Annotated in this window: 94 protein-coding genes, 3 tRNA genes and 2 pseudogenes (2 of these 99 running past the window's edge); 56 read left to right on the top strand and 43 right to left on the bottom strand. The window is 72.8% G+C overall.

The genetic code is table 11. From position 1 onward, the window contains the following. The 3 genes from K304_RS0122200 to K304_RS30665 form a co-directional block, all read left to right on the top strand. On the top strand, nt 1–1,692 hold the 3' portion of the coding sequence (locus K304_RS0122200) for a transglycosylase domain-containing protein (RefSeq protein ID WP_027765505.1). Its footprint begins 1,071 nt before the window's first position; only the last 1,692 of its 2,763 coding nucleotides appear in the window; its start codon lies off the left edge, out of view; it ends in the stop codon at nt 1,690–1,692. A 92-nt stretch (nt 1,693–1,784) separates the two neighbouring features. Continuing rightward, a complete protein-coding gene (locus K304_RS0122195) occupies nt 1,785–3,296 on the top strand; it encodes a glycosyltransferase 87 family protein (protein ID WP_037791473.1) in 1,512 nt (503 codons plus the stop codon). Nucleotides 3,297–3,350: 54 nt separating this feature from the next. Then, nucleotides 3,351–4,631, top strand: coding sequence for an MFS transporter (locus tag K304_RS30665; protein ID WP_037791472.1), 1,281 nt, complete (start codon nt 3,351–3,353; stop codon nt 4,629–4,631). A 34-nt stretch (nt 4,632–4,665) separates the two neighbouring features. Here K304_RS30665 and K304_RS0122185 read toward each other — a convergent pair whose 3' ends face one another. Further along, a complete protein-coding gene (locus K304_RS0122185; protein ID WP_027765503.1) occupies nt 4,666–6,108 on the bottom strand; it encodes a CCA tRNA nucleotidyltransferase in 1,443 nt (480 codons plus the stop codon). A gap of 226 nt (nt 6,109–6,334) precedes the next feature. On the opposite strand from K304_RS0122185, the gene K304_RS0122180 reads away from it, so the two are divergent. The 7 genes from K304_RS0122180 (at nt 6,335) to trxA (ending at nt 15,928) form a co-directional block, all read left to right on the top strand. Then, nucleotides 6,335–8,737 (top strand): DUF6049 family protein, encoded by a 2,403-nt coding sequence (locus K304_RS0122180; protein WP_027765502.1) that lies wholly within the window; start codon nt 6,335–6,337, stop codon nt 8,735–8,737. 35 nt (nt 8,738–8,772) lie between these two features. Further along, nucleotides 8,773–10,791, top strand: coding sequence for a murein biosynthesis integral membrane protein MurJ (gene murJ / locus K304_RS0122175; RefSeq protein WP_027765501.1), 2,019 nt, complete (start codon nt 8,773–8,775; stop codon nt 10,789–10,791). A gap of 161 nt (nt 10,792–10,952) precedes the next feature. Continuing rightward, entirely contained in the window at nt 10,953–12,797 is a 1,845-nt protein-coding gene (locus K304_RS30660) for a protein kinase family protein (RefSeq protein ID WP_486591773.1), read from the top strand. After that, nucleotides 12,739–13,425, top strand: a complete 687-nt coding sequence (gene sigM / locus K304_RS0122165) for an RNA polymerase sigma factor SigM (RefSeq protein ID WP_027765500.1) — start codon at nt 12,739–12,741, stop codon at nt 13,423–13,425. The genes K304_RS30660 and sigM overlap by 59 nt, the downstream gene beginning before the upstream one ends. Before the next feature lie 473 nt (nt 13,426–13,898). Continuing rightward, nucleotides 13,899–14,357, top strand: coding sequence for a hypothetical protein (locus K304_RS34205; RefSeq protein WP_486591772.1), 459 nt, complete (start codon nt 13,899–13,901; stop codon nt 14,355–14,357). Nucleotides 14,358–14,533: 176 nt separating this feature from the next. Further along, complete coding sequence (gene trxB, locus K304_RS0122155) at nt 14,534–15,517, top strand: thioredoxin-disulfide reductase (protein ID WP_027765498.1); 984 nt, start codon at nt 14,534–14,536, stop codon at nt 15,515–15,517. 81 nt (nt 15,518–15,598) lie between these two features. Continuing rightward, entirely contained in the window at nt 15,599–15,928 is a 330-nt protein-coding gene (trxA, locus tag K304_RS0122150) for a thioredoxin (RefSeq protein WP_027765497.1), read from the top strand. 110 nt (nt 15,929–16,038) lie between these two features. On the opposite strand, the gene K304_RS0122145 is transcribed toward trxA, so the two are convergent. The 9 genes from K304_RS0122145 to rpmH all read right to left on the bottom strand — a co-directional run bounded on the left by K304_RS0122145 (nt 16,039) and on the right by rpmH (nt 22,370). Next, entirely contained in the window at nt 16,039–16,656 is a 618-nt protein-coding gene (locus K304_RS0122145; protein ID WP_027765496.1) for a GNAT family N-acetyltransferase, read from the bottom strand. Nucleotides 16,657–16,721: 65 nt separating this feature from the next. Then, a complete protein-coding gene (locus K304_RS0122140) occupies nt 16,722–17,873 on the bottom strand; it encodes a ParB/RepB/Spo0J family partition protein (protein ID WP_027765495.1) in 1,152 nt (383 codons plus the stop codon). Further along, nucleotides 17,870–18,946 (bottom strand): ParA family protein, encoded by a 1,077-nt coding sequence (locus K304_RS0122135; RefSeq protein ID WP_078529525.1) that lies wholly within the window; start codon nt 18,944–18,946, stop codon nt 17,870–17,872. Before K304_RS0122135 ends, K304_RS0122140 begins: the two co-directional genes overlap by 4 nt. Nucleotides 18,947–19,210: 264 nt before the next feature. Next, nucleotides 19,211–19,930 carry a 16S rRNA (guanine(527)-N(7))-methyltransferase RsmG gene (gene rsmG / locus K304_RS0122130; protein WP_027765493.1) on the bottom strand — a complete coding sequence of 240 codons (720 nt, stop codon included), beginning with the start codon at nt 19,928–19,930 and terminating at the stop codon, nt 19,211–19,213. Beyond that, complete coding sequence (locus K304_RS0122125; RefSeq protein WP_027765492.1) at nt 19,927–20,427, bottom strand: R3H domain-containing nucleic acid-binding protein; 501 nt, start codon at nt 20,425–20,427, stop codon at nt 19,927–19,929. Before K304_RS0122125 ends, rsmG begins: the two co-directional genes overlap by 4 nt. 16 nt (nt 20,428–20,443) lie before the next feature. Continuing rightward, nucleotides 20,444–21,532 carry a membrane protein insertase YidC gene (gene yidC / locus K304_RS0122120; protein ID WP_027765491.1) on the bottom strand — a complete coding sequence of 363 codons (1,089 nt, stop codon included), beginning with the start codon at nt 21,530–21,532 and terminating at the stop codon, nt 20,444–20,446. Between the two features lie 12 nt (nt 21,533–21,544). Continuing rightward, nucleotides 21,545–21,835: a membrane protein insertion efficiency factor YidD gene (gene yidD / locus K304_RS0122115; protein ID WP_027765490.1), complete on the bottom strand. Its 291-nt coding sequence runs from the start codon at nt 21,833–21,835 to the stop codon at nt 21,545–21,547. After that, nucleotides 21,832–22,209, bottom strand: coding sequence for a ribonuclease P protein component (gene rnpA, locus K304_RS0122110; RefSeq protein WP_027765489.1), 378 nt, complete (start codon nt 22,207–22,209; stop codon nt 21,832–21,834). The genes yidD and rnpA overlap by 4 nt, the downstream gene beginning before the upstream one ends. Nucleotides 22,210–22,232: 23 nt before the next feature. Next, a complete protein-coding gene (gene rpmH, locus K304_RS0122105) occupies nt 22,233–22,370 on the bottom strand; it encodes a 50S ribosomal protein L34 (RefSeq protein WP_016906158.1) in 138 nt (45 codons plus the stop codon). A 459-nt stretch (nt 22,371–22,829) separates the two neighbouring features. Between rpmH and dnaA the strand changes: the two genes are divergently transcribed. The 11 genes from dnaA to K304_RS30650 all read left to right on the top strand — a co-directional run bounded on the left by dnaA (nt 22,830) and on the right by K304_RS30650 (nt 37,287). Next, nucleotides 22,830–24,794, top strand: a complete 1,965-nt coding sequence (dnaA, locus tag K304_RS0122100) for a chromosomal replication initiator protein DnaA (RefSeq protein WP_037791714.1) — start codon at nt 22,830–22,832, stop codon at nt 24,792–24,794. Between the two features lie 873 nt (nt 24,795–25,667). Continuing rightward, the gene (dnaN, locus tag K304_RS0122095) at nt 25,668–26,798 is read left to right on the top strand and encodes a DNA polymerase III subunit beta (RefSeq protein WP_027765487.1); all 1,131 of its coding nucleotides are present in this window, start codon (nt 25,668–25,670) and stop codon (nt 26,796–26,798) included. A gap of 164 nt (nt 26,799–26,962) precedes the next feature. Next, the gene (gnd, locus tag K304_RS0122090) at nt 26,963–27,862 is read left to right on the top strand and encodes a phosphogluconate dehydrogenase (NAD(+)-dependent, decarboxylating) (RefSeq protein WP_394813562.1); all 900 of its coding nucleotides are present in this window, start codon (nt 26,963–26,965) and stop codon (nt 27,860–27,862) included. Between the two features lie 9 nt (nt 27,863–27,871). After that, nucleotides 27,872–29,023, top strand: coding sequence for a DNA replication/repair protein RecF (gene recF / locus K304_RS0122085; RefSeq protein ID WP_027765485.1), 1,152 nt, complete (start codon nt 27,872–27,874; stop codon nt 29,021–29,023). A 62-nt stretch (nt 29,024–29,085) separates the two neighbouring features. Next, a complete protein-coding gene (locus tag K304_RS0122080) occupies nt 29,086–29,613 on the top strand; it encodes a DciA family protein (protein ID WP_027765484.1) in 528 nt (175 codons plus the stop codon). Between the two features lie 313 nt (nt 29,614–29,926). After that, nucleotides 29,927–31,987, top strand: coding sequence for a DNA topoisomerase (ATP-hydrolyzing) subunit B (gene gyrB / locus K304_RS0122075; RefSeq protein WP_027765483.1), 2,061 nt, complete (start codon nt 29,927–29,929; stop codon nt 31,985–31,987). A 78-nt stretch (nt 31,988–32,065) separates the two neighbouring features. Then, nucleotides 32,066–34,714, top strand: a complete 2,649-nt coding sequence (gene gyrA / locus K304_RS0122070) for a DNA gyrase subunit A (RefSeq protein ID WP_027765482.1) — start codon at nt 32,066–32,068, stop codon at nt 34,712–34,714. A gap of 3 nt (nt 34,715–34,717) precedes the next feature. Then, a complete protein-coding gene (locus K304_RS30655; protein WP_051308715.1) occupies nt 34,718–35,287 on the top strand; it encodes a DUF3566 domain-containing protein in 570 nt (189 codons plus the stop codon). 83 nt (nt 35,288–35,370) lie between these two features. Next, nucleotides 35,371–35,444 (top strand) — tRNA-Ile (locus K304_RS0122060). 194 nt (nt 35,445–35,638) lie between these two features. Beyond that, nucleotides 35,639–35,773: a DLW-39 family protein gene (locus tag K304_RS32575; RefSeq protein ID WP_023529481.1), complete on the top strand. Its 135-nt coding sequence runs from the start codon at nt 35,639–35,641 to the stop codon at nt 35,771–35,773. A gap of 137 nt (nt 35,774–35,910) precedes the next feature. Continuing rightward, the gene (locus K304_RS30650; protein ID WP_158687409.1) at nt 35,911–37,287 is read left to right on the top strand and encodes a hypothetical protein; all 1,377 of its coding nucleotides are present in this window, start codon (nt 35,911–35,913) and stop codon (nt 37,285–37,287) included. A 62-nt stretch (nt 37,288–37,349) separates the two neighbouring features. On the opposite strand, the gene K304_RS0122045 is transcribed toward K304_RS30650, so the two are convergent. After that, a complete protein-coding gene (locus tag K304_RS0122045; protein WP_027765481.1) occupies nt 37,350–38,561 on the bottom strand; it encodes a serine/threonine-protein kinase in 1,212 nt (403 codons plus the stop codon). 2 nt (nt 38,562–38,563) lie between these two features. Then, nucleotides 38,564–39,115 (bottom strand): DNA-binding protein, encoded by a 552-nt coding sequence (locus K304_RS0122040; protein WP_027765480.1) that lies wholly within the window; start codon nt 39,113–39,115, stop codon nt 38,564–38,566. Between the two features lie 131 nt (nt 39,116–39,246). Between K304_RS0122040 and K304_RS0122035 the strand changes: the two genes are divergently transcribed. Next, nucleotides 39,247–39,319: transfer RNA gene (locus K304_RS0122035), tRNA-Ala, on the top strand. An 82-nt stretch (nt 39,320–39,401) separates the two neighbouring features. On the opposite strand, the gene coaA is transcribed toward K304_RS0122035, so the two are convergent. Further along, nucleotides 39,402–40,409, bottom strand: coding sequence for a type I pantothenate kinase (gene coaA, locus K304_RS0122030; RefSeq protein ID WP_027765479.1), 1,008 nt, complete (start codon nt 40,407–40,409; stop codon nt 39,402–39,404). Nucleotides 40,410–40,488: 79 nt separating this feature from the next. Next, a complete protein-coding gene (locus K304_RS0122025; protein WP_027765478.1) occupies nt 40,489–40,704 on the bottom strand; it encodes a hypothetical protein in 216 nt (71 codons plus the stop codon). 574 nt (nt 40,705–41,278) lie between these two features. Here K304_RS0122025 and K304_RS0122015 point away from each other — a divergent pair. Next, nucleotides 41,279–41,989 carry a hypothetical protein gene (locus K304_RS0122015; RefSeq protein ID WP_158687408.1) on the top strand — a complete coding sequence of 237 codons (711 nt, stop codon included), beginning with the start codon at nt 41,279–41,281 and terminating at the stop codon, nt 41,987–41,989. Nucleotides 41,990–42,014: 25 nt separating this feature from the next. Here the strand turns inward: K304_RS0122015 and K304_RS0122010 are convergent, their stop codons facing one another. The 3 genes from K304_RS0122010 to K304_RS0122000 form a co-directional block, all read right to left on the bottom strand. After that, the gene (locus tag K304_RS0122010; RefSeq protein WP_027765475.1) at nt 42,015–42,434 is read right to left on the bottom strand and encodes a nuclear transport factor 2 family protein; all 420 of its coding nucleotides are present in this window, start codon (nt 42,432–42,434) and stop codon (nt 42,015–42,017) included. Between the two features lie 132 nt (nt 42,435–42,566). After that, the gene (locus tag K304_RS0122005) at nt 42,567–42,770 is read right to left on the bottom strand and encodes a hypothetical protein (RefSeq protein ID WP_027765474.1); all 204 of its coding nucleotides are present in this window, start codon (nt 42,768–42,770) and stop codon (nt 42,567–42,569) included. Between the two features lie 133 nt (nt 42,771–42,903). After that, nucleotides 42,904–43,596 (bottom strand): DUF5324 family protein, encoded by a 693-nt coding sequence (locus K304_RS0122000; RefSeq protein WP_027765473.1) that lies wholly within the window; start codon nt 43,594–43,596, stop codon nt 42,904–42,906. Between the two features lie 321 nt (nt 43,597–43,917). Between K304_RS0122000 and K304_RS0121995 the strand changes: the two genes are divergently transcribed. Both K304_RS0121995 and K304_RS0121990 read left to right on the top strand, forming a co-directional pair. Beyond that, on the top strand, nt 43,918–44,445 hold the full coding sequence (locus K304_RS0121995) for a peptidylprolyl isomerase (protein ID WP_027765472.1): 528 nt from the start codon (nt 43,918–43,920) through the stop codon (nt 44,443–44,445). A gap of 114 nt (nt 44,446–44,559) precedes the next feature. Beyond that, nucleotides 44,560–45,468, top strand: coding sequence for a rhomboid family intramembrane serine protease (locus K304_RS0121990; RefSeq protein WP_027765471.1), 909 nt, complete (start codon nt 44,560–44,562; stop codon nt 45,466–45,468). Nucleotides 45,469–45,743: 275 nt separating this feature from the next. On the opposite strand, the gene crgA is transcribed toward K304_RS0121990, so the two are convergent. Continuing rightward, nucleotides 45,744–46,001: a cell division protein CrgA gene (gene crgA, locus K304_RS0121985; RefSeq protein WP_027765470.1), complete on the bottom strand. Its 258-nt coding sequence runs from the start codon at nt 45,999–46,001 to the stop codon at nt 45,744–45,746. A 103-nt stretch (nt 46,002–46,104) separates the two neighbouring features. Between crgA and K304_RS0121980 the strand changes: the two genes are divergently transcribed. The 5 genes from K304_RS0121980 (at nt 46,105) to K304_RS0121960 (ending at nt 50,308) form a co-directional block, all read left to right on the top strand. Further along, nucleotides 46,105–46,842, top strand: a complete 738-nt coding sequence (locus tag K304_RS0121980; protein ID WP_027765469.1) for a DUF881 domain-containing protein — start codon at nt 46,105–46,107, stop codon at nt 46,840–46,842. Between the two features lie 175 nt (nt 46,843–47,017). Beyond that, complete coding sequence (locus K304_RS33755) at nt 47,018–47,185, top strand: hypothetical protein (protein WP_027765468.1); 168 nt, start codon at nt 47,018–47,020, stop codon at nt 47,183–47,185. Nucleotides 47,186–47,193: 8 nt separating this feature from the next. Continuing rightward, nucleotides 47,194–47,826, top strand: coding sequence for an aminodeoxychorismate/anthranilate synthase component II (locus K304_RS0121970; RefSeq protein WP_027765467.1), 633 nt, complete (start codon nt 47,194–47,196; stop codon nt 47,824–47,826). Next, nucleotides 47,823–49,412, top strand: coding sequence for a class E sortase (locus tag K304_RS0121965; RefSeq protein WP_027765466.1), 1,590 nt, complete (start codon nt 47,823–47,825; stop codon nt 49,410–49,412). Before K304_RS0121970 ends, K304_RS0121965 begins: the two co-directional genes overlap by 4 nt. A 158-nt stretch (nt 49,413–49,570) precedes the next feature. Then, nucleotides 49,571–50,308, top strand: coding sequence for a class E sortase (locus K304_RS0121960; protein WP_051308798.1), 738 nt, complete (start codon nt 49,571–49,573; stop codon nt 50,306–50,308). 102 nt (nt 50,309–50,410) lie between these two features. Here the strand turns inward: K304_RS0121960 and pknB are convergent, their stop codons facing one another. The 6 genes from pknB to K304_RS0121930 all read right to left on the bottom strand — a co-directional run bounded on the left by pknB (nt 50,411) and on the right by K304_RS0121930 (nt 58,404). Beyond that, nucleotides 50,411–52,399, bottom strand: a complete 1,989-nt coding sequence (gene pknB, locus K304_RS0121955; RefSeq protein WP_027765464.1) for a Stk1 family PASTA domain-containing Ser/Thr kinase — start codon at nt 52,397–52,399, stop codon at nt 50,411–50,413. Between the two features lie 134 nt (nt 52,400–52,533). Further along, nucleotides 52,534–54,003: a peptidoglycan D,D-transpeptidase FtsI family protein gene (locus K304_RS0121950; RefSeq protein WP_027765463.1), complete on the bottom strand. Its 1,470-nt coding sequence runs from the start codon at nt 54,001–54,003 to the stop codon at nt 52,534–52,536. Further along, a complete protein-coding gene (locus K304_RS0121945) occupies nt 54,000–55,403 on the bottom strand; it encodes an FtsW/RodA/SpoVE family cell cycle protein (protein ID WP_027765462.1) in 1,404 nt (467 codons plus the stop codon). Before K304_RS0121945 ends, K304_RS0121950 begins: the two co-directional genes overlap by 4 nt. A 15-nt stretch (nt 55,404–55,418) precedes the next feature. Further along, nucleotides 55,419–57,008 carry a protein phosphatase 2C domain-containing protein gene (locus K304_RS0121940; protein ID WP_027765461.1) on the bottom strand — a complete coding sequence of 530 codons (1,590 nt, stop codon included), beginning with the start codon at nt 57,006–57,008 and terminating at the stop codon, nt 55,419–55,421. Between the two features lie 27 nt (nt 57,009–57,035). Then, nucleotides 57,036–57,545 (bottom strand): FHA domain-containing protein FhaB/FipA, encoded by a 510-nt coding sequence (locus tag K304_RS0121935; RefSeq protein WP_027765460.1) that lies wholly within the window; start codon nt 57,543–57,545, stop codon nt 57,036–57,038. 10 nt (nt 57,546–57,555) lie between these two features. Further along, the gene (locus K304_RS0121930) at nt 57,556–58,404 is read right to left on the bottom strand and encodes a DUF3662 and FHA domain-containing protein (protein WP_027765459.1); all 849 of its coding nucleotides are present in this window, start codon (nt 58,402–58,404) and stop codon (nt 57,556–57,558) included. Between the two features lie 375 nt (nt 58,405–58,779). Here K304_RS0121930 and K304_RS0121925 point away from each other — a divergent pair. Then, nucleotides 58,780–58,866 (top strand) — tRNA-Leu (locus K304_RS0121925). Between the two features lie 57 nt (nt 58,867–58,923). On the opposite strand, the gene K304_RS0121920 is transcribed toward K304_RS0121925, so the two are convergent. Continuing rightward, complete coding sequence (locus tag K304_RS0121920) at nt 58,924–59,574, bottom strand: NAD(P)H-dependent oxidoreductase (protein ID WP_027765458.1); 651 nt, start codon at nt 59,572–59,574, stop codon at nt 58,924–58,926. Between the two features lie 226 nt (nt 59,575–59,800). Between K304_RS0121920 and K304_RS0121915 the strand changes: the two genes are divergently transcribed. The 4 genes and pseudogenes from K304_RS0121915 to K304_RS0121900 all read left to right on the top strand — a co-directional run bounded on the left by K304_RS0121915 (nt 59,801) and on the right by K304_RS0121900 (nt 63,156). Continuing rightward, the gene (locus K304_RS0121915) at nt 59,801–60,103 is read left to right on the top strand and encodes a winged helix-turn-helix transcriptional regulator (RefSeq protein WP_247597914.1); all 303 of its coding nucleotides are present in this window, start codon (nt 59,801–59,803) and stop codon (nt 60,101–60,103) included. Between the two features lie 203 nt (nt 60,104–60,306). Next, nucleotides 60,307–61,698, top strand: a pseudogene (locus tag K304_RS30645) (DUF2252 domain-containing protein). Nucleotides 61,699–61,810: 112 nt separating this feature from the next. After that, nucleotides 61,811–62,764, top strand: coding sequence for a J domain-containing protein (locus tag K304_RS30640; protein ID WP_486591771.1), 954 nt, complete (start codon nt 61,811–61,813; stop codon nt 62,762–62,764). 50 nt (nt 62,765–62,814) lie between these two features. Next, on the top strand, nt 62,815–63,156 hold the full coding sequence (locus tag K304_RS0121900; RefSeq protein ID WP_027765456.1) for a rhodanese-like domain-containing protein: 342 nt from the start codon (nt 62,815–62,817) through the stop codon (nt 63,154–63,156). Nucleotides 63,157–63,187: 31 nt separating this feature from the next. Here the strand turns inward: K304_RS0121900 and K304_RS0121895 are convergent, their stop codons facing one another. The 6 genes from K304_RS0121895 to paaA form a co-directional block, all read right to left on the bottom strand. Then, a complete protein-coding gene (locus K304_RS0121895) occupies nt 63,188–63,667 on the bottom strand; it encodes a potassium channel family protein (protein ID WP_051308712.1) in 480 nt (159 codons plus the stop codon). Nucleotides 63,668–63,806: 139 nt separating this feature from the next. Then, nucleotides 63,807–64,859, bottom strand: a complete 1,053-nt coding sequence (locus tag K304_RS0121890; protein ID WP_027765454.1) for a 2Fe-2S iron-sulfur cluster-binding protein — start codon at nt 64,857–64,859, stop codon at nt 63,807–63,809. Nucleotides 64,860–64,863: 4 nt separating this feature from the next. Further along, nucleotides 64,864–65,460 (bottom strand): 1,2-phenylacetyl-CoA epoxidase subunit PaaD, encoded by a 597-nt coding sequence (gene paaD, locus K304_RS0121885; protein ID WP_027765453.1) that lies wholly within the window; start codon nt 65,458–65,460, stop codon nt 64,864–64,866. Beyond that, nucleotides 65,454–66,191: a 1,2-phenylacetyl-CoA epoxidase subunit PaaC gene (gene paaC / locus K304_RS0121880; protein ID WP_027765452.1), complete on the bottom strand. Its 738-nt coding sequence runs from the start codon at nt 66,189–66,191 to the stop codon at nt 65,454–65,456. Before paaC ends, paaD begins: the two co-directional genes overlap by 7 nt. Continuing rightward, the gene (paaB, locus tag K304_RS0121875; protein ID WP_027765451.1) at nt 66,188–66,472 is read right to left on the bottom strand and encodes a 1,2-phenylacetyl-CoA epoxidase subunit PaaB; all 285 of its coding nucleotides are present in this window, start codon (nt 66,470–66,472) and stop codon (nt 66,188–66,190) included. The genes paaC and paaB overlap by 4 nt, the downstream gene beginning before the upstream one ends. Then, nucleotides 66,469–67,461, bottom strand: coding sequence for a 1,2-phenylacetyl-CoA epoxidase subunit PaaA (paaA, locus tag K304_RS30635; protein WP_051308711.1), 993 nt, complete (start codon nt 67,459–67,461; stop codon nt 66,469–66,471). Before paaA ends, paaB begins: the two co-directional genes overlap by 4 nt. 182 nt (nt 67,462–67,643) lie before the next feature. Here paaA and K304_RS0121865 point away from each other — a divergent pair, with 182 nt between their 5' ends. Further along, nucleotides 67,644–68,303: a DUF5819 family protein gene (locus K304_RS0121865; RefSeq protein WP_027765450.1), complete on the top strand. Its 660-nt coding sequence runs from the start codon at nt 67,644–67,646 to the stop codon at nt 68,301–68,303. Beyond that, entirely contained in the window at nt 68,300–69,736 is a 1,437-nt protein-coding gene (locus K304_RS30630) for an HTTM domain-containing protein (protein WP_078529515.1), read from the top strand. The genes K304_RS0121865 and K304_RS30630 overlap by 4 nt, the downstream gene beginning before the upstream one ends. A 107-nt stretch (nt 69,737–69,843) precedes the next feature. Here the strand turns inward: K304_RS30630 and K304_RS30625 are convergent, their stop codons facing one another. After that, a complete protein-coding gene (locus K304_RS30625) occupies nt 69,844–81,006 on the bottom strand; it encodes a hybrid non-ribosomal peptide synthetase/type I polyketide synthase (RefSeq protein ID WP_051308710.1) in 11,163 nt (3,720 codons plus the stop codon). Further along, on the bottom strand, nt 80,966–82,378 hold the full coding sequence (locus K304_RS0121850) for an MFS transporter (RefSeq protein WP_486591770.1): 1,413 nt from the start codon (nt 82,376–82,378) through the stop codon (nt 80,966–80,968). Before K304_RS0121850 ends, K304_RS30625 begins: the two co-directional genes overlap by 41 nt. A gap of 163 nt (nt 82,379–82,541) precedes the next feature. On the opposite strand from K304_RS0121850, the gene K304_RS30620 reads away from it, so the two are divergent. Next, on the top strand, nt 82,542–83,309 hold the full coding sequence (locus K304_RS30620) for a TrmH family RNA methyltransferase (protein ID WP_037791467.1): 768 nt from the start codon (nt 82,542–82,544) through the stop codon (nt 83,307–83,309). A gap of 1 nt (nt 83,310) precedes the next feature. Here K304_RS30620 and paaN read toward each other — a convergent pair whose 3' ends face one another. Beyond that, on the bottom strand, nt 83,311–85,002 hold the full coding sequence (gene paaN, locus K304_RS0121840; RefSeq protein ID WP_027765448.1) for a phenylacetic acid degradation protein PaaN: 1,692 nt from the start codon (nt 85,000–85,002) through the stop codon (nt 83,311–83,313). Nucleotides 85,003–85,169: 167 nt separating this feature from the next. On the opposite strand from paaN, the gene K304_RS0121835 reads away from it, so the two are divergent. Then, nucleotides 85,170–85,787, top strand: a complete 618-nt coding sequence (locus K304_RS0121835; RefSeq protein WP_027765447.1) for a TetR-type transcription factor C-terminal domain-containing protein — start codon at nt 85,170–85,172, stop codon at nt 85,785–85,787. Between the two features lie 46 nt (nt 85,788–85,833). Here K304_RS0121835 and K304_RS33750 read toward each other — a convergent pair whose 3' ends face one another. Together K304_RS33750 and K304_RS33745 are read right to left on the bottom strand one after the other, a co-directional pair. Then, nucleotides 85,834–86,070, bottom strand: a complete 237-nt coding sequence (locus K304_RS33750; RefSeq protein ID WP_051308708.1) for a dihydrofolate reductase family protein — start codon at nt 86,068–86,070, stop codon at nt 85,834–85,836. A gap of 73 nt (nt 86,071–86,143) precedes the next feature. Then, nucleotides 86,144–86,320 carry a hypothetical protein gene (locus K304_RS33745; RefSeq protein ID WP_199779656.1) on the bottom strand — a complete coding sequence of 59 codons (177 nt, stop codon included), beginning with the start codon at nt 86,318–86,320 and terminating at the stop codon, nt 86,144–86,146. A gap of 163 nt (nt 86,321–86,483) precedes the next feature. Between K304_RS33745 and K304_RS0121825 the strand changes: the two genes are divergently transcribed. Together K304_RS0121825 and K304_RS0121820 are read left to right on the top strand one after the other, a co-directional pair. Beyond that, on the top strand, nt 86,484–86,849 hold the full coding sequence (locus tag K304_RS0121825) for a nuclear transport factor 2 family protein (protein WP_027765446.1): 366 nt from the start codon (nt 86,484–86,486) through the stop codon (nt 86,847–86,849). 117 nt (nt 86,850–86,966) lie between these two features. Further along, entirely contained in the window at nt 86,967–87,707 is a 741-nt protein-coding gene (locus K304_RS0121820; RefSeq protein ID WP_027765445.1) for a DUF899 family protein, read from the top strand. 254 nt (nt 87,708–87,961) lie between these two features. Here K304_RS0121820 and K304_RS0121815 read toward each other — a convergent pair whose 3' ends face one another. Both K304_RS0121815 and K304_RS0121810 read right to left on the bottom strand, forming a co-directional pair. Then, nucleotides 87,962–88,276, bottom strand: a complete 315-nt coding sequence (locus tag K304_RS0121815) for an SCO4225 family membrane protein (protein ID WP_027765444.1) — start codon at nt 88,274–88,276, stop codon at nt 87,962–87,964. Between the two features lie 165 nt (nt 88,277–88,441). Next, a complete protein-coding gene (locus tag K304_RS0121810) occupies nt 88,442–88,948 on the bottom strand; it encodes an Lrp/AsnC family transcriptional regulator (protein WP_078529511.1) in 507 nt (168 codons plus the stop codon). A 189-nt stretch (nt 88,949–89,137) separates the two neighbouring features. On the opposite strand from K304_RS0121810, the gene pdhA (K304_RS0121805) reads away from it, so the two are divergent. From pdhA (K304_RS0121805) to K304_RS0121765, 9 genes are all read left to right on the top strand, one after another. Beyond that, nucleotides 89,138–90,277: a pyruvate dehydrogenase (acetyl-transferring) E1 component subunit alpha gene (pdhA, locus tag K304_RS0121805; protein ID WP_027765442.1), complete on the top strand. Its 1,140-nt coding sequence runs from the start codon at nt 89,138–89,140 to the stop codon at nt 90,275–90,277. A gap of 80 nt (nt 90,278–90,357) precedes the next feature. Then, nucleotides 90,358–91,347, top strand: coding sequence for an alpha-ketoacid dehydrogenase subunit beta (locus tag K304_RS0121800; RefSeq protein WP_486591798.1), 990 nt, complete (start codon nt 90,358–90,360; stop codon nt 91,345–91,347). Then, complete coding sequence (locus K304_RS0121795) at nt 91,347–92,957, top strand: dihydrolipoamide acetyltransferase family protein (protein ID WP_027765440.1); 1,611 nt, start codon at nt 91,347–91,349, stop codon at nt 92,955–92,957. The genes K304_RS0121800 and K304_RS0121795 overlap by 1 nt, the downstream gene beginning before the upstream one ends. Nucleotides 92,958–93,080: 123 nt before the next feature. After that, complete coding sequence (locus tag K304_RS0121790; RefSeq protein WP_027765439.1) at nt 93,081–93,896, top strand: DUF6457 domain-containing protein; 816 nt, start codon at nt 93,081–93,083, stop codon at nt 93,894–93,896. A 1,766-nt stretch (nt 93,897–95,662) separates the two neighbouring features. Further along, nucleotides 95,663–96,940, top strand: coding sequence for a molybdopterin molybdotransferase MoeA (locus K304_RS32560; RefSeq protein ID WP_486591769.1), 1,278 nt, complete (start codon nt 95,663–95,665; stop codon nt 96,938–96,940). 61 nt (nt 96,941–97,001) lie between these two features. Then, nucleotides 97,002–98,012, top strand: a complete 1,011-nt coding sequence (locus tag K304_RS0121780; protein WP_486591768.1) for a potassium channel family protein — start codon at nt 97,002–97,004, stop codon at nt 98,010–98,012. A 31-nt stretch (nt 98,013–98,043) separates the two neighbouring features. After that, complete coding sequence (locus K304_RS0121775) at nt 98,044–99,021, top strand: NAD(P)H-quinone oxidoreductase (protein ID WP_027765437.1); 978 nt, start codon at nt 98,044–98,046, stop codon at nt 99,019–99,021. A gap of 136 nt (nt 99,022–99,157) precedes the next feature. After that, nucleotides 99,158–100,093: a hypothetical protein gene (locus K304_RS33505; RefSeq protein WP_158687407.1), complete on the top strand. Its 936-nt coding sequence runs from the start codon at nt 99,158–99,160 to the stop codon at nt 100,091–100,093. A gap of 97 nt (nt 100,094–100,190) precedes the next feature. Then, nucleotides 100,191–100,748, top strand: coding sequence for a bacterial proteasome activator family protein (locus tag K304_RS0121765; protein WP_027765436.1), 558 nt, complete (start codon nt 100,191–100,193; stop codon nt 100,746–100,748). Between the two features lie 51 nt (nt 100,749–100,799). Here the strand turns inward: K304_RS0121765 and K304_RS0121760 are convergent, their stop codons facing one another. Further along, nucleotides 100,800–102,494 carry a protein kinase domain-containing protein gene (locus tag K304_RS0121760; protein ID WP_027765435.1) on the bottom strand — a complete coding sequence of 565 codons (1,695 nt, stop codon included), beginning with the start codon at nt 102,492–102,494 and terminating at the stop codon, nt 100,800–100,802. Between the two features lie 409 nt (nt 102,495–102,903). Here K304_RS0121760 and K304_RS0121755 point away from each other — a divergent pair, with 409 nt between their 5' ends. After that, nucleotides 102,904–104,577: a protein kinase domain-containing protein gene (locus K304_RS0121755; RefSeq protein WP_051308706.1), complete on the top strand. Its 1,674-nt coding sequence runs from the start codon at nt 102,904–102,906 to the stop codon at nt 104,575–104,577. Nucleotides 104,578–104,724: 147 nt separating this feature from the next. Further along, the gene (locus K304_RS0121750; RefSeq protein ID WP_027765433.1) at nt 104,725–105,780 is read left to right on the top strand and encodes a phosphotransferase; all 1,056 of its coding nucleotides are present in this window, start codon (nt 104,725–104,727) and stop codon (nt 105,778–105,780) included. 47 nt (nt 105,781–105,827) lie between these two features. Here K304_RS0121750 and K304_RS0121745 read toward each other — a convergent pair whose 3' ends face one another. Continuing rightward, the gene (locus K304_RS0121745) at nt 105,828–106,496 is read right to left on the bottom strand and encodes a response regulator transcription factor (protein WP_027765432.1); all 669 of its coding nucleotides are present in this window, start codon (nt 106,494–106,496) and stop codon (nt 105,828–105,830) included. Nucleotides 106,497–106,839: 343 nt separating this feature from the next. On the opposite strand from K304_RS0121745, the gene pdhA (K304_RS0121740) reads away from it, so the two are divergent. From pdhA (K304_RS0121740) to K304_RS0121725, 4 genes are all read left to right on the top strand, one after another. Further along, complete coding sequence (gene pdhA / locus K304_RS0121740; RefSeq protein ID WP_027765431.1) at nt 106,840–108,036, top strand: pyruvate dehydrogenase (acetyl-transferring) E1 component subunit alpha; 1,197 nt, start codon at nt 106,840–106,842, stop codon at nt 108,034–108,036. A gap of 1 nt (nt 108,037) precedes the next feature. Continuing rightward, complete coding sequence (locus tag K304_RS0121735) at nt 108,038–109,018, top strand: alpha-ketoacid dehydrogenase subunit beta (protein ID WP_027765430.1); 981 nt, start codon at nt 108,038–108,040, stop codon at nt 109,016–109,018. Between the two features lie 21 nt (nt 109,019–109,039). After that, nucleotides 109,040–110,554, top strand: a complete 1,515-nt coding sequence (locus K304_RS0121730; RefSeq protein WP_027765429.1) for a dihydrolipoamide acetyltransferase family protein — start codon at nt 109,040–109,042, stop codon at nt 110,552–110,554. A gap of 256 nt (nt 110,555–110,810) precedes the next feature. Further along, a complete protein-coding gene (locus K304_RS0121725; protein WP_027765428.1) occupies nt 110,811–112,025 on the top strand; it encodes an FAD-dependent monooxygenase in 1,215 nt (404 codons plus the stop codon). Here K304_RS0121725 and K304_RS30600 read toward each other — a convergent pair. The 3 genes and pseudogenes from K304_RS30600 to K304_RS30590 form a co-directional block, all read right to left on the bottom strand. Further along, the gene (locus K304_RS30600) at nt 111,988–112,812 is read right to left on the bottom strand and encodes an ABC transporter ATP-binding protein (protein ID WP_078529507.1); all 825 of its coding nucleotides are present in this window, start codon (nt 112,810–112,812) and stop codon (nt 111,988–111,990) included. The two genes, K304_RS0121725 and K304_RS30600, sit on opposite strands and share 38 nt — an antisense overlap. A gap of 6 nt (nt 112,813–112,818) precedes the next feature. Further along, the gene (locus tag K304_RS30595; RefSeq protein ID WP_051308705.1) at nt 112,819–113,655 is read right to left on the bottom strand and encodes an ATP-binding cassette domain-containing protein; all 837 of its coding nucleotides are present in this window, start codon (nt 113,653–113,655) and stop codon (nt 112,819–112,821) included. A gap of 17 nt (nt 113,656–113,672) precedes the next feature. Then, a pseudogene (locus K304_RS30590) lies at nt 113,673–115,343 on the bottom strand (branched-chain amino acid ABC transporter permease) (its annotated part continues 243 nt past the right edge of the window); the annotation flags it as partial.

The following is a 115,343-nucleotide window of genomic DNA, read 5'->3' as shown; positions in this document are numbered from 1 at the left end:
AACCAGGTCCGCGCCGAGAAGCGCTGGAGCTGGATCCTCAAGCGGCAGGTCGAGACGGGCGAGATCCCGGCGTCGGAGCGGCAGGAACTGCTCGCGAAGAAGTTCCCGGACCCCAAGGAGCCGGAGCGGGCGTCCTCCCTGGAGGGACAGATCGGATACCTGGTCGAGCTGGCCAACAACGACGTCCTCAACAACCCGGACTCGACGCTCACCAAGAAGCAGCTCGACGACGGCGGCTACCAGATCTACACCACCTTCGACAAGAAGAAGGTGCAGGCCCTGGAGAAGACCGTCCAGAAGGTGCGGAAGGACAACCTCAAGCCGGACAAGCGCGAGGAGGACAAGTTCGTCCAGTTCGGCGGCGCCTCCGTGCGGCCTGAGGACGGCGCCATCATGGCGGTCTACGGCGGCACCTCGGCCACCGAGCACTTCCGCAGCAACGCCGGCAGGACGGGAGCCGGCGTGGGCTCCACGTTCAAGCCGTACGTGATGGCCGCCGCGCTGGAGAACGGCGTCCGCGACCCGGATCTCGGCGAGGACCAGGGCCCCGAGGACCGGATCGAGGTCTCCCCGAAGACGGTCTACGACGGCGACAGCAAGATCAAACTGCTGGACTACGCCGGCGAGACGTGGCTCAACGGCGACGGTGAACCGCAGTACACACCGAACGAGGGCGACACCGACTACGAGGAGATCACCCTGCGCGAGGCGATGAAGGTCTCCGCCAACACGCCCTTCATCCAGCTCGCCATGGACGTGGGGCTGGAGGAGGTCAAGGAGGCGGCCCTCGACGCCGGGGTCAGCGAGCGCGGGCTGATGGAGAACCCCACGCCGGCGTTCGCTCTCGGCATCTCCAGCCCGACCGCCGTCGAGATGGCGAACGGCTATGCCACCTTCGCGAACAGCGGCCTGCAGAACGACACCTACGCCGTGAAGGAGGTCAAGGACGGCTCCAAGCGGGTGTACAAGCACAATTCGAGCCAGAAGCGGGCCTTCGACCCGAGCACGGCGGACACCGTCACGGACATGCTGGTGGATGTCGTGCAGCCGGGGGCCACCGGTTACCAGGTGCCGGAGATCCTGGGTGATCGCCCGGCCGCCGGCAAGACCGGCACCACGGACGGCAACAAGCAGGCCTGGTTCACGGGTTACACCCCGCAGCTGTCCACCTCGATCGGCATGTGGCGGTCCGACCCGGCACATCCGCAGTTCCTCGAGATGTACCGCACGGCCGGGGAGCCGACCATCCATGGCGGCGCGTTTCCTGCCGAGATCTGGGCCACCTACATGAAGGAAGCCCTGGAGGGCGAGGAGCCTCTGCCGTTCCCCGAGGCTCCGCCGATCACGGCCGAGGAGTACTGCGCACACGGTGCCTGCCCGACCGAGTCGCCGGAGCCGAGTCCGTCGCCGTCGGAGTCGAACCCGACGCCGTCGCCGTCGGTGCCCACGACCCCGTCTCCCAGCGTCACCCCCTCGCCGACCGGGTCGTGCGACAAGTGGTGGGGCTGTGACGACGAGGGCACCACGACCGGTCCCGGCGGCGGCCAGGACGGCGGCGCCAACCAGGGCACGAACGGCGGCGCCGATCAGGGCACGACCGAAGGAACGGACCAGGGGACCACCGGCGGAGACGACGGAGGCATCTTCGGCGGCCCGGACAACGACACGCGGGGCCGCATCCAGGAGGAGTAGCCGCTGCGTCGAGCACCGGGAAGCCCCGGCCGGGATCGTCCCGGCCGGGGCTTCCCGCATTCCGGTGGAGGCCCATGGGGCAGGATGTGCGCATGACGACCGTGCACACCGAGCAGCGGCCCGAGCGGGCGGACGACGACCCCCGAGAGCCGGTGCGCCCCACCGAGCAGGACGAGGTGGCCGCTGCCGGCAGCGAGCTGTTCGGCGGCCCGGTCGGACGCCGTGCCCTGACGGGCCGGGGATGGTGGTCTCCGGTGCGGGTGATCGCACTGGTGATGATCGGCCTGTTCGCGCTCGGCATGGTGCAGAAGCTGCCGTGCTACAACGGCGGTTGGTTCTACGGGCAGACGACGCAGTACGTGCACGCCTGCTACTCCGACATCCCGCACCTGTACAACGGGCGCGGCTTCGCCGACGGCCTCACGCCCTACTTCGACCGCATTCCCGCGGAGACCTCCGGCGGCATGGAGTACCTGGAGTACCCGGTGCTCACCGGCGTCTTCATGAAGGTCGCCGCCTGGATGACGCCGGGGGGCGGCGACATCGTCGAGCGTGAGCAGATCTACTGGCTGGTCAACGCCGGGATGCTGATGGTGTGCGCGGTGGTGATCGCGGTGAGTGTCGCGTGGACGCACCGGCGTCGCCCCTGGGACGCCCTGCTGGTGGCGCTCGCCCCGGCGTTCGCGCTGAACGCGACGATCAACTGGGATCTGCTCGCCGTGTCGCTGACGGCCGTCGGGATGCTGCTGTGGGCGCGTGGCCGTCCGCTCGGCGCGGGCGTGCTGCTCGGGCTGGCCACGGCGGCGAAGCTGTACCCGGTCCTCCTGCTGGGACCACTGCTGGTGCTGTGCTGGCGTGCCGGGCGGTGGCGGGCTTTCGGCGCCGCGCTGGGCGGGGCCGCGTTGTCGTGGGCGGCGGTGAACCTGCCGGTGATGCTCGGCGCACCGCAGGGCTGGTCGAAGTTCTACACCTTCAGCCAGGAGCGCCCGGTGGACTTCGGCTCGTTCTGGCTGATCATCTCCCAGCGCACCGGCATCGCTCTGGACGGCGAGAGCGTGAACACCTGGGCGATCCTGCTGGTGCTGGCCGGGTGCGCCGGGATCGCCGCGCTGACCTTCTTCGCGCCTCGCCGGCCGCGGTTCGCCCAGCTCGCCTTCCTCGTGCTCGCGCTCTTCGTGCTCACCAACAAGGTCTACTCGCCCCAGTACGTGCTGTGGCTGATCCCGCTGGCCGCACTCGCCCGTCCCCGCTGGCGGGACTTCCTGATCTGGCAGTCCTGTGAGGTCGTCTACTTCCTGGGCATCTGGATGTACCTGGCCTGGACCGGCAGCGGGGACGCCCACCAGGGCCTGCCGACCGAGGGCTACCAACTGGCCATCGCCGCACACCTGATCGGGACCCTGTACCTGTGTGCGATGGTCGTACGGGACGTGCTCCGCCCCGAACACGATCCGGTGCGCCGGGACGGCTCGGACGACCCGTCGGGCGGTTCTCTGGACCACGCCCCGGACCGATTCGTCCTGGGGCGGCGAGCCCGGTCCGCCCGGACCCCCGTGCCGTTCGAGAGCTCCCTGGTCCGCTGGGGGACCCGCCAGGCGGGCTGAGACGACAGGCAGGGTGCGCGATGTTTCACGTGAAACGTGTGTGAGGCTGAGTGCATGCCACTGGTCAGCGATCTCCGCACGCTGCTGAGATTCCCGGGCTTTCGTCGTCTCCTCAGCGTGCGACTGCTGTCCCAACTCGCCGACGGAGTCTTCCAGGTGGCCCTGGCCACACACGTGGTCTTCTCACCGCAGAGTGAGACCTCGGCGGCAGCGGTCGCCTCGGCGATGGCGGTGCTGCTGCTCCCGTACTCGGTACTCGGACCGTTCGCCGGCGTCCTTCTGGACCGCTGGCGACGGCGGCAGGTGCTGCTCTTCGGCAACCTGCTCCGCGCCTTGATGGCCTCGGCGACGGCCGCACTGCTCATCGTCCAGGTGCCGCAGTGGCTGTTCTACCTCGCCGCGCTGTCGGTGACCGCGGTGAACCGCTTCATCCTGGCGGGGCTCTCGGCGGCGCTGCCCCGGGTGGTGGACGAGGACCGGCTGGTGATCGGCAACTCGGTCTCTCCCACCGCGGGCACCGTCGCCGCCACGGCCGGCGGCGCGGTGGCGTTCCTGGTGCGCCTCGTCGTTCCCAGCGGCCCTGCCGCGGACGCGGTGGTGATGCTGTTCGGCGCGACGGTGTACCTGCTCGCCGGGCTGGCCGCGCTCCGCATGGGCCGGGACCTCCTCGGCCCCGACCCCCACCAGGTCCAGCCGCGGATCACCACCGCCGTGGCCGGGACGACCCGGGGGCTGGTGGCCGGGCTCCGGCACCTGTCACAACGTCGTACGGCGGCGCGGGCACTCACCGCGATGACGCTGATGCGCTTCTGCTACGGCGCGCTGACCGTGATGGTGCTCATGCTCGCCCGTCACACCTGGGGGGACGGTGCGGGCGAGGGGGAGCAGGGCCTGCGCTGGCTCGGTATCGCCGTGGTGGTGTCGGGCGTCGGCTTTCTTGCCGCTGCCGTGCTCACCCCCGTGGTCGTCGGACGCCTCACGGAGCTGAGCTGGATGGCCGTGTGCGCGGCGGCGGCCGCGGTGCTGGAACCGGCTCTCGCGCTGAATTTCGCCGCGGGGCCGATGCTGGTGGCGGCCTTCGTCCTGGGGCTGGTGACCCAGAGTTCGAAGATCGCCACCGACACCGTGGTGCAGTCCTCGGTGGACGACGCCTACCGCGGCAGGGTCTTCTCCCTCTACGACATGCTCTTCAACGTCGCCTTCGTCGGCGCCGCGGGCGTCGCCGCGCTGATACTCCCCCGAGACGGCCGCTCGGAGCTGCTGGTGGTCACGGTCGCCGCGATCTACGCCCTGGTGGCACTCGGGCTCACGGTGCGGCGTCGACGTTTCACGTGAAACACGGGTGCCTGCGGGGGCGCTCCGGGGCCGCTCAGCTCTGAGCGGCCCACCATTCCTTGAGCGCCGCGACCGCCGCGTCGTATCCCATGGGCCCGTGCTCCAGCCGCAGCTCCAGCAGATGCCGGTAGGCACGGCCGACTTCGGGGCCGGGCTTCATGCCGAGGATCTCCATGATCTGGTTGCCGTCCAGGTCCGGACGGATCGACTCCAGCTCCTCCTGCTCCTGCAACAGGGCGATCCGCTCCTCCAGCCCGTCGTACGCCCGGGAGAGCGCGTTCGCCTTGCGCTTGTTGCGCGTGGTGCAGTCCGAGCGAGTCAGCTTGTGCAGCCGCTGCAGCAGCGGCCCGGCGTCCCGGACATAACGACGCACCGCGGAGTCGGTCCACTCACCCGTCCCGTAGCCGTGGAAGCGCAGGTGCAGCTCCACCAGGCGGGACACGTCCCTCACCAGATCTCCCGAGTACTTCAGCGCCGTCATGCGCTTCTTCGTCATCTTGGCGCCCACCACCTCGTGGTGGTGGAACGAGACCCGTCCGTCCTTCTCGAAGCGCCGCGTACGCGGCTTCCCGATGTCGTGCAGCAGCGCCGCGAGCCGCAGGGTGAGGTCCGGGCCGTCCTCCTCCAGGCCGATGGCCTGCTCGAGGACGGTGAGCGAGTGCTCGTAGACGTCCTTGTGCCGATGGTGCTCGTCCCGCTCCAGGCGCATGGCGGGAATCTCCGGAATCACCCGGTCCGCGAGCCCGGTGGCGACCAGGAGGCGCAGCCCCTTGCGCGGCTCGGGGGAGAGCACCAGCTTGTTGAACTCCTCGCGGACGCGTTCGGCGGAGACGATCTCGATGCGGTCGGCCATCGCCGTCATGGCCTCGACCACCTCCTCCGCCACCGCGAAGTCGAGCTGCGCCGCGAAGCGCACCGCCCGCATCATCCGCAGGGGGTCGTCGGAGAACGACTCCTGCGGGGTGCCGGGAGTCCGCAGCACCCGGTGCGCGAGGTCCTCCAGACCACCGTGGGGATCGATGAAGGTCTTGCCCGGCAGCGCCACCGCCATGGCGTTGACGGTGAAGTCGCGGCGGACCAGGTCTTCCTCGATCGAGTCGCCGTAGGAGACCTCGGGTTTCCGCGAGGTGCGGTCGTAGGCCTCGGAGCGGTAGGTGGTGATCTCGATCTGATAGCCCGCCTTCTTGGCTCCGACCGTGCCGAAGGCGATGCCGACGTCCCACAGGGCGTCCGCCCAGGGCCGCACCAGGGCCAGCACCTCTTCCGGGCGGGCATCCGTGGTGAAGTCCAGGTCGTTCCCCAGCCTGCCCAGCAGCGCGTCGCGCACAGACCCGCCCACCAGCGCCAGGCGGTGGCCGGCCTGCTCGAAGCGGCGAGCGAGATCGTCGGCGACGGGGGAGACCCGCAGCAGCTCGCTCACGGCACGGCGCTGCACCTCGCTCAGCTCCTGCGTGGCGGGCGACGGGGACTGCGGCATCGGCGGCACCTGCTGGCTGTTGTGGTCGGAGTTCGGCACGACAGAACAGAGTACGTGGCCCCTCGCCTGCAAGGAGAGGAGCATCCCGGCGTCCGGATCACGCAAAGATCATTCGAGGGCCCGAGCCGCGGCACTTCGGAGCCTCGGACGTCGTTACCATCAGAGGTTCAGGGCGACCACAGACCCCACGACAGACCCACGACGGATCGACGGGACGGACAAGCGCGTGGCCGAGGCGGCTGAGAAGCAGCACACCCAGACCGCTCCCACCACCCGCCGGCTACGGCGCGCAGCGGTGGCGGTACTCACCGCCGCTCCCCTGCTCGGCGGCCTTCTCCCGGCAGCCGCTGCGGCCCCGCAGCCGGCCACCGCACCCGTCGCCGCCCCCGGGGACGCCACCCGTGCACCCGCAGCGCCGCAGGACGGGGGCACGGTCGAGGTCGAGCTCACCGAGCTCACTCCTGCCGTCCCCGACGAGGGCGACACCCTCACGATCTCCGGCACCGTCACGAACAACGGCAGGTCACGGATCACCGAGGGCGTGGTCGACCTCCGCGTCGGAGCGACCCTGGACAGCCGCAGCGCCATGAACCAGGCCGCCGAACGTACCGGCTTCACTCCTGGCGTCGACCCGGCCGCGCTCGACGACCACGCGGCGAAGGTCCCGACGCTCGCCCCCGGCGTGACCCGGTCGTTCACGATCGAGGTCCCGGTCGGAGACCTCGGGCTGGAGAGCAGCGGCATCCACGAACTCGGCGTCTCCTACTCGGGCCACACCCCGTCCCAGCCCTTCGAGCAGGTCCTCGGCATCCAGCGGACGTTCCTGCCGTGGCAGACCTCGGAGATGGACAAGCGCACCCGGTTCACCTACCTGTGGCCGCTGATCTCCTCCTCGCACCTGACCGCCCGTACGGAGGCGGACGAGCAGCAGACACCGATCTTTCGCAGCGACGACCTGGAGGAGGCCATCGCCCCCGGCGGACGCCTCCAGCAGATGGTGCAGCTCGGCAAGGACCTGCCCGTCACCTGGGTCGTCGACCCGGATCTGCTGGCCAGCGTGCACGCCATGACACAGCCCTACGAGGTGCGCACCGAGGAGGGGAAGACCAAGCCCGGCAGGGCGCAGGCGACCGCCCGCCAGTGGCTCTCCGACCTGACGAAGGCCGTGGAGGAGGACGAGGTGGTCGCCCTCCCCTTCGCCGACCCCGACGTGGCGTCCCTCGCCCACCGCGGGCAGGCCGTGCCCGATGCCCTCAGCAGGCTCCGTTCGGCCACCACGCTGGCGCAGAAGACCGTCGGCAACATCCTCTACACCGACTTCTCCACGGACTTCGCCTGGCCCGTCGAGGGAGCCGTGGACACCTCGGTGGTGGACGTCGCCACCTCGGCCGGCGCGGACCACGTCATCGCGAGCAGCGAGAGCTTCAGCGACACGCGGAACCTGCCCTACACCCCTGCCGCGGCGCGGCCCATCGGCGGCGGCACCACAGCCGTCGTCGCCGACCAGGGCCTCTCCGAAGCCTTCGAGGGCGACCTCACCCATGCCGGCGCCTCCACCCTGGCCGTGCAGAAGTTCGTCGCCCACACCCTGGCGATCGGCATGCAGGTGCCCGGAAAACAGCGCAGCGTCCTCGTCGCCCCACAGCGCCGGCCCACTGTGTCGCAGGCCCGGGCCATGGCCGAGGCGGTCGAGGCCCTCGACACCCACGACCGGTGGGCACAGCCCGCGGACCTCACCGAGACCGCGAACGCGCGGCCCGACCCGTCCGCCGATCGCAGCGTTCCGCGTCCCGGCCGCTACCCGGATCGGCTCCGGGAGAACGAACTGCCCACGGAGGCGTTCCGCCAGATCCACGCCACCCAGGGCACCCTGGAGGACTTCCTCGAGATCCTCGCCGAACCGGACCGGCTCAGGGCACCGGTCGGCACCGCCACGGACCGTGCGCTGTCCACCTCCTGGCGCGGCCACCCCGGGGCGGCACGCGACTACCGGGAGTCGGTGCAGGACTACCTCGTGGGCCTGACCGGGCAGATCGAGCTCATCGACAAGTCCGACCTCACGCTCTCCGGCCGCAGCGCCACCCTCCCGGTCACCGTGCAGAACAACCTGGCCCAGAAGGTCGACGGTCTCACGCTGCACCTCACCTCCAGCCGCAGCATCGGCCTGCGGATCGAGGACCGGATGCAGCCAGTCGTGGTCGACGGCGGCCACAGCCAGTCGATCAAGTTCGACACCACCGCGAAGGCCAACGGCCGCACCACCGTCACCGCTCAGCTCTTCACCAAGGACGGCAAGCCGTGGGGCGAGCCTGTGTCGTTCCAGGTGAAGGTCACCTCGATCACCTCCACGGTGCTGCTCGTGATCGCGGCCGGCGTCGGGCTGGTCGTCCTGGCGGGCATCAGGATGTACACCCAGCGCAAGCGGCGCGGTCCGGCCGCCGACCCCGACGCCCCGCTGCCGGAACCGTCCGGCGACGACGAGCCGTCCCACTCTCACGAGAACCCCGAAACCCACGGGACGCAGGCCCCGGACGACGCGGAGCAGGCGGGTGAGCAGGAACAGGACACCCGGAAAACCGACGCCGAGAACGGTGGCCGGACAGGCACGGATGAGAAAGTGGACCGTTGACCGAGCCGGGCGAGCAGGGGCAGGGAAGAAGACCGATGAACGCGCCGTACGACGGTGAACGTGGCAAGAACCCGCCCAGCGGTCCGTCGCCGGAGGGCTACTCCGGGATCGACGAGCTCTTCAGCGAGGTGCCCCAGGACCAGGCGCGCCGTCGGCAGGACACCTCACCGCAGCCCGGCGACGCGTTCGCCCACCTCTACCGGGACCAGGACCACCACCCCGACCCGCAGCAGCCCCCGCACCCGCGCACCGGCCCGGAGGAACCCGGTCCGCGCCGCGAGGACGACACCTTCCCGCTGCTGCCACCGATCCCCTCGGCCGCCCCGGAGGCCGCCTCCGGCCCCGCAGAGGCCGTCGAGGAACGCGATCTCGTCGACGAGCTGCCCGAGAAACCCACGGGCAAGCCCTCCGGCGGCAAGGCGGCCGGCCTGCTCCGCTCCAGCGCCGTCATGGCCGCCGGCACCATGGTCTCCCGCCTCACGGGCTTCGTCCGCTCCGCACTGATCGTGGTCGCGCTGGGCGCGGCGTTGCTCGGCGACACCTACCAGATCGCCATCACGCTGCCCACGATGCTCTACATCCTCACCGTGGGCGGCGGGCTGAACTCGGTGTTCGTACCGCAGCTGGTGCGAGCCATGAAGAACGACGCGGACGGCGGCGATGCCTACGCCAACCGCCTCCTGACACTGGTGTCCGTGATTCTGGGCGGGCTCACCCTGACCTCCGTCCTCGCCGCCCCGATGCTGGTGCGGCTGATGTCCGTGGACATCGCAAGCAACCCGGCGGCCAACGACGTGGCCGTGACCTTCGTGCGGTTCTGCATGCCGTCGATCTTCTTCATGGGCATCCACGTCGTCATGGGCCAGATCCTCAACGCCCGCGGCCGCTTCGGCGCCATGATGTGGACGCCGGTACTGAACAACCTCGTCATCATCTTCACCGTGGCGCTCTTCCTCGGCGTCTACGGCGCGGCCGACACCTCCGGGATGCAGGTCGACACCATCCCGCCGGAAGGCGTCCGGCTGCTGGGTGCGGGCACCCTGCTCGGCCTGGTGGTGCAGGCGCTCGCGATGATCCCCTACCTGCGCGCGACGGGCTTCCGCATCCGGCCCCGCTTCGACTGGAAGGGGCAGGGCCTGGGCAAGGCGATGAAGCTCGCCAAGTGGACGATCCTGTTCGTCCTCGCCAACCAGGCCGGCGTCATCGTCGTCAGCCAGCTCTCCACCGCGGCGGGGGAGACGGCCCTGACGGAAGGCGGGCACAACGGCACCGGCTTCATCGCCTACTCCAACGCCCAGCTCATCTGGAACATGCCGCAGGCCATCATCACCGTCTCCGTGATGGCAGCCCTGCTGCCCCGCCTGTCGCGGTCCGCGCACGACGGCGACACGGGCGCCGTCCGGGACGACATCTCCCACGGTCTGCGGAACTCCGCCGTGGCCATCGTCCCCATCGCCTTCGGCTTCCTCGCCCTCGGCGTCCCCATGTGCACGTTCATCTACGGCTCGGCCGGTACCGAGGGCGCCCGCAACATGGGCTTCATGCTGATGGCGTTCGGCATCGGTCTGATCCCGTTCTCGATCCAGTACGTCGTGCTGCGCGCCTTCTACGCCTACGAGGACACGCGCACGCCGTTCTACAACACGGTCATCGTGGCCGCCGTCAACGCCGCCGCCTCCGCCCTGTGCTTCCTGCTGCTGCCCGCGCGCTGGGCCGTGATCGGCATGGCCGGGGCTTACGGCCTCGCCTACATCATCGGCGTCGGCATCGCCTGGCGGCGGCTGCGGGCCAAACTCGACGGCGATCTCGACGGCGCCCACGTGGTCCGCACCTACGCACGACTGGCCGGGGCGAGCCTGCCGGCGACACTGGCCGCAGGCGCCGCCGCCTACGGCATCATGCACGCGCTGGGCAGCGGCTACCTCGGTTCCTTCACCGCGCTGCTGGGTGGCGGTGCCGTCCTCGCTGTGGTCTTCGTGGCCGCGGCCCGGCGCATGCGGATCGCCGAGCTCAACGCCATGATCGGTATGGTGCGGGCGCGGCTCGGCAGATGACCGCGAGGGCCCGCGAACAGCAGCGTTCAGGCGCTCGGCGCGGCCGACGCAACCTTCGCGCCCGGCCACGTGTCGTGCACCACGGCGACCTGTAGGCACAATTGTCGTTGGGCTGAGTGACGGACGACCCGACGCAATCGAATGGGGAGGCAGGAACGACGGTGGCGGAACGGAGCACGGCTGCCGTCGGCGTGACGCACAGCGGCGGCGCACACGAGCCGCCGCCCGCCGGCAAGGCGGGCGAGGTCACGGTCGACGGTGGAACCGAGGAACACAGCAGCCAGGACCCCACCGGAGCCAGCGAGGAGAAGGCGGCGCCCGAGAAACCCCCGGCCCCGGAGCTGCACAGCGGCCACAAGATCGCCAGGAGGTACCGCCTCGAGGAGTGCGTGACCCGACTGGACGGCTTCAGCAGCTGGCGTGCCGTCGACGAGAAGCTGCGACGTGCCGTGGGAGTGCACATCCTGCCCGCGGGTCATCCGCGAGCCCGGCGTGTGCTGGCGGCGGCCCGCTCGGCGGCTCTCCTCGGCGATCCGCGCTTCGTCCAGGTCCTCGACGCGGTCGAGGACGGCGACCTGGTCTACGTCCTCCACGAGTGGCTGCCGGACGCCACCCCTCTCACCGAACTGCTCGTCGGCGCACCCCTGCCCGCGCACGAGGCGTACCAGCTGGTGACGCAGCTCGCTCAGGCTCTCGCCGCTGCTCACCGCGAAGGTCTCTCCCACCTCCGGCTCACCCCCGCCTCCGTGCTCCGCACCGGCTCGGGCCAGTACCGCATCCGCGGCCTGGCGGTCAGCGCCGCACTGCGCGGGGTCACCAGCGACCACCCGCAGCGCACCGACACGGAAGCGATCGGGACGCTGCTGTACGCCTCCCTCACGCAGCGCTGGCCCTACGAGGGGGATGCCTACGGCCTGACCGGCGTCGGCAACCTGGCCAAGGGCACCCTTGTCCCTCCCGACCAGGTGCGGGCAGGCGTCCACCGCGGCCTCTCGGAACTCGCCATGCGGGCCCTCGTCAACGACGGGGCCACCGCTTCCCGCGAGGAACAGCCGTGCGCCACCCCTGAGGAACTCGCCAAGGCCGTGGCACTCCTCCCCCGCATCCGGCCCCCGGAGCAGCGCTTCGCGGCACCCCCGGGCTTCCGGCACACCACGCATCAGCACGGCACGTACGCGCCCGCGGCAGGAGCGGGCGGGGGCGGCAGGCCCGGTGCACGCCCCGGTGAGACCACACCGCCCGCTCTCCCCGGCCGTACCGGGAAGGTCCTGAAGTGGAGTGTGTCCGCCCTCCTCATCGCCGCACTCGGGCTGGGCAGCTGGCAGGTGTCCGAGGCCCTGATGAACCGGGACTCGCCCACCGACAACACCTCCGCGCAGCCCGAGGAGGAACCGGAGGACGGTACGGGCGGCACACCGATCGATATCGCCGGCGTCACCACCTTCGACCCCGAGGGCAACGGTACGGAGAACCCGGAGACCGCCATGCGGGCCTTCGACGGTGATCCGCAGTCCTTCTGGTACACGCAGAACTACTACGACCCGCTGCGCATGCTGAAGCCGGGCGTCGGTCTCGTCCTCGACCTGGGGAAGCGCCAGCAGGTCGGCAACGTGAAGGTGTACTTCGAGGGCCGTACCTCCGCCGAGCTGCTTCTGGCGCCGGAGAGCACCGTCGGCATCCCCACCTCTTACGATTCCTTCGACCGGGTCACCCGGGCCACGGGCCCGGAGCTCTCCTACGAGGCAGGGGAACCGGTGACCACGCAGTACGTACTGGTCTGGCTCACGGAACTCCCGCAGGCGACCGACGGCAACTACCGTGGGCGCATCACGGAGATCCAGGTGTCGGGCCGACCGCACCGGCGAGGACTGCGGACAGGCGACGGGAGGGGGTGGGGCAGTGCAGGAGGAACAGGCGACCGGTACGGGGCGCACGCAGCCGGCCGAGGTGAGCGACGCCGAGTTGCTCGCCCGGCACGTGGGCGGCGACCCCGATGCCTTCGGTGAACTCGTACGGCGCCATCGGGACCGCCTCTGGGCCGTCGCCCTGCGCACCCTGGGGGACCGCGAGGAAGCCGCCGACGCCGTTCAGGACGCCCTGATCTCCGCCTACCGGCGGGCCCACACCTTCGCGGGCCGGTCGGCCGTCACCACCTGGCTGCACCGGATCACCGTAAACGCCTGCCTGGACCGAGCACGCAAGGCCGCCTCCCGACGCACGTCCCCCCTCGACGACACCGAACGCCTGGAGCAGATGCTCGAGCCGCACGAGTCGGCCGAGGCTCCTGCGGAGCGCAGCGACCTCCATCGGGAGCTGATCGACGCGCTCTCCGAGCTGCCGCCGGAGCAGCGGGCCGCACTCGTGCTGGTCGACATGCAGGGCTATCCGGTCTCGGAGGCCGCCGACGTCCTGGACGTGGCCGTCGGCACGGTGAAGAGCCGCTGTGCACGCGGCAGAGCCAGACTCCTGCCTCTGCTCACCCACCTGCGACCGAACAGTTCGCCGGCACGGGATTCCCGGAAGGTGAGCGGAAGAGGGAACCCACGCGGCGGGGCATCCGTCCCACCGGCGAAGGGCGTCCGGCGTGACGTCCCGGAACCAGGCGCAGTCAAGGGTGGAGGTGGAAGCAGGTGACAACCGAAACAACGCCGCACGGAACCCGGGAACACCCGGAGGTCGCCGAGCTGTCCGACCTCATCGAGGGCCTGCTACCCGAATCCCGGGGCGAAGCGCTGCGGGCACACCTCGCGGAATGCCCGCTCTGCGCGGACGTCCACGCCTCGCTGACGGAGATCCGCGGCGCTCTCGGTACGTTGCCCGGCCCATCACGGATGCCGGACGACGTCGCGGGACGCATAGACGCCGCGCTCGCGGCCGAGGCGCTCCTCGACACCGAGCGTCATGCCGCGGAACCTGGTGTCGTTTCACGTGAAACCGCGCCGGACGAGCCAGTCGATGTTTCACGTGAAACCCGCCCTCACCGGCGACCCTCCCGGCCCCCGCGCACGAGTCGGCGCACGACGAGCGCCACCGGGCCGGGCCGCAGGGCCCGAGCGTTCCGGCACCACCGTGCTCTCCTCACCGCCGCGGGCGCGGTGGGGGCCCTCGTGCTGGGTGGGGCACTGCTCCAGGGCATCACCGGCGGCTCCTCCGCTGGTGGGGACGCGGGATCGGCAGCCGGAGAACAGGGCGCAGCGGACGACGGGGGAGCGCTCGCCGCCGAGGGCCTCGAGCAGCGGGTCCAGGACCTGCTTTCCCGTTCCGCGAGCGGCGCGGAGGGCGGCCCCGACCTCAAGACGGAGACGAAGCCGCCGTCCAACGCTCCGCTGGCAGGCGGCCCGGCAGTGGTGCCGACGTGTGTTCGAGCAGGCATTGACCGGCCCGAGCAGCCACTCGCCGCCGAACCCGGACAACCGTACAGCGGGCGCCCGTCCTACCTCGTCGTCCTGCCGCACCCCGGTGATCCGCAGCGCGTGGACGCATACGTGGTGGACTCCTCCTGCACCACGGACGACAGCGGTGCTCCTGCGGAGATCCTGCTTGAGCGCACCCTCCCGCGGGACTGAGTCGTCCCATATCGGCTCTGCCGCAGTACGTACGCGCTGGGTCACCCCCGCCGTACCCCTGCGGGAATGTCCGGCCCCTAGGATCGGTTGGGTGTGGTGGAAGCGCCACCTGGCGACTCCGGACCGACACAGGGCCGGAGGGCCCGATATGCAGTCGGCAGACAAGGAAGGCTCTCGTGAGCGACGTCCGTAACGTCATCATCATCGGCTCGGGGCCCGCGGGCTACACCGCAGCGCTCTACACCGCCCGCGCGTCGCTGAACCCGCTGGTCTTCGAGGGCTCCGTCACCGCCGGCGGCGCACTCATGAACACGACCGAGGTGGAGAACTACCCGGGTTTCCGCGAGGGGATCATGGGCCCGGACCTGATGGACCAGATGCGCGCCCAGTCCGAGCGCTTCGGCGCCGAACTGATCCCGGACGACGTCAGCGCCGTGGACCTCTCCGGTGAGGTCAAGACCGTCACCGACTCCGTGGGCACCGTCCACCGCGCCCGCACCGTGATCGTGGCCACCGGCTCCCAGCACCGCAAGCTGGGTCTCCCCGGAGAGGACGAGCTGTCCGGACGGGGCGTCTCCTACTGCGCCACCTGCGACGGATTCTTCTTCCGCGACCAGGACATCGCAGTCGTCGGCGGCGGAGACACCGCCATGGAAGAGGCCACGTTCCTCTCCCGCTTCGCCAAGTCGGTCACCGTCGTCCACCGCCGCGACACCCTGCGCGCCTCGAAGGCGATGCAGGAGCGGGCCTTCGCCGACGAGAAGATCAGCTTCGCCTGGGACAGCGAGGTCGCCGAGATCCACGACACGGACCGCAAGCTCTCCAGCCTGACCCTGCGCAGCACCAAGACCGGCGACACGTCCGAGCTTCCCGTCACGGGCCTGTTCGTCGCCATCGGCCACGACCCCCGCACCGAGCTCTTCCAGGGCGTTCTCGAACTGGACGAGGAGGGATACCTGACGGTCGACTCCCCCTCCACCCGCACCAAGATCCCGGGTGTGTTCGCTGCCGGTGACGTCGTCGACCACACCTACCGGCAGGCCATCACCGCCGCCGGCACGGGCTGCGCCGCCGCGCTGGACGCCGAACGCTACCTGGCCTCGATGACCGCCACCGCGCCCGAAGAGGCGGCAGAGCCGGAGAAGACCGCGGCCGTCTGACGGCCGAGCGTCGTCCGTCCACCCCGCAAGCCCGTCAGCAGACCACAGCGCCCCACAGCTGGACACGACAAAGGAGAACCCATGGCCGGTGCCACCGTGACCGCGACCGACGCCAATTTCGACGAGGTCGTTCTCAAGAGCGACAAGCCGGTACTCGTCGACTTCTGGGCTGCCTGGTGCGGCCCTTGCCGTCAGATCGCCCCCTCGCTGGAGGCGATCGCCGAGGAGCACGGTGCGAAGCTCACCGTGGTCAAGCTCAACATCGACGAGAACCCGGGCGTGGCCGCCAAGTACGGCATCATGTCGATCCCGACGATGAACGTGTACCAGGGCGGCGAGGTCGTCAAGACGATCGTCGGCGCCAAGCCGAAGGCCGCCATCGAACGCGACCTGGCCGACTTCATCGGCTGAACACCCCAGAAACCCACTGCGGGCCGTCACACCGATCACCGGTGTGACGGCCCGCAGGTGTTTCACGTGAAACATGTCCTCTCGTGCTGGACCGCTGCCGGGCGACGTCGTCAGAGGGGCCGCAGCGCCGGTTCCTTCTGGACCGCCCCCAGCAACTGGTCGAGTGCGCGTTCCACATCGGCCTTCCACGACACGGTCGAGCGCAGCTCCAGCCGCAGCCGCGGAAACCTCGGGTGCGGCCGCACGGTCTTGAAGCCGACGGCCAGCAGGTGCTCGGCAGGCAGCACACAGGCAGGCTCCGTCCAGCGGGCGTCCCCGAACGCCTCGATCGCCTTGAACCCGCGGCGCAAGACGTCCTTGGCCACCGTCTGCACCATCACCCGTCCCAGCCCTTGCCCCTGGTAACCGGGCAGCAGCGACGCGGTCATCAACTGCACCGCGTCCGGCGACACCGGACTCGTCGGAAAGGCCGTCGAACGCGGCACATAGGCCGGCGGTGCGTACAACACGAATCCGACCGGCGCCTCGTCGACATAGACGACCCGGCCGCACGACCCCCACTCCAGCAGGACTGCGGAGATCCAGGCCTCCTTCTCCAGATCCGGATGCCCGGCCTTGACGGCTGCCTCACCGCTGACCGGATCCAACTCCCAGAAGACGCAGCCACGGCAACGCTTCGGCAGATCCGGAAGGTTGTCCAGCGTGAGCGGAACAAGCTGACGCCCCATGGAGACATCGTATCCATGGGGCGTCGATTCGTCCGGTATCAGCAGAACGAGCGGCAGGCGACCGCTCACACGTCCTCGGCGTCTCCCTCGCTCTCGGCGCCCTCGACACTCTCGCGGTGCGCCAACTGCTCGCTGAGCATCCGCCCCTCACCCGGAGCGAACTGACCCAGAATGCGCTCCAGATCCTCCATCGAGGCGAACTCGACGACGATCTTGCCCTTCTTCTGCCCCAGATCGACCTTCACCCGGGTCTCGAAGCGGTCCGACAGCCGCCCGGCGAGGTGGTCCAGCGCCGGGGACAGCCGCTTGCCGGCCCTCGGCCCCTTGGCGCGCCCCGACGACTTCGGCTTCGACCCCATGAGGGTCACGATCTCCTCGACCGCACGCACCGAGAGCCCTTCGGCCACGATGCGATGGGCCAGCCGGTCCTGCTCCTCGCCATCGTCCACGGACAGCAGGGCTCGTGCGTGGCCGGCCGAGAGCACGCCCGCAGCCACCCGGCGCTGCACCGGCGGCGAAAGCCTCAGCAGACGCAGGGTGTTGGACACCTGAGGGCGCGACCGCCCGATGCGATCGGCGAGCTGGTCGTGTGTGCACGTGAAGTCACGCAGCAGCTGGTCGTACGCCGCCGCCTCCTCCAAGGGGTTCAGTTGCGCGCGGTGCAGGTTCTCCAGCAGCGCGTCCAGGAGAAGCTTCTCGTCCTCCGTCGCCCGCACGATCGCCGGAATGGCCTCCAGGCCGGCTTCCCGGCAGGCCCGCCAGCGCCGCTCACCCATGATGAGCTCATAGCGCTCCGGGCCCAGCTGACGTACGACGACGGGCTGGAGAAGACCGACCTCGTTGATCGAGGTGACCAGTTCGGCGAGGGCGTCCTCGTCGAACACCTCGCGCGGCTGCCGCGGGTTGGGCGTGATGGCGTCCAGCGGCAGCTCGGCGAAGTGGGCACCGGTGGGAACACCCTCGACCCCTTCGGCCTGTGCCGCGCCGGCACTCGCGGGCTCTCCGGCGCCGTTGAGATGCCGTGCATCCTCCCCATCCGTGCGTGATGCCGCCTTGGCAGCCGCCACACCGCGCTCGGAGGGCAGCAGGGGAACCGCCGTCGGGGACGTCGCGCCGTTACCGCTCACCGTGGGACGCTCGGTCGGCTCACCGCTCTGCGGGGCAGCGGGAATGAGGGCGCCGAGTCCACGCCCCAGTCCTCTACGTCGATCGCTCACTGCGTCCCCTCCGGCATGCCGTGCTGTTGTGCTGAATGGTTCTGCTGCGCGTGCGGATCGCGCAGCGCGATCTCGCGGGCCGCCTCGAGGTAGGAGAGGGAGCCGCTGGACCCGGGGTCGTACGTCAGGACCGTCTGACCGTAGCTGGGAGCCTCGGAGATCCGGACCGACCGCGGGATGTTCGTGCGCAGCACCTCCTTGCCGAAGTGAGTGCGCACCTCGTCCGCCACCTGAGAGGCCAGTCGGGTCCGGCCGTCGTACATGGTGAGGATGATGGTGGAGACATGAAGGTCCGGGTTGAGGTGACCACGGACCAACTCCACATTTCGCAGCAGCTGTCCGAGCCCTTCCAGCGCGTAGTACTCGCACTGGATCGGGATGACCACCTCGGCACCGGCGACCAATGCATTGACCGTGAGCAGTCCCAGCGACGGAGGGCAGTCGATCAGCACGTAGTCGAGCGGCTGCTCATAGGCAGAGATGGCCCGCTGCAGTCTGCTTTCCCGCGCGACCAGCGACACCAGCTCGATCTCCGCACCGGCGAGATCGATGGTGGCGGGTGCGCAGAAGAGCCCCTCGATGTCGGGGACCGGCTGCACCACGTCGGACAGCGGCTTGCTGTCCACCAGGACGTCGTAGATGGACGGCACTTCCGAGTGGTGGTCGACCCCCAATGCGGTCGAAGCGTTGCCCTGGGGGTCGAGGTCGATCACCAGCACGCGGGCCCCGTGCAGCGCGAGCGAGGCCGCCAGGTTCACCGTCGTGGTCGTCTTCCCCACGCCGCCCTTCTGATTGGCGACCACCATCACACGGGTCTGCTCCGGCCTCGGCAATCCTTCGCCGGCACGGGTCATCGCTTCGACGGCCTGCTGCGCCGCCCGGCCGACCGGAGCGGAGGGGTCACCCTCATAGCCGGACGACACATCCATCGGGGGCGGGGTTTCACGTGAAACATCCCCGGACTCGGTACGGGGACCGGGGACCGGGTCGGCCATCGGCCCCGCGAGGTTGGCGTCGGACCGCAACGGTTCACTCTCCTCGGCAGTACCTTCGTGAGCTTCACAGACTGCCATGTCTTCGGGGTCGTGAACCAGCGAGCCCCGCCTACCTGTGGATGAATCCGTCACCGGAGGCGACTCCGAGGGCGCGGAACGGTCGTCCAGCGGCTTGCGGTCACGTGGAGTGGCGGCCGCACGACCACGGCTGATGATTCCCTGCAACAGCGAGCGTCGTTTCACGTGAAACACGATGCCGCCGCGTGCGGCAGCACCGTGGACGACACTCCGCAATGCATATGCTTTGGCGCTTTTAGGCGTAACCGGACGCCTCTACCCGGACTACCGGCGCCGCTTCCCGCGTGCCGCCTTCGCCCTCTTGGCCGCGAACCGGATCCCGCCAGGACTCTCCCCGACCTCGGCGCGCACCACGGTGGAGAGCGGATCGACCACACCCTCGCCCACCTGGACCACCGACGTCTGCACAACACCGAGCTTCTGCAGAGCGGCACGCGCTCCTTTCAGCTCCTCCTCGGCCGTGTCCCCCTTGAGAGCCAGCATCTCCCCGTACGGCCGCAGCAGCGGCACCCCCCAGCCGGCGAGCCGGTCGAGGGGTGCGACCGCGCGCGCGGTCACCACGTGGACGGGCTTCAGCGTGCCGAGGACCTCCTCCGCCCGGCCGCGCACGACCGTGACGTGGTCCAGGCCCAGCAGTTCCACCGCTTCCTGAAGGAACGTGGTCCGCCGCAGCAGTGGTTCGAGCAGGGTGATCCGCAGATCCGGGCGCACCAGCGCCAGCGGAATACCCGGAAGTCCCGCACCGGAGCCCACATCGCAGACGGTCACGCCATCCGGAACGACCTCGGAGAGCACCGCGCAGTTGAGGAGGTGCCGCTCCCAGAGCCGCGGCACCTCCCGCGGGCCGATCAGTCCGCGCCGCACGCCGACGTCGGCCAGCAGCTCGCCGTAGCGCACAGCGTCCCCGAAACGGTCGCCGAAGTACTTCCGCGCCGCCTCCGGTGCCTCGCCGAGCTCCTCCGTCTCGGACGGCTGCTCGTTCACGGCAGCACGACCACGCAGCGCTGCGGCTCCTCGCCCTCGGACTCGCTGCGCAGACCGGCGGCGGCGACCGCGTCGTGCACGACCTTGCGCTCGAACGGGGACATGGGGCTCAGCTTCACCGACTCGCCGGAGCCCTTGGCGTCCTCGGCAGCCTTGGTACCGAGCTCGGTGAGCTCCTCGCGCTTCCGCGCCCGGAAGCCGGCGACGTCCAGCATCAGCCTGCTCCGGTCACCGGTCTCCCGGTGCACGGCCAGCCGAGTCAGCTCCTGAAGCGCCTCCAGCACCTCGCCGTCCCGGCCCACCAGCTTCTGCAGGTCGCGCGCGGGGCCGTCACCGATGATGGAGACGGCGGCACGGTCGGCCTCCACGTCCATGTCGATGTCACCGTCCAGGTCGGCGATGTCGAGCAACCCCTCGAGGTAGTCGGCTGCGATCTCGCCTTCCTGCTCCAGACGGGACAGGGTGTCGGTGCCCTCTGCGGCGGTCGTGTCCGTCACTGATGGACTCCTGTTCTTACTTCTTGGACTTCGCGGACTGGGGCTTCTTCTTGCCGTGCGCCTGCTGGGGCTTGCGGCCACCGGCTGCGGACTTCTGGCCACCGCCGCCGCCCTGGCCTCCCGCCTCCTGCGGGGCACCGGCGGTCTTCTTCACCGCAGGCTGCTGCTGAGCGCCGGCGGAGGACCGCTGCGACTTGCTCTGACGCTTCGGCTGGGTGCGGTTGGCCCGGGCCTCCTCGACGGCGCGCTTCGCCTCGACCTCGGCCGGGTCCTCCTTGATCTTGCCCTTGGCGCGCAGCTTGTCCTGACGCTGCTGGAAGGCGATGCTGCCCGGCGTCGGGTTGCGCTTGATCACGTACATCTGCTGGCCCAGCGTCCACACGTTGGTGGTCAGCCAGTACACCAGGACACCGACGGGGAAGTTGATGCCGAAGACGGCGAACATGACCGGGAAGATGTACATCAGCATCTTCTGCTGCTGCATGAACGGCGTCTTGACCGTCAGGTCGACGTTCTTGGTCATCAGCTGGCGCTGCGTGAAGAACTGCGACGCCGACATCAGCAGGATCATGATGACCGTGACGACCCGCACGTCGGTGAGGTTCGCCGCCAGGTCGCGCACCTCGGCCGCCGTGTCCATGAACGACGCCGCGATAGGTGCCCCGAAGATCTTCGCCGTACGCGCCTGCTCGACCAGGTCGCCCTTCATCACGCCGACGTTCTGGTCGTTCGCGATCTTGTTCAGCACCTGGTAGAGCGCGATGAAGAACGGTGACTGCGCCAGGATCGGCAGGCAGCTGGAGAGCGGGTTGGTGCCCGTCTCCTTGTACAGCTTCATCATCTCTTCGGACTGACGCTGCCGGTCGCTCTTGTACCGCTCCTGGATCGCCTTCATCTTCGGCTGGAGCGCCTGCATGTTCCGCGTCGACTTGATCTGCTTCACGAAGAGCGGGATCAGCGCGATCCGGATCACGATCACCAGCGACATGATCGACAGACCCCAGGCCCACCCGCTGGCCTCCCCGAAGGGGAGGCTGTACAGCTTGTGGAACTGGACGATGATCCAGGAAACGGCGGTATACAGAGGACCGAGGATCGAATCGATCGTGTCCACGAATCAGGCTCCTTGGGCATGGGACTGGGACCGGTGCTGCTGCCAGCGGCTGCGCAGCCACTGATGCCACACCGGACGCTTCCGGGCGGGAACATGGTCGACGCCACCGGGTGACCACGGGTTGCAGCGCAGGATGCGCCACGCGGTGAGCGCCGTGCCCTTCACCGCTCCGTGCCGGTCGATCGCGCCGTACCCGTAGTGCGAACACGACGGGTAGTACCGGCAGACCGGGCCCAGCAGTGGGCTGATGGTCCACTGGTAGACCTTGATCAACAGCAGCAGCGGATACTTCACGGCTTGGCTCCCAGCAGCCGCTGCAACGCGGTGTCCAGGTCGCGAGCCAGTTGGTCGTGGCTCGCGTCTCCCGCACCGGGCAGCGCCCGTACCACCACCAGGCTACCCGCGGGAAGCGAACCGAGGCGGTCCCGTACGAGGTGACGCAGACGACGCTTCACGAGGTTGCGTACGACCGCGCCGCCGATGGCCTTGCTCACGACGAAACCCGCGCGGGCCGGGGGGAGCGTTCCCCCCGCCTCGCGCGGGTCGTCGGTGTCGCGGTGACCGCGGAAGAGATGCACCACGAGGAGCGGGCGCCCGGCCCTGCGTCCTCGTCGTACCGCGGTCGCGAAGTCCTCGCGCCGCCTCAGCCGGTGCTCGGAAGGCAGCACGTCATGGACCTGAGGGTACGGCGTCAGGCCGACAGGCGGGCGCGGCCCTTGCTGCGGCGGTTCGCGACGATGGCACGACCGGCGCGGGTCCGCATGCGCAGCCGGAAGCCGTGGGTCTTCGCGCGGCGGCGGTTGTTCGGCTGGAAGGTGCGCTTGCTCACTCGGGGGCTCCAGGGATGCTCGGTCTCTGCGAGACGGGTGTGGGGCGCCGACCGGCTGTCACCGTGCGCCCACGAGTAGCTCGCAACGCCCGAGTGTGCACCGCTTCGTCATGCCCATCGGAGGCAGGCGGCAGCAGCCGTCGACAACTCGACCTCGATACGGTACGCGGGCGCGCAGCCTCCGGTCAAACCAGCACTCTTCCCTGGCCGACACGCTCCCACACCCGTTGCCCACCACCCGTACGGACCAGCCGCACCCACCGGCCTTGCGCCACTCGTGCACAGCCTGTGGACAACGACTTGAACGTGGCAGGTCGGCCTGGCTACCGTGGCCGAACTTCCCTTCCTTCCCGACCATCCCGAGAATCACACATTCGCGGGATCTCGTCTTTCGTTCCGGGCCGGACCGGAACCGCAGCCGACCGCCGAGAACCACCCAGCGAATGAGAGAGCGTGCCCGTGGCTGACCTCCCTGCCGATCTTGCCGCAGTGTGGCCACGCGTCCTCGACCAGCTCCTCTCCGACGGGCAGGGAGTCGAAGCGAAGGACCAGCGGTGGCTCAAGGACTGTCAGCCGCTGGTGCTGGTCTCCGGCACCGCGCTGCTCGGCGTGCCGAACGAGTACGCCAAGGGGGTGCTGGAGGGCCGCCTCTCCCCGCTGATCAGTGACGCGCTCAGCCGCGAGTGCCAGCAGCCCATCCGGCTGGCGATCACGGTGACCGGACCGGCGGCTCCCCCCGCCCCGCCCGCGCCGCCGGCCGAGGACGAGCCCGGCACACCGGAGGGATACGAGGCCCCGCAGCTTCCCAGCCCGCGCCCGGCCTATCCGGACTACCCGCAGGCCCCCCGCACGCAGCCACCGCCCCCGCCCCAGCAGCACCAGCCGCAACAGCACCAGCCTCCCGGCTGGCAGCAGCCGCACCACACCTACCCCGGCCGGCAGCGCGCCCCGCACCCGTACGAGCAGCAGGAGTACGAACGGCCCGACTACGACCAGCAGCGGGACTACGAGCCGCGCGACTACGACCCGCAGGGCTACGACCCCCACCGCGGGAACCACGACCCACAGCACGCCCCGCGGGGCCACCACGCCCGGCCGCCCGGCTACGAGCCCTACGACCAGCAGGGTCCCCACCCCGGCGGGCCGGGGAGCGGCCCCGGCAACCCCGCGGGCCACGCCGCCCACCCGCAGAGCCCGCCGCAGCACCACGCCCGGCACGCCGAGCCGCCGGCCGGGCCGTGGACCCCGCGCCCGGCCGTGGACGGCGGCGCGCCCGTACCGGGCAGGCCACCCGCCGCACGCTACGACGGTCCGCCCCGGCTGCCCGCCCCGTCGGGAGCACCCGGCCCGCTGGCCGCCCAGCCGGCGCCCGCGACGGGTCCCGGTGAGCCGACCGCGCGGCTGAACCCGAAGTACCTCTTCGACACGTTCGTCATCGGCGCGTCCAACCGGTTCGCGCACGCGGCGGCGGTGGCCGTCGCCGAGGCGCCCGCCAAGGCGTACAACCCGTTGTTCATCTACGGCGAGTCCGGCCTGGGCAAGACGCACCTGCTGCACGCCATCGGTCACTACGCCCGCAGCCTCTACCCGGGCACCCGGGTGCGGTACGTGAGCTCCGAGGAGTTCACCAACGAGTTCATCAACTCGATCCGCGACGGCAAGGCCGACGCGTTCCGCAAGCGGTACCGGGACATGGACATCCTGCTCGTCGACGACGTGCAGTTCCTCGCCGACAAGGAGTCGACGCAGGAGGAGTTCTTCCACACCTTCAACACGCTGCACAACGCGAACAAGCAGATCGTGCTGTCCTCCGACCGGCCGCCGAAGGCCCTGGTCACGCTGGAGGACCGGCTCCGCAACCGCTTCGAGTGGGGCCTGATCACGGACGTGCAGCCGCCGGAGCTGGAGACGCGCATCGCGATCCTCCGGAAGAAGGCCGTGCAGGAGCAGCTCAACGCTCCGCCGGAGGTGCTGGAGTTCATCGCGTCCCGCATCTCCCGCAACATCCGGGAACTGGAGGGGGCGCTGATCCGCGTGACCGCCTTCGCCAGCCTGAACCGGCAGCCGGTGGACCTGGGACTCACCGAGATCGTGCTCAAGGACCTGATCCCGGGCGGCGAGGACGCGGCACCGGAGATCACCGCCACGGACATCATGGCGGCCACCGCCGACTACTTCGGGCTGTCGGTGGACGACCTCTGCGGCTCCTCACGCAGCCGGGTCCTGGTGACGGCCCGGCAGATCGCCATGTACCTGTGCCGGGAGCTCACCGATCTCTCGCTGCCCAAGATCGGTGCCCAGTTCGGTGGCCGCGACCACACGACCGTGATGCACGCCGACCGCAAGATCCGCGCGCTGATGGCGGAGCGGCGGTCCATCTACAACCAGGTCACCGAGCTCACCAACCGCATCAAGAACGGCTGACTCCCGCTCCTCGGCCCGCTGCCCACGAGGCGTCTCCGGAACACCTCCGGAGACGCCTCTCGTCGTTCCCGGGCCTCTCGACACGTCCGGGCAGGGCCCGGGTCGTCCTCGGGAGGGCACTCCGGCATCCCTCGGCGCGCCACGCGCTGTTCGATTTCCCTCCCCGCAGGCCGCTCGCTCCACAGAAATCCCGCCCACCCGGCGTCCACACCCTGGGGACCGCAGAGTTGTCCAGATCGTCTCCACAGCTGCAGCGCGTCGGCAGGCGTCCGAGGAGGTCAGGCGCCTGTGGAACTGTGGACGCGGGGACTCCACAGGATGTGGACCGCCCGGCGCTCCGCGCGACGGCCGCCGACTTGTCCACCGCCCGCCCACAGGAAGAGGTGACTTGTCCCCAGCCTGTCCACACCTCTGTCCACTGTTCGGCAACACGACGCGCCTGCTCACCGCCGCGAGTGAATCGGCTCACACCGGGCGGCCACCGACCCGTGTGGAGAAGTCGGCGATTCCTGTGGGCGCGGCTGTTGAGAAGTCGGCCCGTGCTGTGGGCGGGCTGTGGGGAAGTTCGCGGCGTCCACAGCGACCCCCCGTTCGTCCACTGCTCGGCCCACAGGCGACGTGGACAAAATCTGGGCGCTGACCTGCGAAGACCGAGTTATCCCCGGTTTCCACAGCCCCTACTACTACGACTCCCCTTAGAGAGAGCGAGATTCGTTTCGAAGCGGGTGCTGTGCACAACTCGGGGCGACGGACTCCTACCCACCTGGCGACGAGTTGACCCACGAGGGCTCCGACTGTCGGTGCGGTGCGTCAGACTGGGACACGGCAAGGGGCCGACAGGAGGCCAGCAGCAAGAGCAGGAGGCGGCTGAAGGTGAAGATCCGGGTAGAGCGCGATGTACTCGCGGAGGCGGTGGCGTGGACCGCCAAGAGCCTCCCCGCCCGTCCGCCGGTGCCGGTACTCGCCGGCCTGCTCCTGAAGACCGAGGAGGGCTCCCTCAGCCTCTCCGGCTTCGACTACGAGGTCTCGTCCCGCGTCTCGGTGGAGGCCGAGGTCGAGGAGGAGGGCACGGTCCTGGTCTCCGGCCGCCTGCTCGCCGACATCTGCCGCTCGCTGCCGAACCGTCCGGTCGAGATCTCCACCGACGGCGTACGCGCCACCGTGGTCTGCGGCTCGTCGCGGTTCACCCTGCACACGCTGCCGGTGGACGAGTACCCGTCGCTGCCGGAGATGCCGACCGCCACCGGCACGGTCCCCGGCGAGGTCTTCGCCGCCGCCGTCGCCCAGGTCGCCATCGCGGCCGGGCGCGACGACACCCTGCCGGTGCTCACCGGTGTGCGGATCGAGATCGAGGGCGACACCGTCACCCTGGCCTCCACCGACCGCTACCGCTTCGCGGTCCGCGAGTTCCTGTGGAAGCCGGAGGTGCCGGACACCTCCGCCGTCGCGCTGGTCCCCGCGAAGACGCTGCTGGACACCGCGAAGTCGCTCAGCGGAGGGGACCACGTGTCCCTGGCGCTCTCCGGCTCCGGTTCCGGTGAGGGCCTCATCGGCTTCGAGGGCTCCGGGCGGCGGACGACGACCCGGCTGCTGGAGGGCGACCTCCCCAAGTACCGGACGCTGTTCCCGACGGAGTTCAACTCCGTCGCGGTGATCGAGACGGCGCCGTTCGTCGAGGCGGTGAAGCGTGTCGCGCTGGTCGCCGAGCGCAACACCCCGGTGCGGCTCAGTTTCGAGCAGGGCGTCCTCACGCTGGAGGCCGGTTCGAGCGACGACGCACAGGCTGTGGAGCGGGTGGACGCCGACCTGGAGGGCGACGACATCTCGATCGCCTTCAACCCGGGCTTCCTGCTCGAGGGCCTGAGCGCCATCGACTCCCCGGTGGCCCAGCTCTCCTTCACCACCTCCACCAAGCCGGCGCTTCTGAGCGGTCGCCCGGCGAAGGACGTGGAGGCGGACGACGCGTACAAGTACCTGATCATGCCGGTGCGGCTGAGCGGCTGAGTCGCTCGGGGACTCGTCGTACGCGGCCGCGGCGCGGCGGAGTGCTGCGGGTTGTGGCGGTCCTCCGGGCCGCCACGCGTCGGGCCAGGTGAGCGGCGGTGCCCACAGCTGTGCACGCCCCCTCGGGCGTAGGCTCGTACCCGGGTACGAAGCGCACGGAGAACATGAGGAGAGGCGCACAGATGGAGCTCGGTCTCGTCGGTCTCGGCAAGATGGGCGGCAACATGCGTGAGCGCATCCGCCGCGCCGGCCACACCGTCGTCGGTTACGACCGCAACGCGGACATCGCGGACGTCCACAGCCTCGAGGAGCTGGTGGCGAAGCTGAAGGGCCCGCGGGTCGTGTGGGTGATGGTCCCGGCCGGAGGGGCGACCCAGTCCACCATCGACGAGCTCGCCGAGCTGCTCTCCCCCGGCGACGTCGTGGTCGACGGCGGCAACTCGCGCTGGACGGACGACGAGAAGCACGCCGGGGAACTGGCGGCGAAGGGCATCGGTTTCGTCGACTGCGGCGTCTCCGGCGGCGTCTGGGGCCTGGAGAACGGCTACGCGCTGATGTACGGCGGCGACGCCGAACACGTCGCGAAGGTGCAGCCGGTCTTCGACGCCCTGAAGCCGGAGGGGGACTTCGGCTCGGTCCACGCGGGCAAGGTGGGCGCCGGCCACTTCGCGAAGATGGTCCACAACGGCATCGAGTACGCCATGATGCAGGCCTTCGCGGAGGGCTGGGAGCTGCTGGAGGCGGTGGACTCGGTCACCGACGTGCGCGAGGTCTTCCGCTCCTGGCAGGAGGGCACGGTCATCCGCTCCTGGCTGCTGGATCTGGCGGTCAAGGCCCTGGACGACGACGAGCACCTGGCCGCCCTGCGCGGTTACGCCGCCGACTCCGGCGAGGGCCGCTGGACGGTGGAGGCCGCGATCGACAACGCGGTGCCGCTGCCGGCGATCACCGCCTCGCTCTTCGCCCGGTTCTCCTCCCGGCAGGACGACTCCCCGCAGATGAAGATGATCGCCGCGCTGCGCAACCAGTTCGGCGGTCACGCGGTGGAGAGCAGCAAGAAGTAGTCCACAGCTGTGCATGTCACGCATCTGTCGCTGGCCGACTTCCGCAGCTACCCCCGGGCCGAGGTCTCCCTCGACCCGGGGGTGACGGCGTTCGTCGGCCCGAACGGCCAGGGCAAGACCAACCTGGTGGAGGCCGTCGGCTATCTGGCGACGCTGGGCAGCCACCGGGTGTCGTCGGACGCGCCGCTGGTGCGGATCGGCGCGGAGCGGGCCGTCGTCCGGGCGCAGGTGCGTCAGGGGGAGCGGCAGCAGCTGGTGGAGCTGGAGCTGAACCCGGGGAGGGCGAACCGCGCGCGGATCAACCGGTCCTCGCAGGTGCGGCCGCGGGACGTGCTGGGCATTCTGCGCACGGTGCTGTTCGCGCCGGAGGATCTGGCCCTGGTGAAGGGTGATCCGGGAGAGCGGCGCCGTTTCCTGGACGAGCTGGTCACGGCGCGGTCGCCGCGCATGGCGGGCGTGCGGTCGGACTACGAGCGGGTGCTGAAGCAGCGCAACAGCCTGTTGAAGTCGGCGGCGATGGCGCGGCGGCACGGCGGGCGGGGCGCGGACCTGTCGACGCTCGACGTGTGGGATCAGCATCTGGCGCGAGCGGGGGCCGAGCTGCTGGCGCGGCGGCTGGAGGTGGTGGCCGCGCTGCAGCCGCTGGCGGACAAGGCGTACGAGCAGCTGGCGCCCGGCGGCGGGCCGGTGTCGCTGGAGTACCGCGGCCCGTCGGTGGAGGGTGGGCTTTCGGAGGGCGGGCATCCGCAGGGTGCCGGTGCGCGGGAGGAGCTGGAGGCGGGGCTGCTGGCCGCGCTGGGCGAGGCGCGGAAGCGGGAGATCGAGCGCGGGGTGACGCTCGCCGGCCCGCACCGGGACGACCTGTTGCTGAAGCTGGGGCGGATGCCGGCGAAGGGCTACGCGAGCCACGGTGAGTCGTGGAGTTACGCCCTGGCGCTGCGCCTGGCGTCGTACGAGTTGCTGCGCGGGGAGGGGAACGAGCCGGTGCTGGTGCTGGACGACGTGTTCGCGGAGCTGGACGTGAAGCGCCGGGCGCGGCTGGCGGAGCTGGTGGCGCCGGGTGAGCAGGTGCTGGTGACGGCGGCCGTGGAGGAGGATGTGCCCGCGGTGCTGTCGGGGGCGCGTTTCGCGGTGGCCGAGGGGGAGGTGGTCCGGCGGTGAGTCCACAGGGCGCGGACGGCGCGCAGGAGCGGGCTGCCGCACAGGAGCGGGAGCCGGACGAGGTGCAGGCGGCGCCGAAGCCGGCGGCCGCCGAGCCGACGGGTGTGGATCTGGCCCGCGTGGCGCTGCGGGCGGCGAAGGAGCAGGCGAAGGCCCGTGGCGCGGCGGCGCAGCAGCGGAAGCAGGGCCGCCGGGGCGGTGTGCGGTCGGGCGCGGGGCGGGACGGCCGGGACCCGATGTCGCTGGGGCGTGCGGTGAGTTCCCTGATCACCGAGCGGGGCTGGGAAGCGCCGGCGGCGGTGGGCGGGGTGATGGGCCGCTGGCCGCAGCTGGTGGGGCCGCAGGTGGCGCAGCACTGCGAGCCGGTGCGGTACGACGAGGAGGAGCGCGCGCTGCTGGTGGCGTGCGATTCGACGGCGTGGGCGACGCAGTTGCGGTTGCTGGCGCCGAGTCTGGTGGCGCGGTTGAACGAGGATCTCGGGCACGGCACCGTGCGCGTGATCAAGGTGCGGGGGCCTCAGGCGCCTGCGCCGCGGTACGGGCCGCTGCGCGCTCCGGGGAGTCGTGGGCCGCGTGACACCTACGGATAGGTGTGCGTGACCACGCGTGCGCGCGGGCGTGCGCATGCGCGTGTGGGGCGGGTCTGCGCGCGGGTGGGGAGGCGGGTGTGCGGGGCTGCGACGGCCGGTGACGGCCCGAAGCGCTGAGTGCCGCTGTGAGCCTTCCGGCCCCCCGGTCCGCATATGGGGAGTCGCCGGATGGCGATTGAGGGCGGCACGTGGGAACTCAGGCACCGGCAAACCACCATTCATGTCCGAGCCACCGGTACACTGGAGGGCAAGCCGCCCCGTTGCGGAAATCGTCGAACATCGCAGCCGCTCCGCCATGCCCCGGAGACGGCCTGTGCTGTGCCAGAAAGGGCGCTTCGTGGCCGATCCCGGCAAGGAGAACCAGAGCAACACGTCCGAGACCGGCGCCGTGGAGGAGATCCCGGCGGCCGGGCCCAGTGAGGGGCCCGGTTCGCCGTCGTACGACGCGAGTGCGATCACCGTCCTGGAGGGCCTGGACGCGGTCCGTAAGCGTCCGGGCATGTACATCGGCTCGACCGGTGAACGTGGTCTGCATCACCTCGTGCAGGAGGTCGTCGACAACTCGGTCGACGAGGCGCTGGCGGGTCATGCGGACACCATCGACGTGACGCTGCTCGCCGACGGCGGTGTGCGGGTCGTCGACAACGGGCGCGGCATCCCGGTCGGCATCGTGCCGTCGGAGGGGAAGCCGGCCGTGGAGGTCGTGCTCACGGTGCTGCACGCGGGCGGCAAGTTCGGGGGCGGCGGGTACGCGGTCTCCGGCGGTCTGCACGGTGTGGGCGTGTCGGTGGTGAACGCGCTGTCCACGAAGGTCGCGGTCGAGGTCCGGACGGACGGCTACCGCTGGACGCAGGACTACAAGCTGGGTCTGCCCACCGCGCCGCTGCAGAAGAACGAGGCGACGGAGGAGACCGGTACCTCGGTCACCTTCTGGGCCGACGGGGACATCTTCGAGACGACGGACTACTCGTTCGAGACGCTGGCCCGGCGTTTCCAGGAGATGGCCTTCCTCAACAAGGGTGTGACGATCTCGCTGCGCGACGAGCGCAAGGAGCACGTCGACGAGGAGGGCAACCAGAACGCCGTCCGGTACCACTACGAGGGCGGCATCGCGGACTTCGTGAAGCACCTGAACTCGCGCAAGGGCGAGCCGGTGCATCCGACGATCATCGAGTTCGAGGCGGAGGACGCGGAGCGTCAGCTGTCCCTCGACATCGCGATGCAGTGGAACAGCCAGTACAGCGAGGGTGTGTACTCCTTCGCGAACGTCATCCACACGCACGAGGGCGGTACGCACGAGGAGGGTTTCCGTGCGGCGATGACCGGTCTGATCAACCGGTACGCGCGGGACCGGAAGCTGCTGCGGGAGAAGGACGACAACCTCACGGGCGAGGACATCCGCGAGGGTCTGACGGCGATCATCTCGATCAAGCTGAGCGAGCCGCAGTTCGAGGGTCAGACGAAGACGAAGCTGGGCAACACGGAGGCGAAGACCTTCGTGCAGCGCATCGTGCACGAGCAGCTCACCGACTGGCTGGACCGGAACCCGAACGAGGCCGCGGACATCATCCGCAAGGGCATCCAGGCGGCGACGGCGCGGGTGGCGGCGCGCAAGGCGCGCGACCTGACCCGTCGCAAGGGTCTGCTGGAGACGGCGTCGCTGCCGGGCAAGCTGTCGGACTGCCAGTCCAACGACCCGGCCAAGTGCGAGATCTTCATCGTGGAGGGCGACTCCGCGGGCGGCAGCGCGAAGTCGGGCCGCGACCCGCAGTACCAGGCGATCCTCCCGATCCGCGGCAAGATCCTCAACGTGGAGAAGGCGCGCATCGACAAGGTGCTGCAGAACGCCGAGGTGCAGGCGCTGATCTCGGCGTTCGGTACCGGCATCCACGAGGACTTCGACATCAGCAGGCTCCGCTATCACAAGATCATCCTGATGGCGGACGCCGACGTCGACGGCCAGCACATCAACACGCTGCTGCTGACGCTGCTGTTCCGCTTCATGCGGCCGCTGGTCGAGGAGAACCACGTCTTCCTGTCGCAGCCGCCGCTCTACAAGATCAAGTGGGGCCGGGACGAGCACCAGTACGCGTACTCCGACCGGGAGCGCGACAAGCTGATCCAGCTCGGCCGCGAGCAGGGCAAGCGGATCAAGGACGACTCGATCCAGCGCTTCAAGGGTCTGGGCGAGATGAACGCCGAGGAGCTGCGGGTGACCACCATGGACCAGGACCACCGCGTCCTGCGCCAGGTCACGCTGGACGACGCGGCCGCGGCCGACGACCTGTTCTCGATCCTGATGGGCGAGGACGTGGAGGCGCGGAGGTCGTTCATCCAGCGCAACGCCAAGGACGTCCGCTTCCTCGACATCTGAGTCGGCCGGATCCGGCCGGATCCGGCTGTCTCCCCTCCTCATCCCGCGCCGTAGCTAGTTAAGGACTGACTTCGAAGCATGGCCGACGAGAATCTTCCTCCCGAGCCGCACAACCTGCCCGTGGAGAGCGCGATCGTCGACGAGACCGCCGGAGCCCGTGTGGAGCCGGTGAGCCTCGAGACGGAGATGCAGCGCTCCTACCTCGACTACGCGATGAGCGTGATCGTGTCGCGTGCGCTGCCCGACGTGCGCGACGGCCTGAAGCCGGTGCACCGGCGGGTGCTGTACGCGATGTACGACGGCGGCTACCGGCCGGAGCGCGGCTTCTACAAGTGCGCCCGCGTGGTGGGCGACGTGATGGGCACCTACCACCCGCACGGTGACACCTCGATCTACGACGCCCTGGTCCGCCTGGCGCAGACCTGGTCGATGCGGATGCCGCTGGTCGACTCGAACGGCAACTTCGGTTCGCCGGGCAACGACCCGGCCGCGGCCATGCGGTACACCGAGTGCAAGATGGCGCCGCTGGCCATGGAGATGCTCCGGGACATCGACGAGGAGACCGTCGACTTCCAGGACAACTACGACGGCCGCAACCAGGAGCCGACGGTGCTGCCGTCGCGTTTCCCGAACCTGCTGATCAACGGCAGCGCCGGCATCGCGGTCGGCATGGCGACGAACATCCCGCCGCACAACCTGCGGGAGGTCGCCTCGGGTGCGCGGTGGTACCTGGAGAACCCGGAGGCGAGCAACGAGGAGCTGCTCGAGGCGCTGATCGAGCGGATCAAGGGCCCGGACTTCCCGAGCGGCGCGCTGGTGGTGGGCCGCAGGGGCATCGAGGAGGCGTACCGCACCGGGCGGGGCTCGATCACGATGCGCGCGGTGGTCGAGGTGGAGGAGATCCAGGGCCGGCAGTGCCTGGTGGTCACCGAGCTGCCGTACCAGGTGAACCCGGACAACCTGGCGCTGAAGATCGCCGACCTGGTGAAGGACGGCCGGGTGGGCGGCATCGCCGACGTCCGGGACGAGACGTCCTCCCGCACCGGGCAGCGCCTGGTCATCGTGCTGAAGCGGGACGCGGTCGCGAAGGTCGTACTGAACAACCTGTACAAGCACACCGATCTGCAGACCAACTTCAGCGCCAACATGCTGGCGCTGGTCGAGGGTGTGCCGCGCACCCTGTCGCTGGACGCGTTCATCCGGCACTGGGTGGCGCACCAGATCGACGTGATCGTGCGGCGCACCCGGTACCGGCTGCGGAAGGCCGAGGAGCGGGCGCACATCCTGCGCGGTCTGCTGAAGGCGCTGGACGCGATCGACGAGGTCATCGCGCTGATCCGCCGCAGCCAGACCGTGGACGAGGCGCGCGGCGGCCTGATGGACCTGCTGCGCATCGACGAGATCCAGGCGAACGCGATCCTGGAGATGCAGCTGCGCCGGCTGGCCGCGCTGGAGCGGCAGAAGATCACCACCGAGCACGACGAACTCCAGGCGAAGATCGACGAATACAACGCGATCCTGGCCTCGCCGGCCCGGCAGCGCGAGATCATCGGTGCCGAACTCACCGCGATCGTCGACAAGTACGGCAACGACCGCCGTACTCAGCTGGTGCCCTTCGAGGGCGACATGTCCATCGAGGACCTGATCGCCGAGGAGGACATCGTCGTCACGATCACGCGTGGCGGCTACGTCAAGCGGACGAAGACCGACGACTACCGGGCGCAGAAGCGTGGCGGCAAGGGCGTGCGCGGCACGAAGCTGCGCGAGGACGACATCGTCGACCACTTCTTCGTCTCCACCACGCACCACTGGCTGCTGTTCTTCACCAACAAGGGCCGGGTGTACCGGGCGAAGGCGTACGAGCTCCCCGACGCCGGGCGGGACGCGCGCGGCCAGCACGTGGCGAACCTGCTCGCCTTCCAGCCGGACGAGCAGATCGCGGAGATCCTGGCGATCCGCGACTACGAGGCGGTGCCCTACCTGGTGCTGGCCACCAAGTCGGGCCTGGTGAAGAAGACTCCGCTGAAGGACTACGACTCGCCGCGCTCCGGCGGCGTCATCGCCGTCAACCTGCGGCAGATGGACGACGGCCGGGACGACGAACTGATCGGCGCCGAGCTGGTCTCCCCGGACGACGACCTGCTGCTGGTCAGCAAGAAGGCGCAGTCGATCCGCTTCACGGCGAGCGACGACACGCTGCGGCCGATGGGCCGGGCGACGTCCGGTGTGAAGGGCATGAGCTTCCGCGAGGGCGACGAACTGCTCTCGATGAACGTCGTGCGGGCCGGTACCTTCGTCTTCACCGCCACCGACGGCGGGTACGGGAAGCGCACGTCGGTGGACGACTACCGCGTCCAGGGGCGCGGCGGTCTGGGCATCAAGGCGGCGAAGATCGTGGAGGACCGCGGTGAGCTGGTCGGTGCGCTGGTGGTCGAGGAGAGCGACGAGATCCTGGCCATCACGCGCAGCGGAGGCGTGATCCGTACCCGCGTGAGCGAGGTGCGGGAGACCGGGCGTGACACCATGGGCGTCTCCCTGATCAACCTGGGCAAGCGCGACGCCGTCGTGGGTATGGCGCGCAACGCCGAGGCCGGTCGGGAGGCCGAGGAGGTCGAGGCCGTGGTCGACGCCGCCGTGGAGGCCGCGGCCGCCGCGGCCGCCGGAACCGGCGAGTCCCCGGCCGATGGCCCGGCCGGTTCCCCGGCCACGTCGAACGACGAGGAGTAAGGCGTGAGTGGTGCCCAGCCCCAGCAGGCGTATCCTCAGCAACCCTCGCAGGCCCCGCCGGGTCCGCAGCCGCAGGCTCAGCCGCATCACCCGCCGCGGGCGTACGACGCCCCGGCGGGGGCGGAGGACGGCGGCACCGGGGGTGGCGGAGAGGGCGTCGGCGTCCTGCGCAAGCCCCGCACGGGCGCACGTACGGTCCCGCGCACGCGCAAGGCGCGGCTGCGGGTGGCCAAGCTGGACCCGTGGTCGGTGATGAAGGTCAGCTTCCTGCTGGCCATCGCCCTGGGGCTGTGCACCGTGGTCGCGGTCGCCGTGCTGTGGATGGTCATGGACGCGATGGGCGTCTTCGCGGCGGTGGGCGGCACCATAAGCGAGGCCACCTCCAGCGACGGGTCCGACGGGTTCGACCTCCAGGGCTTTCTGTCGCTGCCGCGGGTGCTGACGTTCACCGGCGTCGTGGCCCTCATCGACGTCGTCCTGATGACGGCGCTGGCCACGCTGGGCGCGTTCATCTACAACCTGTCGGCGGGCTTCGTCGGCGGCGTCGAGGTGACCCTCGCCGAGGACGAGTGACCCGCCGCCGTCGCGGCACCGGCCCGGCCCCGGAACCGATTTTGGGGCACGGCCCACAGTGCGCTAATCTTTCCGTGCAGCGCGGGGCTATAGCTCAGATGGTTAGAGCGCATCCCTGATAAGGATGAGGCCACAGGTTCAAGTCCTGTTAGCCCCACCGCGACGTCGGAAGGCCCGGCACCTCCCCGGAGGTGCCGGGCCTTCCGTGTCGTGTGCCCGGTGAAAGGCGTGGTGGCCGGGCGTAGCGGCGGGAGGTGGGCCACGGCGGGTGTTCGCGCCGGTGCGGGGGTCGGTGTGGGTATCATCGGGCGCCAGAAGGTCCCATACGTCTATGAAGGACGAGGTAGCGCGGTGAAGAAGCTTCTCCTGGTCGCACTGGCCGCCGTCGGCGGGCTCCTCGTGTACCGCCAGATCCAGGCGGACCGCGCCGAGCAGGATCTGTGGACGGAGGCGACCGACTCCGTGCCTGCAGGTACGAGCGTGTGACCCCACAGCAGTAGTCCGCGAGGCCCCGGGTGCGAAACCGCGCGCGGGGCCTCGTCGTCTACGCCCGCGAGACGCGGTGCGGGCGCGGGCGGGCGCGGGGCCGGAAAGTGGTGAGCGAGATGCGGGGGCGTGGTGTGGTGAGACGGGGAACCACCGGGCGGGTGGCGGGGCGTGCCGTCCCGCGGGCCCTCGCGACCGCGGTCGTGCTGGGAGTGGCGGCGGGCCTTCCGGGCGGTGCGGCCGTCGCGGACGCGGGCGACGTGCCGGCGTACCGCACGGCGGAGGACGCACAGGCGGTGGACGGGGCGCGGAGCAGCGCCGACGGCCCGCGGCTGACGTCCGGCCGGATCTACACCGACGACATCGGTCCGGGCGAGGAGAAGTACTACACCGTCGAGTTGGACGCGGAGTCGCAGCCCCGGATCTCGGTCACGGCGCTGCCGGAGGCGGGTTCGGAGGTGGCCTACGGCGACGGCGTCAGCGTGCTGCTGGAGGGAGCCGACGGCACGTCCTGCGGCGAGGGCGAAGCCGACTTCGGCAGCGACGGCGCCGCCCGTCCCATCGCGGCCTGGGTCGCCCGTGTCACCGAGCCGGACGGCGCGTGCCAGTCCGCCGGCGTCTACAACCTCTCGGTGACCCGGGAGAGCGACCCGGCCTCCGGCCAGGCCGCGTGGCCGGTCGAGCTGCGTCTGATGAGCGAGCCGGGCCTGACCAGCCTGACCTCGACCGAGGCGCCCGACACCGACGACCTGCCGACCGAGCCGCCCGGCCTGCCGACCGGCACGGCGCGGCGGCTCGAGGGCGGCACGGGTTTCAACGACGCGGCCGGCATGGGCGAGGGCGTGTGGAAGGACCGGCTGCGGCCGGGCGGGACCCGTTTCTACCGGGTGCCGGTCGACTGGGGCCAGTCGCTCGCGCTGAGCGCGGAGTTCGGCACGGCGAAGACCGGCGACGAGACCGCGTACACCTCGGACGGCGTGCAGGTCGCCGTGTACAACCCGGCGCGCGGCTACGTGACCGGCGAGGGCGCCATGTACGAGGCGGACGCCCCCGCGGCCGTGCCGGTCCGCACGCCGCCGGCGGTGTACGGGCACCGGTACGCGTACGACGACGAGGTGGCCGCGGCGTCCGTCGCCGGCTGGTACTACGTCGCGGTGCACGCGCACGCCGACCTCGGCCGTTTCGTGGACGGCACGGTGCCGGTGACGCTGCGCACCGAACTCGTCGGGAAGCCGGGCGACGCCCCGGACTACGCCGGAGATCCCGTCGCGGCGGGCTTCGGGGTGAGCGACGCCGACCGGGACCAGGCGGAGGAGGGGCTGACGCCGCAGGCGGCGCGGCGCAGCGACACCCTGACGGTGGTCGGCTGGTCCGGCGTGGGCACCGGCACGCTGCTGCTGGCCGGGCTGGCCCTGTGGTGGGGCCTCGCACGCCGGTCCGCGGGCGGGTCTGCGGGATGGTCTGAGGGCGCGCCCGCGGCGGGTTTCGGCGCGCCACCCCCGCAGCGCCGCTGACCGGCGGGAACACCGGCCGGTCGCCCGTGGAAGCGTCCGCCCACCGAGCCCTGCGCGGGCGCTCAGGCGGCGGCGAGAGCCCAGACGCCCACGGCCAGGCACACCAGGGCCACCAGCAGCACCGGCACCGCGATCTTCGCGGGCGGCCCCGGCCGTCGTACGGGTGTACCCGGCCGTTGGGCGGCCGGTCCCGCTGCGGGTGGTGCGGGCGGGGCCGTGGGGCCGGAGGCCGGGTGCGGTGCGCCGTACCCGGCGGTGAGCGTCGGGCTGTGCGCGAGCGTCGGCGGCGCAGCCGGCCGGGGCGGCGCGAGGTGGTAGCTCCCGGTGTCCGAGGCCGTGCCCGATGCCGTGTCCGAGGCCGTGCCCGCGCCGGGATCGTTCGCCGTCTGCCGGGCCCTCCGGGGGCCGTCCGGCCCGAACCCCTCCGGCAGCGGGCCGAGATGATCCCGCACCTCCACCGCGCCCGCACCGCCGTCGCCCAGCACCTCCGCCGCGCCCGCCAGGGCCTTCCGGGCGCCTGTGGCCGTACGGAAACGGTCCTGCGGGTCCGGGTGCAGCAGCGTCCCCACGACCTGCCACAGCGGTTCCGGCACCCGCGCCGGTGCGGGCGGCATGCCGCCCGCCCGCTCGTAGTCGTCCAGCAGCGCGAACGCGTCCGGCTTCTCCCCCGTCAGCAGGTAGAGCGCGACGAGTCCGACGGCGTACAGGTCCGCGGTGAAGTCCGGTTCGGCGCCCTGCATCTGCTCGGGTGCGAAGTAGCCGGGCGTGCCCACGATGAAGTCGGCGTCGGTGAGGCGCGGCTCGCCCTTGCGCATGGAGATGCCGAAGTCGGACAGCCGCAGGCGCGGCCGCCCCGTCCCGGTGGGCTCCAGCAGGATGTTGGCGGGCTTGATGTCCCGGTGCACCACGTCCTCCGCGTGCACGGCGGCGAGCCCGGCCAGCAACTGGTCCAGCAGCACGCACACGTAGGCCGGGGGCAGCGGCCCGTAGTCGCCGATCAGGTGGGCCAGCGACCCGCCGCCCACCAGGTCCATGGTGAACAGCACCTTGTCGTCGTCCGCCGCCCAGCTCGCCGGGGCGAGCACGTGCGGGTGGTCGATGCGCAGCGCCTGTTCGCGGACGAAGCGCAGCAGCGCGTGCGCGTCCCGCTGCTGCAGCACCTTCGCCGCCACGTACCGCTGCCGCCGGTGGTCCCAGGCGCGCCACACCGCGCCCGCCCCGCCGCGGCCGATGGGGTCGACCAGTTCGTAGCGTCCCGCGAAGACCTCCCCCATGACTAGTTCGCGTGCTCCTCGTAGTGCTTGACGGCGTCCGCGGTGCGCCCGGCCCCGTAGACCCGCAGGAACTCCGCCAGTTCCGGGTGCCTGTCGGCCAGGGCGGCCGAGGCGTCGAGGATGTCGGCCGCGTCCGACACCGACCGCATCAGCGCCTGGATCTCCCGCACGATCCGCTTCACCGGCGTCTGCGAGGCGCCGGCCGCCCCGCCCTGGACCGTGTTGTTCAGCACACTGCCCCCGGCGGTGCGCTTGATCTCCTCCATGCGCGCGGTGGCGTCCCCGGCGCTGATGTCGCCGCGGGCCACCTCGCCGGCGAGCTCCTGGAGGGCCTGCACCCGCTGCACCACCGCGGGATTGCCGATCTTCGCCCGCTGTCCGCTCATGAGCTGCGACAGCATGGGAGCGGACAGGCCCAGCACGGTCGCGAGGCGCGCCTGGTTGAGCCCGAGGTCGTCGATGAGCCGCCGGAACAGCGTCCCCAGCGGTTCCCCGTACCACTGGCTCTGCAGTTCCCGCGCTCTGGCGGCCGCTTCCTGCTGTGCTGCGTCCATGTGCCTCTCCCCGAGAACTCCCTGCGGACCTTCGCTGGCGCGAACTTGCGGTGCATCCTACGGAGGGTGATGGCCGTGGGGCGATACCCGGTCGGAATCTCCTGCCGCGACCCGGTACGCTGTTCTCCAGCGGGGCCTTAGCTCAGTTGGTAGAGCGCCGTCTTTGCATGGCGGATGTCAGGAGTTCGACTCTCCTAGGCTCCACCGCAGCCGATCAGCGCGTCTCCCCTTCCGGGAGGCGCGCTGATCGCGTTCACGGCCCTGCCGCGCTCCTCCGGCCGGGTGTTCAGAGCTTGCGGAGGCGGATGCGGCGGACGGTGTGGTCGGGGGCCTTGTGGAGGACGAGGGTGGCGCGGCCGCGGGTGGGGACGATGTTCTGGCGGAGGTTGGGCTCGTTGACGGTGGCCCAGGTGTCGCGGGCGTAGGCGAGGGCCTCGGCTTCGCTGACGCGCGTGTAGGTGCGGAAGTACGAGGCGGGATCGCGGAACGCGGTGGCGCGCAGGGCGCGGAAGCGCTCCAGGTACCAGCGGCGGATGTCCTCGGTGCGGGCGTCGACGTAGACGGAGAAGTCGAAGTGGTCACTGAGGGCGAGCCGGGTGCGGCCGTCCTTGCCGGGAAGCGCGGGCTGCAGGACGTTGAGGCCCTCGACCACGAGGATGTCCGGCCGCCGCACGACGAGGCGTTCGCCGGGGACGATGTCGTAGGCGAGGTGCGAGTAGACGGGCGCGGAGACCTCCGGCAGCCCGGACTTGACGTCCGCGACGAAGCGGGTGAGGGCGCGGCGGTCGTAGGACTCGGGGAAGCCCTTGCGGCGCAGCAGGCCGCGCCGCTCCAGCTCCGCGTTGGGGTACAGGAAGCCGTCGGTGGTGACGAGGGCGACGTGCGGGTGTTCCGGGCGGCGGGCCAGGAGAGCCTGCAGGAGCCGGGAGACGGTGGACTTGCCCACGGCGACGCTGCCGGCCACGCCGATGACGAACGGTGTGCCGGGCTGTGCCCCGCCGCCGCCCGGGCCGTCGCCGAGGAAGGTGTTGAGCGCGTTCCGCAGGCCGTGGGTGGCGCCGACGTACAGGTTCAGCAGCCGGGACAGCGGCAGGTAGACGTCCCGTACCTCGTCGAGGTCGATGACGTCGCCGAGGCCGCGCAGGGCCTCCACCTCGTCGGCGGTGAGCGGCAGCGGCGTCGTGCCCGGCGTCGCCCCCGGGTCGCGGGTGGGAGGCACACCCCTGCGCAGGGCGCTCCACTCGGCGCGGGACAGGTCGACGTACGGGGAGGGCGTGGCGGTTCTGGTCGGCACCGACCCATTGTGCGGCGGGGGCGGCGGCGGCCGTCGAACGGGTGTCCGCCGGACCCGCGCGCGCCGGCGCCGCTCCGCGCTACGCGGTGGCGCGCCCCGGCTGGAACGCGCTCTCCAGGCGCACGCACTCGACGATGCTGACGGCGGCCGCGGCGGCCCCGTAGTTGGTGTGGCCCTTGCGGCGGTGGATCTCGCGGCCGCGGGCGTGCCTGAAGTCGGCCAGTTCGCGCTTCATCGCGGCGAAGTCGACGTCCGGGTCCAGGGGGGAAGTCCGCGAGCCGCACGCCGCCGACATGGGCGGAGGACCAGGCGCAGAAGGAGCAGTCGCCGTGCTCGCCGACCATGCACGCGTGCACGTTGCGGTGGTCGACGCCGGGACGGCGGGCGAGGGCGTACTTGAGCCGGGCGGTGTCGTTGACGGTGCCGCTGCCGATCACGGAGCCGGGCGGGCGCCGCGTGCAGTCCCGCGCGATGCGGGTGAGCAGGTCGAGGGGGTTGGTGACGAGGAGGACGACGGCGTCCGGGGCGGCCTCGTCCCAGCCCGGCCATGAGGGAGCGGACGACGGGGGCGTTGCGGCCGCACAGTTCCAGACGGCTCTGCCCGGCGGGCATGGTGGGTCCGGCGGCGAGGACGATCACGGCGGCGCCCAGGTGGCCCGCGCCGACGAGGCCCACCTTCGCCCGTGGCCGTGCGTCACCCATGGCATGCCCCTTCCGGGTCCGGCCCAGGCTGCCCGACGGGTCCACCTCAGGCTACGTCCGCGCCTGCGGCGCCGCAGGCGCGGACGAAGGGGGCGAGGGGAGGGCGAGGAAACCCGGAGCGTGTCCCGCACGTCACAGGGGCGACGACCGCGACGGAGGAGGCGCCCATGGGACGGGAAGCGGCGAGAGGGCGACGGCGGGGCGCGGCGCTCGTGGCCGCCGGCGCCCTGGTGGCGGGATCGGTGCTGCTGGCGACGTCGGGGGACGGAGCGGCGGACGACCGCTACCGCGGCTGCGACGGCGCCGACGCGAACTACGACGCCATGTACCCGGACTTCCCCGCCGACTCCGCGCAGCAGTGGCTCTCCTACGGCGACCACGTCGCCGTCTTCCACCCGCGGCCGGGCAGCGAACGGCGGGCGCGGGGCGTCGACGCGCCGCGCAGCGCGGTGCTCGTCGTGGACGAGGTGCTGCACAGCCGCGAGGGGGCGAAGCCGCTGCCGGACTCCTTCCGCGCCGTGCTGTGGGAGGTGCCCTGCGACTCCCGGGTCCAGCCCGGGCACACCTACCTGGGCCTGCTCGTGTTCGACGCGGTCCGCGGCGAACCGGCCGCGTGGCGGCCGGTGCACGGAGGTGGCCTGCTCCCCTACGACGGGGAGTCCATCGGCACCGGGGAGATCGAGGGCAGGGTGGGTGAGACGCCCGCCGAGGAGCGGTCGCCGTTCGGCCTGGAGAAGCAGATGCACGGCGAGCACGCCGGGACGCTGCAGAGCCTGCTGGAGGTGACCGAGCCGTACGCGCTCGCCGCCCGGCACCCGGACCTGTCCCCCGGTGAACGTCACCAGCTGGTGTACCGGGCCCGCACCGGCGCGCGCTGACCACGCGCGCGGACGCGGAGCGGGCTCAGACCGGCACGGTGGTGTCCGGGAAGGAGTGGTGCTCGTGCGCGACGACCCACCGCCCGTCGTCCCGGCGCAGGCCGATGGTCAGCCGCAGCCGGTTCCGCGGGTTCTCCGCCAGCTCCTCGGGCATGCCGCAGCGCAGCAGGGCGTGTGCCCAGGCGACGTCCTCGCCCGCGGTCAAGTCGAGGTCGGTGATCTCGAACGCCGCGCCCTGCGCCTGCCAGTCGAAGAACGGCGGCCAGGTGTCGCGGTAGGCGTCGATGCCGCGGGCGCCCTCGTACGGCGGCGGCACGTCGTACATCACGATGTCGTCGCTGTGGTCGGCGAGCACGGCCGGCAGGTCGCCGCGGTGCACGGCCGCCGCCCATCGCTCGATCAGCCCGCGGATCTCCTCGCGGTCGCGTTCCGGGTCCCGGTGCATGGCCGGCTCCTTCCGTGGTGCGCCGACGGCTTCCACAGGGGTGGACCCCGGCGCGCCCCGGAACTCATCGCGGCTCATCGCGCCGGGTTCGCGCCGGTTCGGTGGGAAGGGCACGCGGGGTGCGGGTGCCGGTCAGCCCCGCTGGTCGTCCTTCGGCTCCTCGGCGACCTCGCGCAGCCGCCGGTCGGTGCGGCCCGTATGCGCCTCGGTGCGGTGGCCGCGCGCGATGTAGTCGCGGACGACGGCCTCCACGGCGTCCTGCGGGGAGTTCACCCCGGCCAGGACCATGACCTCGACGGCCAGCTCCGCGTCGAGACTGACGGTGACTTTCGCCATGAACAACCCCCCAGGTGGTCGGAATTCGACTGTAGGCGGCCGACGGGCACCCTGCCCAGAGGGCGTCCCGCGCACGCCGCGGGGCGGGACCGGCACGGCGCCGGTCCCGCCCCGCGGGAGGGGGATCACCGCGTCAGCGGGCGTCCTCGTCGCGCTGCTTGGCCTCGACCTCCGGGTCGAGTACCGCACGGTCCGCCTCGTCCATCGTGGCCATCTCCTCGTCGATGACCTCGGTGGGCGGCGGCGGCTCGACCAGCCAGTCGGGGTTGGCCTGCTTGTCCCACCAGCGCCAGGCGGCGTACGCGCCGCCGGCCAGCAGGCCGAGCACGGCCAGCCGCTTGGCGAACCGGCCCGCGCCGGCCCGGCGGGAGCGGCGGCGGGCGAGCTTCTCGATGTCGCGGGCGCTCACCCCGTAGCGCACGGCGGCGAAGGCCGCCGTGCTGCGGGAGGCGGCCTCGCGGCCCGCCGGGGCGGCGGCCGCGCGGGCCTGCTCCAGGTGCGGCCTGGCGTAGTCGTTCGCCTGCTGCGCCGCCTTCCGGGTGCGCTTCGCGGCGTGGGTGGCGGCCTTGTCGACCTCCGGTGGCAGGGACTTGCGCGCCTTGGCCAGCCGCGGCACCACGTGTGCGTCGTAGTTGTCCCGGGCCGCGCTGCGTGCCTGATGTGCTGCGGACGACACCCTGGGGCCCAGGTACGCGCCCGCTTCGTGCGCGTAGTGGGAGGCGTTGTCCCGGGCACTCTCCGCGTAGGGCGCCACCGCCTCCGCGGCGTGCCGCACGCTCTCGATGGCGCTGTCGGCTGCGGCGCGGGCGCTGTCGATGCGGGTCACTTCTCCTCCTCGGTGGCGTGTTCAGGGCCCCGCCGGATCCGCTGCCGCCTCCGCCGGGGAGGCGCCGCGGTGTCCCGGGCCCTGAAGGAACGGCACTGTTTCGCCTTCCACTCGTAGCCAGGATCATGCCTGGCTACCGGCTGCGAAGCACGTACGGACGCGCCATTGGGGGTATGTGTGCCCGCGGGGCGCGCTGGAGCGCGCCGGACCGGGCCGGGCGGGACGCGGGCGGCGACCGGGGCGGGGACGCGTCCGTACGGCGGGGACCGCGGGCGTGGGAGGATCGGGGCAGAGTCGATTCGTACAGATGGAAGGTAGATCGTGGCTGAGCAGCTTTACGCCACCCTGAAGACCAACCAGGGCGACATCGTGGTGCGTCTCTTCCCGGACCACGCTCCGAAGACGGTCAAGAACTTCACGGAGCTCGCCGAGGGCGCGCGCGAGTGGACGCACCCGGAGACCGGTCAGAAGACCACCGACCGTCTGTACGACGGCACCGTCTTCCACCGGGTGATCAGCGGGTTCATGATCCAGGGCGGCGACCCGCTGGGCAACGGAACCGGCGGCCCGGGTTACGAGTTCGGTGACGAGTTCCACCCGGACCTGTCCTTCGACCGGCCCTACCTGCTGGCGATGGCGAACGCCGGCCCGGGCACCAACGGTTCGCAGTTCTTCGTCACCGTCGCGCCGACGGCCTGGCTGACCGGCAAGCACACCATCTTCGGCGAGGTCGCCGACGAGGCCGGCAAGAAGGTCGTGGACGCGATCGGCAGCACCCAGACCAACCCGCGCACCGACCGCCCGGTCCAGGACGTGGTCATCGAGTCGGTGGTCATCGAGCGCCGCTGACGCGGGTCGCGCACGCACACACGCCCGGCAGCGCCGGGAACCGTTCCGCCCCGCCGTCCGTACACCAGGACAGCGGGGCGGGGCATTCTGTAGGGGAGAGGGAGCGGAGCGCCCATGGATCGGCAGCACGGGTCGGAGCACGAGCCGGAACACCGTTCGGAGCACGTGCCGGCCGTCACCTGCTACCGGCATCCGGACCGGGAGACGGGCATCCGCTGCACGCGGTGCGACCGGCCGATCTGCCCGGACTGCATGATCTCCGCCTCCGTCGGATACCAGTGCCCCCAGTGCGTGCGCGGCGGCTCCGGCACCGGACACAAGCCGGGGGCGAACCGGCCGCGGACCCTGGCCGGCGGCGCGGTCGCCGGGGACACCTGGCTGGTCACCAAGATCCTTCTGGGGATCAACCTGGCCGTCTTCGTCGCGGTCCTGGCCGTGGGCAGGCCGCTCACCGACGAGCTGCTGCTCTTCGGGCGGGCCACCACCGAGGCGTACGGGCCGCTGGAGGGCGTCGCGGAGGGGCAGTGGTACCGGCTGCTGACCTCGGCGTTCGCGCACCAGGAGTTCTGGCACGTCGGCATGAACATGCTGGCGCTGTGGATTCTGGGCCCGCAGGTGGAGGCCGCGCTGGGCCGTGGCCGCTATCTCGCGCTGTACCTGCTGTCCGCCGTCGGCGGCAGCGTCCTCGCGTACGTGGTGTCCGATCCGCAGCAGGCGTCGCTCGGCGCCTCGGGCGCCATCTACGGCCTGTTCGGTGCGATGGCCGTGCTGGTCAGGCGGCTCCGGTACGACATGCGGCCGATCCTGATCCTGCTGGCCGTCAATCTGATCTTCACCTTCACCGTGGCGTCGATCTCCTGGCAGGCACACGTCGGCGGGCTGGTCGTCGGCGCGGTGATCGCGTACGCCATGGTGCACGCCCCGCGGGAACGCCGCGCGCTGGTGCAGTGGGGGGCGTGCGGGGCGGTGCTCGCGCTGGAGCTCGTGGCGCTCGTGGCGCGCACGGCGGTCCTCACCGGGTGAGAACACCGGGTGAGGGCGGGTGCGCGCCGCCCCCGCCACGCAAAGTTGTCCACAGGCGAGCGGGGATCTTGTGCATGAGTGAACCCCTACGGGTGCGGACTCGCGCAGACGTGCGTTTTCCCAGCGGGTTCAAGGTTTCCGGCCGACCGTCGACCAGCGGTGACAGTCGGACCGGCGTCAACCTCAGTTGAGTTATCCACAGATCGTCTGAACTTTACCCAGGCTGTGGATCACCCTGTGGATAACTCAGGAGTGGGGCATGCGGCCGCGGAAGGCTACTTCCACTGGGTGGAGACGACGAACCCGCCGGCGATGAAGCCGAAGCCGACCACGATGTTCCAGTTGCCGATGGCCTCCAGCGGCAGGGAGGCGTCGGTCACGTAGAAGACCACGATCCAGGCCAGCCCGATGCCGAACAGCGCGAGCATCAGGGGCGCGACCCAGCGGCGGCCGCCCCCACTGAGGTCGATCTCGGTCTTCTTCGCCGGCGGCGGGGTGAAATCGTCCTTCTTGCGGATACGTGACTTCGGCACGAGGGAGCTCCTGTCGATGCGCTTCGTTACCGCGCGGGGTGAATCGCTAAGGGTCTGGTCCGTTAGCGTAGTGCGTACCAGGCGTGGAGGGAGACTAGGGTACGTGTCCAGGATCCGCATCAGGCCTGCGCGGCTGGCGTCCATCGGGATCTTCGCTCTGGCCGGGCTCATCTTCTGGATCAGCTTCGACACCGCCGAGGGCCACAACATCCGCACCGACGAAACGATGCTGCGGCTGTCCGACCTGATACGCGAACGCAGCGACCGCAACGCGCGGCTGGAGTCGTCGGCCGCCGGCCTGCGCAACGACGTCGACGCCCTCGCCGAGGGCGACAACGGCACCACCGACGCCGAACGCCGCGCCCTGCGCAGCGCCAAGCGCGCGGCCGGCACCTCGGCCGTCGCCGGCTCCGGCCTCACCGTGACGCTCACCGACGCCCCGCCGGACGCCGTCCCCCTGATCCCCGGCGTTCCCGACCCCTCGCCCAACGACCTGGTCATCCACCAGCAGGACCTCCAGGCCGTCGTCAACGCGCTGTGGAAGGGCGGGGCGAAGGGCATCAAGGTGATGGACCAGCGCCTGATCAGTACGAGCGCGGTGCGATGCGTGGGCAACACCCTGATCCTCCAGGGCCGCGTCTACTCGCCGCCCTACACGATCACCGCTGTGGGTGACCCCGCCGACCTGCGGCAGGCCATGGACACCTCGCCCTCCATCCAGAACTACCTCGGCTACGTCGACGCCTACGGCCTCGGCTGGGACGTGCAGCAGCACCGCAGGACGACCGTGCCCGGCTATTCCGGCACGGTGGACCTCCAGCACGCCGAGCCGGCCGAGTGAGGGCGGCGGTTCGGGCCGGTTCGCCCGGCCGTGCCGGGCCGACGGTGACGCACGGCACGTGCGGGCGCCGCGCGCGTATCCCCACTGACGCACACCCGCCGCGGCTCGCCCCTTAGTCTGGAGCCCGCGCCGCCGGTGGCGGCGGCGCGTGAGAAGGGAAGGACGGCAACACCGGATGTACGGCTGGATCTGGCGGCATCTGCCCGGCAACACCGTCGTGCGGGCGCTCCTCTCGCTCGTTCTCTCGCTCGCGGTGGTCTTTCTCCTCTTCCAGTACGTCTTCCCGTGGGTGGACCCGCTGCTGCCGTTCAACGACGTGACGGTCGACGGCGAAGGAGCGTAGGCGGACCCATGGGCGCGCGGATTCTCGTCGTGGACAACTACGACAGCTTCGTCTTCAACCTCGTTCAGTACCTCTACCAACTCGGCGCCGAGTGCGAGGTGGTGCGGAACGACGAGGTGCGCACGGAGCACGCACAGGACGGCTTCGACGGCGTGCTGCTGTCGCCCGGGCCGGGCACGCCCGAGGAGGCCGGGGTGTGCGTCGACATGGTGCGGCACTGTGCCGGGACCGGCGTGCCGGTGTTCGGGGTGTGCCTGGGGATGCAGTCCATGGCCGTCGCCTACGGCGCGGTCGTCGACCGGGCGCCCGAGCTGCTGCACGGCAAGACCTCCAGCGTCGGCCACGAGGGGCACGGCGTGTTCGCCGGTCTCCCGACGCCGTTCACCGCCACCCGCTACCACTCGCTCGGTGTGGAGCGGTCGACCGTGCCGGAGGCGGACCTGCGGGTCACCGCCTGGACGGACTCCGGCCTGGTGATGGGGCTGCGGCACCGGGAACTGGCCGTCGAGGGCGTCCAGTTCCACCCCGAGTCGGTGCTGACCGAGTGGGGGCACCGGATGCTGGCCAACTGGCTGACCGAGTGCGGCGACCCGGCCGCGGTGGAGCGTTCCACGGGGCTCGCCCCCGTCGTGGGCACGTGACGCCTCCGGGGAACGGCGACCCGTACCGCGATCCGTACGGGCAGGAGAGGTACGGGCAGGACGACCCGTACGGCACGGACGCGTACGGCTCGGACCCGTACGGGGGCGGGGAGCAGCACGCGCCCCGGGAGGAGCCGGCCTGGAACCCGGAGCCCTACGCCTACCCGTACGAGCGCCCGGCGCAGGACTACCGGGCGGCCGTCGACGCGCTCGCCGACCCGCTGAACGACCCGCTGCCGTCCTCGGGCGCGGAAGCCGGGCCGCGGGTGCCCTCCTGGGCCCCGCAGGCCACGGACACCCCGCAGGCACAGGCACAGGCACCGCAGCAGCCGGGTGGGGCGGGCGAGGGCACCTCGCCGTGGTTCCGCCCCTCACAGCCGCAGCAGCCGCAGCAGCAGAGCCGCCCGCCGCAGCACCCGCAGCACCCGCAGCAGGGGCAGCGGGCGGCCCACCGGCCGCCCGGAACCCACCCCGGCCCGCACGCCGAGCGGCCCGCCGTCCCGTCGCAGCAGTCCCTGCCCGGCGTACGGCCGGTGGCCCCCGGTCAGGGGCGGCCGCCGCAGCAGCGGCGCCGGCCCACCGACGTGGACGAGACCGCCGCGCTGCCGGCCGTCGACGTGCCCGACGGGCCCGGTCCCCGGCGTCGTCGGCCCGAAGGTCAACGCGACGACCGGGACGGGCGGCCCGCTGCTGCCTCGGACGCCTCCGGAACCGACGCGGGCGCCGCACCGGACGACGACGAGCCCCGCACGGTCGCCCTGCGCCGCCCCAGCGAGGCCGAGCTGGGAGGCCGCGCCGCCCGGCGCAAGGCCGCCGCCAAGGGGCGTGGCGGCCGTCGTGGCGCCCCCGCGGCGCCCGCACGGCCCATGACGCGGCTGGAGGCCCGCCGGGCCGCCAGAGCGGCCAAGGACGGGCCTGTGGTGCTGCTCAGCCGCGCCATCGGCGAGGTGTTCATCACCTGCGGCGTGCTGATGCTGCTCTTCGTCGCCTACCAGCTCTGGTGGACGAACGTGCTCGCCGGCCAGTACGCGGGCGGCGCCAAGGACAGCCTGACGCAGAAGTGGGAGGAGAACCCGGAGCGCAAGCCCGGCGCGTTCTCCCCCGGCCAGGGTTTCGCGCTGCTGCACATACCCAAGCTCGACGTGGTGGTGCCCGTCGCGCAGGGCATCGACAAGCAGTCGGTGCTGGACAACGGCCTGGCCGGGCACTACGACGAGAAGTCCGGCCTGAAGACCGCGATGCCGTGGGACGAGCAGGGCAACTTCGGCGTCGCCGGTCACCGCAACACCCACGGCGAGCCGTTCCGCTACATCAACCGCCTCGTCTCCGGCGACGAGATCATCGTGGAGACCGCGGACACCTACTACGTCTACGAGATGTACAGCCGGCTCCCCTCGACCACCCCCGCGAACACGAGCGTGCTGGATCCGGTGCCGCCCCAGTCGGGCTTCAAGGAGCCCGGCCGCTACATCACGCTGACGACGTGCACGCCGGAGTTCACCTCGAAGTACCGGCTCATCGTCTGGGGCAGAATGGTGGACGAGCGTCCGCGCAGCGAAGGCAAGCCGGACGCTCTCGTCGGGTAGCGGGACCCCCGGCGCAGGGGTGCAGGGGGCTGAGCATGTCGAGGGGAAACGGGCGGTCAGCGGTGGCACGGAACGCGCAGGACGTCGGGGCCGGAGAGGACGTCGGGGGCGACGCGGAGCCGGACCGGGAGCCGCGGACGGAACGTTCCGCCGACGCCGTGGCCCCCGAGCGTCCCCCGCGCAGCGGTCGTCGCCGCCGGGTCGTCCGCCGGATCGCCGCCGTCGTCAGCGTCGTCGGTGAACTCCTCATCACCGCGGGGCTGGTGCTGGCGCTGTTCGTCGTCTACTCGCTCTGGTGGACGAACGTCGTCGCCGACCGGCAGTCCGACGAGCAGAGCGACCGGGTGCGCGAGGGCTGGGCCGCGAGCGAGGACCGCACCGAGCCCGGCGAACGGGGCCCCGGCGAGCGGAACCTGAAGAACGGCATCGGCTTCCTGCACGTACCCGCGATGTCCGACGACGACATCCTCGTCACCCGGGGCACCGACATCGCCGATCTCAACAAGGGCGTCGCCGGCTACTACACCGACCCGGTGAAGTCGGCGCTTCCCTGGGACCAGTCCGGCAACTTCTCGCTCGCCGCCCACCGCGACGGGCACGGCGCCAGGTTCCACGACATCCACGAGATCGACGAGGGCGACCCGATCGTGTTCGAGACCGAACACACCTGGTACGTCTACGAGGTGTACGAGATCCTCCCGGAGACCTCCAAGTACGACGTCGACGTGCTGGCGGACGTCCCGAAGGTCTCGGGGAAGACCGAGGAGGGCCGCTACATCACGCTGACGACGTGCACGCCGATGTACACCTCCGAGCACCGCTACATCGTGTGGGGCGAACTGAAGCGCACCGTCCCCGTCGACGCCGACCGCACCCCGCCGTCGGAGCTGCCCTGAGGCGGCGCGGCCGGAGGGCGTGACCGGGAACGTGGGACGCGGCGAGGGCCGGGCTCGTGACGAGCCCGGCCCTCGCCGGTGGAGCGTGCGGTGCGCCGCGGGTCAGTCGTCGTCGCCGCGCCGGTCGCCGCCGTCGGGGCCGCCGAAGAACCCGCCGTTGTCGCCACCGGGGTTGGGCGCGGCGTAGAGCGTGACCACCGATCCCTGCGGCGCCTGTGTGCCCGGTGCCGGGTTGGTGTTGACGACCTTGGCGTTCGGGTCGGTCGACCCCTGAACCTGGACGGTGAAGCCTGCGCCTTCGAGCTCCGCCTTGGCATCCTTGACCGCCTTGTTCCGCACGTCCGGCACGGCCGCCGGCTGCGGGGTGGCCGGGGCCTTGGCGACGGTGAGGACGATCGTGCTGCCCGGGGCGGCCTGGCCGGTCGGGCTCTGCTCGATGACCTGGTCCGCCGGGGTGCCGGGGCTTTCCTTCTCCTTGCGGGCGACCTCGAAGCCGTTCTGCTGGAGCTGGGACGCCGCCTGGTCGTAGGGCTTGCCGACCACGTCCGGCACCGTCTCCACGTTCTGCTTCGCCACCGTCAGGGTGATGGTCGCGCCGCGGTCGGCCTTGGAGCCGCCGGCCGGGTCCTGGCCGAGGACGGTGCCGACCTCCTCGTCGGACTCCTCGTCGACCCGCTTCACCTCGAAGCCGGCCTCCTGGAGCTCCTCCTCGGCGGCGTCGTAGTCGTCACCGTCGACGTCGGGGACCTCCAGCGGAGCCGGGCCCTTCGACATGATGATGGTGATCGTGTCGCCCTCGGTGACCTGATCGCCCTCGGCCGGATCGGTCTTGCAGACCGTCTTCTTCTCCTGCTCGCAGTACTCCGCCTGCCCCTTCTGGACCTCCAGCCCGCGGCCCTCGGCCGCCGACTGGGCATCGGAGTAGCTCTGCCCCGCGAGGCTCGGCATCTCGAACGTGTCGTCGTCGTTGTTGCCGCCGAAGATGACCTGCCCCATGAAGATGGCGCCGATCAGCACCAGCACCAGCGCGACGATCAGCAGGATCGTGGAGGTGTTGCTCTTCTTGCCGCCGCGTCGCCCGCCGCGGCCGTCCTCGTCGTAGTAGCCGCCGTCGTCGTCGCGCATCGGCGGCAGCATGGACGTACGGGCGTCCTGGGTGCGCAGCGCGGTCGTCGGGCGGTCGTCGTGGTCGGAGTAGCCGCCGCCGGAGGCGTAGCCGACCGAGCCCATGGCGGCGGTGGCGGCGACGGGCTGGCCGTCGAGGGAGGCCTCGATGTCGGCACGCATCTCGTCGGCGCTCTGGTAGCGGTAGTCGGGGTCCTTGACCAGGGCGCGCATGACGATGGCGTCCTGGCCGGGCGTGATCTCCGGGTCGAACGCGCTCGGCGGCGTCGGCTCCTCGCGCACGTGCTGGTAGGCGACGGCGACGGGGGAGTCGCCGACGAACGGCGGCCGGACGGTGAGCAGCTCGTAGAGCAGGCAGCCGGTGGAGTACAGGTCGGAGCGGGCGTCGACCTGCTCGCCCTTGGCCTGCTCGGGGGAGAGGTACTGGGCGGTGCCGATGACGGCCGCGGTCTGGGTCATCGTCATCCCGGAGTCGCCCATGGCGCGGGCGATGCCGAAGTCCATGACCTTGACCTGCCCGTTGCGCGTCAGCATGACGTTGGCGGGCTTGATGTCGCGGTGGACGATGCCGTTGCGGTGGGAGTACTCCAGTGCCTGGAGGATGCCGATGCACATCTCCATGGCGCGCTCGGGCAGCAGCTTGCGCCCGGAGTGCAGCAGTTCGCGCAGCGTCGAGCCGTCGACGTACTCCATCACGATGTACGGGATGGACACCTGGTCGACGTAGTCCTCGCCGGTGTCGTAGACGGCGACGATGGCCGGATGGTTCAGCGAGGCCGCGGACTGGGCCTCGCGACGGAACCGGGCCTGGAACGACGGGTCGCGGGCGAGGTCGACGCGGAGCGTCTTGACCGCCACGGTGCGTCCCAGGCGGGTGTCGTGGGCGAGGTAGACCTCGGCCATCCCGCCTCGGCCGAGCACCGAGCCCAGCTCGTACCGGCCGCCGAGGCGACGCGGCTCTTCCATAGTCTCCAGCCCTCTCCGTCTTTCCGGGACGCCCCCTGGCGTGCGGGCGCCGGCGGTGTGCTGCTCGGCATACGGTACCGGCACGCTTCCCGGGGGTTCACGTGACCGGGGTCACCCTCCGCGGGGTGCCCGGTTCACGGCTTTTCCTCAAGTACGGCCTCCATCACGGCCTTGGCGACCGGAGCGGCCAGCTTGCTGCCGCCGATCTCGTCGCGGACTGTGTCGGAACTCTCGATGACCACGGCGACGGCCACCGGCGACTCGCCGTTCTGGTCCTTGGCGTAGCTGACGAACCACGCGTAGGGCTTCTCGCTGTTGCCCACGCCGCGCTGCGCGGTACCGGTCTTGCCGCCGACCGTGTAGCCGGGGATCTGCGCGGACTCGCCGGTGCCCTCGCTGACGACGGTCTCCATGCCCTCCTGGAGCTTCTGCGCGGTGGCGCCGGACATCGGCTCGCTCAGCTCCTCCGGCTTGGTCTCCTCGATGATGTCGAGGTCGGGCGAGCGGAGCTTGTCGACCATGTACGGCTGCATCAGTGCGCCGTCGTTGGCGATGGCGGCGGTGACCATGGCCATCTGCAGCGGGGTGGAGGTGACGGAGCCCTGGCCGATGCCGGCGTAGGCGTTCAGGTCGGGCTCGGCCTGGGGAAACCCGCTGGCGACGGCGCGGACGGGGACGAACTGCTGCTCGTTGAAGCCGAACTTCTCCGCCGCCTCCTTCATCTCCTCGTTGCCCAGCTCCTCGCTGATCTTGGCGAACACGTTGTTGCAGGAGTACTGGAGCGCGACGCGGATGGAGGCGTTCTTGCAGGGGATGGTCTCCGACCAGTTGGGCAGTTCGTTCCCGGAGATCGGCGCGTTGTACGGGCTCGGGGAGTCGGTCTTGCCGTCGAGCGTGTACCGGCCGCTCTCCAGTGCCGCCGCCGCGGTGACCAGCTTGAAGGTGGAGCCGGGCGGATAGGTCTGCCGCAGGGCCCGGTTGAGCATGGGCTGCGAGGTGTTGTTCTCCTTCTGCAGCGAGGTCCAGGTCTGCTGGTCCTCCTCGGACATGCCGGCGATCTTCGACGGGTCGTACGAGGGGGTGTTCGCAAGCGCGAGGATCTCGCCCGTCTGCGGGTCGATGGCGACGGCCGCGCCCTCCTTGCCCTGGAGGCCGTCGAAGGCGGCCTTCTGGGCGGACGGCATCAGGGTGGTGGTGACGTTCCCGCCGCCCGGCTGCTCCCCGGTGAGCATGCCGATGGTGCGGTCGAAGAACAGCCGGTCGTCGGTGCCGGTGAGGAACTCGTCGTAGACGCCCTCGATGAGGGTCTCGCCGTAGATCTGGGCGGAGAAGCCGGTGACCGGCGCCCACATCTCGCCGTTCTTGTACGTCCGCTTGTACGCGAAGTCGCTGGCTTCGGTCTTGGTGGAGCCGGTCAGCGGGGTGCCGTCGGCGGCGAAGATGTCGCCGCGCGGCTGGCTGTAGCGCGCGATGAGGCCGCGGCGGTTGTTGTCGTCGCTCTGGAGTTCGTCCGCCTGGACGAACTGGAGCCAGTTGGCGCGGGCGAGCAGGGCGAAGATCAGCACGCCGGCGAAGATCGCGATGCGGCGCAGGGGCTTGTTCACGGGCGGACCACCTGTGTCATTTCTGCGTCGGTTGAGGGCGCCGGAGTGGGCGCCGGGCGCCGGGCGGTGTCGCTGACGCGCAACAGGATGGCGACGAGCGCCCAGTTGGCGATCACGGACGAACCGCCCTGCGCCAGGAAGGGCATCGTCATACCGGTGAGCGGGATCAGCGCGGTGACGCCGCCCGCGACGATGAAGACCTGGAGGGCGAAGGCGCCGGAGAGGCCGACGGCGAGCAGCTTGCCGAACGGGTCGCGCGCGGCGAGCGCCGTGCGGACACCCCGCTCGATCAGCAGGCCGTAGAGGATGATGATCGCCATCAGGCCGGTGAGGCCGAGCTCCTCGCCGGCGGTGGCGAGGATGTAGTCGCTCTTCGTCGCGATGCCGCCGATGAGGCGGGAGAAGCCCTGGCCGAGCCCGGATCCGAGCAGCCCGCCGGAACCGAACGCGTAGATGGCCTGGGCCGTCTCCGTGACGCCGCCGTTCGGCGCCAGTGCCGTCGGGTTGAGCCAGTTCTCGACGCGTTTCCCGACATGGTCGTTGAAGGTGGCGACGAAGACGGCGCCGCCCGCGGAGAGCAGCAGGCCGAAGACGATCCAGCTGGTGCGCTCCGTCGCCACGTACAGCATGATCACGAACATGCCGAAGAAGAGCAGCGAGGTGCCGAGGTCGGTCTCGAAGACCAGGATCAGCATGCTGAGGACCCAGATCGCGAGGATCGGGCCGAGGTCGCGGCCGCGGGGCAGGTAGAGGCCCATGAAGCGGCGGCTGGCCAGGGCGAGGGCGTCGCGCTTGACCATGAGGTAGCCGGCGAAGAACACCGCGATGATGATCTTGGCGAACTCACCGGGCTGGAGCGAGCCGACGCCGGGGATGGTGATCCAGATCTTGGCGCCGTTCACCGCGGGGAAGAACATCGGCAGGGCCAGCAGCACCAGCGCGACGACCATGGAGATGTAGGTGTAGCGCTGCAGGACGCGGTGGTCCTTGAGGAAGATCAGCACGGCCACGAAGAGGCCGATGCCGATCGCGGACCACAGCAGCTGGCCGGGTGCGGCGTCCGGCGGCTGCAGGTACTCGACCTGGTCGAGGCGGTAGATGAGCACCAGCCCGAGGCCGTTGAGCAGCATCGCGATGGGCAGCATCAGCGGGTCGGCGTACGGCGCCCACTTGCGGACGACCAGGTGGCCGCAGGCGGCGAGGGCGGTGAGGCCGACGCCGTAGCCGAGCATGCCGGCGGGGAGTTCGCCGTCGAGGGCGAGGCCCACGTTGGCGTAGGCGAAGATCGGGATCAGCACCGCGAAGACGAGCATGGCCAGCTCGGTGTTGCGCCGGCTGGGGAGGCCGCCGGAGGAGACCGTCGTATTGCTGCCGGTGTTGATGTTGAGGTTGCTGCTCATACGCTGTCCGGTCCCCTACGGCGTGGTGCACTGCTGGGCGAGTTCACGCTGCTTGTCCGACATGCTGGGGCCGGGCGAAGGCGAGGGGGAACTCTGGCTGTCGGAGGGGCTGCCGGCCCGGTCGCCGCCACTCTGGCCGCTGCCCCGGCCGTCGTTGCGGTCGTTCTGGCGCTGGCGCTGCTCCTTCTCCTGCTCCTCGCGGGCCTTCTGCTGCTCCTCGGCGAGACGGCAGGCCTCGGTCTGGGCGCGGAGTTCGCCGACCTTCTCCTCGGCCTGGGCGAGGTCGTCGGCGGTGATGGACTCCTCGAGGCGCTGCCGCTGGAAGGTCGTCAGGTACTCCAGCGGGACGTCGGGGTGGTCCTCGTGCACGCTGCTGAGGCTGACGCCGGCCAGCTCCTGGCTGATGCCCCGGTAGACGGCGACGTGGTCGCCGTTGGAGCCGACGTAGTACTGCTTCTGCGTCCAGGACCAGCCCGCGTACACGCCGCCGCCGAGGACGGCGAGGACGAGGGCGATGATCAGCGAGCGCTTGATCCAGCGCCCCCGGGAGCGCGGTTTGACGAAGTCGTCGTCGGTGAAGCTGCCGAACGATCCGGTGGCGGGCGGGGTGCCGGGGCCGTGGCCGCTGCCGGGCGGGCCGAAGCCGCCGTCCTGCGGGGTGCCGTGCTGCCCCGGGGGCTGCTGCGGCGGCACGGCGGGGCCGGAGCCGCCGCGGCCGAGTTCGGCGGCGCGGGCGGCGGGCGTGTGGGCGTCGCCGTGCAGCTGGGTCTGGTTCTCGGCGACGGCGCCGACGATGACCGGGGTGTCGTTGAGCTGGGTGGCGGTGCCGTCGTCGGCGTCCACGTCGAGGACGTCGGCGACGATGCAGGTGATGTTGTCGGGGCCGCCGCCGCGCAGCGCGAGCTGGATCAGCTCCTGCACGGTCTCCTGCGGGCCGTGGTAGCCGGCGAGGGTGTCCTCCATGGTCTGGTGGGACACGACGCCGGACAGGCCGTCGGAGCAGACCAGGTAGCGGTCGCCGGCCCGCACCTCGCGGATGGACAGGTCGGGTTCGACGTGGTCGCCGCTGCCGAGGGCGCGCATCAGCAGCGAACGCTGCGGGTGCGTGGTGGCCTCCTCCTCGGTGATGCGTCCCTCGTCGACGAGCTTCTGCACCCAGGTGTGGTCGGCGGTGATCTGGGTGAGGCGGCCGTCGCGCAGCAGGTAGGCGCGCGAGTCGCCGACGTGCACCAGGCCGAGGCGGCGGCCCGTCCACAGCAGGGCGGTGAGCGTGGTGCCCATGCCTTCGAGCTGCGGGTCCTCCTCGACCATCACCCGGAGCTGGTCGTTGGCGCGGCGCACCGCGTTGCCCAGCTCGGTGAGCAGGTCGGAGCCGGGGACGTCCTCGTCCAGCTGCACGATGGTGGAGATCACCTCGGAGCTGGCGACCTCGCCGGCGGCCTGGCCGCCCATTCCGTCGGCGACGGCGAGCAGCCGGGGCCCGGCGTAGCCGGAGTCCTCGTTGTGCTCGCGGATCATGCCGTCGTGCGATCCGGCGGCGAAGCGCAGTGACAGACTCATGCGCACCTCGCCCGTCGGCTCCGGGTACATCCGCACGGTGCCCACCCTCCGGTCGTCATGTCTTCGGCCTGTCTACTTCCGCAGCTCGATGACCGTCTTGCCGATACGGATCGGCGCTCCGGGCGGAATCGGCGTCGGTGTGGTGAGTCGGGACCGGTCCAGGTAGGTGCCGTTGGTGGACCCGAGGTCCTCCACGATCCACTGCCCGTCGCGGTCGGGGAAGATCCTGGCATGGCGGCTCGAGGCGTAGTCGTCGTCCAGCACGATCGTGGAGTCGTGCGCGCGGCCGAGGGTGATCGTCTGGCCCTGGAGCGCGACCGTGGTGCCGGTCAGCGACCCCTCGGAGACGACCAGCTTGGTGGGGGAGCCGCGGCCGGAGCGTCCGCGGTTCCTGCCCGACTGCTGCGGCCGCTGCTGCGGCGCCTGGCGCTGCTGCGGACGTGCGTCGGGGCGCCGTGCGCCGCGCTGGGTCACCCGGGTGCCGAACAGGTCACTGCGGATGACCTGCACGGCCACGATGACGAACAGCCACAGCACGGCGAGAAATCCCAACCGCATGACCGTCAGGGTCAGCTCTGACATTGCCCCCGCTTCACCCTTCGGCTTGCCGGTAAATGATCGTGGTGCTGCCCACGACGATCCGTGAGCCGTCGCGGAGCGTAGCGCGTGTGGTGTGCTGTCCGTCCACCACGATGCCGTTGGTGGAACCCAGATCCTGCACGTTCGCCGCTCCGCCGCCGCCCTGGACGCGGATCTCGCAGTGCCGGCGGGACACCCCGGGGTCGTCGACACGGACGTCGGCCTCGGTGCTGCGGCCCAGGACCATGCTGCCGCCGGAGATCTGGTGGCGGGTGCCGTTGATCTCGACCCAGCGGCGGGTCTCGGCGCGCGGCAGCGGCCCGCCCGGGCCGCCGCCCGGGGCGTGCGAGGGCATCGGAGGCGCCCCCGTCGGACGCGGGGGATAGCCTCCGCCGCCGCCCGATCCGGTGGGGGGTGCGCCCATCTGACCGCCCGCTCCGGCGGGGCCGGAGCCGCGGTCGGCGCTGCCGCCGCGCGGCTGGGAGGTGCTGGAGGCCAGCGTGCGGCTGCGGACCCGGTACAGGCCGGTGTCGAGGTCCTCGGCCTTCTCCAGGTGCACCTTGATGCTGCCCATGAAGGTGTAGCGCTGCTGCTTGGCGTAGTCGCGGACCATGCCGGCGAGCTCGTCGCCGAGCTGGCCGGCGTACGGGCTGAGGCGGTCGTGGTCGGGTGCGCTGAGTTCGACGATGAAGTCGTTGGGGACGACGGTCCGCTCGCGGTTCCAGATCGTCGCGTTGTTGTCGCACTCGCGCTGGAGGGCTCCGGCGATCTCGACCGGCTGCACCTCCGACTTGAACACCTTGGCGAAGGTGCCGTTGACGAGACCCTCGAGTCGCTGCTCGAACCGCTTCAGAACTCCCACGGTGCACCTCCTTCCCAGATGGCCGTCGCTCTAGTACGACGCCTGCGCTCCCAGTGTGACGGGCTCCAGTGTGACCGAACGCGGGCACACCGCGCCCCGGTACTGCTTACTGATCGTATCCACGCGCGGGGATACCGGCTGGTTCCCCGACGTGCCCCCGTGGCGCGGGTGTCGCCGCTCACACCCCCCACACCCTCGCACGATGGTAGGGGGCGGACGGGCGGCGCCGGTGGACAGTGTCCCTCAGCGGGGCCGTGCGGGGTGCGCGGAACGGATGTGAATCCACCCCGTCATGCGTGCTAACGTGTGCGACGTCGGAAGGCACCGCGAGGAGTCGGCCGGCGGACTTCCCCGAAGGTGTGGGGAAGCACCCGGGCGCGGGTGGCGGAATAGGCAGACGCGCTGGATTCAGGTTCCAGTGTCCGAAAGGACGTGGGGGTTCAACTCCCCCCTCGCGCACCAGAATCAGAACCCCGCAGGTCGTGGACCTGCGGGGTTCTTCTGTGTGCGCCGGGGCGGTCAGTCGCCGAGGCGGGCGGCGAGTTCGCGGCCCTGGGCGCGGGCGGCGGCGAGGGCGTCCTCCCGGGACTCCTCGAACTGCGGGACCAGCGAGGCCATCGCCGGCGTGACCGGCGCCAGGGTGAGCTCGGGCAGGATGAACTCTGGCTTCATCCCCAGCTTCTCCGCGAGCACCATCTGGAGGTACGGCTCGAGGTGGTCGTTGCCCTCCTCGGGGGTGCCGGGACGGTAGGAGCCGCCACGGGAGGTGATGACGATCACGTGCTTGCCGGCCAGCGTGGGGCTCTCGGACATGGTGGTGCGGCCGACGGCGATGACGTGGTCCAGCCATGCCTTCAGGCCGGAGGCGATCGACCAGTTGTACAGCGGGGCGCCGAGCACGATCACGTCGGCGGACTCGGCCTCCTCGATCAGCTGCTCGCGCAGAACGGACGCCTCCTGCTGCTCCGGGCTGCGGTCGCCGGGGGCGACGTAGCCGGCGTAGTAGGCGGTGGCGTCGATGTGCGGGACGGGGTCGGCCGCGAGGTCGCGGTAGATCACCGTGCCGTCCGGGTGCTCCTCGCGCCATGCGGCGGTGAAGGCCGCCGTGACGGCGCGGGAGTGCGAGCGGTCGCCGTTGAGGGAGGAGTCGATGTGCAGCAGGGTGGCCATCGGTGTGGCTCCGTTCACTCTTGTCAGTAGATTCTCTTCCGTGCGTAGCTATTGATAACACAGGTACTTACTTTTTTGCACCTCCTTGCGTGGGCGCAGTACTCTGGGGGTCATGACGGAGCTGCGGGACGAGACGACCGGACGCGGGAGGCGGCCCGAGGGGCCGGCCGCCGGCCAGGGCGACATCTGCACCGCGCCCGAGGCGGGCATCACCCGGGTCTTCGCCATGCTGGGCAAGCGCTGGACCGGGCTGATCCTCGCCGCCCTGATGAACGGCCCCGGCCACTTCGCCGAACTCCGCCGGGCGGTGCCCGGCATCAGCGAGCGCATGCTCTCCGACCGGCTCAGCGAACTCGCCGGCCTCGACCTGGTCGTCCGCGAGGTGGACGCCGGCCCGCCGCTGCGCGTCGGCTACCGGCTCACCGAGGCCGGCCTGGCACTGCGCCCCGCCATGGTCGAACTCACGCGCTGGGCCGACGTGCACCTGCCGGAATCGGCGGCGAGCTGCCCGCGCGAGTTCCGCCCCTGACGCCTCCGGCGACCGCCGGAAGTCGGCAGCCGGCGTCTGCCGCCGCCCGTCCGCGGTCCGTGTCCGGCGCTCATCCGCACCGCTCGTCCACAGCCCTCGTCCACAGCCCTCGTGCACGGCGGTCGGGCGCGGGTACGGTCGGGTCACCGCCTGGACGGCGGCGGTGGAACGGAACCGGGCGGCACGTACGGGGGGAACGGGACATGGCACGGATACCGCAGGTCGAGGGCTTCGTGCGGCGGCCGAGGGCGGGGTCGCCCAAGCAGGACGGGAAAGCGCTCCGCGAACAGGTGCCGCGCGGCGCGCACGCCCTCCTCGACACCCCGCCGGGCCGCCCGGACGCCGTGACCGCCGTCGAGGAGTCCGGCCGTGGGCGCCTGCCCGGCCTGGTGCCCCTCCGCGTCGGGCGGATGGCGGCCTCGCCGTTCGCGTTCCTGCGCGGCTCGGCAGGCCTGATGGCCTACGACCTCGCGCACGGCACGCCCACCACCGGCATCGGCGCCCAGCTGTGCGGCGACGCGCACGCGGCCAACTTCGGCCTGTACGGCGACGCGCGCGGCGGGCTCGTCATGGACCTCAACGACTTCGACGAGACCGCCTTCGGCCCCTGGGAGTAGGACCTCAAGCGGCTCGCCGCGTCGCTGGTGCTGGCCGGGCGGGAGGCCGGCGCGAGCGAGGACGACTGCCGGGAGGCCGCCCGCGACGCCGCCGGAGCCTACCGGCGCACCATGCGGCTGCTGGCCCGGATGCCCGCCGCCGACGCGTGGAACGCCATCGCCGACGAGGAACTCGTCTCCCACGCCGGAGCCAAGGACCTCGTCGGCACGCTGCACACGGTGTCCGAGAAGGCCCGGCGCAACACCAGCGCCCGCTTCGCCGCCAAGGCCACCGAGCCGGACGACGACGGCGGACGCCGCTTCGTCGACGCGCCGCCGGTGCTGCGCCGCGTCGGGGACACCGAGGCGGCCCGGGTCGCCGCCTCGCTCGGACCGTACCTGCAGACACTGCCCGAGGACCGGCATCCGCTGCTCGCCCGGTACGCCGTGCACGACGTCGCCTTCCGCGTGGTCGGCACGGGAAGCGTCGGCACCCGCAGCTACGTGGTGCTGCTCCTGGACCACCGGAACGAGCCGCTGGTGCTCCAGGTGAAGGAGGCACGGCCCTCGGTGCTCGGCCCGCACCTGCCCGCCGCCGGCTTCCCGGAGCCCGGGGACTCCGGACACGAAGGGCGGCGGGTGGTGCGCGGGCAGAAGCGCATGCAGGTGGTCAGCGACAGCCTGCTCGGCTGGACCAGTGTCGAGGGCCGGCCCTTCCAGGTCCGGCAGTTCCGGAACCGCAAGGGCAGCGTCGCCCCGGCGGAGCTGGCCGCCGACCAGCTCGACGACTACGGCCGGATGACCGGCGCCCTGCTCGCCCGGGCACACGCGCACAGCGCCGACCCGCGTGCCCTCACGGGCTACTGCGGCAAGAACGAGGAGCTGGACGACGCGGTCGGCGCGTTCGCCGCCGCCTACGCGGACCGCACGGAGGCCGACCACGCCGCACTGGTCACGGCGGTGCGGTCCGGGCGACTCGCCGCGGAACTGGGAGGGTGACCGCCGTCTTCACTACGCTGGCCGGGTGACGCCGCCGTCCGACGGCTCCCGGCCGGCCCGGTCGGCGGGACCGCCGGGCCCCGGCCCGGACACCATCGCGAGGAAGTATCGAGTGCGCCAGGAAGCCGAGCAGGAAGCCGCGCAGCCCGCTGACCAGCACGTGGGAGCGGACCCGTCACCGGACGCAGCAGCCGGGCCGGCCGCGGACGCGGCAGCCGACCCGGCACCGGGCGAGGCGGCCGGTGCGGGCCGGGACGGTTCCGGAGCGGACCCGGGCCCGGAACCCGGCACCGAGCGGCTGGAGCGTGCCGTACGGGTCGCCGAGGACGCGCTGATCGAGTTCGAGATCGCGGTGGAGACCTTCCGCGTCGAGGTGGAGAACTTCTCGCGGCTGCACCACCAGCGGCTCGGGCCCATGTACGCCCGCCTCGACGAGCTGGACGCGCAGATCGCCGAGGCCGTCGCCGCCCGCAGCGGGGATCCGGAGGACCGGCGCCGCGCCGAGGAGGCCCGGGCGATCGTGATGCCGATGCCCGGAGTCGAGGAGCTGTTCCACGGCTGGATCGACTCCGACGGCCTCTCCCCCGAGGCCGCCGCGATGCTCAACGAGCAGCAGGTGCAGCCGCCGAGCCGGGTACGGCCCGACGAGGACACCCGCCGGGCGTACCGGGAGCTGGTCCGTGAGGCGCATCCCGACCTCGCCGCCGACGACGCCGAGCGCAGGCGGCGCGAGGAGTTCATGGTCCGCGTCAACCAGGCGTACGCCCGCGGCGACGTGGAGGCGCTGCGCGGACTCGCCGAGGAATGGCGCACCGGCCCGGCCGCCCGCGGCCCCGAGCCGGAACTCAGCCGCAGCGAAGTGCTGTACGCCCGCCTGGAGTGGCTGGCCGCACGCAAGGAGCAGCTCGTCGCGGCGGCCCGGGAGCTGGAGGAGTCCGCGATCGGTGCGATGCTGCGCATGGCCCCCGACGACCCGGACCGGCTGCTCGAGGAGATCGCCGAGAAGCTGCTCGCGGACGTCGCGGAGCGGGAGAGCCGACTGGCGGAGCTGGCGACCGCCGGCTGACCACCGGCCCGGGTGGGCCGCTGGGGAACGTGGAGAGTGAGAGGCGAGAGATGGACTTCGGTCAGGTGCTGCAGGTGGAGGTCGCGCAGGTGCCGTCGGACGGGCTGCTGCTCGACGTCCGGGAGGACGACGAGTGGGTGGCCGGGCATGCGGAGGGTGCGCTGCACATTCCGATGAGCGATTTCGTCGGCAGGTTCGGTGAGCTGACCGAGCGGGTCGAGGAGGACGCGCCGGTGTTCGTGGTGTGCCGGGTCGGCGGGCGGTCGGCGCAGGTCACCCAGTACCTCCGGCAGCAGGGGGTCACGGCGGTGAACGTGGACGGCGGCATGCTGGCCTGGGAGGCGTCGGGGCGGCCGCTCGTCGGCGAGGGCGCCGAGGCGTACGTGAAGTAGGGCGAGGCGTACGGGGAGCCGGGCCGCCCGGTCAGCCGCGCTGGTCGAGGCGGTTCTCGAGCCGGTCGAACCGCTCGTGCATCGCCCGGAGCTGTTCGGCCAGCCCGTCGGCGTGGCTCTGCTCGAAGCGGCGCACGTCGGCGCCGAGCCGGTGCAAGTCGCGGGTGGCCCGGCTGACGAACCCGGTGGCGAGGGCGGCGGTCACCACGCTGAACGTGGTGATGCCGACGACCATCACCACGGCGGCGACCACCCGCCCGCCCGCGGTGACCGGGTACAGGTCGCCGTAGCCGACGGTGGTCGCCGTCTCGATCGACCACCACAGCGCGAGCGGGTAGCTGGTGATCGTGGCGCCCGGCGCGTTCTCCTCGAGCGGGAGGATCACCGCGGAGCCCACCAGCAGGACGACGGTGGAGACGGCGACGCCGGCGACGGCGGCGCGCAGGTGTACGCGCCGCCACCAGCTGCTGCCGCGCAGGCGCCCCCAGACGAGCGTGAAGAAGGTCGGCACGGCGACGAGACTACGCAGCGACCTCGCCCGGCGCCCGTCGTGACACTCGCGCGCGCGGGAAGGCCGACCTGAGCCGGTTGAGCCCTTGGGCCCGGTAGGCCCTTCGGTTCGTTCGGCCCGGTAGGCCCGTGCAGCCGCGCTACGCGTCGAAGTCGACCTCGACCTTCTCCGTCGTCGGGTGCGACTGGCAGGCCAGCACGTAGCCCGCGTCGACCTCCTCCGGCTCAAGCGCGTAGTTGCGGTCCATGCGCACGTCGCCCGTGAGCAGTTTCACGCGGCAGGTGCCGCAGACCCCGCCCTTGCAGGCGTAGGGCGCGTCGGCGCGGTTCCGCAGGACGGTCTCCAGCACGCTCTCGCCGCCCTCGACCGGCCAGCTCCCGGAGCGGCCGTCGAGTGTGGCGGTGACCGTCGCCGAGGCCAGGGCGGGAGCCGCGGGTGCGGCCGGTCCTGTGGTCTCGTCGGCGTGGAAGATCTCCTGGTGCACCTTCGTCCGGGGGACGCCCAGGCCGCGCAGGGCCTTCGTCGCGCCCTCGACCAGACCGAGCGGGCCGCACAGGTACCAGCCGTCGACCTCGTCCACGGACACCAGGGCGGGCAGCAGGGTGTTCAGCCGCTCCTCGTCCAGCCGGCCGGAGGGCAGGCCGGAGGCCTGCTCCTCGCGGGAGAAGGCGTGCACGAGCTGCAGGCGCTCGGGGTAGCGGTCCTTCAGGTCGGCCAGCTCCTCCAGGAACATCGTGGAGGCGGCCGTGCGGTCGCTGCGTATCAGGCAGAAGCGGGCGCCGGGCTCGCGCTCCAGCAGGCTGGAGACGATCGACAGCACTGGCGTGATGCCGCTGCCGCCGACGATCGCGGCGAAGTAGCCGGTGCGCGGCGGGAGGGTGAAGCGCCCGGTGGGCGGCAGCACCTCGACACTGTCCCCCACGGCCAGCTCCTTGAGCGCGTAAGTGGAGAACGCGCCGCCCTCGACTCCGCGCACGCCGATGCGCAGGGTCTCCGGTGCCTCCGAGGCGGGGGCGCACAGCGAGTAGGTGCGGCGGATCTCCTCGCCGCCGACATCGGTGCGGCGCAGCGCGATGTGCTGCCCGGGGTCGTAGCGGTAGGCGGTGCGGAGCTCGGCCGGTACAGCGAGGGTCACCGCGACGGCGTCGTCGGTGAGCTGCTCCACGGCTGTGACCTGCAGCGGGTGGAACATCCGGTCACAGCTCCTTGAAGTGGTCGAACGGCTCGCTGCAGGCGTCGCAGCGGCGCAGGGCCTTGCAGGCGGTGGAGGAGAAGCGGCTGAGCAAGGAGGTCGCGGTCGATCCGCAGTGCGGGCAGTGCACCGGTTCGTCCGTCGTCTCCGCGTACGGCGAGGCGGTACCGGCGGCGCCCGGTGTGCCGGAGCCGAGCCGGGTGGGACCGAGCCGGGTGGGGCCCAGGTCGAGGGCGACGGGGCCGGCGGCCCGCTCCCGGGTCGAGCGCGGCGGGGCGATGCCGAACTCCGCCAGCTTGCGGCGGCCCTCGGGAGTGATGTCGTCCGTCGACCAGGCGGGGGAGAGCACGGTGCGCACGGTGACGTGGGTGACGCCGTCCTCCTCGCGCAGGGCCTGCTCGATGTCGGCGGCCATGGCCTCGAGGGCCGGGCAGCCGGTGTAGGTGGGGGTGAGCCGGACCTCGACGCGGCCGGGGGCGGTCTCCTCCACCCCGCGGACCACGCCGAGTTCGGCGAGGCTGAGGACGGGCAGCTCCGGGTCCGGCACCGCGCCCGCACGGTCGAGCAGGCTGCTCAGCCGGTCCTCGGCGACGCTCACCATGTCGCCCCCGGGTGGCTGCGGTGCAGGTGCTGCATCTCGGCGAGCATCCGCCCGAACGACTCGGTGTGCAGGCCCTGGCGTCCGGCGCCGGCGGTCCAGCCGCCGCTCTGCGGGGTCTCGGGGACGGTGAGCGTGGCGCGGGTGAGCACGCCGGTGATGCGCTCGGTCCAGGTGGCTCGCAGGGCGTCCAGGTCCAGGTCGAAGCCCTCCAGCGGCTGGAACAGCTCGCCGGTGAAGCGCCACAGCGCATCCACGGCGGCCTGCATGCGGGCGTGGCTGTCCTCGGTGCCGTCACCGAGGCGCAGCGTCCAGTGCTCCGCGTGGTCGCGGTGGTAGGCGATCTCCTTGACCGCCTTGCCGGCGAGGGGGACGGACTGCAGGAGCTGCCCGTAGAGCAGTTCCTGCCAGGTGGAGAAGAACAGCTGGCGCGTGAGGGTGACGGCGAAGTCGCCGTTGGGCTGCTCGACGAGCTGGCAGTTGCGGAAGGCGCGCTCCTCGCGGAGGAACGCGAGCTCGTCCTCGTCGCCGAGGTCGGCGTAGAGGGCGCGGGCCTGGCCGAGCAGGTCGAGCGCGATGTTGGCGAGCGCGACCTCCTCCTCCAGCACGGGGGCGTGGCCGGCCCATTCGCCGAGGCGGTGGGAGAGGACCAGGGCGTCGTCGGCGAGTGCGAGGGTGCCGGCGGCGGGGGCCGGGGAGCCCGCGGCGGACGTCTCGGGAGCGGCCTGGCTCACAGGTTCTTCACCCCTTCCGGGACCTCGTAGAACGTCGGGTGCCGGTAGGGCTTGTCGGCGGCGGGCTCGAAGAACGGGTCCTTCTCGTCCGGGGAGGAGGCGGTGATGGCGGCGGAGGGCACGACCCACAGGGAGACGCCCTCGTTGCGGCGGGTGTAGAGGTCGCGGGCGTTGCGCAGCGCCATCTCGGCGTCGGGCGCGTGCAGGCTGCCGGCGTGCGTGTGGGACAGGCCGCGCCGACTGCGCACGAACACCTCCCACAGAGGCCAGTCGCTGGTCATCGGGAGGCCGCCTCCTTGCGGTTCGTACGGTCGTCGCCGGGCGCGTGCTTGGCGGCGTAGGCCGCGGCGGCGTCCCGCACCCAGGCGCCCTCCTCGTGGGCGAGGCGGCGCTGGGTGATGCGCTGTTCGTTGCACGGGCCGTTGCCCTTGAGGACGGCCTTGAACTCGGACCAGTCGATGGCGCCGAAGTCCCAGTGGCCGGTCTCCTCGTTCCACGTCAGGTCCGGGTCGGGCAGGGTCAGGCCCAGTGCCTCGGCCTGCGGGACGCAGATGTCGACGAAGCGCTGCCGCAGCTCGTCGTTGGAGTGCCGCTTGATCTTCCACGCCATGGACTGCGCGCTGTGCGCGGACTCGTCGTCCGGCGGGCCGAACATCATCAGCGACGGCCACCACCAGCGGTCCACGGCGTCCTGCGCCATGGCGTGCTGCTCCTCGGTGCCGCGGCTGAGCTCCAGCAGCAGCTCGTACCCCTGGCGTTGGTGGAAGGACTCCTCCTTGCACACGCGCACCATGGCCCGGGCGTAGGGGCCGTAGGAGCAGCGGCAGAGCGGCACCTGGTTGGTGATCGCGGCGCCGTCCACCAGCCAGCCGATGGCGCCGACGTCGGCCCAGGTCAGGGTGGGGTAGTTGAAGATCGACGAATACTTCTGGCGGCCGCTGTGCAGCTTGTCGAGCAGTTCGTCGCGGCCGACGCCGAGCGTCTCGGCGGCGCTGTAGAGGTACAGGCCGTGTCCGGCTTCGTCCTGCACCTTGGCCATGAGGATGGCCTTGCGGCGCAGCGAGGGGGCGCGGGTGATCCAGTTCGCCTCGGGCTGCATGCCGATGATCTCGGAGTGCGCGTGCTGGGCGATCTGGCGCACCAGCGTCGCGCGGTACGCGTCCGGCATCCAGTCGCGCGGCTCGATCCGCTCGTCCGCGGCCACAGCGGCGTCGAAGGCGGCTTCGTACGCCTCCGGCCCCGGGGCCGTCTCCGGCAGCACCGTCGTCATGCCTGCCCTCCCTGCTCTGCGCTGTCCCGGCGGACCGGCCGGCTCCGCAGCCGACCGACCGATCGTTCGGTTCATGGTGAGCCGGGGCGCCACACGCTGTCAAGAGCGCCTCCGCACCCTCTAACCTCTTGGGCGGACCACACGTGGGGGAACAGGGACGGGGAAGAGGGGAACGGCCGGACATGGAGCCTGAGGAGGAGCAGCGCGGCGGTCTCGCCGCGCTGTCATGGCCAGGACGGGTGGTGGTGGCCACGGCCGTGGCCGTCGTCGCGGTCGCCGTCACCGTTCACCTGGCGATGGTGTTTCTGCACGTCGCGCCGGCCAACACGCTCAGCAAGCAGCAGGACGCGACCATCGACGCGTACATCTACCCGGAGTTCGAGCAGAACTGGAAACTGTTCGCCCCGAACCCGCTCCAGCAGAACATCGCCGTGCAGGCGCGCGCCCGGGTCGTCGGCGAGGACGGCACCCGGACCACCGGGTGGACGGACCTCTCCGCGGAGGACGGCGCCCACATACGCGGCAACCTCTTCCCCAGCCACACCGCGCAGAACGAGCTGCGCCGCGCCTGGGACTTCTACACCGGCTCGCACGACGCCGAGAACCGCCCCGACGGCATGCGCGGCGAACTCTCCCAGACCTACGTCGAGCGGATCGTGATGGACCGGTTCACCGAGCGCTTCGACGGCACCGTCGACAGCATCCAGCTCCGCTCCGCCACCACCCGGGTACCCGCCCCCGCCTGGAGCGACGAGCGGTTCGACACCGACACCGAATACCGCGTCCTGCCCTGGTGGGACGTCAGCGAAGCAGCCCACGCCGAGCGGAAGGCCGCCTCGTGACCGACCACCGGCCCGCCTCCGGCACCCCAGGCACCCCCGGCACCCCCGGAAACGCCGCACGGAACCCCGGCGTCCCCGCACCCCGCCACGCCGGCCCCGCTCCGGCCCCCGCCACCCCCACCGACGGACCGCACCCGTGGAAGACCCGCGGCGAACTCGCCGTCGAGCGCGGCCTGGCGAAGATCACCGGCCGGGCCCTCGGCCCGTACCAGAGCGCCGTGGTGCGCATCGGCTTCGCCGTCACCTGGCTCTTCTTCCTGCTGCGCGAGTACCCGCACCGCCACGAGCTGTACGGCCCGGGCAGCCCGTGGGGGTTCGACCTGGCGGAGCGCCTGGTCGCCTCCAACGACGCCTTCACCGTCCTGCTGTGGACGGACAGCACGCTCTGGTTCGAGAGCGTCTACGCGCTCGCCGTCCTGGCGAGCGCGGCCCTCGCCCTCGGCTGGCACACCCGCGCCTCGTCGGTCCTCTTCATGATCGGCGTGCTGTCGCTGCAGAACCGCAGCGTCTTCATGGGCGACGGCGGCGACAACATCATCCACCTGATGGCGATCTACCTGGTGCTGACCCGGTGCGGGCAGGTGTGGTCGCTGGACGCCCGCCGCGCCGCCCGGGCGCGGGAGCGGGGCGAGCCGGGCGACACCGGCGGCATCGTGCTCTGGGCGCTCTCCGGTCTCGCCCTCTTCGCCGTGGCCCTCGGTCCGGGCCTCACCACCGGCTGGGCGATGGTCCTCGGTGGCCTGTGGACGGTGTACGGCGCCTGGTGGGCGGTGTGCCGCTACGCCCCCGGCGAACCGCGCACGGTCCTGGACGTCGTCGCCAACCTCGTCCACAACGGCGCCCTGTTCGTCATCATGGCCGAGGTGTGCCTGGTGTACGCCACGGCGGGCTGGTACAAGATCCAGGGCTCCCGCTGGCAGGACGGCACCGCCGTCTACTACCCGCTGCAGCTCGACTACTTCGCGCCCTGGCCCGCGCTGAACGAGGTGTTCGCCGCCTCCGGTCTCGGCATCATGGCCATGACGTACATCACGGTGCTGGTGCAGGTCGCCTTCCCCTTCACGCTCTTCCATCGCAAGGTCAAGAACGTGCTGCTCGCGGTCATGATCGGGGAGCACCTGAGTATCGCCGTGCTGTTGGGGCTGCCGTTCTTCTCCATGGCGATGATCGCAGCGGACATGGTCTTCCTGCCCACCGCGCTGCTGGTCTGGTGCGGCGCCCGCGCCGCCGCCGTCCGCGCGCGCCTCGGGCGGCGCCGTGCCGGGACGGCACGGCCGGACGGCGCCCCCGACGACCCGGCGGACGACCCGGCGGACGATCCCGCGGGCGAACCGGCGGACGCCCCGGCCGGCGACGGTTCCGCACCGCGCGGGCCCGACGCCTCCGGCGGCCGCGCCTCCGCCACCGGGAACCCGGACCGCGCCCTGCGCTGACGACCCGTGCCCGGCGTGGGCCCTCCACGCCGGGCACGGGCTTGCCGGCGGCCGGACCGGCTGGAGGTCCCACGCCGCTCCGGCCGCCGCACCCGGCCAGGTCCCGGTCAGGTCCCGAGCGCGTCCGGAGCCGTGTGCGGCGCACGGACGGCGGCCGCCAGCAGCGCGGTGAACCGTTCGCCCCACGCCGCGACGGTCGAGGCGTGGAAGAGGTCGGTCGAGTACTCCAGGACGACCTCGATCCTCCCCTCCCCCGGAACCAGCACCACGTACAGCTCGTTGCGGGCCACGCCGCGCGTGGGCAGGCTGCGGACCGTCGCCGACACGCCCGGCAGGTGCAGCCGGGGCGGCGGCGTGGTGACCACCGTGAACAGCACGGCGGGGAAGGGGCGTTCCGCGGTCTCGGGCTCCACCAGCCGCACCACCTCGGTCAGCGGCAGCTCCTGCTTGTCGAGCACGCTGAAGAGGGTCGCGCCGACCTGCGCCGCGAGGTCCGCGAACGTGGCCGCGCCCGCAACCCGGGCGCGCAGCAGCACCGCGTCCCCCAGCAGCCCGACGACCTCGTCGTACGCCTCCCGGGTCCGGTTCGCGCTCGACGCGGCGAGCACCACGTCGCCCCGGTGGTCGCAGACCTCGCCCAGCCAGAGCGCGAAGGCCGCGGCGAGCACCGCGTACGGAGTGGAACCCGCGCCCGCCGCGCACTTCTCCACCAGACCCGGCAGTTCGCCGTCGATCACGAACCGGTGCAGCGCGCCACGCCCGGACAGCAGGGCGGGACGCACCCCGTCACAGGGCAGCCGCGGCACCAGCGGGGCGACGCCGTCGAGCTCGGAGCGCCAGAACTCCTCCAGTGCGCGCCTGCGTTCCTCGGGCAGCCGCTGCTCCGCGCGGGCCACGTCGGTGAACTGCACGTTCGGGGCGGCGAGTTGCTGCCCCGATGCGGAACGTGAGGCGTCGTACAGGCACTCCAGCTCCCGCCAGAGGACGCCCAGGGACCAGCCGTCGCAGACCGCGTGGTGCAGCACGGTCAGCAGCACCCACCGCTGCGGCCCGGCGCGCCCGAGCCGGAAGCGGAACAGCGGGGCCCGGTCCAGCGCGAACGGCCGGGAGGCGTGGTCCAGGCACCAGTCCGTCCAGGCGTCCTCGTCGTCGGCCGCCAGGGGCGGTTCGTCCACCGGCACCTCCACCGGGACGTCGGCCAGCACCTCGACCACGTGCTCCCCGTCCCGTACCGCGAGCCGGCTGCGCAGCGCGTCGTGCCGCCGGACGAGAGCCCGCAGCGCGTCGCGCAGGCTCGGCACGTCCACGTCGCCGCGGAGGTCGATGCGGTGCGCGACGTGGTACACGGAGCCGTCGGCGCGGTCGTGGTGCCGCCGCCACAGCCGCCGGAGCGTGGACGTCAGGGGCACGCTCGCCGTGACGCCCCTGCCGTCCGGCTCGGAGGAGTGTCCGGGGCCGTGCGGTTCGTCCGTCCCGCCCGGGCCCGCCGGCTGCCGCGCACCGGCCGCGACGCCGCGCAGGGTCGGCCGGTGGAAGAAGTCCGCCATGCTCAGCTCGACGCCCACCTCCTCGCGCATGCGGTTCAGCAGGCGTATCGCGCTCAGCGAGTGACCGCCCAGTTCGAAGAACGACCGTGTCACCGGCACCCGTTCCCGCCCGAGCACCTCGGCCCACACCCGGTGCAGATCCCGCTCCGCGTCCGTGGCCGGCAGGTCGGCGGGGGCGTCCGCCGGCTGCGACGGAACGGGGTCGGGCAGCCGGGTCCGGTCGAGCTTGCCCGAGGCGGCCACCGGCAGCCGCTCCACGGCGACCCACTGCGCCGGCAGCAGGTGCTCCGGCAGTTCCGCGGCGAGCGCGGCGCGCAGCGCCGTCGTGTCCCGCCCGCCGTCCGCCGGGACGACGTACGCGACGAGTTCCGCCTCGCCGCGGTCGTCGCGGCGGGCCAGTACGGCCGCGTCGAGGACGCCCGCCGCCGCGTTCAGCGCGTGCTGCACCTCGGCGGGTTCGACCCGGTGACCGCGGATCTTGACCTGCTCGTCGACCCGGCCGCGGTATTCGAGGGCGCCGTCGTCGCGCCACCGGGCCAGGTCTCCCGTCCGGTAAGCGGTGCCTCCCGCGCCGTCGGGCGGGAAGGCGGCGGCGGTCTCGTCGGGCAGGCCGAGGTAGCCGTGCGCCACCGGCACGCCGCCGATGTGGATCTCGCCGACGGCTCCGGGCGGCACCTCGCGCCCGTCCGGGTCCAGCAGCCGGATGCGCGCGCCCGGCAGGGGGCGGCCGATCGGCGGCCGGTCGCCCGCCGCGGGGTCCACCCGGTGGGAGGTGACGATGACGGAGGCCTCCGTCGGGCCGTACTGGTTGTACAGCGTGCAGCCGGGGTGGGCGGTCAGGAACCGGTGGAACGCGGGAGCGAGGTGGAGCGGTTCCCCCGCGGAGAAGACCTCCCGCAGGGACGGCACGTCGGGTGCCGCGTCCAGGAGGTACTTCAGCGGCGTGTAGGGCATGAAGAGCCGCTGCACCTCGTGGCGGCGCACGGTGGCGGCCAGTTCGGCGGGGTCGCGGCGCTCCTCCTCGCCGACCAGGACGAGGGTCGCCCCGGCGGCCAGCGTGGTGAAGATCTCCTGCACGCTCACGTCGAAGGTCGGCGAGGTCCACTGCAGCGTGCGCAGCGGCCGATGGGCCGCGAGGTGCGTGCGGACGAGGTGGGCGGGCCCGCGGTGCGGGACGACCACGCCCTTCGGGCGGCCGGTCGAGCCCGAGGTGTGCAGGAGGTAGGCCGGGTCCTCCGGCCGCACCACCGGAGGCGCCGCGTCACCGTCGCCGCCGGCCGCTTCGGACGCGGGTGCGCCGCCGTCGGCCGCGCCGGACGCCTCCGCCCCGTCGGACGGGGTCTCGTCCGCCGTGTCCGCCCGGTCGACGAGATGGACGGATCCGATGGCGAGAGCCGGGTGCCGCCGGTGCAGCTCACCGGTCGTGACCAGCAGCACCGGGCTGCCGTCCTCGTACAGCCGGGCCAGTCGCGGGCCGGGCGCGGACGGTTCGAGCGGCAGGTACGCGGCGCCGCTCTTGAGGACCGCGAGGATCGACACGATCAGCTCCGGACCGCGGGGCAGCAGCAGCGCGACGCGTGCGCCGCGGCGGGCTCCCCGCGCCCGCAGGTCCCGGGCGAGGCGGTCGGCGCGCGCGTCGAGTTCGCGGTAGGAGAGCGTCTCTCCGCCGCCGACGAGGGCGACGGCGTCCGGGCAGGCGCGGGCCCGCTGCTCGACCAGGCCGTGCAGGGTGTCCCCGCCGCGGGCGTCCACGGGGGTGGGCGCCCGGTGGTGCCCGCCCAGTTCGGCGAGCCGCGCGCGGTCGGCGCCGGTCGGGGCGGTGAGCGCCGGCAGGGTGGCGGCGGGGTCGTCGAGCGCGCGGCGCAGCACCTGCTCCACGTGGTCCACGAAACGGTCCACGGTGCCGCGGTCGTACAGGTCGGTGTCGTACTCCACCATGACGCGCAGACCGTCCGCGTGGCGGGTGAGGTAGACGCTGAGGTCGAACGGGGCGCGTTCGCTCGGCATGTCCAGCAGCGTGCTGTGCAGCCGCGGCGGGTCGAACGCGACCCGGCCCTCCTCCTCGTACTCCACGAGCACCTGGAACAGCGGATTGCGGCCCGGGTCGCGCCGGGGCGCCAGCGCGGCGACGAGTTCGTCGAAGGGCACCTCGCGATGCTCGTACGCCGCGGTGCTGGTCTCCCGCACGCGGTGCAGCAGGCCGGCGAAGTCCGGGTCGCCGTCGAGCCGTACGCGCAGGGCGACCGTGTCGAGGAACAGGCCCACCTGGTCCTCCGCCTCCGGCGGCCGGGAGGCGACGGCTGTGCCCAGGACGACGTCGTCCCGTCCGCCGAAGCGGCCGAGGACGGCGGCGACGGCCGCGGTGAGCGCCATGAAGAGCGTCGCACGGTGCCCTGCGGCCAGGCGCTGGAGGCCACCGACGAGTTCCGCGTCCAGGTGGTGGGTGAGGCTCGCTCCCGCACCCGACCTGGCCGCCGGGCGGGGCCGGTCGGAGGGCAGCGTCGAGTCCGGGGCGTCGCGCAGCGCCGTGCGCCAGAACTCCAGGGCGGCGGCGGACGCTTCGGCGCCCGGCGCTGCGGGGGGTGCGGCGGGAAGGGGCGCCGGTGGCGGTGGCGTCCCGCCCACCCGTGCGCGGTAGCAGGCCGCGACGTCCCGGAGCAGGGCCGCGGTGGAGGAGGAGTCGAAGACGAGGTGGTGCGCCAGCAGGAAGAGCAGATGCCGCTCGTCCGACAGGCGCAGCAGCCGCGCCGAGACCAGAGGGCCTTCGGCGAGGTCGAAGATGCGCCGCCCGTCGGTGTCCAGCACGTCGCGCAGGGCCTCTTCCTCCGTCGCGCCGGCGCGGTCCGTCACCGGGCAGTCCAGGGGGAGGGAAGGCAGTGTCCGGCGGTGCGGGACGCCGTCGGTGCTGCGGAAGACCGTGCGCAGCGCGGGATGCCGGTCCGCGCACTGCCGCAGCGCCCACTGGAGTGCGGGAACGTCGAGCGGGCCGTCGAAACGGACGGCCTTCGGCTCGTGGTACATGCTGGTGCCCGGATGCAGTTGCTCGAGGAACCAGATCCGTCGCTGCGCCGGTGACAGCGACTCCCGCGCCGCGTCGGCCGGCGGGTGCGCCGCCGTCGGCCTCTGTTCCGGTGTCCGCTCCGGCTTCCGCGCCGGTGTCCGCTCCGGCGGGGGTGCGGTCGCACCGGCGGGCCGTGACACCGTGCGGCGGAGCCGGTCGAGCGCGGGCAGCGCGTCCAGCACCTGCGGGGCCGGGACGCCGAAGTCGACGAAGCAGGCGATCTCGTTCGCGCCCGCGGCCACCAGCCGCCGTACGGTCTCCTCGGCCGTCGTCCCGTCGCCGATCAGGGCACGCGACGCGCAGTACCGCTCGTAGGCCCGCCCGAGCAGGAACTCGACGTCCTCGTCGTCCGCCCGGTCCAGGTCGATGTCGACGCCGAGGCTGTTGGTGACCTGGTCGAAGAGGGACAGCGACGAGCGCAGGTAGGAGACGAACGGCCGGTACGCCTCCGCGCGCGCGGTCTCCGCGTCCTCGCCGAGGTAGGTGTGCACGAGGACCACGATCCGGCCCGCCTCCGGGTCCAGGCCGTGCTCGGCGCGGGTGCGGCGGTACAGCGCGATGTTCTCCGCGAGCTGCTCGACCGTCTGCGTCATCAGGTTCGTGACGACGCCCAGCCCTTCGGCGGCGGCCCGCCGGTAGCTGTCGGGGTTCCCCACCACGGCCACGTAGAGGGGTGGCTGTTCCTGGACGGGCCGCGGGTGCAGGCGGACGTCGGCCTCCCGGCCGTCCCCGCCGGTGACCGTCAGTGTGTCGCCCGCCCAGAGGCTCCGCACGGTCTCCAGGTGCTCGTACATCAGCTCGCGGTGGCGGCCGTAGTTGTCCGGGGCGAGGGCGAAGTCCGTGGCGCGCCAGCCGCTGGCGAAGCACAGACCCACCCGGCCGCCGGAGATGTTGTCGACGACCGACCACTCCTCGGCGACCCGTACGGGGTGGTGCAGCGGCAGCACCACGGAACCGGCGTGCAGCCGGATCCGCCGGGTGCGGGCCGCCAGCGCGGCGGCGAGGACGGAGGGGTTGGGGAACAGCCCGCCGAAGGACTCGAAGTGGCGTTCCGGGAACCACAGGGCGTGGAAGTCGTGCCGGTCCGCGAACTCGGCGGCGGACAGGAGGAGTCCGTACTTGTCCGGGGCGTCGTCGTCGGGGTAGTCGCCGAAGAAGTACAGGCTGACGTCGCAGGCCCCGGCGGGCGTGCCCGCGTCCTCGGCCGCGTCGGGAGCGGTAGAGGGCCGGCCGGCGGCCGCGGGGGGTCGTGGCGCGTTCGGGAGGGTCTCCTTCGCCGCGGGGCGTGCGGGTGCCTCTGCGGGCGCGGGCACGGGCGCGGGTACCGGTGCGGGCGACGCGCCGGCGCGGTCGCGGCGGCCCAGGACGTCGAGCTGGGCCGCGAGGACGCCGGAGACCTGGTCCACGAGGCGTTCGGCGAGCTGGAGTTGGCGGTCGAAGAGGGCGGTGAGCCCGGCGTCGGCCCCGGTGTGCCCGGCGTGCCCGGTCGGCGGGTCGGCCGCCTCCGGCACGGGCGGTGCGGGCGGTGCGGGTGGTGCGGCGGGTGCGGCGGCCGGCGCTGCGTCCGCAGCCGGTGCGGCGGCCGGCACGGTATCGGCGTCGCCCAGCAGCGCCGCGACCCGGGCGGCGAGCCGGCGCGGGGTGTCGGCGTCGGAGAACACCTCCCGCACCGGGACCCGTACGCCGAAGCGGCGTTCGACGTCGGTCGCGAGGCCGATCAGGACGAGGGAGTCCGCACCGAGGTCGAAGAACGAGCGGTCGGGCCCGGTGTCCGACACTTCCACGCCGAGCTTGCCCGCCGCCAACTCCCGTATCGCCTCCAGCACGTCGCCCGCCGCCGGCTCCGTACCGGCGGCGGGCCCGGTGCCTGCGCCGCTGGACGGCTCCGGCGCGGCGGCGGATGGCGCCGGGGCCGGGGCCGGGGTCGGAACGGCGGGGCGCGCTGCGGCGATCCGGCGCCGCCGGAGCGGATGGCCCGGCAGCGGAATCCGGCCGCCGCCGCGCACGACGGCGTGCCAGTCGGGGTCGGCACCGCCCCGGTAGCGGCGTCCCAGGCTCTCCAGCGCTCCGGAGACCTGATCGGCACCCTCCCCCTGCGCGCCCAGCCACCGGGAGGCGGGCAGGCAGTGCCGGCCCAGCCCGCTGAGGACGGCGCCCGGACCCGGCTCGAGGAAGTCCGCGACGCCGTGGGCGTCCGCAGCCGCCATGATCAGGTCGAAGCGCACCGGCAGCCGGGCCTGACGGCACAGGTATCCGGCGTCGGGCACCCAGCCCGGGAGCCGCACCCGGCCGTCCGTGCCCGTGACGAACGGCGTGTGCAACGGCCCGAACGGCACCCGCTCGGCGTGCGAACGGAACTCCTCGACGGCACCGTCGACGGCGGCCGAGTGGAACGCCCGGTCCACCGGCAGCGTGCGCCAGGACAGCCCTTCGTCGTCCAGCGCGCGCCCCGCCTCGGCCAGCGCGCCGGGCGGACCCGACAGCACGTGCGAGCGCGGCCCGTTGCAGGCGGCCACCTCCGCGCCGGCGCGCCGTGCGACGTGTTCGGCCTGCTCGGCGTCCATCCGGGCGGCGATCATCCCGCCGGGTGGGCAGGACCGCTGCATCAGCCGCCCGCGCCACGCCGTGAGCCGCAGACCGTCCTCCAGCGCGAGGGCGCCGCCCGCGCAGAGCGCGGCGTACTCGCCGACGCTGTGCCCGAGCAGCAGCGCCGGGTCCGCGCCCCACGTCCGCCAGAGCCCGGCGAGGGCCGTCTGATGGGCGAACAGGGCGGGTTGGGCGGTCTCGGTGTCCCAGGTGCTCCCGCTCCCGCCGCCGTCGCCCCCGCTCTCGCTCCCGCCGCTGTCGGGGTCGCCGAGGAGCAGCGGCAGCAGCCGGCCGGAGAACTCGTCGGCGAACACCTCCGCGCACCGGTCCAGCACGCGGGCGTACGCGGGGAACGCCGCGTACAGGTCCCGCCCGGCGCCCGGCCCCGCGCTGCCCTGGCCGGGGAAGGCGAAGGCGAGCGGTCCCGCCGCGGCGGGCGGTTCGGCCCGCGCGGCCGACCGTTCCAGGGCTTCGGCCAGCTCCGCGGCCGTACGGCCCACGACGGCGGCGCGCGCGGCCCGGTGCGGCCGTCCGAGCGCCAGGGTGGCGGCCACGTCGGCGGCTGCCGGGGCGGGTTCGCGGCGCAGCTGACCGGCAAGCCTGCCGGTCAGCTCGGCGAGTGCCTGCGGGTCGTCGGCCGAGACCGGGACGAGCACGGGGAACGCCGCTTCCGCAGCGGCGGGCCGCGCGGGCGCCTCCTCCAGCACCACGTGCGCGTTCGTGCCGCCGACGCCCAGCGCGCTGACCCCGGCGCGCAGCGGCCCGCCGTCCGGCGTCCGCCAGGGACGCAGTTCGGTGCCCAGGACGAGGGGGCCGCCCGTCAGGTCCAGGTCGGGGTGCGGGCGGTCCACGTTCAGCGTCGGCACCAGGGTGCGGTGGCGCAGCATCAGCACCGTCTTGATCAGGCCCGCCATGCCGGCGCAGCTGTCGAGGTGCCCGATGGCCGGCTTCACCGAGCCGAGCGTGCAGAATCCGGTCCGGTCCGTGTCCTCGCCGAGCGCACGGGCCAGCGCCTCGAACTCCACCGGGTCGCCGAGGGGGGTGCCGGTGCCGTGGGCCTCGACGTAGGAGACCGATGTGGCCGGGACGTTCGCGGTGCGCAGCGCCCGGCGGACGACCTCCGTCTGTCCCGGCACGCCCGGCGCGCTGAATCCCGCCTTGGCCGCGCCGTCGTTGTTGACCGCGGAGCCGAGGATCACCGCGTGCACGGTGTCGCCGTCCGCCAGCGCCCGGTCCAGGCGCTTGAGGAGTACCGCGGCGACGCCGTTGCCGCCCACGGTGCCGTCGGCGCCCGCCGCGAAGGCACGGCAGGTGCCCGTCGGCGACAGGATCGATTCGGGATGGCTGCGGTAGCCGGTCTCCTGCGGGGTGTGTACGGCCGCGGCGCCCGCGAGTGCCAGGTCCGCGTCGTCGTTGAGCAGCGCCTGCACGGCGAGGTGGACGGCGACCAGGGAGGTCGAGCAGGCCGTCTGGACGCCGATCGCCGGCCCGGTCAGGCCCAGCCGGTACGCGACCCGCGTGGCCAGGAAGTCGGGTTCCCGGCCGATGGTGGCCCGCATCCCGGACGGCGGGTCGACGGGTTCGGTCTCCTGTGCGCCGGGACGGGCCTGCTGGTGGCCGTAGAGGTGCATGCCGGAACCGGCGAAGACGCCGGTCCGCGTTCCGGCACCGTTCGCGGTGTGGCCGGCGTTCTCCAGGGCCTCGTGGCAGCACTCCAGGAACAGCCGGTGCCCGGGGTGGGTCAGCTCCGCCTCCGCGGGGCTCATCCGGAAGAACTCCGGGTCGAACGCGTCGGCTCCGTCCAGCACGCCCGCCACGGGTACGCGCAGCGGGTCGCGGATCTGCTGCGGCGACAGGCCGGCGTCCGCGAGTTCTTCGGGGCTCAGGACGCGCAGCGCGCTGCGCCCCTCGCGCAGCCCGGCCCAGAACGCCTCGACGGAGGACGCGCCGGGGAAGCGGGCGGCCATGCCGACGACCGCGATCCTGCGGTCGTCGGACCTGCCGTCCCCCGCGGGTGCGGACGTCGCGTGCGGGGCCCGGTGCGACGTGCCGTGCGAGGCCGCCGGCGACGTCACGTCCGACGCCCCGCGCACCCCGGAGTCCGGCGCCTCGGCGTCCCGTGCCAGGTGGGCGGCGAGTTCACCGATGGTGGGGTGCTCGAAGAGCGCGACCTGGCGCAGCCTCCGCCCGAGCCGTTCCTCGAGGCGGGTGCGCACGCGCACCAGCTGCACGGATTCCAGACCGAGCTCGTAGAACGGGACGTCGGCCGGGGCTTCGCGGCCCAGCTCGGCGGCGATCTCCCGCTGCACCAGGCGCAGCAGGTCCCCGCCGGGTGGGGACGGCGGCGGGCCCTGCGGCTCCGGGCGGAGCGGGGCGGTCTCCGGCCGGTCCCGCAGCGCGCTCCGGCGCACCTTGCCCGCCGGGGTGCGCGGGAACTCCTCGGGAGGAACGGGAACGACGTGGGAGGCGGTCAGCCGCAGCGCGGCGAACAGGGTCCGCCGGATCTCCCGCACGAGGCGCGCGTCCTCGGCCGGTTCGCGAGCGCAGAAGAACACCGCCAGCGACTCGGTGCCGCGGTCCGGGTCCGGTACGCCGCACGCCGCCACGTCGCCGGACCGCAGCCCCGGCACGGTCGCCAGGGTCTCCTCCACCTCGTGGCAGTGGACGTTGTGGCCGTTGAGGACCATCACGTCCTTGTGCCGGCCGGTGACGACGACCTGCCCCCCGGCGAGGAACGCCAGGTCGCCGGTGTCCAGCCACTCCCGCCCGGCGGGGAACAGGGCCGCGTCCGCCTCCGGGGCGCGGACGTAGCCCGGGGTGAGCCGGGCCGCGGACCTCACCTGGAGCCGCCCGACGCGGCGTTCGGGCAGCGGCTCCCCCGCGTCGTCCAGCACCCGCACGGCGGTGCCGTGCGCGGGCGGTCCGGAGGCGACGAACGTGACGCGGTCGGCTTCCGGCGTCGTTTCGTCGGCGGCGGACAGCTCGCCGCCGAGGCTGCTCCGCAGCAGCCGGTGGACGGTGCCGGGCCGGTCGAGCCTGCCGTAGGCCACGGCCGTCACGGTCTCGGCCATGCCCCAGGCGGGCACGAGGTGGTGTTCGCGCACCCCGGAGGGGGCCGTGGCGTCCAGGAAGCGGCGCAGCACCGGCAGGGACACGTGCTCGCCGCCGCACACCAGGGTCCGCAGCCGGTGCAGGTCCCAGCGGGAGTCCGGCCGCGTACGGAGGGCCTCGGCGACCATCTGGTACGCGAAGGTGGGCGCCCAGCTGTGGTGGGCGCGGTGGGCGTCGAGCAGGTCCAGCCAGCGGAGGGGTTCGGCCAGCACGCGCTCGGTCGGCGCGTGCACGTTGGTGCTGCCGGTGAAGACGGGCAGCACGTGGTAGAGCAGGAACGCCCCGCTGTGGTCCGGGGGCAGCCAGTTGACGGTGGTGTGCTCGGGGCGGACGTCCAGGATGCGCCGGGAGGAGGCCGCGAAGTCCGCCAGCCCGCCGTGGGTGAGCTGCGCGGCCTTCGGCGTGCCGGTGCTGCCCGAGGAGAGCATGAGCAGTGCGACCTCGCCGTCCTCCTCCGGGTCGGCGAGGTCGTCGGCGGGTTCGTGGTGCGGCAGTTCGCCGACCGTGACCACGCGTGACCGCGGGACGGCGTGGGCGATCCCGGGCCCGGCGTCGGCGTCGCAGAGCACGAGGGGCGCGTCCAGCAGGGTGGCCGTGTGCCGCAGCCGCTGCAGCGCGGCCGACTCCGGTTCGGCGGGTTCCGCGATGCTCACCGGCCGCGCGCCGCCGAGCACCGCGGCCCAGAAGGCGGGGAAGAAGTCCTCCAGCGCCAGCCCGCACAGCACCAGGGCGTCCCCGGCCCGCAGGCCGTGGGCGCGCAGCCCGGTCAGCAGCCGGCGTGCCCGGTCCAGCAGTTCCGGGTAGGGGAGTTCCACGGTCGTGCCGTCCCGTCCGACGGTGACCACGCCCGCGTCGGGGAACGCGTCCGCGGCGCGCAGCAGCGCCTGCACCGCGTTCCGCGGGTCGTCCTCGGTGAACTCCCGCTCAGGCCCCCGGTAAAGGGCCGGTCCGGGTACGCGCTCCATGCGGGTTCTCTCCTTCGTCGCCCGGGCGGTCGGCCGGGTGCGTGGCGGAATCGGTGGGGGTGCACGCGGGGGACGCGGGCGGCGCAGGTGCGGGCGTGGCGGTGGGGGCCGCGGGCTCGGGGGTGGTGGGGGCGGCCGCCCGTGCGGAGGACCGGAACAGCAGCAGGGCCAGACCGCCGCACGCGGCCACCGCGTGGAACGCGCCGACGACGGCCCACACCGGCAGCGCCTCCAGCGCGGCAGCGGCGGCCACCGCGCCGAGGGTGAACCCGGCGGTCTCCGCCACCGCCGAGGCGCCGAAGAGCCTGCTCCGCAGGCGGTCCGGCGCCGCCTGCAGCCGGGAGGTGTAGACGATCTCGGTGTAGCCGTCGGCGAGACCGGCGCCGAGGGCCACCAGCATCAGGGCGATGCCGGGCAGCCCGGTGAAGGCCGCGACGAAGAACAGCGACATCGCGACCGTGCCGGTCGCGAACCCGCGCTCGTCCCCGGCCGGACCCCGCTGCTCCTTGCGGCGCTTGACCACCTGGTGCGCGACCAGGGTGCCGACCGCCCAGGCGGACCAGAACTGCGTCATGAGCAGTGCCGGTTGCGACGGTGCCGTCTGCTGCGCGAGCACTGGCAGGGCGACGTTGTGCGAGGCGGAGGAGAGCGCGTCCGCGCCGCGCAGCGCGACCATGGCCAGGACGACCGCGGGGACCGCCGCCAGCGCGCGCCACGTCGTCGTGGCGCCCGCGTCCGCGTCCGTCGCGCCGGTGCCCGCGTCCGCCGCGCCGCCGTGCGCAGCCGCCGCGGGGCCGGGGTCCGCCTCGTCGGTGCGCGGGCGCAGGGTCACCAGGGCCGCCGCGGACACGGCGAAGCTCGCCGCGTTCACCGCGAAGGCCGCGGTGTAGCCGCCCAGGGCGATGACCGGCGTCGCGGAGGCGAAGCCCAGCACCGTGGCGAACGAACGCAGCGTCACCAGCAGGCCGTTCGCCTCGCGCCGCCCGTCCTGCCCCACCATCACCGGCACGGCGCTGCGCAGTGCGACGGTGAACAGCGTGTGTCCGGCGCCCATCACCACGACGGCGCCGGCGAGCAGCAGGAGGGGAGTGCGACCGGCGCTCAGCGCGAGCACCGTCATCGCGGCCGCCTGCGCCACGTCGGTGCCGATCATCAGCGCACGGCGGCCGGTCCGGTCCGAGATCCGGCCCGCGGCCAGCCCCGCGAAGAAGCCGGAGGAGAGCCGTACGGCCATGACCACGCCGACCCCGAGGGCGCCGCCGGCGACCTCGTAGGCGAAGAGGCTCAGGGCGATCAGGTTCAGGTAGTTGCCGTACGCCGAGACGGCGTGGGCGCACAGCAGCGCACGGAACCGGCGGTCCACGCCTGCCACTTCACCCCCCCCGGGGAGCCCGTCCGACGCCGACAGTCTGCCCACCGGGAACCTGAGCCACAAGCATCGCGCAGCGTCACGTCCCGCGCGGGGCGGCTCCCGGACGACGTCCCGCCCGCGCACCGAATGGCCCGGCGGTCGCGCCCGGGGGGACAATCCGGCGGTGACCGACACCGCAGACACCGCACGCCGCTGGCGCGCCCTCGACGCCGCACCGGGCACCGTGCTGCTCGACGGCTTCCACGCCCTCAAGCACGCTCTCCGCTTCGGCGCAGAGGTGCCCCTCGCCGTAGCGGAGGACCGCGAGGCCGCCCTCGCGCTGGCCCGCGACCTCGCGCCCGACCTCGTCCCGGCCCTGCGGGGGTGTCTCGAGCCGGTCTCTCCCGACGTGCTGCGCGCCCTCGTTCCGCGTCCGCACCCCACCGGTGTGGCCGCCCTCGCCCTCCGCACCCGGGCTGCCTCCCCGGCGGAGGCGGCACCCTCGGCGGCCCCCGCCGTGGTCCTGGACGACCCGCGTCACCTCGGCAACGTCGGCGCCGTGGTCCGGCTCGCCGCCGGCTGCGGCGCGTCCGCCGTCTACACCACCGGCACCGTCGACCCCTGGCACCCCACCGTCGTACGGGCCGCCGCCGGGCTCCACTTCGCCACTCGCGTCGAGCACAGGGACGCTGCGCAGCTCCCGCCCGGACCGCTCTACGCCCTCGACCCCGAGGGGGAGGACCTGCGCGGTCTCACCCTGCCCGACGACGCGCTGCTCGCGTTCGGCTCGGAGCGGCACGGTCTGTCCCACGCGCTGCGGGCGCATGCGGACCACCTCGTGGCCCTGCCCATGCGCCCGCAGGTGTCCAGCTACAACCTGGCCACGTCCGTGGCCATGACGCTGTACCACTGGATGGCACAGCGCCCCGGCCGCCCCGCGGCGGCCGGCTGACTCAGGCCTGCCTCCGGACCTCCACCGTGCGGAAGCGGTTCGAGACGAACGCGCCGTCGCACAGCGCGGCGTTCGCCGCCGGGTTGCCGCCCGAGCCGTGGAAGTCGGAGAACGCGGCGGTCTGGTTGACGTACACGCCGCCGGTCAGGTTCAGCGACAGCTGCGCGCACTCCTCCAGGCAGACGTCCTCGATCTTCCGCTCGACGTCCTCGGCGGTGGTGTACGCGCCCACGGTCATGGCGCCCTTCTCGCGGACGGTGCGGCGCAGCAGCGCCACCGCCTCGTCGGCCGAGTCGACGGCGACCGCGAACGACACCGGGCCGAAGCACTCCGAGAGGTAGGTCTCCTCCGCCTCCGGCTTGCCGCCGTCCAGCTTGACGATCACCGGGGTGCGCACCGTCGCGCCCGGGAAGTCCGGATTGGTCAGCGAACGCGAGGGCAGCGCCACCTCGCCCAGCGATCCGGCGGCGTCGATGCGCTGGCCGACCTGCGGGTTCACGATGGCGCCGAGCAGGGCGTTGGCGCGCGCGTCGTCGCCGAGCAGCTTGCCGACGGCACCCGCCAGGTCGCCCACCACCTCGTCGAACGACTTCTCGCCGTCCTCGGTGCCGACGCCGCCGCGCGGGATCAGCAGGTTCTGCGGGGTGGTGCACATCTGGCCGCTGTACAGCGACAGCGAGAACGCCAGGTTGCCCAGCATGCCCTTGTAGTCGTCGGTCGAGTCGATGACGACGGTGTTGACGCCGGCCTTCTCGGTGTACACCTGCGCCTGGGTGGCGTGCTGCTCCAGCCAGTCGCCGAACTCGGTCGACCCGGTGTAGTCGATGATCCGCACCTCGGGGCGGGTCGCCAGATCCTTGGCGATGCCCTCGCCCTCGCGCTCGGCGGCCAGTGCCACCAGGTTCGGGTCGAAGCCGTGCTCGGCGAGCACCTCGCGCGCGATCCTCACGGTCAGCGCCAGCGGCAGCACGGCACGCGGGTGCGGCTTGACCAGCACCGGGTTCCCGGTGGCCAGCGAGGCGAAGAGGCCGGGGTAGCCGTTCCAGGTGGGGAAGGTGTTGCAGCCGATCAGCAGCGACAGGCCGCGGCCGACCGCCGTGAACTGCTTGCGCAGGTTCAGCGGGTCGCGCTTGCCCCGCGGCTTCGACCAGTCGGCCGCGTCCGGCACCCGCACCTGCTCCACGTACGCGTACGCCACCGCCTCCAGGCCGCGGTCCTGGGCGTGCGGGCCGCCGGCCTGCAGCGCCATCATGAACGCCTGGCCGCTGGTGTGCATGACCGCGTGCGCGAACTCGTGCGTGCGGGCGCTGATGCGAGCCAGGATCTCCAGGCACACCGCCGCCCGGGCCTCCGAGCCGGCCTCGCGCCACGCGGGCATCGCCGCCCGCATGGCGGGCAGCAGCACGTCGAGGTCCGCGTGCGGGTACTCCACGCCCATCGTGATGCCGTACGGCGAGCTCTCCGTCGCCGACCAGCCGTCCGTACCGGGCTGGTCCAGCTCGAAGCGCCCGCCGAGCAGTGCGTCGAACGCCTCCTTGCCCTCGGCGGCGCTCAGCGAGCCGTTCTCGCCGTACGCCTTCGGGTGCTCGGGGTGCGGCGACCAGTACGCACGGCTGCGGATCGTCTCGATGGCCTGGTCGAGGGTGGCGCGGTGCTTCTCGATGAGCTCCGCGGCGTTCGGTCCGGCGGTCACGGTCACGGTGAGCCTCTCCTCGTCGGGGCGGCGATGGTGCGGGGTAGCGATGACAGGGGCGATGGATAGATACTGCTACCGAACGATCGGTCGGTGCAAGGGGGCCACGAACAGTGACGGAACACCTCCGGGGAGCGAACCCTGCCTCCCCCGATACGATCGGCGCCATGCCCGCCGCCACCCCCAGCACGCCCCCCGCCGCCCGGCGGGACACCTACACCCCGGAGTCCCTGCTGGCCGTCGCGGTGCGGGTCTTCAACGAGCGCGGCTACGACGGCACCTCCATGGAGCACCTCTCCAAGGCGGCCGGCATCTCCAAGTCCTCCATCTACCACCACGTGCGGGGCAAGGAGGAGCTCCTGCGGCGCGCGATAAGCCGGGCCCTGGACGGCCTCTTCGCGATCCTGGACGAGCCCGCGGCGAACCGCGGCCGCGCCATCGAGCGGGTCGAGCACGTCACCCGGCGCACCACCGAGGTGCTGATGGCCGAACTCCCCTACGTCACGCTGCTGCTGCGCGTGCGCGGCAACACCGGCACGGAACGGTGGGCGATCCAGCGCCGCCGCGACTTCGACCAGCGCGTCGCCGACCTGCTCAAGGACGCCGCCGCGGAGGGCGACCTCCGCCCCGACGTGGACGCCCGGCTCGCCACCCGGCTGCTCTTCGGCATGATCAACTCAATCGTCGAGTGGTACCGCCCCGAGCGCGCCGGCACCGCCCACGCCACGAGCGACGAAGTCGCCGACGCCGTCGTCGCCACCGCCTTCGCGGGCCTGCGTACGTAGGCGCCTCCCCGCAGGCCGCCCGCCGTCGCCCGTGAGGAGGGCCGCCTCAGTCGTCGCGCCGGGCGTACGTCATGACCGTGACGCCGCTGTCGAAGACCTGGCCGGAGACCGCGCGGTAACGCTGCGGGGAGTAGGCCGAGTCGAAGAGCGGCACGTCCGCACCGATCACGACGGGGTTGATCATGACGAAGAGTTCGTCGATCTCGTCCCGGAGCGCGGCGGCGAGCTTGCCGCCACCGCAGAGCCAGATGTCCAGCTTTTCTTCCTTCTTCAGCGCGCGCACGAACTCCCGGGGGCTCCCCGCACCACCGCCACCGCCGGTTCCCGGCCTCGGCCGGCCCGGGCACGAGGCTCCGTCAGGCCGTCGGCACCGTCTCCGGCATCTGTGCCAGCGCCCACGCGCCGTGGTCCTCCCCCTCCTGGAACATCGTGTGCTCGGAGTCGGGAGACGCGATGAACCCGTCCACCGTCGCCGCGACGAAGTACGCGAGCTTCCGCATGGCGTGACCCTCCACGGCCTCCATCCGCAGCATCCGCCGAACCGTACTCCCGCCCCTCTCCCTCCCCCTCCCTCCTCCGCCCGGAGACCCGTGGCGGAGGAGGGACGGGTACGCGGTGTGGGCCGTCGGTGTGGGGGCGGCGCGGCGCGCCCCGCGCCGCGGGGAAGGGACCCCGCCGCGCTGCTACCGTCCCGGGATGATCATCGCCGACACCGAAGGGGCCAGGCGGGACGCCGGACTGGTGCTCGAGTTCTTCGGCACGGTGCTCTCGGGCGAGAAGGACACCGGCGCCGTACCCCGCTTCCTCGCCGAGGACTTCGTCGACCACGACGCCGACGGCGACCCCGGCAGGCAGGGGGTCGTCGGCAAACTGGACGCGCTGTGGACGGCCCGGCCGCAGGCGTACTTCCGTCCCCTGCAGGTGATCGCCGCCGCCGGACACGTGGTGGTGCGTTCCCTGCTGGAGTGCCCCGGCGCCCCCTCGGTGCCCTTCTCCGACACCTACCGCCTCGCGGACGGCCGCATCACCGAACACTGGCATGTCGTGGGCTCCGCCCGGTAGCCGGTGCACGGCCCACGGATAACGGCTCCCGGCTGCGCCCCGGGCACGACCGAGGCCGGTGTGGGGGAGCTCTCCCCGCCGGGGTGGGAACACGGCAACGAACCCATGGAGGCGATCATGAACCACCAGCGACCCGGCCCGGCCCTCCCGCCCGTCGTCGACAGAAGGGCGTGGCAGGAGGCGCGGGACGCGCTGTTGGCACGGGAGAAGGCGCACACCCGCGAAGGGGACGCGATCGCGGCGGCGCGGAGGCGCCTGCCGATGGTGGAGGTCGACGCCACCATCGAGGTGATCGGTCCCGACGGCCCGGTCACGCTCCTCGACGCCTTCGAAGGCCGCAGGCAGCTGATCGCGTACTTCCACGCCTGGTGGCCCGGCCGACCCGCCGCCGAGCAGTGCGAAGGCTGCACGTTCTTCAACTGCCAGGTCCGCGAGCTGGCCTACATCCATTCCCGCGGCGCCACGTACGCCGTGCTCTGCAAGGGTCCGTACGAGCCCAGCGTCCGCTACCGGGACTTCCTGGGTCTGGACATGCCGTGGTACTCGGTCGAGAGGACGGCGGAGCAGCTGCTGGAAGGTCGCGACTGGCAGCGTCACCACCTCGTCTGCTACGTCCGCGAGGGCGAGCGGGTGTTCGAGACGTACTACACCGGCGGCCGCGGCGTCGAGATCATGGCCCCCACCCACGGGCTGCTGGACATGACCGTCTACGGACGCCAGGAGGCGTGGGAGGACTCTCCCGACGGCTGGCCCCAGCCCTGGTACTCCGCCGAGAACCCCGAGGAATGGCGCACGAACGGCCGCCCCATCGCCCACTGGTCCCGCATCGCAGCCGGCCGCTCCGACGACCTGACGTGAGGATCAGCCGGCCCGCCGACGCTGAAGACCGAGACTGCGCTCCCGCACGGGAGCGCGCCGGATGGCGCAGCACCAACGTTGCCCGTGCTGTCTTCCCGGACGCGCCCGACGGAGACCCGGCGAGGGTGCTGTTGTGGTGCACGGGACGCGCGGAGCTGGACGGCCGGCCCCGGCGCACGTCGTGGACCTGGCAGGCGGCGCGGGAGACGGAAGGGTGACCACCGCTCCGACTCCGCCGGGTGGCTCCCGGCGGGTCAGCCGCGGCGCCGGCCGGCGACGAGGCCGATGAGGGCGGCGTTGATCAGGGCGCCTGCGACGACGACGGCGAAGAAGCCCGCCGTGGAGCCGTCCGGCAGGAGGGCGACGGCGAAACCCCAGGGGAGGGTGGCCAGCATGGGGACGACGCCGGCGAACGAGGCGTCCTCCTGGTGGACCAGGGTGGTGTCCACGGCGACCCAGACCAGGAGGGCGAGCACGATCAGCAGGTAGACCTGCGAGACCCGGTTGCCGGCGACGAGGGAGAGGGCGCGCCGTCCGGGTGAGGGGCGGGAGGCGGCTGGTGCTGTCATGTACGCGCTCCTATCCGGGGTGAGCGGCCGGAAACGCGACCGGGCGGGTGGGCACGGCTTCGCCACGCGATGCACACGCCGTGCCGACGCCGGACGCCGTGTCGGAAGCCGTACGCCGGACGGCCGCGTCCACGGCGGTCGGCCGCACGTCACGCGGGTGACCGCTCAGGGTTCGGGGTCGAGGTCGGTCTCCTCGAAGACCAGCAGCGTCCGGGTGCTCAGCACCTCGGGGATGGCCTGGATGCGGGTGAGGACCAGGTCGCGCAGCGAGCGGTTGTCCTTGGTGTGCACCAGCAGCAGGACGTCGAAGTCGCCGCCGACCAGGGCCATGTGCGCGGCGCCGGGTAGTTCCCGCAGCCGCTCCCGGACCGAGCGCCACGAGTCCTGGACGATCTTCAGGGTGATGTACGCGGATGTGCCGTGACCGGCGCGTTCCTGGTCGATGCGGGCGCTGAAGCCGCGGATCACGCCGTCCTCGAGCAGCCGGTTGATCCGGGCGTACGCGTTGGCCCGCGAGACGTGCACCTGGTCGGCGACGGAGCGCACGGACGCGCGCCCGTCGGCCCGCAGCAGGCGCAGGATGTCGCGGTCGACGGAGTCGAGGGGGCGTACCGGCGGTCGCTGCTCGTCCGCCTCGCCGGCGGGCCGCTCGGCCAATCGTTCGTCCGACATGGACGAATGCCTCCTCTCGCTGGACGCATCGATCGTATCGAACGCTTTACTGAGCAGTTTGTCCACAGGCTGGGCCCGCCTGTAGCCAAAGTGTGCGCGCGACCGAACAATCGGTAGGTGAGGCGCACCACGCCTCCGAGTCCGTCACCGGACCCGAGCCCGACAGCCGCCCACGAGGAGGTGCCGACCATGACGGTCCTGGAGCAGCCCGGTTCCTACCGACTCTCTCCGCCGCCCGCATGGCGTCCGCGGGTCGATCCCGCTCCCCTGCTGCCCGACGCCGAGCCCTACCGGCTGCTGGGCACCGACGCCGACCTCGAGAAGGCCCCGGGCCGGGACGTGCTGCTCCGCCTGCACCGAGAGCTGGTGCGCGGCCGCCGCTACAACGAGCAGGCCACCGCCCTGACCCGCCAGGGCCGCCTCGCCGTCTACCCCTCCTCCACCGGCCAGGAGGCGTGCGAGGTCGCCGCGGCACTGGCGCTGAAGGAGCAGGACTGGCTGTTCCCCAGCTATCGCGACACGCTCGCCGCCGTCGCGCGGGGCCTGGACCCGGTCGAGGTGCTGACGCTGCTGCGCGGCGACTGGCACCACGGCTGGGACCCGAAGGCCGCCCGTGTGGCGCCGCTGTCCACCCCGCTGGCCACGCAGCTCCCGCACGCCGTCGGACTGGCGCACGCCGCCCGCATCAAGGGCGACGACGTGGTCGCGCTCGCCCTGGTCGGCGACGGCGGGACCAGCGAGGGCGACTTCCACGAGGCGCTGAACTTCGCCGCCGTGTGGAACGCGCCCGTCGTCTTCCTGGTGCAGAACAACGGCTTCGCGATCTCCGTGCCGCTCGCCAAGCAGACCGCCGCGCCGTCCCTCGCCCACAAGGCCGTCGGCTACGGCATGCCCGGCCGGCTCGTCGACGGCAACGACGCGGTCGCCGTGCACAGCGTGCTCGGCGAGGCCGTCGAACGGGCCCGGCAGGGCGGCGGCCCGACGCTGGTCGAGGCCGTCACCTACCGCATGGAGGCGCACACCAACGCCGACGACGCCACCCGCTACCGCACCGACGGGGAGGTCGACGCCTGGCGCGACCACGACCCGGTCCGGCTGCTGGAGCGGGAGCTGCGCGAGCGCGGCGTGCTGGACGACGCCACCGCCGAGGATGTCGCGAAGGGAGCGGAGGAGATGGCCGCGGGCATCCGTGAGCGGATGAACGCCGACCCCGAGCTGCGCCCGATGGACCTGTTCGCCGAGGTGTACGCGGAGAAGACCGCGCAGCTGCGGGAGCAGGCGGCGCAGCTGCGCGCCGAGCTGGACGCCGAGGCCGAGGGGAACGCGTGATGGCAAGGACCGAGACGACGGCCGGCGGCCCGGCCGGCGCGGGCGGCGCCGCGAAGAAGCCCGTGGCCAAGCCCGCCACCATGGCGCAGGCGCTCAACCGCGCCATGCGCGACGCGATGGCCGAGGACCCCGACGTCCACGTGATGGGCGAGGACGTCGGCACGCTCGGCGGCGTCTTCCGCGTCACCGACGGCCTGACCAAGGAGTTCGGCGAGGAGCGCTGCACCGACACCCCGCTGGCCGAGGCCGGCATTCTCGGCACCGCCGTGGGCATGGCCATGTACGGGCTGCGCCCGGTCGTCGAGATGCAGTTCGACGCGTTCGCCTACCCCTCCTTCGAGCAGCTCGCCTCGCATGTCGCGAAGATGCGCAATCGCACGCGCGGCCGGCTGCCCATGCCGATCACCATCCGCGTCCCGTACGGCGGCGGCATCGGCGGCGTGGAGCACCACAGCGACTCCTCCGAGGCGTACTACATGGCCACGCCCGGGCTCCAGGTCGTCACGCCCGCGACGGTCGCCGACGCGTACGGCCTGCTGCGCGCCGCCATCGCCTCCGACGACCCGGTCGTCTTCATGGAGCCCAAGCGGCTCTACTGGGGCAAGGCCGAGTGGGACCCGGAGGCGCCCGAGCAGGTGCCCGGCATCGGCGAGGCCGTCGTCCGCCGCAGCGGCACCTCGGCGACGCTGATCACCTACGGCCCGTCGGTCCCGGTGTGCATGGAGGCGGCGGAGGCCGCACGCGAGGACGGCTGGGACCTGGAGGTCGTCGACCTGCGGTCGCTGGTGCCCTTCGACGAGAAGACGGTCGTGGAGTCCGTGCGACGCACCGGCCGCGCCGTGGTGGTGCACGAGTCGCAGGGGTTCGCCGGTCCCGGCGGGGAGATCGCCGCACGGGTGGGCGAACGCTGCTTCCACTACCTTGAGGCACCGGTGCTGCGGGTCGCGGGCTTCGACGTCCCGTACCCGCCGCCGATGCTGGAGAAGCACCATCTGCCGGGCGTGGACCGCGTGCTCGACGCGGTCGCCCGCCTGCAATGGGAGAGCGACTGGGTGGAAGGCGGTCGGTGATGGCGGAGATCCGCGAGTTCGCACTGCCCGACCTCGGCGAAGGGCTGACCGAGGCGACGATCACGACCTGGATGGTCGAGGTCGGCGAGGTCGTCGCCGTCGACCAGCCGGTCGTCGAGGTGGAGACGGCCAAGGCGATGGTCGAGGTCCCCTGCCCCTACGGCGGCGTCGTCACCGCCCGCTACGGCGACGAGGGCGACGAGATGCCGGTCGGCGCGCCGCTGGTCGCCGTCGCCGTCGGCGCCACCTCGCCGGAGGAGGCCGGTGCGGCCGCCGCCCCGGCCGGTGACGCCGCGCCGGACGACACCGACGAGGGTTCCGGCAACGTGCTGGTCGGCTACGGCACCCAGGCGCCCTCCGCGCGTCGCCGCCGCCGGGTGGGCGGCGGAGTCGGCCACATGGCCGCACCCGCACCAGCCCCGGCTCCCGCCGCCACGGGCACGACCACGTCGGGTGCGTCCCGTCGCGGTGTCGGCGGCGAGGCCACCGGCGGTTCCCGCCCGCAGGGCGTCGGCCCGCGCGGCGAGAGCGGCGCCACGGCCGCCGTCCGCGGCCACGAGCGCGGCGTCGTCGCCGAACCCGACCGTCCTGGACCCGATCGTTCCGGTCCTCGTCCTGGACCCGATCGTTCCGGTCCCGGCCACCCCGGGAACGACCACACCGGTGCGCGCAACGGCGACACCTCCGGACGTCCCGAGGGGGCCGTCGCCGTCATCTCGCCGCTGGTGCGCCGCATCGCGCGGGAGTCCGGCATCGATCTGCGGGACGTGACCGGCTCCGGCCCCGACGGTCTGATCATGCGCGGAGACGTCGAGCGGGCCGCCGAGCGCGGCGGCGCGAGCGGCGACAGCGCGGTCGCCGGCGAGGAGGCGTGGGAGGCGGCCCCGGCGGCGCCCGCCCGCACCCCGTCCCCGGCACCGGTGGCGTCGCGGATCCCGCTGCGCGGCCTGCGCGGCACCGTCGCGGACAAGCTGTCCCGCAGCCGCCGCGAGATCCCCGACGCCACCACCTGGGTCGACGCCGACGCGACGGAGCTGCTCGCCGCGCGGCGGGCCATGAATGCCGCCGGCGGGCCGAAGATCTCCCTGCTCGCCCTGCTGGCCCGGATCTCCACGGCCGCCCTGGCCCGTTTCCCGGAGCTCAACTCCACGGTCGACCTGGAGGCGCGCGAGATCGTGCGGCTGGACGCCGTGCACCTCGGATTCGCCGCCCAGACCGACCGCGGCCTGGTCGTCCCGGTGGTGCGCGACGCGCACACACTGGACGCCGAGGGCATCGCCGCGGAGATCGCACGGCTCACCGAGTCGGCCCGCGCCGGCACGCTGTCCCCGGCCGAGCTGACCGGCGGCACGTTCACGCTGAACAACTACGGCGTGTTCGGCGTCGACGGCTCCACGCCGATCATCAACCACCCGGAGGCCGCGATGCTGGGCGTCGGCCGCATCGTCGACAAGCCGTGGGCCGTGAACGGCGAACTCGCCGTCCGCAAGGTCGTCCAGCTGTCCTTCACCTTCGACCACCGGGTGTGCGACGGCGGCACGGCCGGCGGCTTCCTGCGGTACGTCGCCGACTGCGTGGAACAACCGGCGGTGCTGCTCCGTACGCTCTGAGGCGTGAACGCACACGCCCCGGACCCGTCCGGACGACCGTCGCCCGCCCCGCGCACCGCGCCCGGGGCGGGCGACGCCCGTTCCGCTGCCACCGAGCCGTCGGGCACGACCGCCTTCGACGCGCTGGTCGTCGCCGGCGGCGGCGCCCGGCGGCTCGGCGGCGCCGACAAACCCGCCCTCACGGTGGGCGCCCGCACCCTCCTCGACCGCGTCCTCGCAGCCTGCCCGGACGCCACCACGACCGTGGTCGTCGGCCCCCGCCGGTCCACCTACCGGCCGGTGACCTGGGCGCTGGAGAGCCCGCGCGGCGGCGGCCCGCTGGCGGCACTCGACGCCGGCCTGACCCACGTCCGGGCCGGGACCGTGCTGGTCCTCTCCGCCGACCTGCCCTTCCTGCGGGCGTCGACCGTACGGGCGCTGCTGCGCGCCGCCGCCGGGAGCGACGACGAGGGCGCCGTCGCCCACGACGGCCGGGACCAGCCGCTGCTCGCCGCCTACCGTGCGGAGCCCCTGCGCCGCGAACTCGCCCTGCTGCACGCCGAACACGGCACCCTCGCCCACCTCCCGCTGCGCCTGCTGCTCCCCGGACTGCGGCTGCACCGCATGCCCACCGAGGACGCGGTGGACTGCGACACCTGGGACGACCTCGCCGCCGCGCGGGCCCGCATCAGGGAGCATGGCTCCGTGCTGGACGAATGGATTGCCGCAGTCAAGGCCGAACTGGGTGTCGAGCTCGACGTCGACACCTCCGGGCTCCTGGACCTCGCGCGTGACGCCGCGCACGGAGTGGCGCGCCCCGCCGCCCCGCTGACGACGTTTCTGGTCGGCTACGCCGCCGCCCGCGGGGACGGCTCTCCGGAGGCGGTGGCGGAAGCCGCACGCAAGGCCTCCGAGCTGGCGAAGCGATGGGAAGCGGAGTCGGAAACGGACGACCGATGAGCCGTCGCGGCGCGGGTAGCGGCGCCGACGACCTCGACCAGGCCCTCGCCCTCGCCAACGGTGGTCCCACGGACGCCGGCGGCGGCCCCTGCGCCGACTGTCCCGCCCGCGCGGCGGACGCACGCAGCGCGCCGAAGCCCGATGAGGGGGACGGCGGAGAGGGCCCGTCCCCCGCTACGGAGCGCGCGGCGGGCCGGCCGCCCGGCCCGGAGGGATCACGGCCGTGCCCCGACCGGGTGCCCGCCGCGAGCGCCGACGCCGGGCAGTGCCCGCCCTCCACACAGGGCAGCCGCGCCGCGACGCCTGCGGACACGGCGGGCGACGACGGTGCCGAGTCCCCCGCCTCCTCCGGCACACCCGCCGAGGGCACCCGGACGCCGCCCGGCCCGCACGCCGGGCCGGGCACGCCGGAGGGGGAGGACGGTCCGGACGGACCGTGGTTGTCGGCGGGCTCGCCGTCCACCGACGGCCTGTCGGCCACGGTCGTCCACAGGCCCTCCGACGGCACCGGGAGAGCGCCGACCGGCCCCTCGCAGGTTACGGACGCGGCAGGCGCCGAGGACGACGACCTCACGGGACCGTGGCTGTCCGCCGCGTCGGCCTCGACCGTGGGCCTGCGAGGCGCCCCGCGACCCGCGGCCCCCACGGGGGAGGACGAACTGGCTCCTCCCTGGCTGCTGCGCCGCGCGGAGGAGCCGGACGAGGCGGAGAGCGGCGGCGCGGTCGGCCGCCTGACCGAGATGATGCGGACGCTGCGCCGTCCGGCGGGCCCGCCGGACGGAGGCCGCTCCGCTGAGGCCGACACCGACGCCGACGCCGCGCCCGACGCCGACCGCGGGCGCGCCGCGGCGTCCGACGACGGCCTGCTCCCGGAGTGGCTGACGCGCGCCGCCCGGCGGGTCGGCCTCGACCGCGCCGGCACGGACGCCACGCCCCCGCCGGACGAGCCGCACGATCCGGACGATGCGCTCGCCGCCCCCTGGGTCCCCCCTGTCCCGACCCGTGGCCCACGCCTGTCGACGGCGCCCTCGGCCCGCGAAGACCGTGCGCCCGACACGGCCGCACCCGGGCCCCCCACTACGCGACCGGCTCCCGTCCCCCGGCCAGGCGGCTCTCCGCCGGCGTCGCCGGACGTACCGTCGGAGGTGCCGTCCGCCGACGCCGACGCCGACGTTGACGCCCACGCGCAGGGCGCCGGACAGGCGGCCCCCGTCGTGGCGGTGCCGGGCTCGCCCGTGCCGTCGGGAGCCGCTCCCGGCGGTACGCGTCCGGGGGAGCCGTCAGCCCGTACGGCCGACCTCCAGGCGGAGCCGGTCGCCTCCTTTCCGGGGGACGTGCAGGCTCCGTCCGCAGTGGAGTCTCCTGCGGCAGCCGCAGCGAGTCCTCGTGGGCCCGCTGAGGGCGCTGCGGTGCCGGACGTGCACGCCCGCCTCCCGTTCGGCCGTCCGCCGTCTGCGTCGACGGCCCCGCCGCCCCCCTTTGCGGCCGCCGGAGTGGGCGGTCCCGAGGGAGCGTCCTCGACAGGGCGCAGGGGAACCTCGGCAGCCCGACGTCCAGGACCCGCGCCGGACGCACCGCCCGCGCCGGACGCGCAGCCCACGCCGACGGCGTCGCCCGTCTCCCCCACCCGAGCCCCGGCCGGGGAGTCCGCTCCCGGCGGCGCCTTCCGCGACGGCGGAGCGACCGCGGGCCCGAAGACCCCGTCCGGGCCGGGCTGTGCGAGAGTCGGGGGCGTCGGAGCCGTGGAGACCGGGGAGGAGGCCCGCGTGGTCGACTCGTCGGCGCCCTTCGCCGGGGGCGGTGAGTCCGCCCGCCCGTCGGCGGCCCAGCCGCCGCCCGCGCACGCGGACGTCCCCTGGGCGGAGGCGCAGCGCATCGCCGCCCGGGCGGTCGAGCCCGGCGCGGCCGTGACCGTGCCGCTGGACCGGGCCGTGCGGCAGGTGCTCGCGGCTCCCGTTGAAGCGCTCGCCGACCTGCCGTCGTTCGACACCTCCGCCATGGACGGCTGGGCGGTCGCCGGGCCGGGCCCGTGGACGCCCGCCGGCCCGCCGGCGGGGCCGGGTGTGCTGGCCGGGGGTGCCGAACCCGATCCGCTGGCCGACGGCCGCGCGGTACGGATCGCGACGGGCGCACGCATCCCGCCCGGCGCGACGGCCGTGGTGCGCGACGAGCGTGCCGAACTGCGCGGCGAGCGGCTGCACCTGACGCCCGGGGCGCCTTCCGGCAGCACGGACCCGGGGACGGACATCCGGCCGCGCGGCCAGGAGTGCCGCACGGGCGCACGCCTGCTGCCCGCCGGTACGCCGGTGACGCCTCCGGTGCTGGGCCTGGCCGCCGCCGCGGGCTACGACCGGCTCACCGTCACCCCGCGCCCGCGCGCCGAGGTGCTGGTCCTCGGCGACGAACTGCTCCACGAAGGGCTGCCGTCGGAGGGCCGCATCCGGGACGCGCTGGGCCCGATGGTCGGACCCTGGCTGTCCGCGCTGGGCGCCGAGGTGCTGGCGACGCGGCGTCTGGGCGACGATCCCGAGGCGCTGCACGAAGCGGTCACCACGACCGGCGCCGATCTCGTCGTGACGACCGGCGGTACCGCGCACGGTCCGCTCGACCATGTCCGGCCCACCCTGCACCGCGTCGGCGCCCGGCTGCTGGTGGACGGGGTGGAGGTGCGTCCGGGGCACCCGATGCTGCTGGCCGCCCTCGCCGGGGCGCAGCGCGGATGCCATCTGGTGGGCCTGCCCGGCAACCCGCTCGCCGCGGTGTCCGGCCTGCTCACCCTGGCCGGGCCGCTGCTGCGGGCCCGCGCGGGGCTCCCCGAACCGGAGCCGGTGCGGGCGACGCTGACCGCCGACGTGCAGGGTCACCCGCGCGACACCCGCCTCGTGCCGGTCATCCGGACGGCGGACGGTTCCGGTGCGACGCCGCTGCGCTGGACGGGGCCCGCGATGCTGCGCGGCATCGCGGGGGCGTCCGCGCTCGCCGCGGTGGCCCCCGGTGGCGCGAGCGCCGGAATGTCCGTCCGTCTGCTGGAGCTGCCGTGGTGAGGGGACTGCCGTGGTGAGGGCGACCGTCGCGAGGGCGCCGCGGGATCCCGCGGAGCGCCCCGTGCTGCTGCCGCGTTCGACGATAGGGCCGTTGCGGCAGGTGGGCCGCCGTCTGCTGGCCGCGCTGAGCGTGCTCTGGGCGACGGTGCTGATCGTCTACCTGGACCGGGACGGCTACACCGACAACTACGACGGCACGGTCACCTTCCTCGACGCCGTCTACTACACCACCGTCACCCTCTCCACGACCGGGTACGGTGACATCGCGCCGGTCAGCGACGGCGCCCGGATCGTCAATGTCCTGCTCATCACCCCGCTCCGCGTCCTGTTCCTGATCATCCTGGTGGGTACCACGCTGGAGGTGCTCACCGAGCGCACCCGCGAGCAGTGGCGCCAGACGCGCTGGAGGACCGCCTTGCGCGACCACACCGTCGTCGTCGGTTTCGGCACCAAGGGCCGGTCGGCCGCCGAGACGCTGCTGTCGACCGGGATGGGGCGGGAGCGGATCGTGCTGATCGACCCGAACCACCACGTGGTCAAGGCGGCCACGGACGACGGCTTCGCCGGGGTCGTCGGCGACGCGACCCGCAGCGACGTGCTCGCCCGCGCCGAGGTGCGTCGTGCCAAACAGATCGTCGTCGCCACGCAGCGCGACGACACCGCCGTGCTGGTGACGCTGACCGCGCGTCAGCTCAATCCGAGGCTGCGCATCGTCGCCGCCGTGCGCGAGGAGGAGAACGCGCCGCTGCTGCGCCAGTCCGGTGCGGACGCCGTCATCACCAGCGCGAGCGCCGCCGGCCGGCTCCTGGGCCTGTCCATGCTGAGCCCCAACGCCAGCTCGGTCATGGAGGACCTGATCCAGCAGGGCAGCGGCCTCAGCCTGAACGAACGGCCCGTCACCAAGGCCGAGGCGGGCCGGTCTCCGCGCGAGTGCACCGACCTGGTCGTCTCCGTCGTGCGGGGTCACCGGCTGCTCGGCTACGACGACCCGGAGGCCGCGACGCTGCAGCTCACCGACCGCGTCGTCGTCATCCACCGCTCGCTCCCCTCCTCCGAGAGCACGCTTCCGTAGCGCCCGGCCCGCGGGGGAGTAGCGTCGGGCCATGCATGCGATCACGATTCCCGAACCGGGCGGACCCGAGGCGCTGGTGTGGGCCGAGGTGCCCGACCCGGAGCCGGGCGAGGGCGAAGTGCTGGTGGACGTGGCGGCGGCGGGCGTCAACCGCGCCGATCTGCTGCAGCGTCAGGGCCGTTACGACCCGCCGCCGGGTACGTCCCCCTACCCCGGTCTGGAGTGTGCGGGCCGGGTCGCCGCCGTCGGCTCGGGAGTGTCCGGATGGGCGGTCGGCGACGAGGTGTGCGCGCTGCTGGCGGGCGGCGGCTACGCGGAGAAGGTGGCCGTGCCGAGCGGCCAGCTGCTGCCCGTCCCGAAGGGCGTCGACCTCGTCACCGCGGCCGGCCTGCCGGAGGTGACGTGCACCGTCTGGTCGAACGTCTTCATGGTCGCGCACCTGCGGCCCGGCGAGACCCTGCTCGTGCACGGCGGGTCGAGCGGCATCGGCACGATGGCGATCCAGCTCGCCAAGGCGGTCGGCGCACGTGTCGCGGTGACCGCGGGCAGCAGCCAGAAGCTGGCGCGCTGCGCCGAACTGGGCGCGGACATCCTCATCGACTACCGCGAACAGGACTTCGTCGAGGAACTGAGGACGGCGACCGACGGCCACGGCGCGGACGTGATCCTGGACATCATCGGAGCCGGATACCTGCGCGACAACGTCAGGGCGCTGGCGGTGAACGGTCGGTTGGCCGTCATCGGTCTCCAGGGCGGGACGAAGGGCGAGCTGAACCTCGCCGCGTTGCTGGCCAAACGGGCCGCCGTGACGGCGACCTCGCTGCGCGGTCGTCCGGCGTCGGAGAAGGCGGCGATCGTGGCGGCCGTGCGGGAGCACGTGTGGCCGCTGCTGGACGACGGGCGGGTACGCCCCGTGCTGGACCGCACCCTGCCCGTGCAGGACGCGCCGCAGGCGCACCGCGTGCTCGAGGAGAGCGGTCACGTGGGCAAGGTGATCCTCACGGTGTGAACGGTGCCCCTCTGCCGAGGGCGCTCGGACGATCGCGTGAGAGCAGAACCGGTACCGCTCATTCGAGATGCCCGTTTCATCCATTTATGTGACGCTGGTTACTCGGCAGAACGGTACGGCGTGGGAGGGAGGCGGCATGGGGTCTCCCCGAGACGGGCGCGCGGGGGCGGTCCGCACCCGGCGCAGGTGCTCCGGGGTACCCCTGCTGAGTTGCGCCGTCGTCCTGCTGCTCCCCGCCCCGGCGCTCGCCGCCTCCGCAGCGCCCACGGCGAGCGCCCCCGGCGCGCGTACGGCCCCCCGAGCCGTCGCGCCGTACGGGACGCCCCCCTCCGACGGCCGCTGGGGGCAGCGCCTCTCGCAGCGACTCGCCGACGTGCTCGGCGAGCACCCGCACAGCCCGCACGCCCCGTACCCCCCGCACCACCCATGGGACCCGTACGCAGGCCGTGAGGGAACGCCGACGCTCCCGCCGCTCTTCGGCCCCCACGAACACCACCACGGGGCGGCCACCCCCGCCACACGTGCACGAAGCGGCGGGCACCCCGTGGCGGGGACCGACGCGAGCGGGCCGTGGCAGCGCCGCAGCCCCGGGCACGCTTCCGGTGGGCACGCCCACCCGCACCCCGGTCCCCCTTCCCCCGCGCGCGAGCCGGGCGCGACCACGCAGGACGCCGAGCCGGGCGGTACGGGGCCGGCCGGCGCACGGCGTGCGGACGGTCCCGCGCCGGCGGACACCGGGCGTGCCGATGCCTCCCCCGGTGCCCGTGCCGGCACGGGCACCGGGCAGGCCGTGAAGGACCCTGCCGCCCCCGCACAGGGCGGCATGTGGAGCCCCGCACCCGTCGCGCCCCAGGACACGGTCGCCGGTGCAGCCGACCCCGGGCGCCCGCAGGCGGGACCGCCGCGGCGGTCCCCGGCCGGTGACGGCGCCGTGGAGGCGGCCGCTCCCGCCGCTCCCGCCGCGGCAGCCGCCCCCGCAGGTCCGATCCTGCCCGTCCTGCCGCTGGGCGCCGGGCTCACCTGCCTCGGCCTCGGCCTGGCGTTCCTGGCGCTCCGCCTGCGCCGCGGCTGACCGGCGGGCCACCGCCGCGACGGCCTGGCGTCCCCGGCGGTCCCCGCTCCCGGCGGCCCCTCGCCACCGGGAGGCATGAGCCGTGCAGAATGGGGATATGACACAGCCGAGCAATGAACGGTCGCAGGAGAGCCCGCACGTCCTGGTCGTCGGTCCGGACGGGATGGCTCTCGGCACCGCGGCCCCCAGGGGCGGCGACGACGAAGCCGACGAGCAGGCTGAGGTCCCGTTGACGGAGATGGTGGAGCAGCCCGCGAAGGTCATGCGGATCGGCAGCATGATCAAGCAGCTGCTGGAGGAAGTGAAGTCGGCGCCGCTCGACGAGGCGAGCCGCGTGCGGCTGCGGGAGATCCACGCCAGCTCCGTGAAGGAGCTGGAGGACGGCCTCGCGCCGGAGTTGATCGAGGAGCTGGAGCGGCTGTCGCTGCCGTTCGGCGAGGACGCGGTGCCGACGGAGGCGGAACTGCGCATCGCGCAGGCCCAGCTCGTCGGCTGGCTGGAGGGGCTGTTCCACGGCATCCAGACGGCGTTGTTCGCCCAGCAGATGGCGGCCCGGGCACAACTGGAGCAGATGCGGCGCGCGCTGCCGCCGGGTGCGCTTCCCGAGGACGGCGAGGAGCACGGTCCCGCACGCTCCGGAGGCCCCTACCTCTGATACCTCGGATACCTCCGATACTCCGATACCTCGGGTACCCCCGGAACGGGATCAGTCCGAGCCGGGGGGCATGCCCGTGGAGACGGTGAGGTCGATCTCGTCCTCGTCCGGGTCGAACGCGGAGTACGAGTCGGGGTTCTGCTCCAGGACCATGTTCTTGCCCCAGACGTTCTCGTCCTCCTTGGTGACGTCCCCCAGCTTCCAGCCGGCCTGCTTGATGCACTCCTTGACCGAGGTGAGGTTCTTGAAGGCGAACTCCGGCATCGTCTTCTTGCCGTCCTCGATGTAGCTGTCGCGCGCGTCGGTGCACTCGCTCGCCTCGATGGTGCGCGAGGTGTCCTCCGGCTTGAAGTCGCCGCCGCCCCCGCTGGATCCGGCCTCGGTCGTCTCGTCGTCCGACGGGCGGGTGGAGGGCTGGTCGACGGAGTAGGACGGGGCCGGCGGGGCGGACGGACGGGCGACCGGGTCGTCCTCGCCGCTGTTCGCCGCGATGAGCGCGATGACCGTCACCACGGCGACCACCGCGGCGATGACCGTGCCGACGACCACGCCGTTGCTGGTGCCCCCGCTCTTCGCGGGCGGGCCCGCCGGGCGCGGCGACATGGTGTACGGCGGCGGGGTCTGCGTGCCGGGACGGCCGTACGGGGCGGGGCCGTTGAAGCCCGCCGGCCGCGGGGCGCCCATGGGGGCGGTGGGCGGCGGCGTGGACTGCGGGTAGCCGTACTGCGGCTGGAACGGCCCGGGTGCGGCGTTCGGCGGCGGGGGCGTGCTCTGCTCATTGCCCACCGGCGGGAACACCGCCTTGCCGACCTCGGCGCCGCTCGGCGCCTGGTTGCCGCCGACGATGACCGGGGCCGCGCCGCTCGCCGAGCTGCGCACCCGCTCGACCTCGGCGCGCATCGCCTCGGAGGTGGGGAAGCGCTCGTTGGGGTTCTTCCGCAGGGTGCGGGCCACCAGGGCGTCGATCGCGGGCGTCACCGAACGGTTGATGCTGGACGGGGCGACCGCCTCCTCCTGCACGTGCGCGTACGCGATGGCGAGGGGGGAGTCGGCGTCGAACGGCAGCCGGCCGGTGAGCAGTTCGAAGAGCATGATGCCGACCGAGTACAGGTCGGAGCGTGCGTCCACGCCGCGGCCCAGGGCCTGCTCCGGGGACAGGTACTGAGGGGTGCCGACGACCATGCCGGTCTGCGTCATCGACGTGACGCCGGACTGCATCGCCCGGGCGATGCCGAAGTCCATCACCTTGACGACGCCGCGCTTGGTCAGCATCACGTTGCCGGGCTTGATGTCGCGGTGCACCAGGCCGAGTTCGTGGCTGACATCGAGCGCGTTCAGCACGTCGGCGGTGATCTTCAGCGCCTTGTCGGCGGGCATCGCGCCGGACTGTGCGACGTCCTCGTCCAGGACCTGCCGCAGCGGCTTGCCCTCGACGTACTCCATGACGATGTAGGGGACGGGCGCGCCGTCGAGGGTGTCCTCGCCGGAGTCGAAGACGGACACGATGTTGGTGTGCGTCAGCTTCGCGACCGACTGGGCCTCGCGGCGGAACCGTTCCCGGAACGACTGCTCACGCCCGAGGTCCGAGTGCAGCGTCTTCACCGCGACCTGGCGGTCCAGCACCGAGTCGTAGGCGAGATACACGGAGGCCATGCCGCCCGCGCCGAGCAGGCTCTGCAGCTGGAAGCGTCCGCCTGCGACCGCGCGGCCGATGTACCGCGCCGCCTGCGCGTCGTCGTCGCTCATCTGACTGCTCCCCCTTGGTGGCGCTCATGGTGGCGCTGTGCCGGCACGTGGACGACCGGGTGACCGGACGACCTCCCGGGGGGCGTCCTTCCGGCATCTTCGGGCCTGATACCCGGCCAGTCTGCCCCAGGGCACGGACACGTCAAGTTCGTCGCCCCTTCCGTGACCGATGTGTACCGGGCTCGGCACCGCACCGGGACATACGCATGGCAAGCATCCCACCGTCGAGATCCGGCCATCCTGGCGGGGTCGTCCACGGCCCGGACTCCGACTTGCCAGGCGGACACCGCAGCCGCTTGGATGGCTTTTGAGCCCTGTCACAGCCCCCGTGCCGGAGGCTGTAGCCTCCGGCACGGGGGCTGGGCGTTACACGACCGCGTCACCGCGGAACGATCGACGGCGAGGACAGATGGCAGATTCGCAAGCCGCTGGCGGCCCTTCGGAGCCGGAGGCGACGGGCGGTTCCGTGCCCGAATCGCCGGACCTGTGGGGGAACAACGGACTGGTCGGCGACGGCCGTTACCGCCTCACCCACCGCCTCGGACGCGGTGGCATGGCAGAGGTGTACGCCGCCGAGGACGTCCGGCTCGGCCGCACGGTCGCGGTGAAGCTGCTGCGTTCCGACCTCGCCGAGGACCCCGTCTCCAAGGCCCGTTTCACGCGCGAGGCGCAGTCCGTCGCCGGCCTCAACCACCACGCGGTCGTCGCCGTCTACGACTCCGGCGAGGAGATCGTCAACGGCAGCGTGGTGCCGTACATCGTGATGGAGCTGGTCGAGGGCCGCACCATCCGCGACCTGCTGCACGGCCCGGAGGCGCCGCCCGCCGACCAGGCGCTGATCATCGTCTCCGGCGTCCTGGAGGCCCTCGCCTACAGCCACCAGCACGGCATCGTGCACCGGGACATCAAGCCGGCCAACGTCATCATCACCCACACCGGCGCGGTGAAGGTGATGGACTTCGGCATCGCCCGGGCCCTGCACGGCGCCTCCAACACCATGACCCAGACCGGCATGGTCATGGGCACGCCGCAGTACCTCTCCCCCGAGCAGGCGCTCGGCAAGACCGTCGACACCCGCTCCGACCTGTACGCCACCGGCTGCCTGCTGTACGAGCTGCTCACTCTGCGCCCGCCGTTCACCGGCGAGACGCCGCTGTCCGTGGTGTACCAGCACGTGCAGGACGAGCCGGTGCTGCCGTCCCGCGTCTCGGACGCCGTGCCGCCGGAGCTGGACGGCCTCGTCATGCGGTCGCTGGCCAAGGACCCCGACGACCGCTTCCAGACCGCCGAGGAGATGCGCGGCCTGGTCCAGTACGGCCTGCGCATGCTCCAGGAGCAGGGCGGCCACACCGGCGGGCTGTGGAACACCGGCGCCGTCGTCGCCGGCGGCACCACGCCGCCGATGGGTACGCCCGGCGTCGGCACCATGGGCGACACCGGCACGGGCGGCTTCCGCGGCGCCGGCGACACGCAGACCCGGATGGGTCCGCCGCTGCTGATGGGCCCGCCGGACCGGGACGACGGGGGTTTCGAGGGCGGCCACCGGGACGACGGCCGCGGTGGCGGCGGGGCGAAGTACGCGCTGATCGCGTTCCTCGCAGTGCTGGCGATCGCGGCGGGCATCTTCTTCGCGCTCAACGCGGGCGACGGCGGCGGGGAGAACGACATCGATCCCGTGCCGTCCTCGTCCACGCCGCGGGACGACGAGACGAGCCGCGAGCCGACGGACGACGAGACCGACACCGACGTCCCCGGCACCACGGGCGACACCGGCGACGACGACACCTTCTCCCCGACGGAGGACCCGTCGCCCACCGAGGAGCCGTCCTCGGAGCCCCCCACCGAGCCGACGGAGCCGACGTCGGAGCCGCCGACGTCCACCGGCACGACGGAGGGCAGCCCCGGCGGGGGCGGCGAGGACCCCACGGACGGCGGCACGACCGACGGCGGTACGACCGAGGGCGAGACCTCCGGCGGCGAGGACGGCGGCACGTCCCTGGGCAACGAGGCCGGGGGCGGTGACGGAAGCGCCGGCGCGTCGACCGGCGCCGGCTCCGCCGGCGACCTGGGCGCCGCGCGCTGACCGCGCCCGGCGTCTGACCGCGCCCGGCGTCTGAGCCCGTCCGGCGCCTGAGCACGGACCGGGCGGGGAGGAAGTGCCTTACCACGTCGCCCGGGTCGACCGCACACCGCGGTCGGACGGTCGCGCACCGTGATCTACGATGCGCGCGTGTCGCCGACGCCCCTCCTCGCCCCGCACACCCTCCGGGCCCTCGCCGCCCGCTACCGCACCGGCACACCGCTGTCGTGCGCGCCCGTGACGTACGGGCTGCTCAACCGGGGGTACCGGGTCGCCGCCACCGGGGGCACCTTCTTCCTCAAGCACCACCTCGACGCCGACCCCGCCGACCCCGCCCCGCTGGAGCGGCGGCACCGCGCCATCGCGTCGCTGGAGGCGGCCGGGCTGCCGGCCGTGCCCCCCGTGGCCGCCCGGGACGGCCGTACGGTCTCCGTCGTGGGCGGGCGCTGCTTCGCGCTGCACCCGTGGGTGGAGGGCCGGCACCTGGACGGCCTCGCGCTGACCGAGGCGCAGTCGCGGCGGCTGGGCGCGCTGCTCGGCACCGTGCACACCCGGCTCCAGCAGGTGCTCCCCGCCCAGCGGGAGGCCGCCGCGCCCGGGGCGGGGTCCGCGAGCGCCGACCCGGACGCGACGCACGCGCTGATCGACGGCCTCCTCACCCGCATCCATCGCCGCGGCCGGCGGCGCGACGGTTTCGACGAGCTGGCCGAGTACCGGCTGCGGGAGCGGCGCCGGCTGCTGCACCGGTACGCGGACGCCCGCCCCGCCGCCGTACCCGCGGCGGGCTGGGTGCACGGCGACTTCCACCCGCTGAACCTGATCTACGGCGTCGCCCGGCCCCGGCGCCACCGGCGGGGCGGCGAACCCCTCGCGATCGTCGACTGGGACCGGCTGGCCGTCCAGCCCCGCGCGGAGGAGGCGGTCCGGGGTGCGGCGATCTTCTTCCTGCGGCCCGACGGCAGCCTGGACCTGCGGAAGGTGCGCGCCTACGCCCGCGCGTACCGGCATGCGAGCACCGCACCGCCGGCGGAGCTGAGCGCGGCGGTGCACCGGGTGTGGTGGGAGCGGCTGAACGACTTCTGGATGCTGTGCTGGCGCTACGAGCGGCACGACTCCCGCCCCGACCCGCAGTTCGCCGCCGCCTCCGCCCTCGTCGTCTGGTGGACCCGCCGCTACGCGGCCGTGCACGCGGCCTTCTGCGACTGACAGCGCCGCAAGGGGCTCCGGCAGCGGTCGGTGCTGGTCAGCGCTGTTCAGTGCTGGTCGGAGCGGGCCCGGAGGCGGGCCACGTAGGCCGCAGCCTGCGAGCGGCGTTCCATGCCGAGCTTGGCCAGCAGCCCGGACACGTAGTTCTTGATCGTCTTCTCCGCCAGGTGCAGCCGTTCGCCGATGGCGCGGTTGGTGAGCCCCTCGCCGATGAGGTCCAGGATGCGGCGCTCCTGCTCGGTGAGACGGGCCAGCGGTTCGTCCGATCGGGTGGTGGCGCCTCCGCTGCGCAGCCGGTCCAGGACGCGCTGGGTGGCGACCGGATCGAGCAGCGAGCGACCCGCCGCCACGTCCCGTACCGCGGTGATCAGCTCGGAGCCGCGGATTCCCTTCAGGACGTACCCGGAGGCGCCCGCCATGATCGCGTTGAACAGCGCCTCGTCGTCGGAGTAGGAGGTGAGCATCAGGCAGCGGACGTGCTCGTCGCGGGACCGGACCTCGCGGCAGACCTCGACGCCGTTGCCGTCGGGGAGGCGTACGTCCAGGACGGCGACGTCCGGGCGGGTGGCGGGGATGCGGGTGAGCGCCTCGGCGGCGGTGCCGGCTTCGCCGACCACCTCGATGTCGTCCTCGGCGGCCAGCATGTCGTGCACTCCGCGTCGTACGACCTCGTGGTCGTCCAGCAGGAATACGGTGATTTTTCCCTCTTCGTGCACGCAGCCAGTCTCACACACCGCTGAGGTCCAGTCCTCTGTCGGCTCTTCCCGCCGCCGGGGGGTGCGGGATAACGTGCGCTTGTCCCGTGGGCTTGCGAAGCTGTGACCAGTGCTGACCACCACCGGCGATTTGCTTGGACATCCCAGTAAAATCGCAGGTCAGGGGCCTTCGCGCAGATGTGGAGGTGCTGGGTACCTTGTCTTTCGCAGGCAGTCTGACGGGACAGACGTCACCGCTCGGTTCCGTCTGCGCCGCACCCAACCCCGTGCGCCGTATCGGTACCGGGCGAGCCGCACTGGCTGCCCGGCGGACCCCGGGGGCCGGACAGACGGAGGAGCACACGTGACCGTGGAAGGCACTGCCGCGCGCAGCAAGACGCGCCGCAGCGGCGGCACCGCCAAGCGCGCGAGCGCGGCCAAGAAGAAGACGGCCGCCCCCGCGAAGGCCGAGCCGCAGCTCGTACAGCTGCTGACCCCCGAGGGCGAACGGGTCGAGCACCCGGACTACGCCATCGACCTGACCCCCGAGGAGCTGCGCGGGCTCTACCGCGACATGGTGCTGACCCGGCGTTTCGACGCCGAGGCGACCGCACTGCAGCGTCAGGGCGAGCTGGGCCTGTGGGCCTCGCTGCTCGGGCAGGAGGCCGCGCAGATCGGCTCCGCCCGTGCCCTGCACGACGACGACTACGTCTTCCCCACCTACCGCGAGCACGGCGTGGCCTGGTGCCGCGGGGTGCCGCCGGAGAACCTGCTCGGCATGTTCCGCGGCGTGAACAACGGCGGCTGGGACCCGAACAGCAACAATTTCCACCTCTACACCATCGTGATCGGCTCGCAGGCGCTGCACGCCACGGGCTACGCGATGGGCGTGGCCAAGGACGGCGCGGACTCGGCCGTCATCGCCTACTTCGGCGACGGCGCGTCCAGCCAGGGCGACGTGGCGGAGGCGTTCACCTTCTCGGCGGTCTACAACGCGCCGGTGGTGTTCTTCTGCCAGAACAACCAGTGGGCGATCTCCGAGCCCACCGAGCGCCAGTCCCGCGTCCCGATCTACCAGCGCGCGGCCGGCTTCGGCTTCCCGGGCGTCCGGGTGGACGGCAACGACGTGCTGGCCTGCCTGGCCGTGACCAAGGCCGCCGTGGAGCGTGCCCGGTCCGGCGAGGGCCCGATGCTGGTCGAGGCGTTCACCTACCGGATGGGCGCGCACACCACCTCCGACGACCCGACGAAGTACCGCCGGGACGAGGAGCGGGAGGCGTGGGAGGCCAAGGACCCGATCCTCCGGCTGCGCACCTACCTGGAGAAGGAGAAGCTGGCGGACGCGAAGTTCCTCGAGTCGATCGACGAGGAGTCCGACACCATGGCCAAGCGCGTCCGCGAGGCCGTGCGCGCCATGCCCGACCCGGACCCGATGGCGATGTTCGAGCACACCTACGCCGACGGCCACGCGCTGGTCGACGAGGAGCGCGAGCAGTTCGCCCAGTACCTGGCGTCCTTCGCCGACGAGAACGAGAGCGCCGCCGCCGGGGAGGGCAACTGACATGGCCACCACCAAGATGCCCATCGCCAAGGCGCTGAACACCTCGCTCCGCAAGGCGATGGAGGACGACCCCAAGGTCCTCATCATGGGTGAGGACGTCGGCAAGCTCGGCGGCGTCTTCCGCATCACCGACGGCCTCCAGAAGGACTTCGGCGAGGACCGGGTCATCGACACCCCGCTGGCCGAGTCCGGCATCGTCGGCACCGCCATCGGCCTCGCCCTGCGCGGCTACCGCCCGGTGGTCGAGATCCAGTTCGACGGCTTCGTCTTCCCCGCGTACGACCAGATCGTCACGCAGCTCGCGAAGATGCACGCCCGCGCGCTGGGCAAGATCAAGCTGCCGGTCGTCGTCCGCATCCCCTACGCGGGCGGCATCGGCGCCGTGGAGCACCACAGCGAGTCGCCGGAGGCGCTGTTCGCGCACGTCGCCGGCCTCAAGTGCGTCTCCCCGTCGAACGCCTCGGACGCCTACTGGATGATGCAGCAGGCGATCGCGTCCGACGACCCGGTGATCTTCTTCGAGCCGAAGCGCCGCTACTGGGACAAGGGCGACGTCGACACCGACGCCATTCCCGGCCCGCTGCACGCGGCGCGCGTCGCGCAGCAGGGCACCGACCTCACCCTCGCCGCCTACGGCCCGATGGTGAAGACGTGCCTGGAGGCCGCGCAGGCCGCCGCCGAGGAGGGCAAGTCGCTCGAGGTGGTCGACATGCGCTCGATGTCGCCGGTCGACTTCGACACCATCCAGCAGTCGGTGGAGAAGACCGGCCGGCTGGTCGTGGTGCACGAGGCGCCGGTCTTCCTGGGCACCGGGTCGGAGGTGGCGGCCCGGATCACCGAGCGCTGCTTCTACCACCTGGAGGCCCCGGTGCTGCGCGTCGGCGGCTTCCACGCGCCCTACCCGCCGGCCCGCCTCGAGGACGAGTACCTGCCGAACCTCGACCGGGTGCTCGACGCCGTCGACCGCGCGCTGGCGTACTGAGGACCGAGGAGAGTCGTGACGATGACGAGTACGCAGGCCAGGTTCCGCGAGTTCAAGATGCCCGACGTGGGCGAGGGACTCACCGAGGCCGAGATCCTCAAGTGGTACGTCCAGCCCGGTGACGCCGTCACCGACGGGCAGGTCGTGTGCGAGGTGGAGACCGCCAAGGCCGCCGTCGAGCTGCCCATCCCGTTCGACGGCGCCGTGGCCGACCTGCGCTTCGACGAGGGCACCACGGTCGACGTCGGCACGGTGATCATCACCGTCGACACCGATCCCTCGGCCGGCCCCGCGGAGGCCGCCTCCCCGGCGCCCGCCGCCGAGCCCGCGCCCGCCGCCGAGCCGGAGGCGGGCGGCGAGCCGGAGGCGGGCGGCGACGAGGGCGAGGGCGGCAAGCGCCAGCCGGTGCTGGTCGGATACGGCGTGTCCGCCGGCTCCACCAAGCGGCGCGCGCGCAAGCCGCAGCCGGGGCAGCCGGCCGTTCCGGACGCCCCCGGGCCGGCCGCCGCGCAGGAGGCCCTCCAGGGCGAGTTCAACGGCACCGTGAGTACCGCGCCGTCCCCGGGCACCGCGCTGAACGGCGACAGCGCCACGGTGGCGCGCAACGGGTCCGCACCGGTGGCCACCACCGCCGAGGGCCGCCCGCTGGCCAAGCCGCCCGTGCGCAAGCTGGCCAAGGACCTGGGTGTCGACCTGGCGACCGTGACGCCGACCGGCGAGGGCGGGATCATCACCCGCGAGGACGTGCACGCCGCCGTTGCCGCGCCCTCCGCTCCCGCCGCACCGGCCGCCGCGCCGCAGGCGGCGCCGTCGGCCGCACCGGTCGAGGCCGGTGCCCGTGAGACCCGCATCCCGGTCAAGGGCGTCCGCAAGGCCACCGCCGCCGCGATGGTCGGCAGCGCCTTCACCGCGCCGCACGTCACCGAGTTCGTGCAGGTGGACGTCACCCGCACGATGAAGCTGGTGCAGGAGCTCAAGCAGGACCCGGACATGGCCGGAGTGCGGGTCAACCCGCTGCTCATGGTCGCCCGCGCCCTGCTGCTGGCCATCCGCCGCAACCCGGACGTCAACGCCGCCTGGGACGAGTCCAACCAGGAGATCGTGCGCAAGCACTACGTGAACCTGGGGATCGCCGCGGCCACCCCGCGGGGCCTGATCGTGCCGAACATCAAGGACGCGCACGCGCAGACCCTGCCGGAGCTGGCCGCCTCGCTCGGCGAGCTGGTGTCCACCGCCCGCGAGGGCAGGACCGCGCCCGGCGACATGCAGGGCGGCACGGTGACCATCACCAACGTCGGCGTCTTCGGCGTCGACACCGGCACGCCCATCCTCAACCCGGGCGAGTCCGCGATCCTCGCGTTCGGCGCGGTCCGCGACATGCCGTGGGTGCACAAGGGCAAGGTCAAGCCGCGCAAGGTGACCACGCTCGCGCTCTCCTTCGACCACCGCCTGGTCGACGGCGAACTCGGCTCGAAGGTCCTCGCGGACATCGCGGCGGTCCTGGAGCAGCCGAAGCGTCTGATCACCTGGGCCTGACCGCCGGGCCCCGCCCGGCCGGGATCGCCCGGCCCCGCACCGCCCGCCGCCACCGCACCGGTGGCGGCGGGCGGTCGTGCGTGCGACGCCTGCTCGTCGCCGGCGCGCAGGCCCGGCGGGCAGCTCGGCACACAGCTCGGCGGGCAGCCCGGCGAGCAGCGAACTCGTCCCGGTAGCTGTACAGTTGGCGCCCGCGTTCGCGCGCACGTCCACCGTCGCCGGTCGGACGGAAGCGTCGGGAAGGAGACCGGGGATCGTGTCGGGAGGGGCCGTCGCCGTGGTCGGCGGCAGCATCGCGGGGTGCGCGGCGGCGGGAGCGCTGCTGCGCGGCGGAGCGGCACGGGTGACCGTGTTCGAGCGGGCGGACGGCCGGCTCCGCGACCGGGGCGTCGGCATCGCCCAGCACGCCGACCGCTTCGACGAACTGGAGGCCGCCGGCTACGTCTCCGCACGCATCGCGCACGTGCCGCTGGCCCGACGGGTGTGGCGGGTGCGGGACGGCGACGCCCCGCACGGCCGGACGCTGGCCGTCCACCCCTTTCCGTTCCGCGCGTACACCTGGGGGGCCCTCTGGGCCGGCCTGCGCGAACGGGTACCGGACGGGGTGACGTACCGCACCGGCAGCACGGTCGTCGGCGCGGAGACCGGCACCGACGCCGTACGGCTCCGCTGCGCCGACGGGACCGTCGCCGCGTTCGACGCGGTCGTGGGCGCCGACGGATACCGCTCCGTGGTCCGCGACGCGATGTTCCCCACGCTCCGGCCCGCGTACGCCGGTTACGTCGGCTGGCGCGGCACCGCGCCCATCGAGCCCGACGGCGCCCCCGCCCCCGACGAGGCGTGCACGGTGGTCTTCCCCGGCGGTCACTGCATGATCTACCCGGTGCCGGACGGTTCGGGCGGCCGGCACTTCAACTGGGTGCTCTACACCGCTCCTTCCGCCGCGTTCCAGGCCGGCCTGGACCAGCCGACCTCCCTTCCGCCGGGCCGGCTCGCCACGGAGGTCGCGGAGCACCTGCGGGCGCTGGTCGCGGAGCACTTCCCGCCCTACTGGGCCCGCGTCCTGCTGAGCACACCGGCCGCGAAGACCCTCGTGCAGCCGATCTACGACCTGGAGGTCCCCCACTACGGCGTCGGCCGGCTGCTTCTCGCCGGGGACGCCGCCACCGTCGCCCGGCCGCACACCGGCGGGGGCAGCGTGAAGGCCCTCCAGGACGCGGTGGCCCTGGAGCGGGCGCTGTCGTCGTCCGGCGGGAGCACGGGCGGGGCCGTCGCCGCGTACGACGAGGACCGCCGCGGCGTCGGCGCGGACATGGTCGCGCTCGGCCGCCGCCTGGGCGCGGCCCAGGTCGAGGCCACCCCGGACTGGACCGCGCTGGACGAGAAGGGCTTCGCCGACTGGTGGCGGGACCAGCACGGGGGATCCGACCGGCTCAGCGGCTTCGGGGGTCACGCCCTGCGGGGTCGCTGACCGGCTCCGCACCCACGTCAGCACAGGCGTCACCACCCCCGCCCGCGCCTGCGACCGCCCCGCTGTCCGGGGCGGCCAGGTCCAGGGCCCGGTGCAGCACGCCGGGGTCCGCCCGGACGTCCGCGCCGCGGAACCGTCCCGTGACCCGCCCGGAGGTCAGCACGGACACCGTCCGGGCGCACGACGCCGCGAACCCGGGGCTGGGGGAGACCAGCAGCACCGTCATCCCGTCGTCCTCGGCGAGGGTCGTGACCAGCCGCTGCACGAGGCCGGTGAGCGCCGGGGAGAGCCCTTCGGTGGGTTCGTCCAGCAGAAGCACCCGGGGCGATCCGAGGAGAGCGCGGGCCAGCGCGAGCATCTGCTGCTCACCGCCGGAGAGGGTGGCGGCCCGCTGCCGGAGCCGTCCGGCGAGCGGCGGCAGCAGGTCCAGCACGCGCCCCGTGGTCCACACCCCTCCCGCCGGGACGGAGTGGCGCGGACGGCGCTCGGCGAGGCGCAGGTGCTCGGCGACGGTGAGGCGGCGGAAGACCCGTCGGCCCTGCGGCACCAGGCCGACGCCCGCCCGGGCGATCCGGTGCGCGGGCCGGCCCGTCAGGTCGTCGCCGGCCAGGCGCACAGAACCGGCGGCGCAGGGCAGCAGCCCGGCCACGGCGTGCACGAGGGTGGTCTTCCCCGCGCCGTTGTGGCCCACCACGGCGTGCACCGTGCCGGCGTCCACGGTCAGGTCGACGCCGTGCACGACGGTGCCGCCGCCGTAGCCCGCGGTGACACCCGTCAGGTCGAGCATGCGGCCTCAGCCGTCCTTCCGTACCGCGTCGTCGTCGAGCGTCCCCGGCTCCCCGTCCTCCCCGGACGGGGAGGTGCCCAGGTAGACCCTGCGCACCTCGGGGTGGCGCAGCACCTCCGCCGTGGGTCCGGCGACCACCTCCCGGCCGGAGGCCAGGACGGTCGCGGTGCCGGTGAGGCGGGCGACGACCTCCGTGTGGTGCTCGACCAGGAGCACGGCCACGTCCGGGGGCAGGGCGCCGAGGACGTCGAGCAGCCGGCCGATGTCCTCGTCGGTCAGGCCCGCGGCGGGTTCGTCGAGCAGCAGCAGCCGCGGCTGCGCCGCGAGGGCGCAGGCCAGGTCGAGCAGGCGGCGCTGCCCGTGGGAGAGGGCGCCGGCCGGCAGCCGGTCCGCGGCGGCCAGTCCCACGGCGTCGAGGTGGGCGCGTGCGGCGTCGGCGAGCCGCCGTCGGCGCACCGGTCGCCGCCAGGCGGCGCTCCGCTGCGGATGGTGCCGCCACAGCGCGAGCACCACGTTGTCCAGCACGGTCGCCCCGTCCACGGCGTGCGGCTGCTGGAAGCTGCGCCCGATCCCCAGGGCGCTGCGCCGCGCCGGGCGCCTCCGGGTGACGTCCGTGCCGTTCAGCTCGATGCGGCCGCGGTCCGGACGTTCCGTCCCGGCGACGAGGCCGAGCAGCGTGGTCTTGCCCGCGCCGTTCGGGCCGATGAGGGCGTGCCGTGCACCGGCCGTCAGGCGCAGGGACACGTCGTCCACGGCCGTGAGGCTGCCGTAGCGGCGGGTCAGGCCGGTCGCGTTCAGCACCGGCGCGGGGACGGGGGGTTCCGTCCCGGGAGGTTCCGTCACGACGTCGCCTTCCGTGCGGGTGCGCCGGGGCTCCGGGCGGCGAAGAGGCCCGGGAGGCCACGGGGCAGGAGGTAGACCGTGACGACGAACAGCACGCCCAGCAGGGCGGGTCCGTAGCCGGGCCAGATACCGGACAGCCAGTCGCGGGTCGCCACGATGAGACCGGCGCCGAACACGGCCCCGACCACGGAGACGGTGCCGCCGATGACCGCCGCGAGCAGCGCGAAGGCGGCGATCTCGAAGCCCACGTCGGCCGGGGACACGTACTGCCTGCCGGTGACCAGGAGGCTGCCGGCGACGCCGGCGAGGGCGCCCGCGCCGACGTGGGCGGCCGTCAGGTAGCGGTCCACCGGGTGTCCGGAGGCGCGCATCCGGGCCTCCGCCGCGCGGCTGCCGGTCAGGAGCATGCCGGCCGGTGAGCGCAGCACGATCAGCGTCACGGCGAGGGCGCCCGCGGCGACGGCGAGGGTGTACCAGTAGACGGTGGCCTCGTCCTCGGGAGCGCCCGCGCCCCACCAGACCTCGGTCGCGGGGAAGCCGACGAGCCCGTCGGTGCCGCCGGTGACCGAGGTCAGGCCGCCGACGGCGGTGTGCGTCAGTTCGCCGACCGCGAGGGTGATCATGAGCACCGTGGTGCCGCGGGCCCGGATCACGGCCGGGCCGACGACGAGGGCGAACAGCACGGCCGCCGTCGCGGCGACCGCCACCTGGACGGGCCCGACCGTCCAGCCCGCGTCGGCCAGCAGGGCCGTGGCGTAGGCCCCCACCGCGAAGGGAGCCGTCTGACCGAGGGTGGGCAGGCCCGCCCAGCCGGTCAGCACGGTGACGCTCGCCGCGAGCAGCCCGAGCGCCAGCGCGTGCCCCGCGAGCGAGAGGCTGTAGTCGTCGAGCAGCCACGGGAGGGCGGCCGGCGCGGCGACGAGGACGAGGAGCCCGGTCGCCCGCTGCGCAGGCGGCACGGGACGGGTGAGGCGGGGGAGTCCCCGGGGCAGCCCGCCGGGCCTGCGGAACCGTTCCCGCACGGCCTTTCGGACCCGTCCGGTGGCGGCCGGCACGGGGGCCGGGGGCGGCTCGGCCACCGCGGAGCGGGAGCGCAGCACCAGGACCAGCGCCATGGCCGCGAAGAGCAGGTACGGCGCCAGATCCGGGACGAGGGAGACGCCGAGGGTCTGCACCTGGCCCACCGCCACCGCGGCGAGCAGCGTCTTCCACAGGCTGTCCAGTCCGCCCAGCACCACGACGATCAGGGACAGCATGAGCACGGTGTCCCCGGTCCCCGGGCCGGGGCCGATGATGGGCGCGCCGAGCACCCCGGCGACCCCGGCCAGCGCCCCGGACACGGTGAGGACGGCCGCATGCACAGTCCGCGGGTTCCGGCCCCCGGCGGCGAGCATGTCCGGGTCGTCGGCGGCCGCCCGCACCGCCGCCCCGGCGCGGGTGCCGCGCAGCACCCAGCTGCCCGCCGCCGCGAGCAGCACGGCCGCGACGATGAAGCCCAGGCGGTACGCGGGATACCGGTGGCCGAGCAGCGACACCGACGTGTTCAGCGCGTCCGGTACCTGCACCGGCTGCTCGTCGGCGCCGAAGACCTCGATGAGCACGTTGCCGCCGATCAGGGCCAGCCCGAAGGTGAGCAGGGCCTGGTCCAGATGGCCGCGGCGGGCCAGCGGAGCGGTGGCGAGGGCCAG

Source organism: Streptomyces sp. CNS606 (genome assembly GCF_000426325.1).
Note: the sequence above shows the minus strand (reverse complement) of the source record. Positions and strands in the feature narration are given on the sequence as shown.

Bases quoted from the DNA above. Each gene is read 5' to 3' on its own strand.
- K304_RS0122195 (WP_037791473.1), top strand. From the start codon at position 1,785: ATGACGACCGTGCACACCGAGCAGCGGCCCGAGCGGGCGGACGACGAC.
- K304_RS30665 (WP_037791472.1), top strand. From the start codon at position 3,351: ATGCCACTGGTCAGCGATCTCCGCACGCTGCTGAGATTCCCGGGCTTT.
- K304_RS0122185 (WP_027765503.1), bottom strand. From the start codon at position 6,108: ATGCCGCAGTCCCCGTCGCCCGCCACGCAGGAGCTGAGCGAGGTGCAG.
- murJ (WP_027765501.1), top strand. From the start codon at position 8,773: ATGAACGCGCCGTACGACGGTGAACGTGGCAAGAACCCGCCCAGCGGT.
- trxA (WP_027765497.1), top strand. From the start codon at position 15,599: ATGGCCGGTGCCACCGTGACCGCGACCGACGCCAATTTCGACGAGGTC.
- K304_RS0122145 (WP_027765496.1), bottom strand. From the start codon at position 16,656: ATGGGGCGTCAGCTTGTTCCGCTCACGCTGGACAACCTTCCGGATCTG.
- K304_RS0122135 (WP_078529525.1), bottom strand. From the start codon at position 18,946: ATGGCAGTCTGTGAAGCTCACGAAGGTACTGCCGAGGAGAGTGAACCG.
- gnd (WP_394813562.1), top strand. From the start codon at position 26,963: ATGAGGAGAGGCGCACAGATGGAGCTCGGTCTCGTCGGTCTCGGCAAG.
- gyrA (WP_027765482.1), top strand. From the start codon at position 32,066: ATGGCCGACGAGAATCTTCCTCCCGAGCCGCACAACCTGCCCGTGGAG.
- K304_RS0122045 (WP_027765481.1), bottom strand. From the start codon at position 38,561: ATGGGGGAGGTCTTCGCGGGACGCTACGAACTGGTCGACCCCATCGGC.
- K304_RS0122040 (WP_027765480.1), bottom strand. From the start codon at position 39,115: ATGGACGCAGCACAGCAGGAAGCGGCCGCCAGAGCGCGGGAACTGCAG.
- K304_RS0122025 (WP_027765478.1), bottom strand. From the start codon at position 40,704: ATGTCGGCGGCGTGCGGCTCGCGGACTTCCCCCCTGGACCCGGACGTC.
- K304_RS0122015 (WP_158687408.1), top strand. From the start codon at position 41,279: ATGGGACGGGAAGCGGCGAGAGGGCGACGGCGGGGCGCGGCGCTCGTG.
- K304_RS0122010 (WP_027765475.1), bottom strand. From the start codon at position 42,434: ATGCACCGGGACCCGGAACGCGACCGCGAGGAGATCCGCGGGCTGATC.
- K304_RS0122005 (WP_027765474.1), bottom strand. From the start codon at position 42,770: ATGGCGAAAGTCACCGTCAGTCTCGACGCGGAGCTGGCCGTCGAGGTC.
- K304_RS0121990 (WP_027765471.1), top strand. From the start codon at position 44,560: ATGGATCGGCAGCACGGGTCGGAGCACGAGCCGGAACACCGTTCGGAG.
- K304_RS33755 (WP_027765468.1), top strand. From the start codon at position 47,018: ATGTACGGCTGGATCTGGCGGCATCTGCCCGGCAACACCGTCGTGCGG.
- K304_RS0121970 (WP_027765467.1), top strand. From the start codon at position 47,194: ATGGGCGCGCGGATTCTCGTCGTGGACAACTACGACAGCTTCGTCTTC.
- pknB (WP_027765464.1), bottom strand. From the start codon at position 52,399: ATGGAAGAGCCGCGTCGCCTCGGCGGCCGGTACGAGCTGGGCTCGGTG.
- K304_RS0121945 (WP_027765462.1), bottom strand. From the start codon at position 55,403: ATGAGCAGCAACCTCAACATCAACACCGGCAGCAATACGACGGTCTCC.
- K304_RS0121935 (WP_027765460.1), bottom strand. From the start codon at position 57,545: ATGTCAGAGCTGACCCTGACGGTCATGCGGTTGGGATTTCTCGCCGTG.
- K304_RS0121920 (WP_027765458.1), bottom strand. From the start codon at position 59,574: ATGGCCACCCTGCTGCACATCGACTCCTCCCTCAACGGCGACCGCTCG.
- K304_RS0121915 (WP_247597914.1), top strand. From the start codon at position 59,801: ATGCTGGGCAAGCGCTGGACCGGGCTGATCCTCGCCGCCCTGATGAAC.
- K304_RS0121900 (WP_027765456.1), top strand. From the start codon at position 62,815: ATGGACTTCGGTCAGGTGCTGCAGGTGGAGGTCGCGCAGGTGCCGTCG.
- K304_RS0121890 (WP_027765454.1), bottom strand. From the start codon at position 64,859: ATGTTCCACCCGCTGCAGGTCACAGCCGTGGAGCAGCTCACCGACGAC.
- paaD (WP_027765453.1), bottom strand. From the start codon at position 65,460: ATGGTGAGCGTCGCCGAGGACCGGCTGAGCAGCCTGCTCGACCGTGCG.
- paaB (WP_027765451.1), bottom strand. From the start codon at position 66,472: ATGACCAGCGACTGGCCTCTGTGGGAGGTGTTCGTGCGCAGTCGGCGC.
- paaA (WP_051308711.1), bottom strand. From the start codon at position 67,461: ATGACGACGGTGCTGCCGGAGACGGCCCCGGGGCCGGAGGCGTACGAA.
- K304_RS0121865 (WP_027765450.1), top strand. From the start codon at position 67,644: ATGGAGCCTGAGGAGGAGCAGCGCGGCGGTCTCGCCGCGCTGTCATGG.
- K304_RS30625 (WP_051308710.1), bottom strand. From the start codon at position 81,006: ATGGAGCGCGTACCCGGACCGGCCCTTTACCGGGGGCCTGAGCGGGAG.
- K304_RS0121835 (WP_027765447.1), top strand. From the start codon at position 85,170: ATGCCCGCCGCCACCCCCAGCACGCCCCCCGCCGCCCGGCGGGACACC.
- K304_RS33745 (WP_199779656.1), bottom strand. From the start codon at position 86,320: ATGCTGCGGATGGAGGCCGTGGAGGGTCACGCCATGCGGAAGCTCGCG.
- K304_RS0121825 (WP_027765446.1), top strand. From the start codon at position 86,484: ATGATCATCGCCGACACCGAAGGGGCCAGGCGGGACGCCGGACTGGTG.
- K304_RS0121820 (WP_027765445.1), top strand. From the start codon at position 86,967: ATGAACCACCAGCGACCCGGCCCGGCCCTCCCGCCCGTCGTCGACAGA.
- K304_RS0121815 (WP_027765444.1), bottom strand. From the start codon at position 88,276: ATGACAGCACCAGCCGCCTCCCGCCCCTCACCCGGACGGCGCGCCCTC.
- K304_RS0121810 (WP_078529511.1), bottom strand. From the start codon at position 88,948: ATGTCGGACGAACGATTGGCCGAGCGGCCCGCCGGCGAGGCGGACGAG.
- pdhA (WP_027765442.1), top strand. From the start codon at position 89,138: ATGACGGTCCTGGAGCAGCCCGGTTCCTACCGACTCTCTCCGCCGCCC.
- K304_RS0121800 (WP_486591798.1), top strand. From the start codon at position 90,358: ATGGCGCAGGCGCTCAACCGCGCCATGCGCGACGCGATGGCCGAGGAC.
- K304_RS0121795 (WP_027765440.1), top strand. From the start codon at position 91,347: ATGGCGGAGATCCGCGAGTTCGCACTGCCCGACCTCGGCGAAGGGCTG.
- K304_RS0121775 (WP_027765437.1), top strand. From the start codon at position 98,044: ATGCATGCGATCACGATTCCCGAACCGGGCGGACCCGAGGCGCTGGTG.
- K304_RS33505 (WP_158687407.1), top strand. From the start codon at position 99,158: ATGGGGTCTCCCCGAGACGGGCGCGCGGGGGCGGTCCGCACCCGGCGC.
- K304_RS0121765 (WP_027765436.1), top strand. From the start codon at position 100,191: ATGACACAGCCGAGCAATGAACGGTCGCAGGAGAGCCCGCACGTCCTG.
- K304_RS0121760 (WP_027765435.1), bottom strand. From the start codon at position 102,494: ATGAGCGACGACGACGCGCAGGCGGCGCGGTACATCGGCCGCGCGGTC.
- K304_RS0121755 (WP_051308706.1), top strand. From the start codon at position 102,904: ATGGCAGATTCGCAAGCCGCTGGCGGCCCTTCGGAGCCGGAGGCGACG.
- K304_RS0121735 (WP_027765430.1), top strand. From the start codon at position 108,038: ATGGCCACCACCAAGATGCCCATCGCCAAGGCGCTGAACACCTCGCTC.
- K304_RS0121730 (WP_027765429.1), top strand. From the start codon at position 109,040: ATGACGAGTACGCAGGCCAGGTTCCGCGAGTTCAAGATGCCCGACGTG.
- K304_RS30600 (WP_078529507.1), bottom strand. From the start codon at position 112,812: ATGCTCGACCTGACGGGTGTCACCGCGGGCTACGGCGGCGGCACCGTC.